The organism is Spirosoma arboris (assembly GCF_009754945.1).
Taxonomy (GTDB): domain Bacteria; phylum Bacteroidota; class Bacteroidia; order Cytophagales; family Spirosomataceae; genus Spirosoma; species Spirosoma arboris.
In genome coordinates this window covers 285,007-400,349 of the sequence record NZ_WPIN01000001.1, presented here as the reverse complement: position 1 = coordinate 400,349, position 115,343 = coordinate 285,007, and the positions used below count along the sequence as shown (strand labels likewise).

90 protein-coding genes (2 of these 90 only partly in view) are annotated in these 115,343 nt (G+C 47.7%); 47 read left to right on the top strand and 43 right to left on the bottom strand.

The genetic code is table 11. From position 1 onward, the window contains the following. The 6 genes from GO755_RS01645 to GO755_RS01620 form a co-directional block, all read right to left on the bottom strand. Positions 1-822, bottom strand: the beginning of a protein-coding gene (locus GO755_RS01645) for a hypothetical protein (RefSeq protein ID WP_157582824.1). Its footprint begins 870 nt before the window's first position; the window shows 822 of its 1,692 coding nt (coding positions 1-822); it begins with the start codon at positions 820-822; its stop codon lies beyond the left edge, outside the window. Between the two features lie 314 nt (positions 823-1,136). Further along, complete coding sequence (locus tag GO755_RS01640) at positions 1,137-2,903, bottom strand: hypothetical protein (protein ID WP_157582823.1); 1,767 nt, start codon at positions 2,901-2,903, stop codon at positions 1,137-1,139. A gap of 16 nt (positions 2,904-2,919) precedes the next feature. Then, entirely contained in the window at positions 2,920-4,356 is a 1,437-nt protein-coding gene (locus tag GO755_RS01635; RefSeq protein ID WP_227686828.1) for a DUF6056 family protein, read from the bottom strand. 9 nt (positions 4,357-4,365) lie between these two features. After that, positions 4,366-5,298, bottom strand: a complete 933-nt coding sequence (locus tag GO755_RS01630) for a DMT family transporter (protein ID WP_157582822.1) — start codon at positions 5,296-5,298, stop codon at positions 4,366-4,368. An 83-nt stretch (positions 5,299-5,381) separates the two neighbouring features. Next, positions 5,382-6,458, bottom strand: coding sequence for an LptF/LptG family permease (locus GO755_RS01625; RefSeq protein ID WP_157582821.1), 1,077 nt, complete (start codon positions 6,456-6,458; stop codon positions 5,382-5,384). 31 nt (positions 6,459-6,489) lie between these two features. After that, positions 6,490-7,158, bottom strand: a complete 669-nt coding sequence (locus tag GO755_RS01620; RefSeq protein ID WP_157582820.1) for a metal-dependent transcriptional regulator — start codon at positions 7,156-7,158, stop codon at positions 6,490-6,492. A gap of 180 nt (positions 7,159-7,338) precedes the next feature. On the opposite strand from GO755_RS01620, the gene GO755_RS01615 reads away from it, so the two are divergent. After that, a complete protein-coding gene (locus GO755_RS01615; protein ID WP_157582819.1) occupies positions 7,339-8,673 on the top strand; it encodes an Nramp family divalent metal transporter in 1,335 nt (444 codons plus the stop codon). Positions 8,674-8,694: 21 nt separating this feature from the next. On the opposite strand, the gene GO755_RS01610 is transcribed toward GO755_RS01615, so the two are convergent. Further along, complete coding sequence (locus GO755_RS01610) at positions 8,695-10,014, bottom strand: WD40/YVTN/BNR-like repeat-containing protein (protein WP_157582818.1); 1,320 nt, start codon at positions 10,012-10,014, stop codon at positions 8,695-8,697. A gap of 183 nt (positions 10,015-10,197) precedes the next feature. On the opposite strand from GO755_RS01610, the gene GO755_RS01605 reads away from it, so the two are divergent. Both GO755_RS01605 and GO755_RS01600 read left to right on the top strand, forming a co-directional pair. After that, entirely contained in the window at positions 10,198-10,785 is a 588-nt protein-coding gene (locus tag GO755_RS01605; protein ID WP_157582817.1) for an RNA polymerase sigma factor, read from the top strand. Beyond that, entirely contained in the window at positions 10,782-11,564 is a 783-nt protein-coding gene (locus GO755_RS01600; RefSeq protein ID WP_157582816.1) for a hypothetical protein, read from the top strand. The genes GO755_RS01605 and GO755_RS01600 overlap by 4 nt, the downstream gene beginning before the upstream one ends. Before the next feature lie 7 nt (positions 11,565-11,571). Here the strand turns inward: GO755_RS01600 and GO755_RS01595 are convergent, their stop codons facing one another. The 9 genes from GO755_RS01595 to GO755_RS01555 form a co-directional block, all read right to left on the bottom strand. Further along, positions 11,572-13,227 (bottom strand): LamG-like jellyroll fold domain-containing protein, encoded by a 1,656-nt coding sequence (locus GO755_RS01595; RefSeq protein WP_157582815.1) that lies wholly within the window; start codon positions 13,225-13,227, stop codon positions 11,572-11,574. Positions 13,228-13,263: 36 nt separating this feature from the next. After that, positions 13,264-14,190 (bottom strand): hypothetical protein, encoded by a 927-nt coding sequence (locus tag GO755_RS01590; protein WP_227686827.1) that lies wholly within the window; start codon positions 14,188-14,190, stop codon positions 13,264-13,266. A gap of 8 nt (positions 14,191-14,198) precedes the next feature. After that, positions 14,199-16,286, bottom strand: coding sequence for a serine/threonine-protein kinase (locus GO755_RS01585; RefSeq protein WP_157582814.1), 2,088 nt, complete (start codon positions 16,284-16,286; stop codon positions 14,199-14,201). A gap of 32 nt (positions 16,287-16,318) precedes the next feature. Further along, positions 16,319-17,092 (bottom strand): caspase family protein, encoded by a 774-nt coding sequence (locus GO755_RS01580; RefSeq protein ID WP_157582813.1) that lies wholly within the window; start codon positions 17,090-17,092, stop codon positions 16,319-16,321. Positions 17,093-17,096: 4 nt separating this feature from the next. Beyond that, positions 17,097-17,903 (bottom strand): PP2C family protein-serine/threonine phosphatase, encoded by an 807-nt coding sequence (locus GO755_RS01575; RefSeq protein WP_157582812.1) that lies wholly within the window; start codon positions 17,901-17,903, stop codon positions 17,097-17,099. Positions 17,904-17,906: 3 nt separating this feature from the next. Then, positions 17,907-18,509: an FHA domain-containing protein gene (locus tag GO755_RS01570; RefSeq protein ID WP_157582811.1), complete on the bottom strand. Its 603-nt coding sequence runs from the start codon at positions 18,507-18,509 to the stop codon at positions 17,907-17,909. A 5-nt stretch (positions 18,510-18,514) separates the two neighbouring features. Next, entirely contained in the window at positions 18,515-19,465 is a 951-nt protein-coding gene (locus GO755_RS01565; protein WP_157582810.1) for a hypothetical protein, read from the bottom strand. Between the two features lie 79 nt (positions 19,466-19,544). Continuing rightward, on the bottom strand, positions 19,545-20,315 hold the full coding sequence (locus GO755_RS01560) for an FHA domain-containing protein (RefSeq protein ID WP_157582809.1): 771 nt from the start codon (positions 20,313-20,315) through the stop codon (positions 19,545-19,547). 124 nt (positions 20,316-20,439) lie between these two features. Then, positions 20,440-21,552 carry a helix-turn-helix transcriptional regulator gene (locus GO755_RS01555; protein WP_227686826.1) on the bottom strand — a complete coding sequence of 371 codons (1,113 nt, stop codon included), beginning with the start codon at positions 21,550-21,552 and terminating at the stop codon, positions 20,440-20,442. A gap of 89 nt (positions 21,553-21,641) precedes the next feature. Here GO755_RS01555 and GO755_RS01550 point away from each other — a divergent pair, with 89 nt between their 5' ends. The 3 genes from GO755_RS01550 (at position 21,642) to GO755_RS01540 (ending at position 27,054) form a co-directional block, all read left to right on the top strand. After that, entirely contained in the window at positions 21,642-23,171 is a 1,530-nt protein-coding gene (locus GO755_RS01550) for a TROVE domain-containing protein (RefSeq protein ID WP_157582808.1), read from the top strand. Between the two features lie 796 nt (positions 23,172-23,967). Then, complete coding sequence (locus tag GO755_RS01545; RefSeq protein WP_157583287.1) at positions 23,968-25,911, top strand: KUP/HAK/KT family potassium transporter; 1,944 nt, start codon at positions 23,968-23,970, stop codon at positions 25,909-25,911. A gap of 81 nt (positions 25,912-25,992) precedes the next feature. Then, positions 25,993-27,054, top strand: a complete 1,062-nt coding sequence (locus GO755_RS01540) for an NAD-dependent epimerase/dehydratase family protein (RefSeq protein WP_157582807.1) — start codon at positions 25,993-25,995, stop codon at positions 27,052-27,054. A 102-nt stretch (positions 27,055-27,156) separates the two neighbouring features. On the opposite strand, the gene GO755_RS01535 is transcribed toward GO755_RS01540, so the two are convergent. Both GO755_RS01535 and GO755_RS01530 read right to left on the bottom strand, forming a co-directional pair. Next, positions 27,157-27,639 carry a response regulator gene (locus tag GO755_RS01535; RefSeq protein ID WP_157582806.1) on the bottom strand — a complete coding sequence of 161 codons (483 nt, stop codon included), beginning with the start codon at positions 27,637-27,639 and terminating at the stop codon, positions 27,157-27,159. Between the two features lie 54 nt (positions 27,640-27,693). Beyond that, positions 27,694-28,992, bottom strand: a complete 1,299-nt coding sequence (locus GO755_RS01530; RefSeq protein WP_157582805.1) for a sensor histidine kinase — start codon at positions 28,990-28,992, stop codon at positions 27,694-27,696. A 203-nt stretch (positions 28,993-29,195) separates the two neighbouring features. On the opposite strand from GO755_RS01530, the gene GO755_RS01525 reads away from it, so the two are divergent. Continuing rightward, the gene (locus tag GO755_RS01525; RefSeq protein WP_157582804.1) at positions 29,196-31,022 is read left to right on the top strand and encodes a glycoside hydrolase family 2 protein; all 1,827 of its coding nucleotides are present in this window, start codon (positions 29,196-29,198) and stop codon (positions 31,020-31,022) included. 29 nt (positions 31,023-31,051) lie between these two features. On the opposite strand, the gene treY is transcribed toward GO755_RS01525, so the two are convergent. The 3 genes from treY to GO755_RS01510 form a co-directional block, all read right to left on the bottom strand. Then, positions 31,052-33,775, bottom strand: a complete 2,724-nt coding sequence (gene treY / locus GO755_RS01520; RefSeq protein ID WP_157582803.1) for a malto-oligosyltrehalose synthase — start codon at positions 33,773-33,775, stop codon at positions 31,052-31,054. A gap of 90 nt (positions 33,776-33,865) precedes the next feature. Next, positions 33,866-34,690: a response regulator transcription factor gene (locus GO755_RS01515; protein WP_157582802.1), complete on the bottom strand. Its 825-nt coding sequence runs from the start codon at positions 34,688-34,690 to the stop codon at positions 33,866-33,868. A 232-nt stretch (positions 34,691-34,922) separates the two neighbouring features. Further along, positions 34,923-36,101 carry a glycosyltransferase family 1 protein gene (locus GO755_RS01510; protein ID WP_157582801.1) on the bottom strand — a complete coding sequence of 393 codons (1,179 nt, stop codon included), beginning with the start codon at positions 36,099-36,101 and terminating at the stop codon, positions 34,923-34,925. A gap of 283 nt (positions 36,102-36,384) precedes the next feature. Between GO755_RS01510 and GO755_RS01505 the strand changes: the two genes are divergently transcribed. From GO755_RS01505 to GO755_RS01495, 3 genes are read left to right on the top strand one after another with little or no spacing between them, the layout of a single operon-like run. Further along, on the top strand, positions 36,385-37,575 hold the full coding sequence (locus tag GO755_RS01505; RefSeq protein ID WP_157582800.1) for an acyl-CoA dehydrogenase family protein: 1,191 nt from the start codon (positions 36,385-36,387) through the stop codon (positions 37,573-37,575). Further along, positions 37,559-38,314, top strand: coding sequence for a PIG-L deacetylase family protein (locus tag GO755_RS01500; RefSeq protein ID WP_157582799.1), 756 nt, complete (start codon positions 37,559-37,561; stop codon positions 38,312-38,314). The genes GO755_RS01505 and GO755_RS01500 overlap by 17 nt, the downstream gene beginning before the upstream one ends. Before the next feature lie 8 nt (positions 38,315-38,322). Further along, a complete protein-coding gene (locus GO755_RS01495; RefSeq protein ID WP_157582798.1) occupies positions 38,323-38,922 on the top strand; it encodes a class I SAM-dependent DNA methyltransferase in 600 nt (199 codons plus the stop codon). 122 nt (positions 38,923-39,044) lie between these two features. Here the strand turns inward: GO755_RS01495 and GO755_RS01490 are convergent, their stop codons facing one another. The 3 genes from GO755_RS01490 to GO755_RS01480 form a co-directional block, all read right to left on the bottom strand. Then, positions 39,045-39,512 (bottom strand): RES family NAD+ phosphorylase, encoded by a 468-nt coding sequence (locus tag GO755_RS01490; RefSeq protein ID WP_157582797.1) that lies wholly within the window; start codon positions 39,510-39,512, stop codon positions 39,045-39,047. A 3-nt stretch (positions 39,513-39,515) separates the two neighbouring features. Beyond that, positions 39,516-39,944, bottom strand: a complete 429-nt coding sequence (locus GO755_RS01485) for an antitoxin Xre-like helix-turn-helix domain-containing protein (RefSeq protein ID WP_157582796.1) — start codon at positions 39,942-39,944, stop codon at positions 39,516-39,518. Between the two features lie 109 nt (positions 39,945-40,053). Beyond that, positions 40,054-41,223 carry a glycosyltransferase family 2 protein gene (locus GO755_RS01480; RefSeq protein WP_157582795.1) on the bottom strand — a complete coding sequence of 390 codons (1,170 nt, stop codon included), beginning with the start codon at positions 41,221-41,223 and terminating at the stop codon, positions 40,054-40,056. A 174-nt stretch (positions 41,224-41,397) separates the two neighbouring features. Between GO755_RS01480 and GO755_RS01475 the strand changes: the two genes are divergently transcribed. The 6 genes from GO755_RS01475 to GO755_RS01450 all read left to right on the top strand — a co-directional run bounded on the left by GO755_RS01475 (position 41,398) and on the right by GO755_RS01450 (position 48,005). Then, positions 41,398-42,264 carry an SDR family oxidoreductase gene (locus GO755_RS01475; RefSeq protein WP_157582794.1) on the top strand — a complete coding sequence of 289 codons (867 nt, stop codon included), beginning with the start codon at positions 41,398-41,400 and terminating at the stop codon, positions 42,262-42,264. Positions 42,265-42,269: 5 nt separating this feature from the next. Then, positions 42,270-42,920: a gluconate 2-dehydrogenase subunit 3 family protein gene (locus GO755_RS01470; protein WP_157582793.1), complete on the top strand. Its 651-nt coding sequence runs from the start codon at positions 42,270-42,272 to the stop codon at positions 42,918-42,920. Further along, positions 42,917-44,494, top strand: coding sequence for a GMC family oxidoreductase (locus tag GO755_RS01465; RefSeq protein ID WP_157582792.1), 1,578 nt, complete (start codon positions 42,917-42,919; stop codon positions 44,492-44,494). The genes GO755_RS01470 and GO755_RS01465 overlap by 4 nt, the downstream gene beginning before the upstream one ends. Before the next feature lie 64 nt (positions 44,495-44,558). Continuing rightward, entirely contained in the window at positions 44,559-45,890 is a 1,332-nt protein-coding gene (locus GO755_RS01460; RefSeq protein WP_157582791.1) for a family 1 glycosylhydrolase, read from the top strand. 119 nt (positions 45,891-46,009) lie between these two features. Then, the gene (locus GO755_RS01455; RefSeq protein WP_157582790.1) at positions 46,010-46,780 is read left to right on the top strand and encodes an alpha/beta fold hydrolase; all 771 of its coding nucleotides are present in this window, start codon (positions 46,010-46,012) and stop codon (positions 46,778-46,780) included. A 43-nt stretch (positions 46,781-46,823) separates the two neighbouring features. Next, positions 46,824-48,005, top strand: a complete 1,182-nt coding sequence (locus GO755_RS01450) for an amine oxidase (protein ID WP_157582789.1) — start codon at positions 46,824-46,826, stop codon at positions 48,003-48,005. 72 nt (positions 48,006-48,077) lie between these two features. Here GO755_RS01450 and GO755_RS01445 read toward each other — a convergent pair whose 3' ends face one another. From GO755_RS01445 to GO755_RS01415, 7 genes are all read right to left on the bottom strand, one after another. After that, complete coding sequence (locus tag GO755_RS01445) at positions 48,078-48,383, bottom strand: plasmid stabilization protein (protein ID WP_157582788.1); 306 nt, start codon at positions 48,381-48,383, stop codon at positions 48,078-48,080. A 228-nt stretch (positions 48,384-48,611) separates the two neighbouring features. Beyond that, entirely contained in the window at positions 48,612-49,985 is a 1,374-nt protein-coding gene (locus tag GO755_RS01440) for a PhoPQ-activated pathogenicity-related family protein (protein WP_157582787.1), read from the bottom strand. Between the two features lie 20 nt (positions 49,986-50,005). After that, positions 50,006-51,274 (bottom strand): hypothetical protein, encoded by a 1,269-nt coding sequence (locus GO755_RS01435; protein ID WP_157582786.1) that lies wholly within the window; start codon positions 51,272-51,274, stop codon positions 50,006-50,008. Positions 51,275-51,431: 157 nt separating this feature from the next. Beyond that, positions 51,432-53,075 carry a SusD/RagB family nutrient-binding outer membrane lipoprotein gene (locus GO755_RS01430; protein WP_157582785.1) on the bottom strand — a complete coding sequence of 548 codons (1,644 nt, stop codon included), beginning with the start codon at positions 53,073-53,075 and terminating at the stop codon, positions 51,432-51,434. Between the two features lie 22 nt (positions 53,076-53,097). Beyond that, complete coding sequence (locus GO755_RS01425; protein WP_157582784.1) at positions 53,098-56,511, bottom strand: SusC/RagA family TonB-linked outer membrane protein; 3,414 nt, start codon at positions 56,509-56,511, stop codon at positions 53,098-53,100. Between the two features lie 65 nt (positions 56,512-56,576). Further along, positions 56,577-56,795, bottom strand: coding sequence for a hypothetical protein (locus GO755_RS01420; protein ID WP_157582783.1), 219 nt, complete (start codon positions 56,793-56,795; stop codon positions 56,577-56,579). A 76-nt stretch (positions 56,796-56,871) separates the two neighbouring features. Next, positions 56,872-57,408, bottom strand: coding sequence for an RNA polymerase sigma factor (locus GO755_RS01415; protein WP_157582782.1), 537 nt, complete (start codon positions 57,406-57,408; stop codon positions 56,872-56,874). A 584-nt stretch (positions 57,409-57,992) separates the two neighbouring features. Between GO755_RS01415 and GO755_RS01410 the strand changes: the two genes are divergently transcribed. The 4 genes from GO755_RS01410 to GO755_RS01395 all read left to right on the top strand — a co-directional run bounded on the left by GO755_RS01410 (position 57,993) and on the right by GO755_RS01395 (position 65,540). Next, positions 57,993-60,353: a ligand-binding sensor domain-containing protein gene (locus GO755_RS01410; protein ID WP_227686825.1), complete on the top strand. Its 2,361-nt coding sequence runs from the start codon at positions 57,993-57,995 to the stop codon at positions 60,351-60,353. A 49-nt stretch (positions 60,354-60,402) separates the two neighbouring features. After that, complete coding sequence (locus tag GO755_RS01405) at positions 60,403-62,631, top strand: hypothetical protein (protein WP_157582781.1); 2,229 nt, start codon at positions 60,403-60,405, stop codon at positions 62,629-62,631. A 79-nt stretch (positions 62,632-62,710) separates the two neighbouring features. Beyond that, positions 62,711-64,933, top strand: a complete 2,223-nt coding sequence (locus GO755_RS01400) for a ligand-binding sensor domain-containing protein (RefSeq protein ID WP_157582780.1) — start codon at positions 62,711-62,713, stop codon at positions 64,931-64,933. Between the two features lie 88 nt (positions 64,934-65,021). Then, complete coding sequence (locus tag GO755_RS01395) at positions 65,022-65,540, top strand: DinB family protein (RefSeq protein ID WP_157582779.1); 519 nt, start codon at positions 65,022-65,024, stop codon at positions 65,538-65,540. A 131-nt stretch (positions 65,541-65,671) separates the two neighbouring features. Here the strand turns inward: GO755_RS01395 and GO755_RS01390 are convergent, their stop codons facing one another. Further along, the gene (locus tag GO755_RS01390; protein WP_157582778.1) at positions 65,672-67,120 is read right to left on the bottom strand and encodes a Gfo/Idh/MocA family protein; all 1,449 of its coding nucleotides are present in this window, start codon (positions 67,118-67,120) and stop codon (positions 65,672-65,674) included. Between the two features lie 199 nt (positions 67,121-67,319). Here GO755_RS01390 and GO755_RS01385 point away from each other — a divergent pair, with 199 nt between their 5' ends. Continuing rightward, positions 67,320-68,021, top strand: coding sequence for a porin family protein (locus GO755_RS01385; RefSeq protein ID WP_157582777.1), 702 nt, complete (start codon positions 67,320-67,322; stop codon positions 68,019-68,021). Between the two features lie 126 nt (positions 68,022-68,147). Here the strand turns inward: GO755_RS01385 and GO755_RS01380 are convergent, their stop codons facing one another. From GO755_RS01380 to GO755_RS01365, 4 genes are read right to left on the bottom strand one after another with little or no spacing between them, the layout of a single operon-like run. Then, on the bottom strand, positions 68,148-69,035 hold the full coding sequence (locus GO755_RS01380) for a sugar phosphate isomerase/epimerase family protein (RefSeq protein WP_157582776.1): 888 nt from the start codon (positions 69,033-69,035) through the stop codon (positions 68,148-68,150). Positions 69,036-69,048: 13 nt separating this feature from the next. Continuing rightward, on the bottom strand, positions 69,049-69,825 hold the full coding sequence (locus GO755_RS01375) for an SDR family oxidoreductase (RefSeq protein WP_157582775.1): 777 nt from the start codon (positions 69,823-69,825) through the stop codon (positions 69,049-69,051). 3 nt (positions 69,826-69,828) lie between these two features. Then, the gene (locus tag GO755_RS01370) at positions 69,829-70,854 is read right to left on the bottom strand and encodes a zinc-binding dehydrogenase (RefSeq protein WP_157582774.1); all 1,026 of its coding nucleotides are present in this window, start codon (positions 70,852-70,854) and stop codon (positions 69,829-69,831) included. Between the two features lie 25 nt (positions 70,855-70,879). Further along, a complete protein-coding gene (locus GO755_RS01365; protein ID WP_157582773.1) occupies positions 70,880-71,584 on the bottom strand; it encodes an orotidine 5'-phosphate decarboxylase / HUMPS family protein in 705 nt (234 codons plus the stop codon). A 321-nt stretch (positions 71,585-71,905) separates the two neighbouring features. On the opposite strand from GO755_RS01365, the gene GO755_RS01360 reads away from it, so the two are divergent. The 12 genes from GO755_RS01360 (at position 71,906) to GO755_RS01305 (ending at position 84,131) form a co-directional block, all read left to right on the top strand. Next, positions 71,906-72,733, top strand: coding sequence for an HpcH/HpaI aldolase family protein (locus GO755_RS01360; RefSeq protein ID WP_157582772.1), 828 nt, complete (start codon positions 71,906-71,908; stop codon positions 72,731-72,733). An 8-nt stretch (positions 72,734-72,741) separates the two neighbouring features. Then, complete coding sequence (locus GO755_RS01355; protein ID WP_157582771.1) at positions 72,742-74,859, top strand: hypothetical protein; 2,118 nt, start codon at positions 72,742-72,744, stop codon at positions 74,857-74,859. Then, entirely contained in the window at positions 74,856-75,743 is an 888-nt protein-coding gene (locus GO755_RS01350) for a glycerophosphodiester phosphodiesterase family protein (protein WP_227686824.1), read from the top strand. Before GO755_RS01355 ends, GO755_RS01350 begins: the two co-directional genes overlap by 4 nt. 144 nt (positions 75,744-75,887) lie before the next feature. Next, positions 75,888-77,270, top strand: a complete 1,383-nt coding sequence (locus tag GO755_RS01345; protein WP_157582770.1) for a purple acid phosphatase family protein — start codon at positions 75,888-75,890, stop codon at positions 77,268-77,270. An 87-nt stretch (positions 77,271-77,357) separates the two neighbouring features. After that, a complete protein-coding gene (locus tag GO755_RS01340; RefSeq protein ID WP_157582769.1) occupies positions 77,358-78,506 on the top strand; it encodes an acyltransferase family protein in 1,149 nt (382 codons plus the stop codon). A 25-nt stretch (positions 78,507-78,531) separates the two neighbouring features. Further along, on the top strand, positions 78,532-78,861 hold the full coding sequence (locus GO755_RS01335) for a DMT family transporter (RefSeq protein WP_157582768.1): 330 nt from the start codon (positions 78,532-78,534) through the stop codon (positions 78,859-78,861). Positions 78,862-78,963: 102 nt separating this feature from the next. Next, positions 78,964-79,524 (top strand): sugar O-acetyltransferase, encoded by a 561-nt coding sequence (locus tag GO755_RS01330; protein WP_157582767.1) that lies wholly within the window; start codon positions 78,964-78,966, stop codon positions 79,522-79,524. Between the two features lie 65 nt (positions 79,525-79,589). Further along, complete coding sequence (locus tag GO755_RS01325) at positions 79,590-80,543, top strand: ABC transporter ATP-binding protein (protein ID WP_157582766.1); 954 nt, start codon at positions 79,590-79,592, stop codon at positions 80,541-80,543. Positions 80,544-80,563: 20 nt separating this feature from the next. Continuing rightward, on the top strand, positions 80,564-82,138 hold the full coding sequence (locus tag GO755_RS01320; protein ID WP_157582765.1) for an ABC transporter permease/substrate-binding protein: 1,575 nt from the start codon (positions 80,564-80,566) through the stop codon (positions 82,136-82,138). A 151-nt stretch (positions 82,139-82,289) separates the two neighbouring features. Next, complete coding sequence (locus GO755_RS01315) at positions 82,290-82,568, top strand: type II toxin-antitoxin system RelE/ParE family toxin (RefSeq protein WP_157582764.1); 279 nt, start codon at positions 82,290-82,292, stop codon at positions 82,566-82,568. Positions 82,569-82,583: 15 nt separating this feature from the next. Beyond that, positions 82,584-82,916 carry a HigA family addiction module antitoxin gene (locus GO755_RS01310; protein ID WP_157582763.1) on the top strand — a complete coding sequence of 111 codons (333 nt, stop codon included), beginning with the start codon at positions 82,584-82,586 and terminating at the stop codon, positions 82,914-82,916. A gap of 63 nt (positions 82,917-82,979) precedes the next feature. Next, entirely contained in the window at positions 82,980-84,131 is a 1,152-nt protein-coding gene (locus tag GO755_RS01305; RefSeq protein WP_157582762.1) for a hypothetical protein, read from the top strand. Between the two features lie 147 nt (positions 84,132-84,278). On the opposite strand, the gene GO755_RS01300 is transcribed toward GO755_RS01305, so the two are convergent. Continuing rightward, the gene (locus tag GO755_RS01300; RefSeq protein WP_157582761.1) at positions 84,279-86,696 is read right to left on the bottom strand and encodes a hypothetical protein; all 2,418 of its coding nucleotides are present in this window, start codon (positions 86,694-86,696) and stop codon (positions 84,279-84,281) included. A 78-nt stretch (positions 86,697-86,774) separates the two neighbouring features. After that, a complete protein-coding gene (locus tag GO755_RS01295; protein WP_157582760.1) occupies positions 86,775-87,872 on the bottom strand; it encodes an acyltransferase family protein in 1,098 nt (365 codons plus the stop codon). A gap of 83 nt (positions 87,873-87,955) precedes the next feature. On the opposite strand from GO755_RS01295, the gene GO755_RS01290 reads away from it, so the two are divergent. The 6 genes from GO755_RS01290 (at position 87,956) to GO755_RS01265 (ending at position 98,469) form a co-directional block, all read left to right on the top strand. Continuing rightward, positions 87,956-90,541, top strand: a complete 2,586-nt coding sequence (locus tag GO755_RS01290) for a family 20 glycosylhydrolase (RefSeq protein WP_157582759.1) — start codon at positions 87,956-87,958, stop codon at positions 90,539-90,541. Positions 90,542-90,761: 220 nt separating this feature from the next. Continuing rightward, a complete protein-coding gene (locus GO755_RS01285; protein ID WP_157582758.1) occupies positions 90,762-91,589 on the top strand; it encodes an ROK family protein in 828 nt (275 codons plus the stop codon). Between the two features lie 78 nt (positions 91,590-91,667). Continuing rightward, positions 91,668-92,918, top strand: coding sequence for an MFS transporter (locus GO755_RS01280; RefSeq protein ID WP_157582757.1), 1,251 nt, complete (start codon positions 91,668-91,670; stop codon positions 92,916-92,918). A gap of 77 nt (positions 92,919-92,995) precedes the next feature. Continuing rightward, positions 92,996-94,165 (top strand): AraC family transcriptional regulator, encoded by a 1,170-nt coding sequence (locus GO755_RS01275; protein WP_157582756.1) that lies wholly within the window; start codon positions 92,996-92,998, stop codon positions 94,163-94,165. Between the two features lie 46 nt (positions 94,166-94,211). Next, the gene (locus tag GO755_RS01270) at positions 94,212-96,986 is read left to right on the top strand and encodes a carboxypeptidase-like regulatory domain-containing protein (protein ID WP_157582755.1); all 2,775 of its coding nucleotides are present in this window, start codon (positions 94,212-94,214) and stop codon (positions 96,984-96,986) included. 46 nt (positions 96,987-97,032) lie between these two features. Continuing rightward, positions 97,033-98,469 (top strand): FAD-dependent oxidoreductase, encoded by a 1,437-nt coding sequence (locus GO755_RS01265; protein ID WP_157582754.1) that lies wholly within the window; start codon positions 97,033-97,035, stop codon positions 98,467-98,469. A gap of 217 nt (positions 98,470-98,686) precedes the next feature. On the opposite strand, the gene GO755_RS01260 is transcribed toward GO755_RS01265, so the two are convergent. Then, positions 98,687-101,044, bottom strand: coding sequence for a hypothetical protein (locus GO755_RS01260; protein WP_157582753.1), 2,358 nt, complete (start codon positions 101,042-101,044; stop codon positions 98,687-98,689). Between the two features lie 126 nt (positions 101,045-101,170). Then, positions 101,171-102,394, bottom strand: a complete 1,224-nt coding sequence (locus tag GO755_RS01255) for a DegT/DnrJ/EryC1/StrS family aminotransferase (RefSeq protein WP_157582752.1) — start codon at positions 102,392-102,394, stop codon at positions 101,171-101,173. A 219-nt stretch (positions 102,395-102,613) separates the two neighbouring features. Between GO755_RS01255 and GO755_RS01250 the strand changes: the two genes are divergently transcribed. From GO755_RS01250 to GO755_RS01240, 3 genes are all read left to right on the top strand, one after another. Continuing rightward, positions 102,614-103,759 carry a helix-turn-helix domain-containing protein gene (locus GO755_RS01250; protein ID WP_157582751.1) on the top strand — a complete coding sequence of 382 codons (1,146 nt, stop codon included), beginning with the start codon at positions 102,614-102,616 and terminating at the stop codon, positions 103,757-103,759. A 166-nt stretch (positions 103,760-103,925) separates the two neighbouring features. After that, entirely contained in the window at positions 103,926-105,581 is a 1,656-nt protein-coding gene (locus GO755_RS01245) for a serine hydrolase domain-containing protein (protein ID WP_157582750.1), read from the top strand. Positions 105,582-105,688: 107 nt separating this feature from the next. Further along, a complete protein-coding gene (locus tag GO755_RS01240; RefSeq protein ID WP_157582749.1) occupies positions 105,689-105,892 on the top strand; it encodes a cold-shock protein in 204 nt (67 codons plus the stop codon). 108 nt (positions 105,893-106,000) lie between these two features. On the opposite strand, the gene GO755_RS01235 is transcribed toward GO755_RS01240, so the two are convergent. Next, entirely contained in the window at positions 106,001-108,292 is a 2,292-nt protein-coding gene (locus GO755_RS01235; RefSeq protein ID WP_157582748.1) for an FdhF/YdeP family oxidoreductase, read from the bottom strand. 6 nt (positions 108,293-108,298) lie between these two features. After that, complete coding sequence (locus tag GO755_RS01230; protein ID WP_157582747.1) at positions 108,299-109,372, bottom strand: App1 family protein; 1,074 nt, start codon at positions 109,370-109,372, stop codon at positions 108,299-108,301. Between the two features lie 48 nt (positions 109,373-109,420). On the opposite strand from GO755_RS01230, the gene GO755_RS01225 reads away from it, so the two are divergent. Further along, positions 109,421-110,344, top strand: a complete 924-nt coding sequence (locus GO755_RS01225) for a diacylglycerol/lipid kinase family protein (protein WP_157582746.1) — start codon at positions 109,421-109,423, stop codon at positions 110,342-110,344. Here the strand turns inward: GO755_RS01225 and fdhD are convergent. Next, a complete protein-coding gene (gene fdhD, locus GO755_RS01220; protein ID WP_157583281.1) occupies positions 110,295-111,140 on the bottom strand; it encodes a formate dehydrogenase accessory sulfurtransferase FdhD in 846 nt (281 codons plus the stop codon). The two genes, GO755_RS01225 and fdhD, sit on opposite strands and share 50 nt — an antisense overlap. A gap of 179 nt (positions 111,141-111,319) precedes the next feature. Here fdhD and GO755_RS01215 point away from each other — a divergent pair, with 179 nt between their 5' ends. From GO755_RS01215 to GO755_RS01200, 4 genes are all read left to right on the top strand, one after another. After that, positions 111,320-112,471 carry an FAD-dependent monooxygenase gene (locus GO755_RS01215; protein WP_157582745.1) on the top strand — a complete coding sequence of 384 codons (1,152 nt, stop codon included), beginning with the start codon at positions 111,320-111,322 and terminating at the stop codon, positions 112,469-112,471. Between the two features lie 66 nt (positions 112,472-112,537). Next, positions 112,538-113,623 carry a sensor histidine kinase gene (locus GO755_RS01210; protein WP_157582744.1) on the top strand — a complete coding sequence of 362 codons (1,086 nt, stop codon included), beginning with the start codon at positions 112,538-112,540 and terminating at the stop codon, positions 113,621-113,623. Positions 113,624-113,629: 6 nt separating this feature from the next. Continuing rightward, on the top strand, positions 113,630-114,706 hold the full coding sequence (locus GO755_RS01205) for a sensor histidine kinase (RefSeq protein WP_317165774.1): 1,077 nt from the start codon (positions 113,630-113,632) through the stop codon (positions 114,704-114,706). A gap of 154 nt (positions 114,707-114,860) precedes the next feature. Continuing rightward, positions 114,861-115,343: the 5' portion of a LytR/AlgR family response regulator transcription factor gene (locus GO755_RS01200; RefSeq protein WP_157582743.1), read on the top strand. It continues 294 nt past the right edge of the window; only the first 483 of its 777 coding nucleotides appear in the window; the start codon lies at positions 114,861-114,863; its stop codon lies off the right edge, out of view.

The following is a 115,343-nucleotide window of genomic DNA, read 5'->3' as shown; positions in this document are numbered from 1 at the left end:
CAGTGTAGGAAGAATACTCCGTGGTAAGATGGGAGCAGAAGGGAAAAAGTCGAGCAGTGCGCCTGAAAACGTAAAAAATCCCAAAAACACCAGATGCGGGTGCTGTAGAAAAAACGATATACTGGTATCGTTGCCTTGTGAATTAGCGAAACCACGTACATACAAAACTATAATAACGACACCGATGCCTATCCAAACGATAGCTTCTTTAAACCGACGTTGCACCAGTAGCGTGCCGGCCCCACTTACCCAGCCAAACAGACCACTACTCATGGAAAAGGATGCCAGAATTTGTAAACCTAACGCTCCACTTAGCCGTCCCGTGCCAGGCTTGGCTAGCAAATAGGCTACTGCAAACAGTAAAGCAACAGTCGTTTGATGCTGAAAACTAGTTACTGCCGACAGCGTAATTAGGTAATACTGTGGATGTAGTAACAGGAGTACTACGGGCAAAAAAGCCACTAACGGTACTCGAATCGTTCTGAAGACACGGTATAAAATAAAGATTATCCCTACAAGCCATATGGATGCTATTAAAATCAACCAACGAAAATTGACGCTTCCCGTAAGAGCCTGCATACCAGCGGCTACTAATTTGGCAAATAGAATACGATGTTCATTATTAGGTTTAAGCAGCCATTCTAGCTTGGTCAATATAGATTCTGCGCGAAGAAACTTGACTTGAAAATAAATGAACGATTCCATATCGTCCATCCAGGGAATATCAGCCGCATACGCAAAAAGAAAGGCCCAAAAACAACTAATTGGCAGGAGAATTAAAATGGGCGCAATGCGCTGAAGCGACCTGGATTTGTACGTCATAACTACGGAAAGGATAGTAGCCAGACTTATTGAATGGCCATTTTCCAAAATAGGCTATCATCTCTCCGCTAATAATACATGTACAAATGGTAATTTGAATTAAAAATTGGAGCGATTCGTGTACAAATTTATAAAAAATTTACCCTTAATAGTTTACTAGTACATATACTTTATAAATCCATTTAATTTCCATTATAGCCTTAATCCGTATAAAAAAGGGCTAAAAATAAATCCAGATGTACCCGAGATTTTCATAAAGGAATATAATTCCAAGATTAGAGATGGGTGTCTCCATAGCATAGATGCTTGTTCATCTAGCGCTTGCTATCTTCAATTGCCGTAGGAACAGTTACGGTCTGGCGACTAAATCGAATAGGATTTTTGCCATCTAAAGGAGATAGAATACCTATACGGTAGTGGCCGGGCGCAACCGTTGGGTTAATAATTTCAGCCTGAATCGTCCTGATCGGGCGGTTCAGGTAATAATTAATAAACGTATAGGGCAGTTCGGAAGGAAAGAGATATGTTCGCTGGGCCGATTGAATCACAATAGCAGCTTTGTCAATCGGTTGGGGCAAGGCATTATAATTGGTTTCGGCTATATAGCTGTAGCCTCCACCCAATACGTTTATATGTAAACTGGTATCGGGCTTCATTTGCTGCGACAATACCAACTGAGATTCGTAAGGCGTATAATAAGCTTCAGGATACGCATAAATGCCTCGACGAATCGTCTCATTCATTGTCCGTTCGGCTAAAGCCAAAAAGGAACTTCCCCAACTTGGCCCAAGTCCAGTTTTATTATGTTTCTGGTTAAAGGCATACGTTAACATTTGGTGCTTCCGATAGGCAATTTTTGGAAGTTGGACAACATACCAATTGCTCCAGATCACCAGGCTAATCAATAGACCGAATCCCACCCACCGATTAAGCGTTAGTTCTGTTTGGCGTTCGCTCAGTATATTCAGATAAATCAGGATCACCAGTACTGCCGGATAAATCATATAGTTACTGATCAGCATAACCTCATAGCCAAAACGAGGCCGCAGAAAGGCGACAATTACCGCGTTGACCATTAGAAAGGCATAGCAACCCGTAAAAAAATAGCGCCGTTTCCAGAGTGCCCTGGTTGCCCGGTTTGACGATTCATAGGCGCCAATTCGCCGACCTAGCCTTGGTTCATTCATACGCCAGAGCAATCCTAGCATAGTCAGAATAATAACAAAACCGGCCAGTGTTGGTAATACACTTCGCCAAAGAATATCGGCCCTGGAAAAGAAATCGAACAGGCCGCCTGTGAATGTAAAGAAGCCCAGGAATACCAGATAAGGGTATTTCAGAAAAAAAGATACGCTACTTTCATTACCCTGGCCATCGGGGAAATCATGAAAATAAAATACAATGGTTCCTACGCCCAGCAGGAGCCAGATACCCAATCGAATCCACTGGCGTTGCAAGGCAAGCACTACTGCTCCCGCTACCCATCCAAACAGACCATTACTCATCGACAGCGATGTTAATACCTGCACGCCCAGTGCGGCCCCAAATCGATTTTGCTCATCACTAGCGAGTAAGTAAATCGTTACAAAGGACATCATAATGACCACCTGATGTTGCATGGCAGTAATGGCCCACATACTAGTGAGGTAGTATTGCGGCTGAAGCAGCAGAAAGACCACCGGAACAAATGCCAGTAACGGCAATTTCATCGACCGAAAAATGCGATAAAATAAAACCAGCAGGCCCAGCAAAAAGGCAAAAGCCGCAAAAATCAGCCAGCGATAGCTCACTATACCCGTCAGCTTATACATCGCCAGCGTGATTAATTTGCCCATCAAAATACGATGCTCATTGTTTGGACGGATCAGCCAATCAAGCTTTTCGCCAAGGGTAGGCGCATCGATATAGCCAATGATAAAGCTCAGAAACGCATCTATATCGTCGATCCAGGGCACATCGACTACATAGATCAGCAAAAGGACACAAAAGCAAAGGATGGGTATTGCTATCAGCACAGAAGCAAGCGTACGCAACCGGCTGGACATGAATCGTTGAGGATTGGCTATAGAAACTAACTTCATAAGATTACGGCACCGACTACTTGGGAGTCTCTGCCAGTATAATCGCCTTTTTATGAAAATAATCGGCCCAGCAACGATTCCAAAGGTATTTTGGGTCGCTGTGGATATCTTCCAAAAATAAGGAAACTGGGTAGTTGCTCAATGGTGCTATCGAACTAATTTGATTACCCGGTCTGGCGAGTTGGGCATATCGTTGTTCCATTTCATGATCATACTGGGCCGCCCGGCCACTCAACCAGTCGCCATATACAACCGGAATTACCGGCCCAACTACAGCCGAAGCAAGTGCCCAGACCAGTAAAACATACGCCAGCAATCGGGTATTTATTTGCCACTGATCAAGCTGCAATCGAGGACGCAAAAACGCTACCCAAAGGGTTAGATTATACATCCAGCTAAGCCAAAAGGTCAGATTTACGACGTTAATCAAGCGCGGAATTGGTGGAATACCAACGCCATAAAAGTGCAGGGAAATCAGCGCTAATACGGTGGCAAATCCATGCAGCATGCCAAGTAAGGGATGTACCCGCAAATAGGCAGGTAGCTTGTTAAGCTGGCTGCCAGAATATGAATTAATAAGTTGCCAGGCAAAGGGCAGGTACAATAATGACAGGGGCAACCAGGGCGTTCGAACAATTTGCTGGAGAGCATAAGGACCAGCATAGCGCAGTGAAGAAACCAGCGTTAGTGGAATATTACTGCTATTAGGATTGCCTCCCAGCCGAATGGCGTTACCTGGGGCCTTCATCAGGAAATAACACGATAAGCCTGCAACAGCCAGCAAGATCAACGTTGGTACAGCTATCTGCCGACGCAGGAGTAGATCGACAAATGCAATCAGGCCCAGTACCGACAACATCAGTACCATTGTCATTTCGCTCGATCCGATAATAGCTGCCACAAGCAAACTTTCGGCGACTAGGTAACCTGGTTGCAAGCCAAATCCTTGTCGTTGATGAGCCAGCATTGTAGCTAATAACAACAAAAATAACGCACTTGAGAGGCCATAACTGGCCAGACCCGTATACCAGTACAAATATTCGGGAATGCTGGCCAGTGTTGCCATGAAGCCAATAAACAGACCTGCTGCCAGAGCCGATTTTACACCGACTCCAGCTATCCGATAAAGCCATTGGCTAGACAATGCATAAAAGCTAGCTAACAGGATGGCCAGAAAAATAACGGGATATACTTTATACCCTCCATACCAGCCAATCACTAATGGATTTGTATGAACAATAAAATTGTGAAAGAATCGCCCTGTCCAGCCATCATAATACAACTGCTGTGCCTCCCAGAAGCCATATTTCATCGCCGTATTGGCAAAACAATAATCGTCGGTTGGAGATGGGTGATTAAACGTCGCCAGGGCAATTAAGGGTACGACTAATACACCGACAAAAGCAAGTAAAGCACCGGTAATGACACGCACTAAAGGCATGGATTCACGCATAATGACGAATTAAGTTGAGGTGGGTAAGGTGGCCTGCGTTTTAGTAAATCGGCTATTCAGAAAGGGGTAGGCCAGCACAGCCGCCAGAATGACAAGGGTACCTCCATAAAAGCCCAGGGTCATTCGTTCCGTATCGCCAAAAATCAATACGGCCAGTAAGATTCCATAAACCGGCTCCAGATTTACAGTTAATACGGCCATATACGGCGAGAACTTCCGCAATAACCCTACCCCTACCGTATAGGCATAAACCGTACAAACCAGCGATAACACTAGTAACCAGAGCCATTGCATGAGTGAATCAGGCACATACTGAATAACGTGATTTGCGTCGAATGGATCACCAGCCCGAACAAGAAGCCACAGAACAAAAGCACCTGCCGATGCCCCAATCATTTCGTAAAAAGAGATGACCAAGGCATTGTATCGCTGCGTAAATCGGCTGTTAATAATTGTAAACAACGACGACAACATAGCCGAAAATATAGCTACTGCTAAACCAACGACCTTATCGAATTCAAACCGAAAAATCAGGTAAAGACCAGCCATTACAACGGCCCCTAATATCACCTCAATAGTACGCACTCGTCGGCGCAGTACGAGCGGCTCCAGAACACTGGCCCAGAGCGAACTAGTCGCCATGCCCGCCAAACAGACCGAGACATTGGCCAATCGGGCAGCTAGAAAAAACATAACCCAGTGCAGCCCAATCAAACCGCCCGTTGCCAGTAGTCGCCAACGATCGGCCGGGGAAACCAGAAGACTCTGCCGACGCCCCAACAAGACAACACCCATACCTACCACAGCAAGCAGCGTCCGAAATAAAACAACCCCTGAAGCATCGAGCGGGGCTAATAACTTACCCAGAATGGCCGTAAAGCCCCATATCAGAACAATGAAATGGAGTTGGAGATAATCAGTAAAGGAAGGCTTATAAATCATAATGATGAATGATGAATGATGAATGATGAATGCCGTTGGATAGCTCATTCATCATTCATCATTCATCATTTATAATTCATTCATCATCGGGGTATTGTGTTATATAACAATACTCCTATGAGCGCAAAAATAGCATTTGGCAGCCAGACTGCCGCTATTGGGTTGAGGTTCCCAGACTCGGCAATGCCTTTCGCCAGCATAAAAAACAGCAGGTAAGTAAAGGCCAGAATGAACCCTAGCGCCACTTGCCAGCCCACGCCCCGGCGACTCTTACGGGCCGACATAATTACGCCAATAACCGTCAGAATGATAATAGCAAACGGGCGTGTATCGCGACTGTACTTCTCAATCTGGTATATTTCAATGCCATCGGAGCCGCGACTTTGCAATAATTCAATTCGCTTGTTGAGTTCAGGTCGGGTGAGGGTTTCGTACAGGTTAAAGTTTGAACTGAAATCGTCGGGTTTCAAATTCAGCGTAGTGTCAATGCGAGCACCAGGAGTTAATGTTTCGTGCAGGCCGTTTATTGCACGAATTTTATAATCGACAACAGACCATTTTTTCTTTTTGTCATCCCACTCAATGCGGTCGGCAGTGAGTTTCTGTTTAAGCTGGTTTCCATCTACCTGCTCCAATGTGAACTTGTAACCTGTATTAGTCAGGTTATTATAACTCTCCAGATAGGCATAGGTATTAGGCGCAATTTTCAAGTGCACGTTGCGACCAGAGTACGTAAAGGAATCATTTATGTACTTTATCTCGAACGCAATCCTGGTTTTGTTGGCTTTTGGAATCACGTAGTTAACCATAAAATACGTGGCTACAGCCAGTACTGATGCACCAAGCACATAAGGAAATAGTAGGCGCATGAAACTAACCCCAGTACTCAGAATAGCAATAATTTCGGTCCGGGCAGCCAGCCGGGATGTAAGGAATACCGTAGCAATAAAGACCATCAGGGGACTGATGTAATTGGCCCAGTACGGAACAAAATTGAGGTAATAATCGAATAGAATTTCGTTGCCGGGTGCATGGGTCTTATGAAAGTTATCCACCTTTTCGGTGTAGTCGATCATAACAACCACTAGCACAATGACCATCACCACGAAGATGTAGGTCTGAAGAAAACGTTTGAGTATATAAGCGTCTAAGAGTTTCATATAGAAAGAGTGGTAAGTAATAAGTTGCCACTTATTTACCACCTATTGAGTTCACTAATAAATTTTTAGCGACTTCGTAGCTAACAAATACGGTACGGCCCGTAGCAGTCTGGACCAGTACCGATTTATCGAAGGCGTTCACTTCATTAACCGTTACAGTGCAGCCAAGCGTCAAATTTGAGTGATCGAGGTGTTTCAGAAATTCAGGAGAGTGCTCAAGTACAGCCATCAGACAAACGTCTTCTCCCATGGCCACCTCCGATAGTTTTCGATAACCCATTTCGGGCATTTGACCGGCAGGTGTAGGAATTGGATCACCGTGTGGATCAAACTGGGGGCAGCCTAAATACGTATCTAAACGTGCCACTAAATCTTCTGACCGAATGTGTTCTAATTCTTCCGCAATTTCATGGACTTCATCCCAGCCAAAGCCGAGCTTCTGGACCAGAAAAACTTCCCAAAGCCGATGCCGTCTGATCACTTGAAGTGCTAGTCGTTCGCCCTCTTCCGTTAATCGAACACCCTGGTATTTTTTATAATGAATCAGCTGTTTATCAGCCAGTTTACGAAGCATATCTGTCACCGAAGCCGCCTTCGTTGATGTCATCTCCGCCAATGCATTCGTACTGACTTCCCCTTGCTTACGATTGGCAAGTGAATAGATCATCTTCAGGTAATTTTCTTCGGTGAACGATTGCATAGACTACGACTACTTATTCAGAACGGCAAACGAAATCAAAACAGTTTACCCACAAAGGTAGTTTTTATGTTAAACTTTCTAAAAATTTAGACTAGTCTAAATTTTTATTTCAATAATACTTATCTTTGTTGCGTTATGGGTCTACTCAACGGTCCAAACAACCATAACCTTGCTTACTAGATGGAGGCAACCAATACACAAACGAAAAACTGGCGGCAGGAGTCTAACGAAAACTCATTAGCCGATGTACATAGCTCTGTTCATGTACCAATAGGTGCAGGTTTTTTCAAAACATTACGTGCCTACGCAGGCCCCGGTCTGATGGTGGCGGTAGGGTACATGGACCCTGGCAACTGGGCAACGGATATTGCCGGGGGAGCTCGTTATGGCTATCGGCTGTTATCAGTCGTGCTGATTTCCAATCTGTTTGCCATCCTGCTCCAGCACCTTGCTCTGAAATTAGGCATTGCTACAGGTCGGGATCTCGCCCAGGCTTGCCGCGATCATTTCAGTCGTCCGGTAGGTGTTGGCTTATGGTTACTGGCCGAAATTGCCATTGCAGCCTGTGATCTGGCCGAAGTCATTGGGTCGGCTATTGCTCTCAATTTACTGTTTGGACTTCCACTCACCATTGGCGTTCTCATTACGTCTATGGATGTGTTATTGCTGCTGTATTTGCAGAATAAGGGATTTCAACTGCTCGAACGAATCGTTGCCAGCCTGATCTTTTTGATCGTTGGTTGTTTCGGATATGAATTGCTGGTTTCGCAGCCCAACATTGGCGATGTCGTTTCAGGGCTGGTGCCGCGTACGGATGTTATAACCAATCCGGGAATGCTCTACATTGCCATTGGGATTCTGGGGGCTACGGTTATGCCACACAATCTTTACCTGCATTCAAGCATTGTGCAAACCCGCGATTTCGGCCGCACGGATGTAGGCCGAAAGTCGGCGATTAAATTCGCCACAATCGACTCGACAGTCTCGTTGTTTCTGGCTTTTTTCATTAATGCCGCCATCCTGATTTTATCGGCAGCCGCGTTTCACTTCTCGGGTAACCAACAAGTTGCCGACATCACCGACGCGCATCGACTCCTCGACCCAATTCTTGGGGTTAAGCTGGCTGGTATATTGTTTGCCGTTGCTCTACTAGCTTCGGGCCAAAACTCGACATTGACAGGTACACTGGCGGGTCAGATTGTGATGGAGGGATTCCTCAATTTACGAATAAAGCCCTGGTTACGTCGGTTAGTTACGCGTTTAGTAGCCATTGTTCCGGCGCTGGTGGTCACGGTTCTTTACGGTGAACATGGCACCAGTGAATTGCTTGTATTCAGTCAGGTTATCCTTTCCCTTCAACTTAGCTTTGCCGTGGTGCCTTTAGTGCAATTTACCAATGACAAAGAGAAGATGGGCCGTTTCGTTAATCCGGTTTGGCTAAAAACGCTATCCTGGGCGGTAGCTGCCCTGATCATGGGCCTGAATGGGTATTTGCTTTGGGATACAATTGCCTAATAGGCGAGTAATTATAACAGATTAAGCAGGTTTTTGCACTAATTTATAAACCTGATGTCGATGCGACTGGCTCTGTTGATTACCAAACGTTGTGACAGAAATGTAGAGAGCACTGGTCGGGTTACGCGAAGAGCTGATTAAGCGCACCTCATTTTTTGCACCGTCGAATTCAATAACCCGCGTCCAGGTTTTACCGGAATCTTTGGTACACATCAACAAACTTTTGGCATCGTCAGCAAGGCAGCTGTAGGAGGCCGCCCATAGTTCATGCCCGGCTCCAGCTTGTCGGGTAACCATATTCATAACGGGGCTTCTGCGATAGGGATCGGGCAAGACTAATTTTTTAAATTGGTGACCATCCACCGTCCTGACAATAAAGTTTGTACCGCCTAAATAATCACTGCCAAATAGAACAGCTTCGTTCGTTTCAGCCATCGCGGTATATCCTCCCGTCTGATAATGATATTTATTGATTAACCGCCAGCCATCTCTTTGGCGACCCGCCTGTGTATTGAAATTGGTCAGGAGCATATTCATCCAAACCTGTTTTTTATTGTCGCCGTCAGTCAATAAAACGGCGTTTAAGCGGACACAATATTTAACCAGGTGGATATGCTTATTTACCCCCTGCTGTTGCAAAAAATCAGACACAGTCCAGGTAATTCCCCCATCGAAAGAGTAATATAGAAAGGCTAAATTCTGCCACGTCTTTCCATGCCAGATGGAGCCATATTCGCCAATCATCAGCGTATGATCTGGCAGTTCTGTCATTCCATTATTGAACAAAAAATAGCTGATGGGCGTAGAGAGTTGCAATACAGCGGTAAACGACTTGCCCTGATTCTCACTTCGATAAATAGTCCCATTGGAACAGATAAATAATACGTTTCGCTGACTACCAAATAAGGAGGTAATTGGCTGCGTAAATTCATAAACAAGCACAGCCGACTGGCTTTGGTCTTCGCTACAATACAGGCCATTCAGATGAGAATAACGGCATCCCCAAAGCATTCCGTCAGGCGTTTGAAAACAAAATTTCCAATCGATAACAACGGGTTGAAAACACAGCCCATCTTCTGTTAAAAAGGACGTACTGATAGCATCTTCACTCGAATAATTTTCTTCATCTGTAAGTGATAGATATGGGCCAGGCAAGAATTTAACATACTGGCTTCCATACTGATAGAACCGAAGTCGGTGACTAATTTCCCACACTACAAACGAAATAAGTTCTCTTAATTTGCCAACTCGATGAATATCGAGTATAAAACTCCAGAAGAGCTTTAGGGCATTGGGACCCGGCTGCCTAAGCAATGAGAAGTATTTAGAAGAAACGTCCATGTTTGGGTAGAAAGGGATTCAGATATGTATAAGTGGAGGGGCAAAAAGGTGAGTCGGAGCAGGTAAAAAAATATTGATAAATTTTCTGACTTACCTTTTTATTATATTCCCTATTCATCATTGATTGGCTGGCAGATAAATAGATAAACTATCGGGCTTTATCTTCGTCCATTCAATCACCTTATGTCGACCCGACCATTACCCATTTACTCAACAGACCAGGATTTTTACGACGCCTTGAGCCGTCGCGATGAGCGAGCGTATCAATATCTGTATGCAGAATCATTTCCGTCCTTTCGCCACTGGGTATTGAGCAATAGTGGCACAGAGATGGACGCCGAAGATGCTTTTCAGAAGGGATTGCTCAATTTTCTACTCAACATCGAAACAGGTAAGTATCAGCTTCAGGAGGGTACCCGCATCACGACGGTCGTCTTTGAGTACTGTAAATATGTGTGGCTGACCGAATTGAAGTCGGCACGGTTCCGCACCCGCGCAGCTATGCCCGATGTCATCGAAACCCCTGATACTACCGACGTGGTGAAAGATCTGGAACGAATGGAAGTGGTGAACGCAGTTCGGCAATCGCTACAACAACTTAAAGGCGAATGCCGCAAACTACTCGAGTGGTTTTATGTCGAGGAAGTTTCATTGCGTGAAATTGCCGAACGACTTAATATGAAAGAGACCTCGGTTAAATCGAAACGATATGACTGTGCCGAAAAACTGAAATCATTTTATCAGAAAACGGCTAATCAGCAAGGATTATGAACCTATCGGAAGAACAGTACGAAGTTATTGAAGCCTACCTCACCAATGAACTGTCGGTAGCAGACCAGGCTCTGTTTGAGAGCGATATGCTGGCCGATGCTGAACTTCGGGCGGAGGTGGACCGCCAGCGTGACATCCGGCTGGGTTTACGGGCGTTGGGTATCGAACGAGCACTGGAGCGGGCGAAGTTGCAGTATAAGACCACAGGAGCAACAAGCGAGGAAATCCCGGATACGAAGGCCATTATTCAGCCGTTACTCAACTGGCGTTATTGGACTGCGGCCGCTTCGGTAATTTTGGTACTTGCCCTTGGCTATTATACCTATCAGCAAACCAACGATCGGCAAGCGGACATAGCCTACACGGAAACGTCCACTCCCGACGAACTGATGAAAGACTTTCCATCAGGCACGTTTTCGCCGAACGTTCACACCCAGTTGCTGGATGCGCTGGCGAAGTACAAATCGGGGAAATATGATCAGGTTATCGCCCAGCTAACCACACTCCCCGCCGACAAGCAGACAATCCACTACAAAAATTATTTTCTGGGCTTAAGCTATCTCGCCAATAAGCAACCCACAGAAGCGATACCGTTACTGAGTAAAGCCCTAACAGCTCCCTCTACCAAAATCCGGCAAAAATCCGAATGGTTTCTGTCACTTGCTTATGTAAAGAATGATCAAAAAGAAAAGGCCCTGCCTATCCTGAAAACCATCAGTACCGACAAGGCCAATCCTTTCCAATCGTTGGCTAAACAGGTATTACAAAAAATCGAGTAACACCGGCTTATTGGTTATAGAGCGTTTCTACCTCACTAGCCGACAACATCCGTTTGTATATTCTGATATCATCGATAGCGCCCTTGAAATACTGCGGCAGATCCTGTGACTGAGCCCCAAACTTCAAATCTCCTCCGGGACATTTATCTATAGTTGTTGCGGGTAAATCGTCCTTTTGGTACAGTAATGCTTTATCGAAATACATACGAGCAGATCGACCACTATAGGTCATGACAATATGGTGCCACTGAGTTAAGTCAGGTGCGCTGGTAAAAGTAAATGTCTGCCAACCCTGCCCTTGCTCGCAGTTACTAGTCTGCTTGATATCGGTGTTAATTGTGATTCCCGAACCGCCATCGGCTGGTTTGATTAGCGAACTGTACATCTCCGAGGTTCCATCGCTGAACAGGGATTTATTATAAATCTGCATGCGACCAGCTACGACCGTGGGTTTAATCCAAATGCTAATGGACAGGGCATCGGGGTTTAAGCTGCTATTATCGGGCATGTAGAAATAATCGTTCACACCATCTAACAGAATAGCCGCATTGGCTTTGCCGTTACGGTCAGAGATAAAGATGGGATTATCTACTACCTTAACATGGTTGTTATACCCGCTGATATCTAGTAGCGACTGATCGGTGAACGATACCGAGGCAATTAAATCCTGCGCAACGGCATCAAGCAATGTCGTAAACTTCATGATGTCTCCGTAAACTGGAGGGCCCACCGACGGTTTGGCATAGGCACGATAATAATAGGTTTTATTCGGCGTCAGGTTACTCAAATTGACCACAACATTAGCACCCAGTGCTGGACTGGCTACCGTCGTTACCATGGAGTTAGTGAGGTCCGGTATACTACTGCTAGACGAGTAACAGATACCATACTCGACGGCGGCCGGACTGCCCGGACTCGTTACAACAAAGTTGATAGCAGCTGTTGTCGTACCAATCGAAGCCGTACCGTTAACAGCAACAACTGGGTTTTGCCCAGTCCGGAAGAGTTGAACCTCGCTGTAGCCAGGCGTACTAACCGATGAATTAACGGCAAAACTACGTGCGTAATAAAGCGTATTGGGCAAGAGGGTTGTAAGCGACAAGGAAACGGGATTATTAATAGCTAAAGCCGTCGTTTTATCAAGTACATTATCCTTACCGATTTCCGGTATAGCATTGGTTGCCGAGTAACAGATACCATAGCGGATAATGGTCGCATTACCCGTAGAGGTCAATGTCATGCGTAACGTTGCCGACGTTGTTGTTACGTCGGTTGCTGGCTGCAATGTTACAGTTGGCAGCACTGCATCATTCACCGAAATTACTTGCTGAAGTATGGTCTCATTATCACAGGAATTCGTCAATGTAGCTTTGGCGATGTAGGTACCAGAGGTTGGATACGTATAGCTAACCGTTAATCCGGTGGTAACTGTAGTACTTGAATTGCCAAAATCCCAGTTTACCTGATCGATGGTTCCGCTGCTGCCACTGATTGAAAAATCGACCTTCCGTTGCTGAGGTTGCGCAACAAGAGTACCGACTGGTTTTACACATTCTCGCTGCGATTTGCGCGTGGGAATTTCCCAGTTACCGCAACTCAATAGCAGCAATCCGCTACTACAGACTAAAAGAAAGCCAACTATATAAATTAATAAACGATTCATGGGTACATAAACGATTGCATGGGGTGAATAGAAAAGTCAAAATGTGTGGCTAATAGCCAGCCCCCATGATTGCGATGAAGGTTTCCACTGTAGCGCATGGGTACGCGGCTTTGGTTTGTGCATCAGCAAGTATAACTCGGTGACGGTAGCTACGGCAGCAACACCCAGGCAGGCTTTGAACAACCCGTTTTTCTTTTGGGCTGCTTCAGCGGCTGTATAGGCTTCATCATACTGATGATACATATCTTTACTGATTATTCCACTACCGGTTGGATCGGCAGTTTGGCTAATCTGACTCAGCGCGCCCAGTTTCGACTGGTAGTCATTTCGCAAGTTTATTGCATAGAGTCCGGCCCCTAGTGCAACTGCAACTGCGGCTACTTTCAGCCCAATAAGTTTAGGGGGACGTTGAACATAAACGGGTACTTTCGGTTTTAGATTTTCTTCACAGTTTCGAATCTGTAGCATCAGCGTTTCCTGCTTTGCGGTATAGTTAAGGGCCTCGATATAGCGTGCTTTAGCGTCAGCATATTTTTGCAGACTATACAACTGGTTCCCCTCTCGCTCGTAGTAATCGGCTAGTTGCATCTTTGTCAGCGCATCATCGGGATTTAGATTCAATAACTGGCTCAATAGCCCGACAGTCTCCGACCCTTTATTCTGCAGTATAGCCTCATCGACCTGCTGACGTAATTTCATCCCAGTCGTACACTCCTCAATTTGTTCTTTCGCATAGGCATCATCCTCAAAACCAGGCACTTCCAGGCAATTCTGATATTGTCGTCGGGCTTCGAAATACTTGCCTTCCTTAAAAAAATCGTCAGCTCGTTTTTTGTACCGATCATATTCATCATCGACACTAACAGCGATTATAGTAGGGCGACCTACAGCCCGAAAAGCAGGTAGTAACGCAAATGATAGGAACAGAAACAGGATGAAATGGCGTAGAGAGTTAAGCATCATAACTAGAGTTACAGATTGATACACTGTTTAATTTTCCGCCTGACTTCATCCGTATCATTCAGCGCCTGCGCTACCTGGTACCAGGCTTTTGCTCCCTCAAACTCGTCGGTAGCAAAGATTTTATTGGCTTTGTTCACGTATAGTGTGTAAGCTCCATCAGCTTTAGCCGTGCTCAGTTCCTGTTCTTTGGCCAGTTCCCGAGCCTTGCTAAACGCTGCTATAGCTTTTGCTTTATTGTTCCCGTTGGCGATAGCTTTTATGCCTTCCTCAATTAGCTCGTCGTACGTATTCTGTTGCTCTTGCTTTTCTTTCAGGCGTTTTTCCTTACTATCCTCTTCCGATTCAATCGCCGTTGGTTTGTCTGTTTCAGGTGTTACAAGCGCGGTTTTAGGCTGATCTGGCGTAGGAATAACAGGGATTTTTTGCTGATTATTCTGGTGGACCTTACCGAGCGTCGAATCGATTCGCTGGTCAAGAGTTGCCTTCGATTCGCTGGGAACGGATTTAATACGATTATCCTCTGTAGGATTTGGCGATAAAGACTTCTCATTTTCATGAGGAATAACATTTATCGCCAATGTACTATCCTGACGATGGTTGTCATTGGTTGCAACTGTACCATTCAACTTAGCATACAACACAAGCCCGCTCAAAACCAGGGCCACCGGAGCAACGATCTTCCAGGGGAAAGTCCGGCTTATTGAACTGTTTATCGCTTGTTGTTCAGTTGGTATTGATACCGGTTGACTCTTGGGCAGTACGTCCGTTTGGGCATCAGGAGGTAGATCCGATTCAACGAATGAAGCCAAAACGGGCGTTATTTTTGCACCTGTAGGTATCGGAGTGGGTGGTGCTATATAAACATCTGTCCTTTCTTCTTCATAGACATCGGTCAGTTCCGATTCAACTACGAACGGCCTTGGGCGAAGTTGCTCGATGCACAAGGCCAAACCCTGAATAGCTGTTTCTTCTGCTGGATTGAGTCTCAGCACTTGCTCGTACTGACTTTTGGCCTGGTCAAACTGCTGCTGTATCCGTAAGCTATCAGCTTTGGCGAGCAGATCGGTAAGCCGCTGCTGCATGATTTCCGTACATTGAGCAAGGCCGTTCCGGGCTTCGATATGCTGTTCCCGCTTAGCCAGTACTTGCTCAAACACATCGATAGCCTGCTGGTATTCACCATGCTCAAGCAGTGAATTGGCCTGGGCCATCAACTGCGGAATTTGGTCCAGTAAATCCAGCAATTCGTCTTCCTTACGAACACGCTCGTGAATGTCGCGAACCAGACATCGGCGAATCATTAGCCCGTACGGTTCGGCTATCTGATTCAGGCGAGCCGGTAAGTCGACCGATATAATTTTCTTCTCGATTTCCCGGCGCACCGACTGTTCACTACTATTTCGTAAGTCGGCCCGAAAAGGCTTTTCGCCCGTTATCATTTCATACAGAATGACGCCAAATGCCCATAAGTCGAGGTTGAAGCTGACTCGACTGCCTTCAATCTGTTCCGGGGCTTTGTAAGACGGCGTACCCCGACCGTCGCTCAGGTCGAAATCAGAGCTATCGAGTTCGTCATCACTGACTAATTTACTAAGCCCGAAATCGGCAATCTTAGGAATGAAACGTCCGGCATTATCCCGAGAGATTAGGATGTTAGCGGGTTTAAAATCGCGGTGAACAATGCGATGTTGATGCAAGTGCTGGAGGCCAACCAAGATGCCTCGCGTAATATCATAAATTTGAGGAGGTGTCAGCGCTACACGCCGAAGTAAGTCAGCCAGATTACCATCCGGGTAGTATTTCATGATGGCGAAATCACTAATACTAGTATCCGTTTCCAGTCGATGGCAGGCATCATAGCGGGCAATATTAGTCTGACGGGGAACTCGCTGAGCCAATTCAACTTCGGCCTTCAGCGACTTGGCGTCACTCCCCTTAAATTCACTGATTTTTATGGCTACCCATTCCGTTTCGAGCTGATCCTCAACCTTTATAACCCGGCCATACGTACCAATCCCTAACAGAGCAGTCTCATCGTTAGGGCGGATCGGATACCGTTTTTTAAAGTCAAGAAACGTAGTAAACGTCTGATTCATAGCATTGGGTTAGGGAGCACAGTCTGGCTTATTCAAAGATACGCCAAAGGTAGATTATCCGAAAATCGCCCATAAAAAACTGGCGTTTGCTTTCCTCGGGTTCGCTGTCTGACCAAAGGAGATACATATTGATGTAACTCCCGTATCGTTACAATTCCATTGCCGTCGAGATCCCCCTGCCCGCTCAACCCTTTGAGCAAAAAGTAGGTGAAAGCTCCCCCGGCTAAGCGTCGATCTTCAACCGCATACTGCGTCGACCGGCTGGCCAGCAGCATAGCCACGTTGCTTCCATCGCGTACACTCTTCGTTAGCGTACGTCGGCTGGCTTGCTGACGAGTTATTCCGCCCGACAGGCAGGCATCGGCGATGCATAATTTTGTCAGGGCGTTTGACTCACGAAAAGCCGCTTTAATAGCGCTGTATGTTAACATCCTGGCAGGATTGCCTGGTCGCGCATCGTATGGAACAAAACTATCGGGCAATCCATGACCCGAAAAGTAAAGGATAATCCGGTCGTTTGTACCAGCCTGTTGGAAAAGTGTTAACGCCTGTTGAATCGTAGCCTGCGTAGCCTGTCGATTGGTCAGCAGTCGAATGTGCGATGGGGGTACACTTCCTCCCGATTTGCTTTGTAAAAAGGCAACCACCTGCCGGGCATCCCGATCGGCAAACCGCAAATCGCCGGTTGAATAGGAAAGAGCCTGATAATCGGCAATGCCTACGACAACTGCGTACGTTTGCCCAGTTACTGACGGAGGCTGGCAACCAAACAACATTCCTAAACCAATCAGCAACGAAGTCAGCATAGTTTTAGAAGGTATTAACTGACCGAACGGATTCGGTTTGCGTTACGTGACTGATGCCAATTAAATAGCCCGAATAATTGTCTTTTGTATGCCCATCGCATAAAGCTTGTAGCGACCTCACTTTAGCCTGATCCGGCATATCACCCGCCAGCAATGTAGCCAGTATATAGTCGTCGATTTTTTCCAGTACACCATCCGTACACATAAAAAAGTAATCGCCCTCCCGAATATCAGTTAATAGCGTAACGTCTGGCGTAGAACGCGTTGCATAGCCATCCCTATCGGCAGCACTAATAACCACCGCACGACTCAGCCGATTACGCCAGGGGTGTGTAAGTGCCTGAACAGCCGTAATAATTCCGGACTCAACCATGTCGTTCACCTGAAGATGATCCTGAGTCTGAAAAATGATTTTTCCCGCCCGTATCTGATACACCCGGCTATCGCCAATGTGTGCTACGGTTGCCCCTTTCTCATGTAGTTGCAGTAAAGCCAGGGTTGAACCCATCCGGCTAATTAGCGGATGCTGTTTCAGATATGTAGTGTATGCTTCATAAGTCAGATCAAGGGCCGACTGTATATGTACTACATCGAAAATGGGGTTATTCATTGAGGCTGCGTAACCAACCACCGCATTGCAAAGTAACTGACTGGCAACCTCTCCCTTATCAGCCCCTCCCATGCCGTCGCAAACAATAAAAAGCTGCACTTGCTCGGTGGCCATTGTCACGGCTGGGTACAACGCATCCTGATTGATAGTCCGTTGACCAATATGCGAAAATGCAATAGGTAAAGCTGGCTGAATCTGCATGGTTTACTGAGTTCGGTCGGGATTGAAATCCAGCTCAATTTTGTAAGTATCGAGCATTGCTGCCGGGATAGAAAAGTGCGTTAACCGAAAGCGATCTACTCCGCCCAGCGTGATAATACCCTCGTTGTCAACGTCGACAATTTCGGTTTTCTGCAAAGATGTGCCATTTAGCTGCGTACCATTCAGACTAGACTGAACAGAATGCATAGCCAGGTCAACTGTGCCATCCTGAAGTTGGTAGCGCAGTTGACCCGTCCATTTGTCAAAGACAACAGTCAGGGTACAATGTCGGCGGCTGATGAAACACCGACCGTTATGAACAAACCGAGCCACCTGAACGGTACAGGTATCGGAGGTACCAATAACGTTATCACCGAATTGCAATGGGTACTGTGTTTCGGGGCTGCCCAGATAGGTCAATTGCCCAAACAAGGGAAGCCCCTGTACGATAGTTTCGTCGTAATGAAATGGCTTTTGCAGGATATTAACGGCTCCACAACCCACATGCGAACACGTGATCGATCCCCGTTCGGTATCGGCAGCACGAACCATAATGCGCCGACCACACTGTTGGCAACTGATAAGTGTTGTTTTAAATCCACTCATACTCCCTATTCGTCCATGTCCTGAACATCGCCATCATTGACATAGGTATCATCGTATTCGTACGAATCAACTGCGTGGCTATGATTGGTATGTGTGAGTTCATCTACCGTTTCATCTTCGTATGATGTTGCCAACATAGCCGATGTCGGTGCATCTGGTTCAAGGATCGAATCGACCACTTCCTGCGACATGCTCGCTTCCAGACCCTGGCTAAACTGATCGTTACTTAACACAAATGGCTCATCAAGTTTTTCCATTTCCACTAATTCCCTGGTCAGCGAATCATAGCGAAACAACGTATCCAGGCCATCGTCGCCACTGGCATCGACTACGCGGTACATATAGCCGTCTGCCCCTTCCATAACCAGAGTGTCGATAACGCCGTCTTGATCAAAATCGAGGCCCATGACGCGCTGCCCATTCAGGTAGCCTTCAATAACTGTAGGCTCCGCGGTTACTTCCGACTGCGGTGTACTGCCAGAAGCTTGAGCAGTCGGTTGCGCATAGAGCTTAACGGGCAGGTGCTCGCCAGTAATCATTTCTGTATAATCCTGCCGTTGCGCCAACGACAGACTCTGCCACTCCTCTTTCTCAAATGTATTGTACCAGTGTCCATGCCAGCTAAACACGCCCCCCATACCAACTTCAGCGCGGGCGGTTGCAAATGCCTGCTGAAACGTCATGCTATCAGTCGTTTTCCCAGCTACGTCAACATCGTCGGGCAGCATTGCGGGGGCTGGTTCGTCAGTTGCAATTGGCTCATCTACTGGCGTATGATCTTTCAGCCCTACAATCTTTTGACTGATAGCCCATGCCGATCCACCCAATAACAGGGTAACAGCCGAAATACCCAGCATTTTCGTTGTATTCAGACTTGATTTAGTGGGGCTAGAAGCGGAAGAATCCATCGTATATGAATCGGTATGCAAGTCTGTTTGATTAGGAAGTTGCGTCATGGTGACTACAGGATAAACCGTGAAGGACGTCAGTTAATAGGAGTCGACAGAAAAAGGTAAGTCAGAAATAGCGAGTTTTTTACTGAACCCAAATCGCCTGACAACGACGACAGGTTTTTTGCTGAGCAAGTAGCTCCCATTCGCGCATTCCAAATGGATCACGGCAGACAGGATTGGGGCAACGATAGCGTTCACGGTACTCTTTATCAATGACTTCCAGCTTCTCGTCGGTTGATAACAAGTTGGAGCACAACGTGGGCACTAACACACTTAACCCCGCTCCCGACAGGATTTGAAGCATCGGTAACGCAGCTCCCCCGGTCGATACAATGGCACTTACACTCACAATGGATGAGAGAATAACGCTACCCGTTCGAATCATTTTTTCGCGATTCCGACAATCCCGACGCAGCTTCGGATACTGCTCATAAACCTGTTGCAGATCGGCAAATGGGCCTGTAAAATCCAACGGATTAGGTCCTGATCTAGGCAGCAGCTGAGCTATTTCCGCGGATTGAACTGGGGTTATAGATCTAGTTGGTTCAGCCTTCAGTAAATCAAGAAGTTCATCAATAACAAACGTTGTATCAGCCAGTTGAAGCGTATCCTGCTTATCAACAACTTTACGTGTGATCCGCCTATTATTAACAAACGAACCATTTTTACTGGCCAGATCTTCGAAGACAAAGCAAGTAGGCGTGCACTGAATCAATCGGGCATGTTGCCCGCTTACTTTCCCATTAGCGACAACAATTGAGTTCGTCGCTGCCCGGCCAATCGTATAGGTAGGCAGTCGACTTAAGTCGTCGATCAGTTTTTCGAATTGGTCGTCATTAGTGGATACGATCATGAAAGGCGCGGACTATAAATGGGTTTAGTTGAGCAATTTACCAAGCAGAATAAGCCTAACCTATATGGCTTCATAGATTTCCTGGCAATACATTTATCCAAAGGTTATTCTTATATCATTACGGCTAATTTTCCATTTGTTTATCATCTTCCAGGGAGGATTTTGTCCCCGAATCAGGTTCATAGCGAGCTACCCCAGTTCTGAATTTCTGACGAATTCGTTCTCGAAGGCGCGCAGGAGCCAACACGGTCATACCATCGCCAAAGCTCAAAATCTCGCGCTCCAGTTCAAAATTTAACTGAACAGACAACTCGATGATAATGCCCTCAGGACCTCGTTCAACTAGCTGTTGCGAGGGATGTAACGGCTTGGTTTCAACATAAGGCGCATGTTCGGCAGTTACCTGGATAAGTACTCGGCAGGGCCTCAACGTTCGGCTAACCGTTACGCCAATAACATGTTGATAGTAAGCATCCGGGGCCATGTCTGCATTGTGCCGGTACTCAATTTCGTCAGCGGTTTCAATCGCCAGGATACGATCCAGCGCCAGATGATACACGTCGGACTGATTCCCTCGAACCCCTACGGCAAACCAGCGATTCTTGAATTCTTTCAGCCACCAGACATGAAACCAGAATCGATTCGGCTGTTGGGCTTTAAAAGACTGATACGTAATGGCAACCGCTTTTTTCTGAACGATTGCCTGATAGAGTACGTCCAGAAATGAAAGCCCTTTCAGGTTGTCATTTTTATCAAAATCAATAATCGTTCGCTGGTTCGTTGTGACCGAATAAATATGCGCTTCGAGTTTCTGCACAACACCACTTAGTTGCTCAAAATGCGAAAAGCCTTTAAACTGTTTCAACACCTCGACAGCTTCACTCATCCGACCTAAATCCTGCCCCGTCAGTGGAATCTGTGTAATGCTGTAAGTAGGGTCGGCATACGCGTAATATTTCTTGTCAATCACCACGATAGGTGCGTTATAACCCAGTTTATCACTCCGCATCATCTGCAAATCGGCCTGAATCGTTCGGCGACTAATGCCTTTATCCATGCCTTCATAGTCGTATAGTGTTTCTGATACGGCTTCGATGAGCGCATCGAGCGTCCATTGCCGATACCTGTTAGTCAGGCAGTTATCAATAGCTCGGTAGCGAATGAGCGCATTTCGGTTGGCAGGCATCGGAGCAGGATTGATTACTTCAGTTGAGGGCGTAGCTAAAACTTTTTTCAAAAAAAGTGAAAATTTTTCTAACTACGCAAAAAGACTGCGCAGATGACCTAAACCTTTGTATCGTCAAGTTCATAAAAACACCGACGATCATGAAATTCAACATCTTCACCAACGCTGCACAAAAAACCATCAACCACGAGGGAGCCAAAGCCTACACGCTGACGCCTGAGATGGAGTTGTACTCCGCCGTGGTTACGACGATGCTGAACGACTCGTACTACGAGAAAACGGATCAGCGGTTATTACGAATTCAAACCCTTGTTGGTCAGGCTAATCCAGTCTTTGTAGCAAAACTGGCCGTGTATGTCCGGGAGCAAATGTACCTTCGGTCGGCACCAGTTGTATTACTTGGCGAGTTGGCCAAAGTACATAACGGCGACGATTTAGTTGGGAAAGCCGTTGGGCGGGCCGTACAGCGTCCTGACGAAATCACGGAATTGCTGGCGTATTATCAACTCACGAACCAGCGTACCGGAGCCAAAAAGCTCAACCGCATTTCGAAACAGATGCAGAAAGGGTTGGCAACGGCTTTCAATAAATTCGATGAGTACCAGTTCGCCAAATACGAGCGCAATACGGCTGTTAAGCTTCGAGACGCGTTGTTTCTGGTTCACCCAAAAGCAAAGGCCGACACGCAACAGGCAGTTTTCAATAAGATTGTTGCTGGTACGTTGCGTACGCCTTATACCTGGGAAACCGAATTGAGTGCGCTAGGTCAAACCAAATTTGCAACGGAAACCGAGAAAGCTGCGGCCATCCGGGAGAAGTGGGAAGAACTGATTACCAGCGGTCGGTTGGGCTACATGGCCACTTTACGTAACCTTCGTAACATGCTCGAAGCGGGCATCAGTGGGTCGCATGTTGAAACAGTTTGTGCATTGTTGTCCAGCGACAAAGCTGTTCGGAATGCCAGGCAGTTACCGTTCCGCTTTTTGTCGGCTTATCGGGAGCTGAAAGCGTTACAGCTTGGTCATGTGCCTATGGTTCTGGAAGCGCTCGAAGACGCTATTTACGCCAGTGTGGCCAACCTTCGTGGTTTCAACAATCATACAAGCGTAGTTGTCGCCTGCGATGTGTCGGGGTCAATGCAGAAGGCCATCTCGCCCAAAAGCAAGGTATTATTATACGATATTGGTCTGTTGTTAGGCATGTTATTGCAAGCTAAATGCCGATACGTGTTGAGCGGCATGTTTGGTGATCGTTGGAAAACCATTGCCTTACCATCACGACAGATATTGGCGAACGTGGATGAATTTTATCGTCGCGAAGGTGAGGTAGGTTATTCAACCAACGGCTATCTGGTTCTTGATGATCTTATTCATCAACGATATAAAGCCGACAAAATAATGCTATTCACCGATACACAATTGTGGGATAGTAACACCAGAAACAATAGCTCGGCGAATACGTTATCGGCCAAATGGACGCAGTATAAAAGCCTGTTCCCTGATGCCCGACTCTATTTATTCGACCTGGCCGGTTATGGAAATGCGCCCTTACAGGTTGAAAAGAACGACGTTTTTTTGATTGCCGGTTGGTCGGACAAAGTGTTCGACGTATTGCAGGCACTGGAAGAAGGTCAAACGACGCTAAGCGCAATCGAGCAGATTGTGCTTTGATACAAACCCTATACGGCCTCAAAGATCGTATAGGGTTACCAAAACAGGATGTCGTAGGAATGGGTTACTTCGCGCCGTTAGGGGAGGAATCATGTGGTTTCCAATGCGAAACGAGATGGTCCGGTTCGACTCCGGCTTTGCAATGCCCCGTTTCCCGTTTCGATTGTTACTCCTGTTTTTTATAATTTGGCAGGTGACGTAGAACAGAGTTACTTCGATTGGTTGAAAGTCCGAAAGGACAGTATGGGTTCGAATCCCAGAATAGCCTTTGTTTGCTTGTTGCCCTGTCTTTAATTTAGTAAGTGCCGTAGACTAGAGTTACTTCGACTGTTAATCTGGCGGACGCCGGTTCGAATCCGGCCATTGGGGCTTTATTCCAATGTAGCTCAGGGGTAGAGCACCATGTACTCTTATCGCTTGTTGCCTTACTGTTTGTATTAAAAGCCGCCCGAAGCTGCATCCTGAAACGATGTGACTTCGGGCGGTTTTATCAATCAAAACAACTAGACTGATAAATTTTGGCAAAAAAAAGAGATGGCTCACTCAGTAAGCGAACCATCTGCAGAACCCACCTAATTAAACAAAACCCGGCCAATGTTGGAGAGGCCATTGTATATACGGGAATGTAGACGCTATGGTTTTCTTCAGGCTGGAAGCTTATTTCAGTCTATGGCTTGTTTTCTCTGTTTTATCAGCCAGACAACTTTCGATTAAAGCACGATTAACGAAGCTAAACATAGATTATCTTTGCCCGGTTTTTACCCGCTCGTACAGCAAGAAGGCGCAAGCCTATTTTATGGAAGACAAAAAGCATTTAGATACTGTCACAGCCGCTGGCTTGCTGGTGGCAATGGGTATCATCTACGGCGACATTGGCACATCGCCCTTGTACGTTCTGCGTTCGGTCGTTGGTACCACAGAGCCGATTCAGTCTGATGTTGTTCGAGGAGCCCTTTCCTGTATTTTCTGGACAGTTACCTTACAAACTACTTTCAAATACGTCATTCTGATTCTTCGGGCCGATAACCGGGGTGAAGGTGGCATTTTTGCTCTGTATGCATTGGTGCGCCGACATGCCAAATGGCTTACGATCCCGGCTATTATTGGTGGGAGCTCTCTTCTGGCCGATAGTATTATTACTCCACCTATTTCGGTTTCGTCGGCAGTAGAAGGATTACGGATTCTTTATCCACATATTCCTACTGTCCCAATTGTTATCGGAATTCTGGCCTTCCTGTTTCTGATACAAACGTTCGGTACCAGTGTAGTAGGTACAGCATTTGGTCCAATCATGCTCGTTTGGTTTACCATGTTAGGCACCCTGGGGCTTATTCATATCGTTGGTGACCCAACTATTCTGGCTTCGCTTAATCCTATGTATGGGGTTAGTTTTTTAACAAAAACGCCTGGAGCGTTCTGGTTACTCGGGGCCGTCTTCCTATCTACAACAGGCGCAGAAGCCCTTTACTCCGACATGGGCCACTGCGGCCGGGCCAATATTCGTGTCAGTTGGGTTTATGTAAAAACATGCCTGATGCTCAATTATTTTGGTCAGGGTGCTTTCGTCGAAAGTCTTGTCGGGCAGAAGTTGGGCGAACAAAATCCATTCTATTCCCTCATGCCAGAATGGTTTTTGATTATCGGTATTTGTGTGGCTACAGCAGCTACCGTCATTGCAAGTCAGGCCATGCTAACAGGCGCCTTTACACTTATTAGTGAAGCAATTCGGCTTAATTTCTGGCCTAAAGTTCGGCTTCGCTATCCCTCCAATCAAAAAGGTCAGCTTTATGTACCGAGTATCAACTGGCTACTTTTTGCCGGTTGTATCGGTGTTGTCCTTTACTTCCAGGAATCGTCGCGTATGGAAGCTGCTTATGGGTTGGCCATTACCCTGACGATGATGATGAGTACAATTCTGTTTAGTTATTACATGTACTCACATAAATACAATGCCTGGTTCGTCGTCTTTTTCCTCGTATTCTATCTGGCTATCGAAAGCTGTTTTCTGGTTGCCAATTTAGCCAAATTTACACACGGTGGTTGGGTTTCTATCCTGATTGCTGGTATTATGGGCTTCGTCATGATTGTATGGCTAAGGGCTTTCCAGATCAAACTACGTCTGACCGAGTATGTCCGAATCGATCAGTATACGCAGGCAATCAAAGAACTCAGCCGCGACATTAGTATTCCGAAATATGCCACGCACATTGTCTTCATGAGCAATGCAGCCCGACAGTCGGAAATTGAGTCAAAAATCATTTATTCGATCTTCCAGAAACGCCCCAAACGCGCGGATATTTATTGGTTCGTTCACGTAGATACTACCGACGATCCGTACACGATGGAGTATAAAGTGAACACCATTGCGCCAGACGATGCGTATAAAGTAACCTTTAAATTAGGGTTCCGTGTCGAGCAACGTATAAACCTGTTCTTCCGAAAGGTGATCGAAGACATGGTAAAAAATAAAGAGGTGGATATTACCAGTCGTTACGAATCGCTTAGCCGTCAGAACGTTATCGGCGATTTCCGATTCGTGGTTTTGGAGAAATTCCTATCGTTTGAGAACGAACTACCAACCACCGAGCGGTTGATTATGAGCATCTACTTTAGTATAAAGAGTTTTACCACTCCCGAAGATCGCTGGTTTGGCTTAGACAGCAGTTCGGTTAAAATCGAAAAAGTACCATTGGTCATTCGCCCGGTCGAAAACGTCCAGTTAAAACGCATCACCTCTTAATGATGAATGATAAATTATGAATGATGAATGCCTGTCAGCGCAAATCATTTATAATTCATCATTCATAATTTATCATTATTTATGAAACTTCTCATCACCGGCGGGGCCGGATTTGTTGGCTCATCGCTGGCTATTTCATTGAAGCAGAATTATCCGCAGTATCAAATTTTTGCGCTCGATAATCTTAAACGACGAGGGTCCGAACTAAGTCTGGCTCGGCTTAAAGCGGCAGGTATCGACTTTCTGCACGGCGATATTCGGAACAAAGAAGATTTCGACGCGCTACCCGCTGTCGATACTGTGATCGAAGCCTCCGCTGAGCCCTCGGTATTGGCTGGTCTGGATGGTACGCCCGATTACCTCATCAACACCAATCTATTTGGTACGGTCAACTGCCTGAACTACGCCTTAAAACATAAGGCCAATTTCATTTTCCTATCGACCAGTCGCGTCTACCCGATCAAAACCATTGAAGCGCTCAATTTTGAGGAGGCCGACACCCGCTTTATTCTAACAGACGACCAACCTGTTCCGGGTGTTTCGTCGAAGGGAATTGCGGAGGATTTTCCGCTCACCGGAGCCCGGTCGCTCTACGGTACCACCAAACTGGCATCGGAATTACTGATTCAGGAGTATAATGAGTTCTACGGACTGAAAACGGTAATCAATCGTTGCGGTGTCATTACTGGTCCCTGGCAGATGGGCAAGGTGGATCAGGGCGTTATGGTACTCTGGATTGCCAAGCACTATTTCGAACAGAAGCTATCGTATATAGGCTACGGTGGAACGGGCAAACAAACCCGCGACATGCTCCACATCGCTGATCTCTATCGCCTTATTGATTGGGAGTTGCATAATCTGGATAAAGTAAACGGCGAAATTCTGAATGCGGGTGGTGGCGTAGAAAGCAGCGCGTCCTTACAGGAATTAACCCAGATCTGTCAGGAAATAACGGGCAAAACCATTCCCATTACGCAAGTTGCCGAAAATCGGGCCGCAGATATCCGGTTGTACATCACCGACAACACCAATGTTACGAAGTTGACCGGCTGGAAACCCCAGCTCGGCATCCGCGAAATCGTGAGTGATATTCACGACTGGCTCAACGAAAACCGGGCTGCCCTGGAGCCGATTTTGAAGTAGTTCGTCTTTCGATCAATCTGTAGCTAAGATTTTCTGGCTCAATGAAAACCGAGTAAAACCAAGTCGCGGGTATCCTCTAATGATAAGCGGCTTGGTTTCTAATCAAAAGCTGTAATTTGTAGGAGGTAGGCTAACTGTTTCCCACCAATAGGTTCGTAATTCCCGAAAATACGTAAGCCAATCTGAAAATTTATTTGGTTTTATCAGATAGGAGGAAACGCCCAGCTTATAGGCTTTCAGTATGTCAGAGGCAGCTTCGGATGAGCTGAGCATCACAATACGAATCTGATTAAGGGGAGCCGGCATTTGTTTAATTTGCTCAAGTAGCGCCCAACCATCTTTGTTGTCTGGCAAGTATAAATCCAGTAAAATCAGTTTCGGAATTTCCCATTCCTGATAACGCCATTCATTGAGCAGGATTATTGCCTGCTCTGGCGTAGCTGCCCGAACAGGTATTACTTCGGGCAGGCACTGCTGCATAGCTTGTTTAATCAATAACCAATGATCGTCATTGTCATCGACGACAAGGACTTTGGCTAGTCTAAAATTAGCTTTAATCAATGAATGAATGTCGTTATTCTTCATGGCAGAATGGGCTAGGCTGGTATCTAATAATAATCTATTGATTAAGTGGAATGTTTATTTTCCAGGCTGATGAATAGGCATCCGAATGCGCACTAAGGTTCCCCGGCCAGCCTGGGTTTCAATATCGAAGTTCGCCATTAACAACTCGCAGAGCCGTTTAACAATCTGCAAACCAATCCCTTCGCCTTGGGCAGCTCCAGTCGTTTGCCCGGCTACTATTTGCTCTTCAGATAGCTCATGATCAGACGAAGGTAAAACTGAAACGGGTTGAGACTCCCCAGGTCCCATACTACTTGTAGAATCTATCGTTGGCCTGAGTTGCTTAGCCAACAAACTCGTTAAATTGCTCTGTAAACCTGGTCCTGAATCCTGAATGCTAAACATCCAGCGCATATCGGCCTCCTTTGACCAGGAAACTGATATAAAGCCAGCAGGTGTATACTGAATCGCATTAAGCAGTAAATTCTGCACAATCCGTTGAATTTTAACTGGATCGCTTTCAACCAGTAACGAATCGGGTCCATCTGCCCGGAGTATTAATCCTCGTTTTGTAGCCATTGGCTGAGCTCCAGCCACCAGTTCATTGAGCAGTTGAGCGGCATCAAACGACTGAATCTGTAAGGATTCTTCACCAGCCTCCAATCTGGAAAGATCCATCAGGCTTCCTAACATCGACTGCACATGGGTCAGGTTCCGGTTTAACATATCCAGAAACTGGCCCCGCTCCTGCTCAGTGAGTCCCTCCATTTTCAATAGGGAAGCAGCACTGTTTATGATCCCAAAACTACTTTTGAGATCATGCGAAGATGTCCGCAGCAGATCACCCCGCTGACGGGATAATTCCTGAATTTGTTCAAAGGCCTGTTGCAGTGTCGAAAATCGGTTGGCAGCCTCCAGTCGTTGAAACTCATCATACTTCTGTACGCTGCCATCGATCGTTTCAGTCATGAGCTGAACTAATTTTTGCTGCGCCTGTAAGAGCAGCCGGGCATCCGTTTGCGGAAAGAGCTCCTGAAAAGCTATAACTTCACTTAAGAGGATTTGCGTCAAATGACTTAACTCCCGCATTGTCTCCGGTAATGCATAGGCTTTTTGCCAGCGGTGCAAGCCGTGCGAAGTGGCCGTTATAGTCGGATCAGCTTCCTGAGGTATATTCAGTAATCGCTGTTCCAGAATATTGAAGATGATGGGTATTAAGTTGTTAAACTCTTCGCGGCTTAGCGATGAAATCCGTTGCAGCGATGGGTCATGTTCACAGGCCTGCCGCCAATTGTTCAGGATGGCTTCTCGTCGGGTAAACAAATAAGACACAAGCTCAGTCAGAGGTTGCCGGGTATCTGAAGAAATTACCATAGATAGAATCGAAAAAGGCCAACATATAGCATAGTTAGAGATTCGGCATTGGCTGTCAATTCTTATGTATTGAAACGCATCGCTCAGAGTCAATAACAGCTCATTAAGAAACTACCGAAATCGAAAAACAGCTAAAAAATAGTCGATGACTATTTACAAACAGTAGTGGCCTGTCGGAGGTTTTCATTTTTTATCCTGAACCTATGGAAACCAAGCCTCCTAATACCAGCTTTTCGGCCAGCCGTCCGGAAACTGCCCCTGTTGCCGAACCGATCAATGAACTTCCCAGAGCCGTTCTTCGGCCCAATACTTATCTACTGCTTGACGGCGAGTGGCGCTTTATGCTCGATCCGGACGACAAAGGATTAGATCAGCGGTGGTACGTAGGCCATTCTTTCGACGGAACTGCCCATTGGCCCGGCTCTATCGAATCGCACATGGCGCAGGCCAAAGGCCAGGCAGCGTCTGTTGGCTGGCAGGATAAAGTAGTGGCCTGGTACGAACGGGAATTTGAGCTTCCCCATCGGAGTGAACCACTCTTTCGGTCGATGATTCAACTTACTTTTGGAGCCTGTGGTTACGAAACCCGTGCCTGGCTCAACGGGCATCCACTCCATACAATTGAGGACGAAGAGATTCACCTGGGCGAGTATACGTCGTTCTCTTACGAGCTACCGGAGGAGTATCTACGTCCGCAGAACCGGCTTACCGTCCGCATTGTGGATACCATGGATGCTGAAATTCCACGAGGCAAACAGGAGTCGCACGTTTATAAACGGGGAGGTATCTGGTATCAGACGTATTCGGGGGCCGTTCGGAGCGTTTGGCTCGAAACCGTGGAGCGGAATCGGCTGCGTTCACGCGTGGGCGTTGTCAGTGTGGTCGAAGATCAACTGGTTCGCTTTAGTGTAACGACCCGCATCCACGATCCCGGCGATTATCTATTGCGGTTAAAAGCCTACGACCTCCACGAAACTGAGCCTATTGCCACTTCTGATTTCCCGCTGCGATTGGAGGCCGGTCAAAAGCAACAGCGGGTTGTACTCGAATTACCCGGTGCCAGTTTGTGGTCGCCCGAATCGCCAACGCGCTACAAACTCATTGCTCAGCTTATTGACTCCGATGGCTACGTTGCTCAAATTGAAACCCGTTTTGGCCTCCGAAAAATCGAAGCCAGGGGACGATTCATCTACCTGAATAACGCACCTGTTTACCTCGACGGTATTCTGTATCAGCCCGGAACGGCAACTTATGAAGAGATGCAACGGCATATGCTGGCGATGAAAGAGTTGGGCTGCAATCTGGTTCGTGTTCACATTGCCGGTGTCGATCCCCGCATTTATAATCTGGCCGATAAACTCGGGCTTATGCTCTGGGTGGAAGTCCCCAGTCCGCATAGCTCAACACCCAAGAGCCGCCAGAATCACCGGGCCGAACTGTTGCGGATGGTATCACTCATCAGTACACATCCGTCCGTAGTGATCTGGAGCCTGTACAATGAAGACTGGGGAGCGCAGGATATTGCGACAAATCCGGAGACGAGGCAGTACATTATGGATATGTACCATTATATGCAGATTGCGTATCCGCAATATCTGGTTGTCGATAACGATGGCTGGCGGCATATTTCATGGGAAGGTCGTCTGAAATCGGATCTGCTAACGGCACATCTCTACACGCCAGACCTAAATCGATGGAAGGAACTACTCGCCCAATTAACAGCCGGGGAACTCGATCACGTAACAGCTTTCCCACTGGTAGTTGGCGATCCGTTTTTCTACCGTCGGCAAATTCCCTTAGTCGTTAGCGAATGGGGTGGTTTCGGTTTTGCCAACTATGGAGGCCCTGAAGAATCCGAAGGCCGGGCCGAACGCATCCGGCTCTTCAAACATGAACTACGACAGTATTCAATTGCCGGAGATATTTACACGCAAGCTACCAACATTGAAGACGAACGTAACGGGTTAATTGATCCACAAACAGGCGAACTAACCGTACCTTCCGGTTTGCTCAACTCGCGGGTGAGTTGAGCAAACCGGAGGAATAAATGGCTCACAGATTAGGCTTTTTCCAGTTTTACTACGGCCAGTGGTAAAACTGGAAAAAGCGCTCTCACCGCAATGTCTTTTGCGCCCTCACCTCTAGCTTTAATTAGTCGGTGATTCCAGCGGACAGGTGCGTCATCAGGCAGAATTAGCCGAGTGTCTTTCCAATCGAGGGAAACGATATCCGTTTGCTGGTCACTACATACCGAAGCCAGATCTAATGGAACGGCCACAACGTACCACATCTGTTCGTGCTGTCGGGCAAAGGCTAACACATGTTGTTTGTAAGCACCTTCTGCCAACAACGGTATATAACGTCCATTGGCGAAGAGTTCAGAGTGACGGTTACGTTCGGTTAAAAGGATGTGTAACAGCCAGAGCTTAATACGGGCATCATAGCGATTCTGCCATAACTCTGGCCACAGATCATCCGAACCGCTGGCAACCAATTCGCCCAGTCTTTGCTGACGTTGCTTATAGTCTACCGGTCGACGGTTATCGGGATCGACTAAGCTTAAATCCCAAAATTCGCTTCCCTGATAGACATCCGGCAGGCCAGGGCAGGTGCATTTCAACACCACCTGCGCCAATGAATTGATAATCCCAAAATCGGCTATGCGCTGGTGAAATGTTGCAAACCGCTTCCAGAAAGGGCGTTTCTGATCCAGTAAGTTTATAGCAAAAGCTTTCGTCGTCTCTTCGTAGACTTCGTTCGGCTTAGTATGCGATGAGTAGCGTTTGGCTTCCCGCAAGGCTTTCTGCAAATACGCAGTCAGGCGATCCGCAAAATCAGCGTCTTCCTGGTCCGGTGAATCCATACCCGGCATTGGGTAAGCGCCAATCAGGGTTTGATAAATAAAGTACTCATCATTTCGGTCGGGCGCTTCGTTTGTCTGGTTGAGTTGCTGCCATATCCGTACTTCCTCAACCCACTCATCGGCCAGATCGGTCAGGACATTTAGCCGACTGCGTACATCTTCGCCCCGTTTTGTGTCGTGTGTTGATGTTGCGTTGAGTGCCAGAGGCCAGTTAGCTTCACGATCCATCATCTTCTGATGAAACTCGTCTGTCGTCAGTCCAAAGTATTCAGGTGAGTCGCCTACTTCGTCGTGTCCAATAAAGCGGTTGTAGGTGTACATGAGTGTATCTTCAACACCCTTAGCCATGAGTGGACCAGTAAACTGCATGCACCGTTGATAAAATCGCAAAGCCCGGTCGTTATCGTTTTGGCTCCCAGCTAACGGACTGGTCAACAGCACATCTTCGAGTAAATCAAGAGCTTCTGTGAGTTCCGGGTTGCTAATTTGTATCTGATCTAAAATTTCCTGTATCGCTTCAGCTTCCCGTTCATTTAAGGGCACGTGATTCCCATAAAAGCGGTAAACGGGACATTGAATCAGGAATTCACCGATGGCGGTTTTGAGCGTTTCGGGTTGTACCGTTTCTAATCGACCAGCCTCAATCAGATTTAAATCCAGCAGGAGTTGATGAAGGTTATCCAGTTCCCCACCCATGTGTTCGTACAGAATAATTGCTTTTTTATCGCGCAATTCCCCGTGAACAGTTGTCTTTTCGCCCAGCAGCTCATGATAAAACCGGGTGAACACTTTTTGACTACGGGTTTGGGTAAGAAGATTATTGAGAAGGGACAGATACTGATAGCCTGTAGCTCCCTGAATTGGCCAATACGGAGGCAATTCTTCGCCCTGTTCCAGAATTTTCTCAACAATAATATAGGCCGCTGGCCCAGCCAGTTCCCGAAGGCGGTCTAAATAGTCAGTAGGATTATACAAGCCATCAACATGATCGACGCGCAGTCCCTGAAACACGCCTGCCTCTAGCAGCTTTTTCGTATACCGATGAACCTGCTCAAAAACAACCGGGTCCTGACTATTCAGGCAAATCAGGTTATTGACCGTAAAAAAGCGTCGGTAGTTGATCTGATAATCGGTTTCACTATAGTAGCACAGTCGATACGCCTGTTGGTCAGCAATCTGTTGACGAAGTGTTGGGCTCGCATTCACCGCTTTCAGGCAGGATTTCAGGTAGGTATCAGTGGCCAAATTCTGTAATAAATGGGCAAGTTTGTCCTGTAGTTCAGTGCAACAGGTTGTATAATTCTTCGCATCAGCAGTCGTTTCAAGTTCGTCCAGTTGCCTGATTAATGCTTGAATTGATTCAGGCATCTTCGCTTTATCAGTCTGCAAAACAGTCGCATACGAACGCAGGTGCAGCGGGTAAGCCGACTCCTGATTGACCAGGACAAAGCGCTTGTTTTGGTAGGCTACTGTTAGTTCTCCCTGGGCTATAACCTCCGGCAAACTATCTCCAAGGAAAGGCACCATCAGGCGGCCCTGATAAACGGGACTTGTCCAATCGATATCAAAAAATGGGGCATATAAAGACCGCTGCCCTTTTTCCAGGACGTCCATCAACCACGCATTATCGGGGTGGAATGCCATATGGTTGGGCACAATATCCTGAAGCCAGTTGATCCCTCGTTTTGTCAGTTGTCGGCTAATGGTTTGCAGCTGTTCTTCAGTACCGATTTCAGGATTAATTCGGTGCAGATTTACCGTATCGTAGCCATGTATGCTACCCGGAACAGCCTCAAAAATAGGCGACGCGTACACCGTTTTAATCCCCAGCTTATCCAAATACGGGATAAGGTGTTCAAAATCAAGAAAGGTAAAGTTTTTATGAAATTGGATTCGGTAGGTTGATATGGGATTGTTCATGACTTTACGCATAGATACTGATTGACTCAGTAGGTACCGAAACAGGCACAGTTGCCTACCATACTAGAATCCTCATCATAGAATCTAAACTTACTTAGTAGCTCTGCCAGAGCCGGGCAAGCTGACAATGTGTAACCAGAATTGACAGATGCGCTCAATCGTATGCCCAAAAAGTGGAGAGCCGATGGGCATCGAAACAACAGAATTAGCCTGCCGCTGATAACCATTGATAACGAGCTGCTCGGTTGGCAAAACCAGCAGCACAACAGGAATTCGACTAAGTTCGCTATCCTCTTTTAGGCGTTGGAGTGTATTAAGTCGTTCTGCGGTTTGCGTTCTGGCGTCTAATAGAATCAATAATGGATATTCATGCTCTGGCAATTGCTTTAAGAGCTCAATCAGGGGGGCACTATTCTGGCCTATATGGATAGGATAAGTGGGCCATTTATCTCTAATAAGCAACTCCGCCTGTGCAGCCTTTTCTTTATCATTGGTGATAAGAAATAGAGAAGTTCCGGCAGAATCATATGCCTGAGCCGTCAACGGCAACTCATAAGGTTCAGGTGAACTGTTTACTTTCTCAACACGGCTACCTCCTGCAGAACGATTCTGCAAGGATTCAACCACCTGAAGCCAGCGCCGACGACTAACGGGAAATACTTCGCCACTGTCCAGATGCACCTTGCCTGCCATTTTTTTGTGCGGAGGCTCGTCCAGGCTTTTTATGTAAGCTGGGTTAATTAGTATCGTTTTATGAACACGAATAAAATCGGGCAATTGACTTTCCAAATAACTGATTGGTTTGGCCAATAACTTCTTTTCCCCATTCCGAAAATAAAGCCAGCAGTAATTATTAGCCCCTGAAAAGTAGGCGATTAACTCCGGTTGCTGGAGAGCTGGTTTAATAACACTCATAGGCTGTGTACCTGGTTAAGAACGCGGTTTCTCGAGATTGTATGGCCCCTTTTGTCTTAAAGAATAAGTGGCCATTGAATTTGCCAATTTCAGGAAGCGTTTACCAGATTGGGGTCGCTGGAGCCCAAAACTTAAACGCTGATCAATTGGTCGTTCTTAACTAATTGATCAGCGTTTAAGTTTTTCTTTTGCCATTTAGCTGCTATGAGTTCTGCGGAGTCGCTAGTTCCGTTTACTGAAAATCCACAGTCATCCGGGCCTGTATAAGCCGGTTCATGGCTTCCCAGGTGCTATCCCAGGAATTCGCCTGTAAAAAATCATCTACAGCCGTCCAGTCGTCGGGCATATTATGATTGAGCGCTTTGTCGATAGCCTGCTCGAAAGCCTCAACTGAATCGGCGATGAGAACCGGTGCCCATCCTCCATAGGTACTGATTACATCCTGAATCGATGTCGACACAACGGGTAAGCCAGCGGCCAGATACTCAGGCGTCTTGGTGGGGCTTATGAACCGGGTAGCGTCGTTAAGCGCAAATGGCATCATAGCTACATCCCATTGGCTAAAGTAACTAGGCAGGTTCGCATAGGATTTCATGCCCAGATAGTGGAGGTTAGGCCCTTTAGGCAAGCTGTCTACTTTAATTTTCACGACGGGGCCTAACAAAACGAATTGCCAGTCGGGCCGCTTTTGAGCCAGCCCTCGCAGCAAATTAATATTCATTCGCTCATCAATCACACCACAAAAACCAATACGGGGCCCAGGAATTCCATGCAGGTCTGCTGGCTCGGGCAACGAGTGGCGCGCGGGCTCAAAATGGTGGTAATCAATGCTACTGGGAAATGCAAAGACACTTGCGTGTCGGGTTTTCTTGGCTTCGTACAAACTCATTCCTCCCGTAAATACGAGATCGGCCCGTTTCAAAAGTTCCTTTTCTCTATCCAGCAAACTCCGGGGTGCTCCTAAGAAAGCAGACAGTTCGTCCATACAGTCATAAACTGTCAAACGGGGCGCAAGATGATCACTGAAGGCGAGTGCCATGGGCGTGTAATACCAGGCAATAAAGTCTTGTATGGCGTGTTGAGCCATAAGCTGATTGATGCTTTCCCGTTGCTGGCGAACGGCATCCTCATAGTTTGTTCCGTGTTTCAGGAATGGGACGACCACCGTTAATGTCTCACTAATAGTGCGAAGTTCCAATCGGTTGTCGTTGCCATAGATAGGCTCTTCGATAAACCAGACCCGCCAGTTTTGGCTGGCCCGGCTAAGCAGATGTTGCGGACGTTGATAAACAAAGTTCCAGCGCAAATGCGAAAAACATAGCAAATCGGTTACTTCACCAGCCGACGTAGCTGGTGATTGTGACTGTTTTACAACTTCAGGGTTAGTTATTTCCTTAGAAACTAAAGGCATTGTTGATGTTGGTTGATATTGAGACATTGGTTGTATAGAAAAGATGTAAAATAGCGCTTTCTGGCTCCTGTTCACATAAACCCAATGCCTTAATTAGAAAAAAATTTTAGGCAGCTATTGGCTATAAACTCAGAACTTGAAGGTGTACAGTTAATACGAACAAGACGGGGTCAACTTTGTTGATTATGTGAGGTTGCGGTACCGCTAACTCTTTTTTATCGCTAACGAACTTGTTGACAGTTCGCCCCTGTAAACAATCCATAGCATTGCCGATTTATAGAGCATGAACTCTATTCACGCTGCTCCCGCTCCTAAGCTACCCCGCACCTTTGTTGATGACCCCTGTGTGTTAAATCCGCTGATTGAGCGGATAGCTAAAGCCGCTCCTGATACAGACCAGGAAGGAGCCTTTCCTGAAGCGGCATTTCGCTGGCTTGCCGAAGCGGGCTTGCTGGCAATCACCCTGCCCGGTCACGACCTTGATTTCGATCTGAGGCAAACGGCTCGTCTCCTGCACCTGCTCAAACGAATTGGTTCGGCAAATCTGGCCGTTGGTCGGGTGTATGAAGGTCATATCAACGCGCTGTATTTAATCCACCTATACGCCACCCCCGAGCAACGTACGCGCTGGTACGCCGACGTAACCCAACACCAGCGATTGTTCAGCGTCTGGAATACGCAGGCAGACAATGGAGTACGAATCGACGAAGCGAATTCCTTTGATAATACCTATTATCTGTCAGGAACAAAGACGTTCTGCTCGGGGGCTGGCTGGATTCAACGGCCTTTGATTACAGGCGAACTACAAGCCACTGACCAACAAGGCAACCAACGAAAAGGCTGGCAAATGGCAATTGTCCCTACTGAACACGTGTCGCCCATTGCTCAGGATGTTCAGTTCTGGCAACCTTTAGGTATGCGGTCCTCGGCCAGTTTTAAACTCGATTTTACGGGCATCGAATTAACGGGTAGTGATCTACTGGGGCAGCCCGGCGACTACTTTCATCAACCGTATTTTAGTGGTGGAGCGATTCGATTTGCGGCCGTACAACTTGGTGGAGCAGAAGCTCTTTACGATGCTACCCGCCAGTTTCTGACTGCGTTGAACCGCACAAACGATCTGCTTCAGCAAACCCGACTCGCTGAAATGGCCTACCTGATTGAATCAGGAAACCATTGGCTTCAAGCTGCTGGCGACAAGACAGATCGCTGGTTGGCAGAAGGGGCCGACTGGACCAAAATTGTAGCTTATGCCAATATGACCCGAACGGCTATTGAAGAAATCTGCTTGCGGATAATGCCGTTGGCCGAGCGTTGTGTAGGTGCCAGAGGGCTGCTCCGTCCCCACCCGTTTGAGCGTATTCATCGCGATCTGACGCATTATCTGCGCCAGCCCGCGCCAGACGCTACCCTGGTGGATATTGGAAACTATGTAGTCACAAAACCGCAATCTGCCGATGAACTCTGGCATTAATCAGGCCCATAAGCTGGATGACTTTGCGGTAGCGCTCACTGACTTACGTACAATTGGCTCGGCTTTGGTGATTGCCCCGCACCCTGACGATGAATCGCTGGGATGCGGAGGCACCATTGCTCAACTGCGGGCACTAGGCTATGCCGTACACGTTGCGTTTGTGAGCGACGGCACCATGTCGCACCCTAACTCAAAAGCTTATCCAGTTGAACGACTGCGCGACTTACGCGAATCGGAAGCTCGTGCCGCCTTGCATGTGCTCGCTGTTGACCCGGACGACTGTACATTTTTGCGGTATCGGGATCGGCAAGTGCCCACGAACGGCGCATCAGGATTTGCCGAGGTGGCTACACGCATGGCCAGGCTAATCGATCAGGTAAAGCCGACGACGGTATTTGTGCCCTGGCGACGTGATCCTCACCCAGATCATCGGGCTTCCTGGCAAATTGTACAGGAAGCATTGCGGCAAACCACCATAAAACCCAGAGTATTCGAGTACCTGATCTGGTTATGGGAGTTGGGGAAACAAGCCGATATGCCCAATCCCGATGAGGTGATGATATGGTGCGTTTCGATTGACTCCGTGATGGACCAGCGCAACCGGGCTATTGCTGCCCACCGCTCGCAGGTAACGCATCTGATTGACGACGACCCAACTGCATTTTATCTGTCGCCAGACTTATTAACCCATTTCGAACAACCCCGCGAACTCTTTCTGGAAGCCCGGACAACCTATTAAATCGGACCATGCCAACTCCTTCATTCACGTTAGATCAGGCCTATTTTGATCGTGTTTACCAGGCCAATGCTGATCCCTGGTCGTTTGCCACCAGCGACTATGAACGTCAGAAATATGAGGCAACGCTAGCCGCGTTACCCAATGCACATTACGAAAATGCTTTTGAAATTGGTTGCTCCATTGGGGTACTGACCCGAATGCTGGCGGAACGATGCAGCCGACTCCTGGCCGTTGACGCCAGTGAGTTACCTCTAAAAATGGCTCGTGAACGATTGGCTCCGTATCCTGATGTGACGATCCGACAGATGAAAATACCCGACGAATTCCCTGACACATTATTCGATCTGATCCTGTTGTCTGAAGTTGGGTATTATCTGTCCATACCTGATTTAACGCACGCCCGGCAGCTACTGATTGACCATCTCAGCCCCAACGGCCATTTGCTATTGGTTCACTGGACGCCGTTCGTGCATGACTATCCTCTGACTGGCGATCAGGTGCATGACTTTTTTCTAGAAACAGCCCAACCCAGCGGGCCATTAATACATCTGACTAACCAACGGCAATCGACTTATCGGCTGGATTTATTTCAGAAGAATGAAAAATAAAACAGGACTTTCGCAGAAAGCCGTGCCACGGTTTAATTGAGCGCAATGAGTAACCGTGGCACGGCTTTCTGCGAAAGTCCTGTTTTATTTAATTCCATAAAATCGCTGCATGCTCTTCTTTATCATTCGTGCCATAATCTCGGGTCAATCATCAACGCTTTTTCTTCAATTATACGGATATGTTGATAATCAGGGTGAGCGGGATGAAGAAGATAATTTACACCATCAGGCATAACTGAAGAAGGAACACCCAAGACTAATACAGTGGGCTTTTTTAACCAATCCCCCAGAATTGTCTGACTTCTACTGTATGTGTTTTCATTCCAATAGGCTGGTAACTCATCAACCCTTAAACTACGCAGGCTTTCGTCAGGAATTTCTAACGTGAACAGCCGATACGTTGGCAATGCGCTGTAAGGTACCTGAGGCATATGAACCAGAATTTCTACTAAAGCTAAGGCAGGATGCTCAGCTGTATAGAGGATACCTACACCAGGCGGATTCCAACGTCCTCCATTCAGCCATGTACCTGTCACGTCCAGAGGAGTCTCTGCATACTTCTGACGGACAACTCGATAAACTACTGCCATGCCTCAACCGAAGATCCCGTGATCAATTCGGCCCAATACCCGATCAACCAATGTATAGCCAGTGACTGTATCTAAGGTTTGTAGAGGGGTTTGAAAGTCCAACTCTCTGAGCGAAGAACGTAGCCATCCCATTACGATTGTAGCTCGCCCCTCAAAGGTATCCAGTGCATGTTGAAGTAAATTTTCCAGAAGAAGCAATCGTTCAGAAGCATCCTGACTCATTCGTTGATCAATTTTCAGCCGATGTAAATAAGAGGGCGAGATTCCCAGAGCCGCAGCCATCTCTTTATCGGTTAAGCCAACCAGTTTAGCAACCCGGTCAACTTCAGTTCGCAGCAAGCCTTGTCGGCTGCGCATAATTATTTCCTGTTCGGTAAGCAACCGAACCGACATGAATCGGCTTTGTTGAGGGGTGGGCAAAGTGGCTGCCATAGTAGTGAACTTTTACACTAAGGTAGCTACACAACGTCACTTTTCCAATAATCAATCCAATACAGAACTATGTATCTACTACCATACAATTGCTCTCCCTTGTAAAACCCTACAATTGTCCGCTGGTACGCAGAAACTGACGCAGTCCATCAATAGCGGTTGTGATCGGGACTAGTGGCCATAATGAAGCCCATTTGCCAGTTGTTAGCTGCTCTTCTACTCGTTCCCAAAGTTGACCAAAATAACAGCTTTGTGCTACCTGGCAATGAAGCCAATCCGTGTCAATCAATAGATTAGTCGAGATTTTCTGTAGTTCAGCGATGGGTAATTCAGTAGCGCGATTTTGCCAGAGTATCCGCAGGCGGTGGCGATTCCGAAGTCGCTGGATAACCGCTTCAGCGGCTTCGACTACCTGGCATTTACGAGCCTGATTTAGGGCATCCCAATAGCGCAATTGTTCCGAAAAACCCACCTCAACCCGTCCCAGCATTCGGGTTGAGGTAGTAGCACGTACTGCTGGACTCTTGCGAATTCGGGTATCTGTTCGGACCAACGCTTTATAAAGAGCTTCATCTTCCAGAAATGCTACTTTGGGTAGACCGCCAACGCGTTGATAAGCCGCGCAAGTCAAGGCAATGCTGGCCCCAAAATGCTGAAAGTGGCGCGGCCAGGGGTCAGCAGGCGACGGATCGAGGTAGGCTTCGAGTTGCGCGATCAGCATGCGGTACGTCACGTCGCGAAGATGGTTGCGTCGCACGGAGTTGTTATTTGGTCGGGTTAAAATCCGGCCACCAACCGCTTCGCAGCCCTTATCAATTTCTGCTCGTATGTGAGCGATCCAGTACATGTCAACCTGTGTATCGCCATCTGTCGACGCAATAATTCCCTGAGGATTTCCAACAGATACTAACCGTTTACAGGCTTCATCCATAAGCAGCCGTCGGGCCGTGCCAACATTGGCTTTTTCGGAGGACAGTTGAACGGTTGCTATACGAAGCGGGAAAGCTGGATACCGCTGCTGGTAGCGTTGAGCAATAGTTGCCGAGCAATCTGTACAGTTATTGAGGAGGAGAAGCACTTCATATTCCCGTGTGGACATTGGTCTACCATCGCTTTGCCGTTGAGTACGGAGTGCATCCAATGCATACTCCAGATAATCAGCTTCATTTCGGACAGGAATAACTACCGAAATACGCAAGTGAGAATCAGGCGGGTAGGCGCTAAAAAGTGGGAACTGTTGACATAGAGACGTGGATAGTGAGGCAAGCGCAGGCTGCATAGGTACGTTTTCCTGCGTTGATAAAACTATATGATTGGCAACGCAGGTGACCTCATAACCAGAAGTTCGCCCTATTGTTGACAACAGTTCGGCAATGGTCAGCCCCAATAACAAAACCAGTAAACAGCGGTTTACTTACCTTAACTGCCTCATGGCATCTTACTCAACAACGTTATGGAAACCATTGAATTTCGCCCCAAGGCATCGGATATTCCGGGGCAACAGCTCCCCTACCCGGCTCGCCAGTCGGATATGAACCCGTCGCCTGATAGCAATCTATCAAACTACAAACCAGCCGGGAAGCTTACTGACAAAATTGCCATCATTACAGGTGCCGATTCGGGTATTGGTCGGGCTGTTGCCATTGCTTTTGCCATGGAAGGCGCCGATGTTGCCATCGTGTATAATGAAAATACAGATGACGCCATGACAACAAAACACCTGGTAGAAAGCAAAGGTCGTTCCTGTCTGGTAATTCAGGCCGATGTTCGCAGTTCAGCCGCCTGTCTGGATGCCGTTAAGCAAACCGTTGATCGCTATGGCAAACTGAATATTCTCATCAACAACGCGGCCTTTCAGATGGCGCAGGAACGTATTGAAGACCTAACCGAAGAGCAGTTTCGGCGGACGTTCGAGACCAATATTTTTGGCTATTTTTTCATGGTGAAAGCCGCCCTACCGCACCTTCAGGCGGGCGATGCCATCGTGAATACAGGTAGCATCGTCGGTATTGTGGGTAATCCAATTCTTGTCGATTATACCGCTACGAAGGGGGCTATTCATTCGTTTACCAAGTCGCTGGCAATTCAGTTGGGCAAACGAAATATCCGGGTCAACTGTGTGGCTCCCGGCCCTATCTGGACGCCCAACATACCCGGTACTATGCCCGAAGACGAAGTCAAAAACTTTGGTCATGAAGTTGCTCTGGCGCGACCCGGTCAACCCGAAGAGTTAGCTCCGGCCTATGTGTTGCTGGCGTCGAGTGAAGGCAGTTTCATTACGGGCAGTATTGTTGAGGTGACGGGCGGAAAACTAGGGTAATCTTTATGCACGTCTACTATCCCGAAGGCACCGTCCGTGCGCTGCTCGCTACCGATCAGGTTACAGAAGCAACCCGTCAGGTACTACTTGAGCGATTAACAGCACCACCCCAATCTCCAAAATTTTTCTCGGCGACTGAATTTGTCTTGCTACAAACCATCTGTAACCGATTGATTCCGCAGGAGCCTGGTGACGCTCAGATCGACATCGCGGGAGGCATTGACAAACGGCTATCCCAAAACGAATCTGACGGCTGGCGTTACGATGTTATGCCTCCAGATGGTGATACGTACAAATTGGGACTCACAGGTGTCGATGAGACAGCTCAATTGTTATTCAAACAGCCGTTTCAACAACTCTCGGATGATCAGCAGGATGAGGTACTTATGAATATTCAGCGAGCTGTAGCGCCCGGCCAAACCTGGGAACACCTGCCCGCAGGCCGCTTTTTTGAAGAACTACTGGTCGAAGCTACACACATTTATTACAGTCATCCGCTGGCTCAGGAAGTGATTGGCTACGTCGGTATGGCCGATGTGCCGACCTGGCAACGTATCGGGCTGAATGAATTGGAAGGCCGCGAACCTCAAAGCACGGAAGCAGGGGGCTCGGAACTCGGCAAACCCTCCCTGCTCCATGCACCTTGGCTTTTATGAGACACTACTCAACTTCCGAAACCATTGACACTGTTGTGATTGGCACCGGTGCTGGTGGCGCGCCCTTATTGGCACGCCTGGCTGCTGCGGGGTTGAAGGTCGTTGCGCTCGAAGCGGGAAAACACTGGAATCCAGCCACGGACTTTGCGACCGATGAAAAATCGCAGGAGAAATTATTCTGGAATGATGAACGCCTGAGCGCCGGAAATGATCCGCTCCCTTTCGGTAGTAACAACTCCGGCACAGGCGTGGGTGGCTCAACGTTACATTATACGGCCTACACGCCCAGAGCTCAACCAGATGACCTTCGACTCCGCACGGACTTCGGCGTGGGCGAAGACTGGCCCTTCGGATTTGATCAACTAGAGCCTTATTACGACGAAGTTGAGCAGTTTCTAGGGGTTTCCGGTCCAGCGCCCTATCCCTGGGGACCTACTCGTAAACGCGCCTATGCACTAGGACCATTGCCCATAAATGGAGCAGGACAATTGATGGAACGAGGTTGTAAAAAACTCGGGATTAAAACGTCAGCAGCAGCCAACGCGGCTTTGTCGGCAGGGTATTACCAGGAAGGTGTAGGGCATCGGCCGGCCTGCGCTAATCGGGGATTTTGTCAGGCGGGTTGTACCATAGGCGCCAAAGCCAGTATGGACGTAACCTATATTCCCTTGGCTGTGCATCATGGCGCTGAGATCCGACCTGAAAGCTTTGTTACTCAACTGGTTCAGGATGCAGCCGGTCGAATTCGGGAGGTGATCTATATCCGCAATGGGCAGGAAGAACGGCAGCGGTGCCGGTTTGTCTTCCTCTGCGCGGGCACCATTGAAACAGCCCGGCTACTCCTCCTGAATGATCTGGCGAATAGCAGTGGACAAATCGGACGGAATCTGATGGCGCACACAGGGCTACAGATTTGGGGTGAATTTGACGACGATGTTCGCCCTTATAAAGGCATTCCCGGCGCCTTGATTTCAGAAGACACACACCGACCAGAAAAAGCTGACTTCGCTGGGGGTTATCTTCTTCAATCCATCGGTGTGATGCCGCTTACGTATATCTCGCAGATGGCAAGGGCGCGGGGCCTTTGGGGTCAGGAGTTGAAACGGGCCGCGCTGGCTTATAACCATGTAGCAGGCATTAACATTCTGGGTGACTGTTTACCCTACAAACATAATTACCTGGAATTAGCCGACGAGAAAGACGTTCGGGGGCTTCCCAAACCACGTATATATTTCTCAAATGGAGACAACGAAAAACGAATGACTGACCATGCCGACAAAATTATGCGCGCTATCTGGGACGCAGCCGGGGCTAAGAATGTCTGGGCTTTCCCACGAAATGCGCATGTTATTGGCACCTGCCGAATGGGAAACGATCCGACGAAAGCAGTGGTGAATGCCGAAGGGCAGTCGTTTGATATTCCGAATTTGTTTATCAGTGATAATTCAACCTTTCCAAGTGCACTAAGCGTCAATCCTGCCCTGACAATCATGGCGTTATCACTCCGCACCGCTGATCGGTTTTTAATGAGTGAAAGAGTGAAAAAGCGAAAGAGCGGACCGCAACACGAATAAACTGCTCAACCGCTTACGCTACACTCGCTCTTTCACTCTTCCATTCTTTCACTCATTAATATTTATGGGATTTTTAGACAGAATAAAAAAGCAATTTGGCGACGGTAATTACGCTGGCGACGAATTCGGCGGTGCTTCAGGAAACGATGGCAGTGGATTACCGGATGGCAATTCCGGGAATTTCCTGTTCGCTACAGGTATTGAATGCTCGTATCCAACCATTCAGAACGGCAAAGTTCGTCGGGATTTACTTCGGGAATGTGGTCATTACGACTACATGAAAGAAGATCTTGGTTTGGTAAAGGAGATGGGGTTGAACGTACTACGATATGGGCTTCCTTACTATAGCATCCATCAGGGACCGGGAAAATTCGATTGGAGTTTCGCCGACGAAGCCATGGCCGAATTGAAACGACTTAAGATCACACCCATTCTGGACCTGATGCATTTCGGAGTACCCGATTGGATTGGCGACTACCAAAACCCAGACTTACCCGTTCATTTTGCCGAATACGCCGGAGCCGTGGCTGAACGATACCCATGGGTACGCTACTATACGCCCGTCAACGAGATCTACGTGACAGCCCGTCTGAGCGGAAAAGAAGGGGCCTGGAATGAGCAACTCAAAACTGACAAAGGCTTTGTCACGGCTCTCAAACACTGCGTGGCCGCCAGTATCATGGGAAATCATGAGATCGCCAAACGCCGAAATGATTGCGTGATTGTACAAAGCGAAAGTGCCGAATACACACATGAACTTTGTGCAACCCCTTCGCCAGGCGTTGCCCTGGAAAACGAGCTTCGTTTTCTGTCGCTGGATTTACTCTATGCCAATCCACCTTCGGCAACGGTAGCCATGTATATGATGGATAACGGCCTGACGCGTGAAGAGTACAACTGGTTCATGGCAGGAAAACCGCCGGGTTATCAGGTGATGGGCAATGACTATTATGGTCGTAACGAACGAATAAAACTACCCGACGGCTCTATTCAAACATCGATGGATGTCCTGGGCTGGTATGAAATAACCAAAGACTACTATGAGCGGTATCGAATGCCGGTCATGCACACGGAAACCAATGTATTTGAGGCCGATCTGGCGCCAATCTGGCTCATGAAACAATGGGTGAGCATTATGCGGATGCGTCGGGACGGAATACCGGTGCTGGGCTTTACCTGGTATAGTTTGATCGATCAGATGGATTGGGACAGCCAACTAAAGGAAATTAACAACAACGTCAACGCCTGCGGTCTCTATGATCTAAATCGCAAGCCGCGCCCAGTGGCCGAAACGTATAAAACATTACTAAAGGAGTTTGGTCAAATTACGATTGTGCCGCATGCCGAGATGCTTGAGATCACAAATCGCCCGGCGAGATTGAAAGTAGCGACGTAACTAAATTCACCTCACCCCCGGCCCCTCTCCTAAAACAGGAGAGGGGAACAGAACTAGCCTTTTTTCACCCCTCTCCTGTTTTAGGAGAGGGGCTAGGGGTGAGGTTAACTTCATACAGCATGCATTACTCCATCAACAACACTCGACTCAACGTCCTTGAGTTAGGGAACGGTCCGCTCACGCTGGTATTTCTGCATTATTTCGGAGGGTCTGTTTTGGAATGGCAAGCCGTTATGAGTCAGCTCGCAGGTCAATATCGTTGTCTGGCCATTGACCTTCGCGGGCATGGGGATTCCGAAGCGCCAGCAACGGGCTATTCGGTGTATAACATGGCGGATGATGTCCTGGAAGTACTTAAAACAATGGACGTTCAGGATTTCGTTGTGGTTGGTCATTCAATGGGGGGAAAAGTTGCACTGGCGCTGGCCAGTCAGCAACCTGCGGGACTTCAGTCACTGATTTTACTATCACCCTCTCCACCTGTTCCAGAACCCATTTCTGATGCTGACCGAACCGAAATGCTTGACAATCACGGTCAACGGGATGCGGCAGAACAGACGTTTGCCAAAATCACAGCCAGGCCACTTTCCAAAGAAGTAAAAGAACAAATCATTGCTGATAATCTTCGTACGGCTGATGTGGCCTGGAAATCCTGGCTCCTACTGGGTAGTAAAGAAGACATTTCAGGTCAGATGAGCAAAATCGGCAGTCCAGTAGCGATTCTCGTTGGTACTGCCGATAAAGCGATTCTGCCCGATGTTCAATCAACCATGACCTTACCCTATCTAAAAACAGCGACGCTCGATACGGTCGATAACGCGGGTCACTTATTGCCTTGGGAAACGCCTGACGATGTCGTTGCGTTTATACAGCGAAAGATCGCGGGGTAGCCTACTGAACAAATACCTAAGCTTTCGTGGTTAGATAAAGACTATGGCGAAATCTTTATCCAACAATCCATTTCAATCTTTCTGGTGGGCAGGTTATGAATGTACTGATCAGCTCAACTGTTTCGGAAATCGAGTTGATTTATTATCCAAAACAGGTCACCTGCAATTAATAGAGTCAGATTACCAGCAGCTTAGCCCATTCTCTATTCGTACCGTTCGGGAAGGAATCCGGTGGAGTCAGGTTGAAAAAAAAGCGTACCAGTATGACTGGAGCATGGTGGAGCAAATGCTTACTGTTGGGAAACGACAGGGCATTCAGCAGGTCTGGGATCTTTGTCATTTTGGGTATCCCGATGATCTGACGCCCTTACACCCGATGTTCGCCCGCCGATTTGCGGCACTCTGTCGCGCTTTTGTCCGATTTTACCGCGACCGTTACCCCGACGATGTACTCATTGTTACTCCCATCAACGAAGTTAGTTTCATTGCCTGGTTGGGTGGCGATGTCAAAGGTACATCGCCCTATTGCGTCAGGCAGGGATGGGAAGTTAAACTCGGTCTTATGCGGGCCTATATTGAAGGCGTGGCCGCTATGCGTGAGATTGACCCGACCATTCGCATTCTAACGACCGAACCACTGGTTCAGATAGTACCGCCCGTCAACGCCACCGAACGGCAAATTATAGACGCAGCCATTGCCGACGAAAATCAGTTTCAATCCGTCGATATGCTGGCTGGTAAGATCGCTCCTGAATTAGGCGGCTCTCCCAACTACCTCGACATTCTGGGCTTTAATTACTACTATAACAATCAGTGGATTAACAAAACAAGCATATTTCTAGGCTGGAATGACCGGGTTCCTGACCCGCGCTGGGTTCCCCTTCGGCGGTTGCTGATGAAAGCCTGGCACCGTTACAAAAAGCCTATTGCCTTAACCGAAACCAGTCATCCGGGCATTGATCGGCCAGTCTGGGCAGATATGATAGGCCGCGAGTGTAGGGCTGTTCTTGAAGCGGACGTACCACTCTGGGGGGCCTGCATCTATCCAATCATTGATCGGCCCGATTGGGATCATCTTGATCGCTGGCATCATTCGGGGCTTTGGGATGCCGACCTTTCAATGAATCCGCCCGGCCGGGTGCTGAATGAGCGCTATGCCCAGGCGCTCCTAAAGGCGCAAACTGTCGTTACGGATAGCCTGGTCAAACTGCCGATTATTGGTTGATTGGTTGATGGTCAGACATACGCCATTTCTCCAAGAAATGGCGTATGTCTGACCATCAACCAATCAAAACCATCAACTTTCTGCATGTTTCTTCCGCGTAGCAGCCGCTTTTTTTGCTGACTCCGAACGTTCTTCGGCCGAGCGTGAAGCCGAAGCTGCCCCCCCTTTCTGGCCTCCTTTGTGATAAGACTCCTTATTTTCGGCATGGCCGCGGCCTGAACCACTCTTCTTACCACCACCTGATACCTTATTTACCGTTGCCCAGGCTCGGCGCTCGGCTTCTTCCTTAGATACGCCACGGTCTTCATAACTCTCCTCAATATACTCAGCCTGGCGCTGTTGCTTATCGGTATAAGCAGATTTGTCTCCTTGTGGCATTGTTGTAGTTGGTTTAGTTTTAGGCAATAGGAAAGCCCTTGCGGCCACCCTATCAGTCAACTCTAACAAGCTTAAAATGACCAGCTCAACAGGCAAAATTGTGAGGAAGTGGGGCTTCGAGATAGCCCAGATTGCAGGTTATTTGTATACTAAACGCAGCGGGGCGGAGAACACAGAGAGTTGTTGATCTAACTCTGTATTCTCCGCCCCGCTGCGTTTAAACCCTGTTTATTTCAGGAAAATTTCGTCATTATCGGTCACAAACATTCGGGTACTTTCGGTGTAGGTACCGCCTGAGGGTGCTTTATATTTTAGATCGATATAGAACGCCCGATAGCCGGATGCCGGATACATGTCCGTTACCGAAACAGTTGCTTTGTTTTTAATTCCCAGGCTCTTACCTTCCCATTTTTCGTTCTGAAAAATCATATCCGTCGAGTTTGCCGACCAGACCGTAACATCTTCCAATTTGTCAGACGTCGTTTTTACGGTAACGTCTACGCCTTTCTTGGTTGTCGACACGCTCCATTGGCAAGCCGGGTAAGGCAGCTTGGCCAGCGTGTTTCCGAAGAAGGCATTTAGCCCTTCTAACGCCTGTCGTTTATCGCCCAGGTCATGCCCGACGTTGGGCACGTAATGAATGAAATTCTCGCCCGGAATCTGTCCAATGTAATGCTTCACGGCATCGACAGTCCAGTACTCATCATTGGTACCCATAAACAACATTTTGGGCATGGTTAACTTTTTCCGGTACGAATACGGATCAATCATTTCATTGATGGCAGCGCCCTCTTTCGTATGAGCGCTCTGCGGGATACCGATTTTTACATAATCGTCAATCTGTTCGCTATACTTATTCCAGACCTTCATTTGATAGTCCAGATTGACAGGCATGTTCAGAATATCAATAACCATCGGGGCAATGGCAGCGACCCGCTTATCACTCGCCCCTGTCAGCCAGGTGGTCCAACCCCGCTTGGAGGCTCCCGACACCACAAAGCGATTGATGTCTTTATTAACCTTTTCTTTGGCCAATGCCTGCATGGCATCCATCGCCCGAACGGCACTTTTCACCATCGGAAAAAGCAGCGGCCATGAGTAGTCGCCGTCTTTTTTGAACTGATGCAATGTATACGAGATCAGAGCATCTTCGGTGAGGTTATCGTATAAGGGTTGATTGGGCGTTTGCCGAAGCACAGCGACAATGGCCTTGTTTTTCGTCGCCAACGTACTGATTGCCCGGTTAAAGCCATCCTCCCGTTTGTTCCAGTTTGGCTCGCCGTCTTTAACCGAACCGCCGGTAATAAACAACAGCGCACCATCGTACTTGATTTCATTCGGCACCATCACTGTCAGCTGGTGTTTCCAGATATGTTCCCGCCATTTTTGGGAAGTCAGTAGTACCTCATAAGCCGTAATGTCGCCGTATGTATAGGTGTCTTTCACCTCCCATTTAAATGTCTGATCGCCATTGTGCAGATAACTATCCAGCGCTGTTGCTGGCGTTATACCATCTGCCGGATTTGGGGGATTGAACGAAAAAAGCGTACTGACACTGATGAGGCCAAACAGGGCAAGCGTTTTCAAAAAATAGGATTTCATTGGTGTATTGGGGTTAAAGTCTATTTATACCCATCCGCTTTCGGAGACTCTGCAACTAACTTCAGGGCTTCATCCATGTAAATTTCAGCGGTGTTTTCGCCAAGACTCGTGCGGCTAACGTAGTCATAGCGCTTAAAACTGTTGAAATCTACTTTGGTGAGCATGTACCCAAAAGCGTCGTTCGTCAAACCAAACAACAACGGGACTTTGGCGTGCATGTGTCGCTTGATATAATATCCAATATTTGGTAAGGCTTCGCCCGGAATAGTCAGGACCTGCGCGCTACCAATGTTGAGCAGGTTTACCTGTGCTACAACTTTATCGCCAGGCGCTACTTTATAATTCAGCGGTGAGTTCTTAACGATGTATTTCATCACTTCCGACTCAATCGGGAACGTGACATTTTTAGCCGTACAGAAAAGCGTGGGATTCGTTTGCGCTTCGGCAGGACTTACAATGCGCAACGCTTCATCGGCCAGCAACTCCCCGATTCGAATGCATTCTTCCCAGGTATTCGCTTCTTTGGCATTTTCCCGCCGGTTATCAGCCGTTACCATACCGCCTTGAGCTCCATTCATAAACATAGCGATTCCACCCACTTTCGATTCAACTCGATCACAGAGTGGACCACACAAATCAGGGCTAAGAATACCCCGACCTGAGCCAATTACCTCTGGGTGAATAGCGTAGTTAATGAGTGTCACAATGGGTTTGCCTGCATTGGTTCCCGTTGTGGCAATGGCTTGAATAACTCCGCAGCGCGGATCGTATAATTCGGGGGCGTAATAGTTGTAGGCAATTTGCCCTTTGGCGTCACCAACGGCAATTTTCAGAGAAGCCGGAGCCAATTTCGTAACAGCTTCATTGACGGCGTCGGCCATAGCCTGTACGCATTTGTCTAAATAAGGAAGGTCTGCAAATGACTCTCCCTTCTCGTTTGGAAAACCGTAAGCGTCGGGTCCACTATGGGTATGCGTACAACCAATCAGAATATTTTCGGGCGGAATTCCCTTGATGAGCGCCCTAGATTTATTGCCCAGTACCGATGGCCAGCCCAGATTATCGACACTGACGATGGCAATACGGGTTCCTCCTTTTTCAAAGACACTGGCCCTGACAAACAACTCTCCTTTTTTCTCGACCGCTTTTTTAGGTGTACCAATTCCCCCGGAAACTGGTAATAACGGATTAGGCGTAATGAGCCTGACAGCCGCTCCCGCTTTGAAATCCTGTGCTAAAGCAGGTAGGCTCAGCCATAAAACGGCAAGCGTAATAAGGAGTTTTTTCATATTGACAATCTACACAATACGCTAACTGTGTGCTTATTATAAGTTGACCTCTGGCCGAATAAACCCATTTTTGTCTATTCGGCCAGAGGCCGGTTAATAATAGCACAAGGCAAGGGCCTTGCGCTATTAGGCATTTATCACACACATAAATTCTCAATTACCAGGGTTTACCGGTGCCCTGAACTAACCATGGTTTCGACCAGGCACTGTTTTTACCGTCAGATTGCGAGTTGGCCGTTATTTCCAGCTTGTCCATAGCCGCTGCCGAATTGGTTTTGTTCAGATTCAGCTCATCCCGCATGTAATAAAAACGCACAGGAAGTGCTTTCCGCTTGGCCGCATAACCTGCAGCTAAGGCAGGCAAACCCGTCCGGCGATAATCGAACCAGGCTTCGGTAGCACTCGTCCAGCTGGCAATCCATTTTTGACCGATGAGTTGCGATAGAGTACCATCGTAGACAACACCTTTCTGGGCAATGAAGGCAGTATAGCTACTGGCCAACCCCCAGGCCGTTAACGAGGCTTTGACACCTGCTTCGTACTGCGTTTTCGCATCGCCGGCAGCCCAACCTTTCTGAGCCGCTTCGGCTAGAATGAACCGCACTTCAGCTGCCGATACCAAACGGGCTTTCAGTAGCGTTCCTTTAGCCTGCATGTAAATTTCGTTCAGGTACGAAACGTGCGGATTAACCGATGTTTGGCCCGGTGTTGGATTGAAGTTATAGCCAGAAGGAAGCTGGGACACACTCGGAGGCAAACCAACGTAATTTGGGTCGGTATCAATTTGAGTCGTTCCAACTTTATCAGGCGATAAGTAACGAACGCCGTTTACAATTTTGTCCGTACCAGCTGGTAGCGTTGCATCAACAGCCAATGGAATCTCTACTTTTTTAGCCCAAAGTGCCAAACGTGGATCGCTGGTTGCCTGCATGGGTTTGAGTAGCGTAGAGCACATTTTTATCCGGCGATAGTTGCTGCCACTAACATCAAACACCGCATTTGATGGCCAGGCATCGCCCGAATTATTACCAGCAAAGGCCATCGTCGCATCGGCAGAAGCGTCGTCGATGATGGGATATTGCGTAGGATTCGCTACGATTTTTTCAATCCCTGCTTTAGCCACATCGGGTTGTTTAGCCGAAATACGCATGTAGTACCGAAGCTTGAGCGAGTTGGCCAGTTTCTGCCATTTGGTTGGATCACCAGCGTAATACATATCCGCACTTTCCACGATACTGCTATAAGACGCTTTAGGCTTCGAGAGTAGGGTGCTTGCTTTATCCAGATCAGCAATAATACCAGCATAGATCACATCCTGACCGTCATATTTCGGAGCAATGTTATCTACACCACCAAGTTCTCCCTTCAGTGCGCTCGTATAAGGAGCGTCTCCCCACAAGTCAGTAATCAGACCGAAGATCATCGACTTCATCACCAACGCCACGCCCTGTTGGAATTCCATATTCAGCGTAACTGCCCGTTGATAAAGCAAGTCATTGTTGCGAAGCAGATCATAATAGGCAGTCCAGCTCTGATCGCCACCCCAGTCGTAGTCGTTATGACTGCTAAACCAGGCGTCTTTCTGGGTGTGCTGTACAACTCCGGCAATATCCTGAAAACCCAGGTTGACGTACGCCTTTGCGGTTTCTGTCAGCACGGTAGGCATGATCAGGTTTGGGTTCACTGTTTCGGGCTGAACCCCGTTTGGGTTTATGTTCAACTGGCTCAGGTCTTTACAGGAGAATAGGAAAGCCACAAACAGAACCAGACAGATAGTGCTCTTTTTTAGTATATTTTTCATGGTCGAATGCGTTAGGAAGTTCTTAGAACGTAAGGCCAAGTTTGAACCCAACCGGAATAGTCCAGGGAGTTACGTTGTAGCGCTCAATACCCTGCTTAAACTGCGTACCAGCTTGTGGGCTCGCCTGTGGCTGGAAGGCCATTTCAGGATCGACGTTGATTTTGGCTGCTGTCCACAGAATAATGTTGCGGCTATATACCGAGAACGTAGCACTCTGTATACCAATCGACTTAACGAATTTCGCCGGTATATCGTAGCCCAGCGAAACCTCCCGAAGTTTAATGAATGAGGCATCGAAGGTAGCCGCCCGTGTAAAGCTCCAGGGGTAGTTATCACCGTAAGGGATGATTTTGGTACCCGCTCCACCCAGGTTTTCGGTGTAACCAGTTATGTTACCCTGCGAATCATACTGGGCAATAACCCCTGGATTGAATACGCCATACGCATAGGTTTTTCCGCCAAATTCAAATGGATACCCGCCATAGGCTGACGTTGGACCACCCACAATCGGGAAGAAGTTGCCGTGAATTTTGATGTACTCATCCTGATTCGCGACCAGCCAGTTACGTAGCTCATCACCCGACCGGCTACCGGGGTTGATCAAATTATCTAGGAACCGCTGCGAACGCAGATCCGACTCCATATATCGGTACGTCTGCGATACGAAATCACCACCAGAGCGCCAATCGAGGGAGAAATTGAGTGTGAAACCTTTGTACGAAATTGAGCTCTGTGCACCCAGCATGAAGTTCGGGTTGAAGTTTCCGATTTTGTTCTTCGTGTTAGTTGCACTCGTACTCTGCCATGAACCATCGTTGTCCAGAATAGGATAACCATAGTATTGCGATTTCGGATCGGTTACGGTAATCACCGCGGCATCATAGATGTCCCCAACTTTATCGCCAACATAAGTCCAGGCACCACCCTTCGCATCAGTCCATAGCGTGTAATATGGTATGCCTTCGGCCAGTTCTTTAATGCGCGTTGTATTCTTGGTGAAATTGGTTGTCAGATCCCAACGCAGACCACCTTTATCGACGATTGTTCCGCCCAGCGAGAGTTCAACACCGCGGCTTTCGAGCAGACCAGCGTTGATGTTTTTGGTTGTAAAACCAGACGATGGGGCAATTTGCGAGGGCAGAATCTGGTTTCGGTTGTCTGACATATAATACGTTCCCGAAAACCGGAGCCGGTTGCGGAACATGTTGTAGTCGATACCCACTTCGTAAGAGGTAGCAATTTCTGGCTTCAGGTTCGGCAGCAGAATGCTATTCGATTTCGTCAGACGCGTTACGCCATTCCAGGCACCGGCATCACCCAGCGTAGGATAGAGACTGTACGGATTGGCGTCATTACCTACCTGCGCTACCCCAGCCCGAATCTTGAACATATCGACTGTATTCGGCATGTGGAACATTTCATTGACCAATACACTCAACGAAGCTGATGGATAGAAATACGAGCGATTGTCGACCGGCAACGTACTTGACCAGTCATTACGAGCGGTCAAGTCTAAGTAAATCATGTCTTTGAAACCCAGATTGGCCGTGGCATATGCGCTGTAGATCGCCTTTTTGTACAGGTAATTACTGTACTGTATGTTGTTTGGCGCGATATTCTGAATGGTAAACAAACCTGGAATAACCAGTCCTGCACCACTTTTGCTACTGGTGCTCATATCTGTCGACTGCGAATAGCGGTTGTTGCCCCCTGCCGATACAACTACACTCAATGCATTGAATCGTTTGGTATAGGTAGCCAGGAAGTCGGCGTTGCGTTCGTAGCGTTTCAGGTTAATCAGACCATAAGCCCCATTGGGTTCGCCGGTATAGCTACTGGCGATTTTCGTTTCCCGTTGCTCATTATACGTATCGAGTGCATAGCGGCCCATCAATTTGATCTCGGGCGTAATCTGCCATTCGGCCCGCATGTTGCCAAATAACCGATCCCGCACATAGCCATTGTTCACTTCGTAAGCCAGGAACCACGGGTTGTTGTAGTTACCAATACTTTGGGACTTCTGTTGTAGACCTTCTTTGCCTGGTACCCAATAATTACGCAGGTCATTGATGTCGATGTGCGACCCTACGGCATACGCCCATTGTAATGGGTTCGTTCCCCGTTCGCCAGCGGGCCGATTGTTTGAGTTGTTTCGGCTGAAATCCAGGTTGGTGCTCAGCGTCAGTTTACTACTAACGCGTACGGTTGTATTGATGGCCAGCGTGTTTTTGAACAGATCGGAATTGGGTACAATACCCCGGCTGCTCATATTGGAATACGAAAGCCGGTACGTGATTTTGTCCGAATTATTCGAAATCGATACGCCGTTTGTACTCGTAATGCCCGTTCTAACAAAATCCCGGACGTTGTTTGGGTGCGAAACGAGTGGAGTTGGGATTTGCTTCCCATCCGATCCAACAGGGCTATTCCACTGAATGGCGTTATAGCCTTTGTCCAGCTCAGGACCAACACCACCCGATGAACTTTCGTCAATTTGCAGAATTCCACCTGGATACGGGTTATTGTCTGGCGTAAACGGAAGAATCCCCGTAGCAAAATGGCTCCCCATTTTCAGGTACTTGTAAGGCTGATCGAATACGGTATTGGATGTCAGCGAAACCGTCATTTTCTGTGATTTCGAGCCACTTTTTGTCGTAATCAGCACTACACCGTTACCCGCCCGCGAACCGTATAAAGCAGCCGCGCTGGGTCCTTTCAGGATGGAGATGTTCTCAACATCATCGGGGTTAATGTCCGAAATGGCGTTCCCATAATCGACGCGGTTGTCGCTACCAATCTGGCTTACATTGTTCAGCGAGTTGTTCACCGGAACACCATCAACCACAAACAAAGGCTGGTTGTCGGTATTCAGCGATTTAGCACCCCGGATAATCATGCTCACTGACGAACCTGAAGGCCCTGTCGAGCTAATCTGAACACCCGCTACGCGGCCTGCCAGTGAGTTCAGTACGTTTTCCTGCGCTACCCGGCTTATGTCTTTCCCCTGTACTTCGCCAACTGAGTAACCCAGCGAGCGAGCCTCCCGCTTGATACCCAGAGCGGTAACAACGACTTCGCCGAGAACCTCGTTATTTTCAACCAGTTCAACATTAATAACCGACTGATTACCAACGACAACTTCCTGTGTTTTATGCCCGATAAAGGAGAACACAAGAACCGCCGTATTACTATTTACAGAAATCGAATAGTTACCCTTTTGATCCGTAACCGATCCAATTTGTGTACCTTTAATCAAGATATTAGCTCCAGCAATTGGCTGATTGTTCGTGGCTAATGTAACCGTTCCCGTTATGGTTTTGGCCGGATTTCGTTGAGGGAAGCCTTTGGCCAGCGCGTGCAAAGAGCATAGTCCGACCAGTATGGCAACGGCCAGAGAATGCCTTAGAGTCAACTGAAAAGTAGAAATTGGTTTCATGCGTGTTCAGTTATGTGAGGTTCAATAAATTAAATACAGAGGTTAATTAGTAGGAAATTACACGTTCATGGAGTCGGTGGTCGCGTTTCTACTCCGTGTTTATCAGATTCAGGTTGCTGTTCGTGTTGATTCAATAATTCAATAAAGTAAGCTTCCAACAGGTCAGAATAGGCTTGTCTGTCTTCTGGCCTATGCAAGCCAGCCAGAAATTCATCCAACTCTTCTTTCGACAGGTTGCTGCGGATTAATTGCTCAATCAGGTGTGTAGCGCCTTGCCTTGCCATTACCTTTGTGTTTAGGCAGTTTACAGATACTACTGGCAAGGCAGAAAAAAAGGCTACTCTTCTATGCGGATTTTATTTAGCTAGCGAGGTCTACCCGTTCCCGCAAAAGCTGTTTTGCCTTTACAAGCTGGTTTTTAACGGTATTTTTTGAAATCCGTAATGACTCCGCTATTTCCTGATAGGATTTTCCGCCTTCTATGTTGAGCAGTAGAATCAGCTTACGTTTTTCAGATAGCGCATTAATAGCTTTGTGGAGGAGTATGCACCGGGTTTCCAGGTCTTCCTGATCTTCTTCGGTGGTGCGATCCATGCGCTCCATGTACCGCTGCCGAAGCAGCTGGCTCTTTTCCACCTGTTTCAGGTAATCGAATATCATATTACGCAGGCAGGTGAACAGATAAGAACTGAAGTTTAGCTCTGGATTAATGAGGGCTCGTTTCTCCCAGATCTTTATAAATACATCATGCACCATATTCTCGGCCTCCTCTTTATCCTTTAGGAGCGAGATGCTAAACTTGAGTGCGGGTGTCCGATAGTGCTGATACACTTTAGCAAAAGCCGCCTTATCACCCTGAATAGCTTGGTGAATAATAGTTTCGGTGAGACAAGACATGAGTATTGAGAAGTTAAGGTGGAAATTCGGGTACAAAAAAGAAGGCTAAAAATCAGCACGCACAAAAGCAGATTGTTTAATCAGATACAGTCAGCTATTCACCGCTCAGATCATCAGAAAACATTAAAATTGAACTAATCGCAAAATTTTTATAAACAAATCCAGAAAATCACAGAATAGGATTTTGGATTAACCAAACAGAATGATTTTTCGCGAACCGATAAAGTCAGTTATTAATCACTCTATGAAGATGATTTATTCAAAATAATATTTGGCCTAGGTTGTGCAGCCGCAACAAATATAGAACCGCCTATTTCATTTTATTTTCGCTTCTTGCGTAAAATTGCCTTCAATTTGCGCAAATCATTCAAATTTCATTCAGGGGTAATCTTCCGGAAGACAGTACGATTGCGACTAACACACTATCAGCCATTTACGAAAACCAGCATAGATTGCCCGAAAGGCCCTTAACCTTGAGTTAACACGCCTTTTAGTTGTTCTCCACTATCCATTGGTCTGGAAATTACTGTTCATCGAATAGTACGATACATTAGCCAGGGAGTATATCAGGAGAACGCCAATAAATGATGCCCCCACGATTCCAGCTGAATTTGTATCGACATTTTCGAGATTTTCTGAAGCCATACGCCATATCTTGGAGATATGGCGTATGGCTTCAGAAAATCTCGAAACTATGGCAATGCATATGCATTGGTGGGATTGGCCTTTTTCTCTGGACTTGTGCTCCTGGTACTCAGTCAGATCAAAACAACGCATCGGTAACGACCTACATCGATACGCCTTTTGAGCAGGAATACCATGAGCCTTATCCGGTGGGTCAGGATGACAAAACGAATGAGGTTCGCAGTATTGCGGTAGACCGTCAGGGGGTGGTCTGGATTGCTACAGGATCGGGTATATTTTCAAAAAAAGCGGATCAGCATGAATGGACGTCCATGCTGCCACCTACCGAACAGGGGCCTTCTTTTTCGGTAGCCATCGATGCACAATCGACCGTTTGGGTTGGTGCCTGGAATGGTCTCTATCGTTATAAAAACCACATTTTTGACCAGGTAGCTGGTCTCGAAGCGCCTATTGCTGCAGTGACAGCCGCCCAAGAAGGTGTATATGCATTGGGACCACAGGGGGCCTGGCTCATCAATGAGAAAGGCACGCAAAAAAAGAACTATACACTACCTCACGCCATTCGGAATGCGTTGTCGGATAATCAGGGTGGTTTGTGGGTAGCCACCGATGTCGGGCTTTATCACGTTACAGATCAGGCCACGACTCTTTTTCAAAAAACAGATGAGCTATTGAGCGCTTCGGCAAAAGGTATTGCGTTCGATTCAACTCATAATCTGTGGGTTGCAGGTTTGGGTGGCGTAACCGTTTTGCAGCAGGAAAAACCCAAACAAGTTATTCAGCCAGCACAAGGTATGCCGTCGGTTTTTGCCACCTGCGTCGAACGGGCACCTAATGGCAGTATGTGGGTAGGCACCGAAACGGGTGTCGTCCGGTATCGTCCTGATGGCAGTCATTCCCTGCGGTTTAGCCGCCGGTGGTTGCTGGATGATCACGTAAACGACATTGCCTTCGACGCCGAGGGAAACGCCTGGGTCGCCACCACTAAAGGAGTAAGTGCGATTAAACGTCGACCCATGACGCTGGCGCAAAAGCAGGATTACTTCTACGATGTGCTCATGAAGCGGCATATCCGTAGTCCGTGGATTGCCGGTCAATGCCGTTTACCGATTCCGGGAGACGTAACCACCTGGGAGTCAGACGATGATGATAACGACGGGGAGTACACGGCGAACTATCTGGCTATGGAGTGCTTCCGGTATGCAGCGACAAAAAGTCCCGACGCAAAAGCCAAGGCAAAAAAAGCGTTCGACTTTTTAAAACTGCTTCAGGAAGTGACGGGAACCGATGGATTTTTTGCCCGAACCATTGTGCCCGCCACCTGGACTCGCGTTGACGACGGGAATCGCACATTTACTCCACGCGAACGCGCCGACGAACTCGTAAAAGAGCCTCGCTTTAAAGCCGTGGAAATTCGCTGGCGAAAATCGGCCGATGGCAAATGGCTCTGGAAAGGCGATACGAGTAGTGATGAACTCTGCGGCCACATGATGGGCTACTATGTTTACTATGAACTCGTAGCCGACGAAGCGGAAAAAGTCGTTATCCGAAAACACGTTGCGCGTATAGTCGATCATCTGATTGCCAACGATTTTTCACTCACAGACATCGATGAAAAACACACTCGATGGGGAGTCTGGTCGCCCAATCGACTGAACCGTGATCCAGATTGGGCACCCGACCGAAACCAGAATTCAATGGAGTTGCTGGCGTTTCTAAAGCTGGCCTATTACGTAACGGGCAAGCCTATTTATGAACAGCACTACCGACGGCTCATTGACAAGGAAGGCTATCTGGATAATATGGCGAAAATTGATCAGCAGAACCCAGCCTGGTTCATTTACTTCGATGTCATGCTGGCGGCCTACATCTATCCAATTCTGGTTCGCTGTGAGAAAGATCCTGAAATCCGATCTTTCTACGAGAGTCATATGGATAAGTGGCTGGCACAGCGCAAGGCCGACAAAAACCCACTTATCAATTTCCTATACTGCTATTCCCGCGACAAAAAGGTCGAATTAGTGCCCTCTATCGACTTTTTAGTCGATACACCCCTTGACTTAATTAACTGGACAGTCGATCATACCAAACGCGAAGATGTGTCCATTGTGCGAACGCCTGTGCTGGATGAGCTTCAGGTTAATGAGCTACCTCCGGCTAGTATACGTACCGTTGTCCGCTGGGATAAAAACCCATGGGCTGCCGTAAATGGCCAGCCCGACATTGAACGCGAGCCCGTTTTCTGGCTCCTTCCCTACTGGATGGGCCGCTATCTGGGTATGATTGAGGATAAGAAATAGACGTAAGCAAGTGAAATAACCGAATTTACAACCTGTTCCATTCAGTACCATGCGCATCAATTATACACGATTAGCCTATTGTTTTCTCACTTTCCTCGTTCTGGGGAGTCAGAAACTAAAGGCTCAGGCGGTCTTTCAGGACAAGCCTTTCCTGCAGGACTACAGTGTCAAATACTATTTCGACAAGTCAGGCATCAACCTTACGGGCGTAGCTAGTGACCGAAATGGTGTGATTCAGGTGATTTCATCAGAAGGGCTACTTCGTACCGCCGATGGCGATTTTTTGCACCCCGGCACGCTCGTACCTGATCAGACCAATCGACCGCTCAAGGATATGAAACTTCAGGCAATTGGCTCCTATGGTCAGCAGATCGTTTACCTCGACCAGAAGGCCGTGTTGAGCAATGCCTGGGCGGGAAAACTGTACGATGAACACCAGCTCCCACAAGCTCGAATTTTTGCCGGGACGCCTGCGCTAACGTTTCTTGTTTCCGATGGAAGCGCTCTGCATGTTGTCAAGGATGGTAAAGTACTTTGGAAAGGATCATTCCCAGCTGATGAGGTGATTGCGGCCCATTTTCAGCCCGCAGGCAATGCCTTCTGGATACTCGGCAAAAAGTCTGTCTATACGCTTTCGGGGGTAGATTTTAAGCTCACAAAGGTGCTCGATGGCGCGGGATTTACGGCATTTGCGCTGACGACTAAGAAGGCAATTATCGGCACTAATGACGGCTATCTAGAGCTCGATGTTGTTAGCAAAAAACAAATCGGCGCTATTCATCGTAAACTCCCCTGGACGGAAATTACGGCAGTGGTCGACGTAGCCGGTAAACTCTGGTTTGGTACAACCAAAGGCGCTTTTTCACTACGCCCCGATGGTAAATACGATTATTACAACGGTGAGCGCTGGTTACCCGGCAATCAGGTGACGGCGATTGCTGAAGGCCCAAAAAACTCCATACTGATTCTAACGACCGAAGGTTTGGGCAAAATCTGTTTCAAGTCGATGACGCTCCACGACAAAGCCGTTTTTTTTGACGATCAGGTTCGGGCTCGTCACATTCGGAACGGGTTCAATGCCTCACTCGATCGCATGCAAAAGGGCAATCTGGCTACCGGCTATCTGTCTGATTCTGACAACGATGGCCTTTGGACGTCAATGTATCTGGCTGGAGAGGTTTTTCGCTACGCCGTTACCAAAGATAAAGATGCCCTGCAAAACTGCCGTGAATCGCTCGATGCGATGGAGCGATTGTACACCATCAATCCGGTACCGGGCTTTCCGGCGCGATCCTTCGAGCGAGCGGGATATATCAAACAGTTACATGATTCAGAACGTTGGCAACATTCGCAACAGCCCGGCTGGGACTGGAAATCCACGACCAGTAGCGACGAAATTATTGGCCATATTTTCGTTTTCGGAGCCATGGCCGAACTAGTCGATGACAAGAACCTGCAACGCCGGTCCATCACGCTCATTGATACGGTTATGAGTCATATTTTGTCGCACGATTTATACTTGATTGATTTTGATGGGAAGCCAACGATGTGGGGCAAATGGAATCCAGAATACGTGAATAATTTTCCCATCAACGTGGGCGACCGAAAGCTGAATTCGTCCAACATTGTGGCTATGCTACAGACAGCATATCACTTTACAAAAAAGGAAAAATACAAAAAGAAGGCTCTCGAACTGATGCAGAAACACGGCTATCTGGAAAACCTGATGCGCCCCATGAGCATCATTGGGAAGGCCCCAGCCGATGCTGATGAGCATAGTAAACACATGTCGGACGGCTGGAATCATTCCGACGATGAAATGTACTTTGTTGGTTATTGGGGATTATACCGTTATGCGTTCGATGATGCCTTAAAGGCAAAGTACAAAAAGGCCATTATTGACCATTGGGAAGTTGAGCGCCCGGAAAAAGACGGTGCCTGGAACATTTTCACCGCTCTCACCGGAACCAAGAATTTCGACCTGCCCGAAGCTATCTGGTATTTGCAGCAGTATCCGCTCGATATGATCGACTGGTCGATTATGAACAGCCACCGGAAAGACATTGACACACTTGCTCCAAACTTCCGGGGACAAACAACCAAAGAAGTGCTTCCTCCCGACGAAAGCCCCATTCAGCGACACAACAGCAATACGTTCACCCTGGATCGTTCCAAAGGCAACAGCGGCACCTCCGAACACAGTGCTGGTGACATCTGGCTCCTCCCTTACTGGATGGGTCGTTATCTGGGTGTCATCAGTGCTCCAGCTGGAAAATGATGGCATCGTGGTGTCGGGTTGAAGAACCTGACACCACAGTTACTACATATCGGTGAGCGTATAAACTGTTACAAAACACATGAAACCATTTTGCACGGCTCTCTTGGTGATCCTGTTTGCCAATCCCTTAGTGGGCCAAATCACCCCCTATCGCGATGTACCTTATCTACAGGACTATAGCATCAAATATTACACTAAAGACAGTACGATTCAACTGCAAAACGTTGCTACCGACCGGAATGGGGTGATTCAGATTTTATCATCGAAAGGCTTATTACATCCTCGCTCAGGACAGTTTCAATATCCCGGAACCCTGGAAGCAGACCGTTCGTATCGCCCAACTGCTGATCGAAAAATTGTGGGATTAGGGTTGTATGAAAACCAGTTCGTTTACCTTGATGATACGGCCATTTTCAGCAATGCCTGGGCAGGCAAGTTGTTCGATAAACATACCATGCCCGGTGCAAAACTGTTTTGCGCTGGTTCGGGATTTACGTTTCTGGTTTCGGATGGTACGCACCTGAAAGTTGTTACCGAATCGTCGGTTGTTTGGGAAGGTGCGTTGGCGCAGGATCAGGTGAAAGACATTCGGTATGAAGCAGCGAAAAAACGGTTCTGGCTATTGGGAAATCACTCGTTGAGCGTCCTTGATGTAGGCGCAAAAAAGTTGACAACCGTTTTTCAACATCCTGATCTTACCTGCTTCGACATCGACCAGAATAAAGTTTTTCTGGGTACGAATGATGGCTATCTGACGCTCGATGCCAGTACGAATAAACCTATCGGTAGCCTTCAGAAAAAACTCCCCTGCCCCGATTTGACTACCATTCGCGCAGTGCAGGGCAACCTCTGGTTTGGTTCCACGATTGGCGCGTTCATGTTGCGAAAAGACGGCAAGTTCAACTATTACTATGGCGAACGCTGGCTGCCGGGCAATCAGGTAACCGCGATCTCGGAGGGGGACGATAAAACGGTTTTGATTCTGACAAACAAAGGACTGAGTGAGATTCATTTCGATGCGATGACCTTGCATGAAAAAGCGCTACAATACGAAAAACAGGTACGACAACGGCATATCCGTTACGGGTTCAATTGCGACGTTTCACGGATTCAAAACGGTGATTTATCCACCTTTCAAATGGACCAGCACGATAGCGACAACCTATGGACGTCGATGTACCTGGTCAGTCAGCTTTTCCGATACAAGGTAACGGGCGATAAAGTAGCCCTCCAAAACTGCCTCGAATCGTTTGCAGCCATGGAGCGATTGTTCACGATCACGAACATGAATGGCTATTTTGCAAGGGGTTACGAGCGCCGGGGTTATCATAATTTTGTTGCCAAAGCCTGGGATGGCGGGCTGACTAATGGCTGGACGCATGCCAATGATCCGGAATGGGATTGGCGCGGAACAACCAGCAGCGACCAGACGGTGGGCCAGATGTTTACGCTCACCCTCATGGCTGAACTGATGGACGGCGACGTAAAAAAACGAGCCATTACGCTGATTGACGAGTTAATGACCAACATCATAAAGAACGATTGGTACCTGATCGACTTCGATGGCAAACCCACACTCTGGGGCAAATGGAATCCGACTTATGTGAATGGTTTTCCGACGAATGTAGGGGATCGAAAAATCAACTCATCCAACATCATTGCCTTTCTGCAAGCCGCGTATCACTTTACGAAGAAGCCCATTTATAAGGAGAAAGCCTATGAGTTGATGCAGAAACACGGTTATCTAGAAAACCTGATGCGGCCCATGAGTGAAATCGGGAAAGCGCCAGCCGGTTCGGACGACTGGGCTAAAATGCTCTCCGAAGGCTGGAATCACTCCGACGATGAAATGTACTTTCTGGCGTATTGGCCCCTATATCGCTACGCGTTTACGCCCGAACTGAAAGAGAAATACCGTGAAGCCATCCGAGACCACTGGCAGACTGAACGGCCCGAAAAAGATGGCCTCTGGAATCTCTGCTACGCCATGACCGGCGCTAAAACCTTCGATTTACCTGAAACTGTCTGGTATTTGCAGGAATTTCCGCTGGACATGATCGAGTGGCCCATCGTGAACAGCCACCGGAAAGACATTGAGCTAATTCCCGAAAACTTCCGGGGACAAACGACCAAAGAGGTATTGCCACCTGACGAACGCCCTGAACTTAAGCACAATCGTAACCTGTTCAAGCTTGACCGCCCAACCAAAGTTGTCAGCGAGTTAAGCGCTGGTGATTCATTTTTGCTACCCTATTGGATGGGGCGATATCTGGGCGCAATTAGCGGACCGACGGGAAAGTAAAGGGCATCGCTTGATTAACTTCCCGAAAGTTTAGACCTTTCGGCTGAGCCGCCATTGCGGAAGTTAACATGAATTTGAAGGCATATACATGGACAATCGTAAGTACCCCATTGGTCCGTTCGTAACGCAGGATACGTATTCAGCCGATGAACTGGATCAACTTATTAGCATCATTGAAAGCAGCCCGGCCCGGTATCGGGAATTAGTCGAAAATTTATCGCCAGCTAATTTAGCGAAAACATACCGTGACGGCAGCTGGACCGTACAGCAATTAGTCCATCACGTGGCCGACATCCAGTTTGTGCATTTTTTTCGGATGAAAAAAGCATTGACAGAACCTGACTATAAAGAGCTTACGCTCATCGACATGAATGCCTGGGCACATACACCTGATGCCACCGAAGCTCCGATTGCAGATTCTCTGATTCTGTTCGAAGGAGTCACCCTGCGCTACGTATACCTGGCCAAATCCCTGACAGAACCGATGCTCGCAATTGCGTATTACCATCCCGTTCGGCAGATTATGATCAATCAGGCTCAGGCGCTGGCCATGACGGCCTGGCACGTCCAACACCATCTGGCACATATCAAACTGGCCCTGTCGTAAGGGAGTTGTGCGGTGATGTCAGATGCTCACATCTGACAATTGAGGTTTCTCAAAACCTCGTGTCTATAGGTTTTGAGAAACCTCCTAATGTCGGGTTTAATAACCCGACATCACAGCCAATATTCACCAACTTAAATCGTCAAGCTCCAGCCTTCTCTATAATCCCGTTTTACAAATTGATTGGCCTGATCGTAATTCGTGATTTTCATGTTGGGCGCATCATAATACAACTTCTTGCGACCGTTATATCTGTCAGACGATCGCTTGGCCGATGGGTTATCGCGGAGCATCCAACTGCGTAAGGCCAGATTTCCAATCAGGATACTTTCGGCAAATGGAGCTGCATATTCGAACGGCGAACTCGTTACGCCTTTTCCATGACCCGCAATGCAGGCGTCGACCCATTGGAGGTAATGATCTTCGTTCGGTACGCGGGCAATCGTTTCGGGAATGTTAATCGACTCGTTGGCTTTCAGGGGCAACAAACGAGGATTAGCCCCATAGCAATCAGCCATGAGCTTTCCTTTGGAACCTATGAATAGCACACCACCATCAGAATTACCAAAGCTTTCGCCGGGCAGTAACTCTTCAGGCAATTCAGGCAAAATACCGCCATCATACCAGCTCAACTTAATATCGCCCTTGCCGTCTTTACGAGGATAATTGAGGTGAATGGACGATGAAAAGGGTGTCCAATCTGGGTTATCGTCTTGCGGACGTAACGTAAATGCCCACGTACCGGCCAGACTACATTCAACAGAGGTTGGATAGTCGATGGGTAAAATTCGAAAAACGGGGTCCATAATGTGGCAAGCCATGTCGCCCAGAGCACCCGTTCCATAAGGCCACCAGCCTCGCCAGTTCCAGGGCAAATAGGCTTCGTTGTACGGCACTTTCTTGGCAGGACCTAACCACAAATCGAAATCCAGTTCTTTCGGAATATCAAAGGTTTTATCGGTCGGAACGGCTTGTGGCCAGACGGGTCGGTTGGTCCAGGTCAGCACTTTGTGAACCTCACCAATGGTTCCGGCATCATAAATTTCTTTCATCCGACGAACGCCATTGCCCGAACCACCCTGGTTGCCCATTTGGGTAACGACTTTGTATTTTTTTGCCGCCTGTCCTAAAATTCGCGCTTCGTAAATATCGTGTGTAAGTGGCTTTTGGGTGTACACATGTTTGCCCAACTGCATGGCGGCCAGTGTGGCTACAGCATGCGTATTGTCGGGCGTGGAGATGGAGCAGGCATCAATGTTCTTGTTTTCTTTGCTCAACATTTCCCGGAAATCCTTATAGTACGTTGCCTTCGGGAAACGACTCCGCGAATCCACCGCCTGCCGATCATCGACATCGCAAAGAGCCACAATATTCACATTAGGGCTTTTTGAAAAGGCAGCCAAATCACTTTTGCCTTTGCCGCCTGCGCCAATCCCCGCAATGTTGAGTTTATCACTCGGCGCAATAAACCCTTTTCCGAGAACGTGCCGGGGAACAATAAAAAACGACGTAGCTGCCAGAGACGATGTTTTCAGAAAGTCGCGCCGACTTTCTGCATTCGGTGTAGTTTTCTTTTCTTCCATGAAAGTACTAGAGGTTTTGATGATTTAGGAATAAACTAAGATTTGCTGGCAAAAGCGTGCACAGACCTATTGTATACTACTGATTTATAGCGCAATCGTACCTTCGACTAGATAGCTTTTATTCCAGATCGTCTATTTTGTTCCAACCCCCTCGTCAGGAATAGGGTCTTCTCAACGATATAACCCCCTCCTACTACAAATGAAAAAAATATACAACCCACTGCTAATCGTCTTATTGGTCATAACGGGCTTTACCTCGTTGGCCCAGAACTCTCCTTTTGAATTCGGAGTAAAGGGAGGATTGAACCTCTCTTCGTTAAGCTTCAATAACAACACGATACCAACTAACCGTATCAAACCTGGAGTCAACATAGGTTTTACCACTACGTACAATTTCAGGCAAAACTTCTTCCTTCAATCAGGTCTTTCGTTCACCACGAAAGGAGCAGAAATAAAAGGGGAAGCGCCAATGGGCTTCGATTACAACCTGGTATATCCAGGGCGGGAAGCGGTACTGAAAAGTAATCAGCTCTATTTGCAAGTGCCCATCTATGCTGGTTATAGACTAGACGTACTACCGGGCACAAGGCTTGTGCTCACTGCGGGGCCTTATGTTGCGTACGGCATCGGTGGCAAAACCCAGTTAACGGGCGATATCCTTTACGGCGATATGATTGACTACAGCACCCTAGAGGAAAAGACGTTTGCCAGTCGGGGCCTTGAGCGATTCGATGTTGGTATAGGAACCGGAATCGGTGTCGATTTTGGTAGAGCTATTGTAGGACTAACCTATGAGTTGGGCCTGAAAGATATAGGCCCGTCTGGGACTGTTTATTGGCCTTTCTATAGCAATAGCTATAAAAATCGCAATGCGTCTCTGTCGCTGGAATATAAATTTTGAGTTGTTGACTAGCTTTGGTGTGATCCCGATGGGGTCAGATGTCTATAGTAAACATGAATTTCTATAACCATTTGACCCCGATGGGGTCACACTCTTCAACAGACGATTAAAATAAATCATACCAGATTACTCCGGCCAGTATTCAGCCATTTTTTTGCGTAGGAAAGCAACACTACGCTCAAGCTGCGCCATACCATCGACCCCATCTTCAATGCTGATCCAGCCATCGAAACCCACTCGTTTTAGCTCAGTGAATATGGCATCATAATCGTTGAGGCCTTTGCCAATTTCGCCGTGGCTGAGTCGTTTGGCGTAACCAGCCGCCCCACCTTCTTCACGACGAAGATCTTCAATGGTTCCTTCGAGCAAATACCGATCGCTGGCATGCATCGTCACTACTCGATGCGACACACGATAGAGTAATTCCAGGGGATCTTCACCAGCCAGGTAGGTATTACTTGGGTCATAGTTGACACCAAAATTCGGATGATCGATCCGGTCGACAAGCATACAGAACACATCCATTTTCTGGGCAAATTCAGGATACGTCCAGAAGTCATCTTTGTAGTGATTTTCGATGATGAGCGTAATGCCGCGCTCCTGTGCATAGGTCAAACAGGCTTCGATGCACTCAGCCGCCAGTGCGACACCTTCTTCAATGGAAAGCTCCGGGCGTCGTTGTCCCGATAGAACCCGGCAGTATGAACCTCCCAGGATATACGTCATATCAATCCAGCGTTTCTGCTTCGCAATTTCGTTTGCGCGGAAGGCAGCATCGGGATGCGTAAAATCGGGGGAACAACACATCATCGGAATCACTTTTCCGTGTGCTTCCACTTGCTGGCGAAATAGTGGCCAGTTGGCCTCATCGTCCATTTCCAGAAATCCGGCATACCATTCCAGGCCATCAATATCGAGTTTGGCTGCCAGCTCAATCCATTCCGAAACACGCATGGTTCCGTCTTTGCAGAGCTGCTGCATAAAAGCTTTAGGAAAAGCGGCTAATTGGGGCATAGCGTATAAAGGGTTAATTCTTCGGCAGATTTCGGCCAATAAATGGGTATTGTTCAAGGTCAACGATTTGTCCGCTAACGGGGCCGCTTTCGTCTGCCAGCCAATATACGGCAGCAGCAGCAATTTCATCAGGACACAAAATCCGGCCCGACGGTGCCAGTTCTAGCGGAAGATGTTCGTACCAATCGTCAGCCATTCCCTGCTCATGCTTGCGCTGGATTTCCCGCTCTGTCAGCACCCAACCCGGATTCAACTGGTTGACTCGTACACCCGCTTCCCGATGAAGCGTATCACCAAGGTTACGGGTTAATGTCACCAACGCCCCTTTCGACACGCTGTAGGCCATCAGATTCGGTTCGCCACACCAGGCGTTGAGCGACCCAATATTCAGGACGCAACCACGCCGTTTTTGCAGATGTGGCAGAGCCACCTTAATCAGAGCAAAAGGCGCTAACGCATTCACTTCCATAACCTTGCGAAACAAACTCAGATCGGTCGTTTGGGTATTTGATGAAACGACCATAGCGGCATTATTGACAACCGCATCCAGGCGACCAAACGTTTTCAGGGCCAGATCGACCAAATGTTGCGGGGCCTCGTCGGCAGTAATTTCTTCAATATGCAGCACGGCTTTATCGCTTCCCAGCGAGGCCACGATTGCTTCGCCGAGTTCCTGCTCCAGTCCATGAATAACAACCCGTGCTCCTTCGGCAACACACCGGTTGGCAATGGCTTTTCCAATGCCGGTACAACTGCCGGTAATGATGATGACTTTATCTTGCAACCGCATTGGTTAAACCGGTTTGAGTACGCTTTTTACGACATCTCCTCGGTGCATTTTTTCGAAGGCTTCGTGCCAGTCGGTAATAGGCCATACGCCCCCAATAATAGGCTTTACATCCAATTGCCCATTGGCAAGCAAGGCGATGACCCGCTCCCAGATTGGCCAGTTATGGCTGAAACTTCCCTGAAGAGTCACGTTTTTTTGCACCAGTGGGTCGAGCGAAAAACCGAGCGGCTGTGGGCCCCAACCTACCTTGGTAATATGCCCATTGGGTCGTACCAATTGCATTGCAATTTTCAGGGTAATGCTCGTACCGGCCGCATCGATGATACAGTCAGCTCCGAGGCCATCTGCTTTTCGTGCCCATTCTGTGGCATCCCCAATGATGGCTTCGCAGCCGTAGTGTTTCCCGATTTCAAGCCGATGTCGGTCGGATTCTAACCCAACCAGAGCAACTTCGGCCCCGCAGAGTCTCGCCATGGCGGCACACAAAATACCGATGGTACCCGGTCCAAGCACAATAACGCGGTCGCCCGGTTTGATCCGGCTGTTTTCCACTACTGCATTGAACGCCACACAGCAAGGTTCTGTCAGGCAAGCCTGCTCGAACGCTAGTTGATCAGGCACATGGTGCAGACACCGGGCCGGAACGCGGACAAAGCGTGTCATGGCCCCGTTGACCCCATATCCAAATCCTTTCCGCGTAGGATCGAGGTTATAGAGGCCACGACGAGTCATGGGGTTGTTGGCGTCAATAACAGCCGCCGTTTCACTAACCACCCGGTCACCTTCACACCAGCCTGTTACCCGACTTCCAAGTTCACTAATATGGCCACCAAATTCATGACCAAGTACGACTGGGTAGTTTACTGGCCAGCTATGATCAGAGGTCCACTGATGAAGGTCACTTCCGCAAACGCCTACATTGGCAACCTCCAGCAACACATCGTCCTCGCCAATAGTAGGCCGATCCAGTTCACGAATCTCGACGGAGCCTTTCTCCGGCGCATAATTAACAACGGCAGCAGATTTCATAACAAAATGAGGATAAGAAATAGAATCAATTCGCTACGGGCACATCGCCATAAGCGTGAATTTTTTCGCAGATCAATCGAAGGGATGCTTCCAGGTTACCATCGGCGGTTTTGAACGCATCGGCATCAATGGTAAGTGGCGCGCCAAGTACAACCAGCGGAGCGCCATATTCGGGGCAGCGAATGGCCTGTTCCAGACTTAATCCACCAACTGCCTGAACCGGCACCCGAACCGCCTGCACAACCTCGCGAAGCTGATCCAGCGGGCTGGGCATTCGGTGACCCTGAGCAGCAATTCCCCGCCGTTCGTCGTAGCCGATGTGATGAATCACATAATCGCAGCCGAGGTCTTCAAGCCATTTTGCTCCCTCGACCATATCCGGGCAAACCATGTTATCGCCCATGACCTTCGCGCCAAAATCACGGCCGGCTTTCACTACGCATTTGATGGTTTCGGCGTGGGCACGAGCCATTACCACCACATGCGTGGCACCAGCTTTGGCCATCATTTCGGCTTCGAGGTAGCCGCCATCCATCGTTTTGAGGTCGGCAACGATGGGTACATTCGGAAAAGCTTCGCGTAGTTTTCGTACGCCATGCAGGCCTTCTGCCAGGATTAAAGGCGTTCCGGCTTCCAGCCAGTCGACACCTGCCCGCATGGCTAAAGCAGCCGTTTCGAGCGCTTCGTCAATGTTGGTCAGGTCTAGTGAGATTTGAACAATGGGTTTCATTTAATACGAAAAAGAGCAGCGGAATAAATCATTAATCATCGAACTGGACTCGCCTTCAGGAAGGTGATTGTCAACGACATCAGCCAGCGTAGCGAGCTAAAATCAACAAGAAGCACTAACGCTTCTGGGTATAGTACTACAATAAGAATTATTCAGGCTATTGATAACTGGAAATAATTCATGGACCTAATAGCCTGAACAACCCGTTGACTAGTACTATGATAGTCTATAATTGTATCGATTAATCAGGACTAAGCAGCCATTGGCTGCTTAGTCCTTTGGCTTACATTTCGTCCGTCAGTATGTGTAATCGCTCGTCAAATGAATAATGCTCCAACCCATCTAAGTCTGCTTCAAAAATTACAACAGGGCCAAAACGTATACGGTAGCTGCATCACCTCGACCGCTCCTATGTGGCCAAAAGTCATTCATCAGACTGGCGTTGATTTTGTTTTCCTGGATACGGAACATATTCCATTAGATCGGGCTGAGTTGGCGAGTCTTTGTCAGCAGTTTCGGGCCTATGGTATTACGCCCATTGTTCGAATTCCCAGCCCCGATCCGTTCCGGGCCTGTCAGGCAATTGATGGCGGAGCCATTGGTATCGTGGCCCCTTACCTCGAATCCGTAGAGCAGATTCAGGAACTGGTCGGCGCTACTAAATTCCGGCCTTTAAAAGGCGAACGACTCACGGCTTATTTGACTGGGCAGGAAGAAATGTCGGCCGATATGAAAGCGTACATTGCCGCCTATAATGCCAATACGATCTGCATTGCCAACATCGAAAGCGTACCCGCCCTAAATCGGCTCGACGAACTGCTGTCGGTGCCGGGACTCGATGCGGTGTTCATCGGGCCGCATGACCTGTCGGTCAGTTTGGGGTTACCCGAGCAATATGATCATCCCGATTTTGAGGCTGCTGTACGATCCATCATTCATCAAACACGCGCCAAAGGTCTTTCTATCGGCATTCATTTCTCGCTGGAACCCGAGCGCCAGATTAAGTGGATGAAAGAAGGCGTCAACATCGTGGTGCATAGTTTCGATGTAGCTTTGTTTAGTCAGCGCCTGCGCCACGATCTTCGTATTATTAAAGAAGCAGCGGGCGATACGCCATCTGCCGATACCAACTCAATGCCCGTCATCTGATGCGGACTATGGCATTTTCACGTAACCGGCCAAGTCCCATCTGGCACTGGCAGAGTGTATTGCTGGGCGGATTAGCGCTGTCAATTGGTTGGGGCATCCGGGGCAATTTCGGTCACGAATACGGCGCTGCCTTTGCGGGCTGTCTGGCAGCCATTGTTATTCCTTTGTTGTCGGGTCGTTCAGATTGGCAGCAACGCGTGCTTTACTTCGCTTTTTTCGGGGCAATCGGCTGGGGATTCGGTGCTTCGGTTTCCTATATGCAGGTCATTGCGTATACGCAAAGTGGACAAAGTCTTACGCAGTTGTATGGGTACACCGCCCTGTTTTATATCGGATTTCTCTGGGCAGGGCTTGGTGGGGCAGGTACAGCACTAGCGGCTGTGGCCGAGCGGGAACGACTGGTTCAGTTGTTCAAGCCCGTTCTAGTTGTGTTTGGTATCTGGTTTCTGCAAGACCTGTTCGAAGATCAGATCGCGAATGCACTCCAATCGGGAATTAAGCTCGATCATACGGCATCCCGACATAAAAGTCCACTCTATTGGTTCGATGCCGATTACCTCGCAGCCGCCACGGCCCTGCTGGCAATGGGCATTTATGACCTAATCGACCAAAAGAATCGAACAGCCTGGTGGCTTCCTGTTTTTGGAATTTCAGGTGCACTTCTAGGCTGGCTCGTTCAGTATTTGCTACACTTATTGGGGTTCGATCAATCACTGGCATCACTCCTGACTTATCCGCTGGGCGATCCAACGTACGTCAATCCAGAAACAGGCCAACTGGCTTTTGATTCCCATAACTTACTGAACAACTGGCCGCAGTGGTTTGGGGATTATCCTGCGCACATTGGCTGGGTAGTTGGCCTGGTGCTGGGAATCACAACTTATTTCGTCCGCTTTGGAAAATTTCGTCATGGCGCGTCCCTGATTGTCTATATGGCTGCGGGCTGGCTGCTTTCGTTTCTGGCATTTCCAGTACTCGGCAGTTTGTTTTTTGCCAACTACGGCGGCCTCCGAATGACCCCACCCCGCAGCGATGACTGGGCTGGAATTACGGGCGTTTTCATCGGTATGATTGTCTGGATGCGTCGGTATCAACTACGCCCGGTAGCTGTTGCTTCGGTAATCAGCGGTACCATTGGCGGACTTGGTTTCTCGGGTATTCAGTGGATTAAGCAATTATTGATGGCTCCGGGAAATCCCCGAATTCTACTGGGTAACGGATTATCGCCGGAGAGTGTAGAATTTAAAACGACTGTGGCTACCTGGGCCAACTGGCAGCAGCAGAACTGGCATAGTTTTCTGGAACAGAGTTATGGCTTCGTCAATGGGATTTCAATTGTTATGGCACTGGGTTTTCTGGCGACCCGCATACCGTTACACAATGACCGCATCCCAAACCAATCAATTTCTGGCAAATGGACACTGGGCGTTGCCACTGTTTTTGTTCTGCTGGCAATCCCTTACGTCAATCTCGTTAAAAATGTGGACGAGTGGGGCAAACAACTGAATCCAGAAGTATGGACGCAGGTTCGTGTGCAACCCGATGGTACCGAGGAAACAGTCCCCGCACTATGGGATGTCCCTTATCTGGGTCGTCTGCCGGGAGTTGACTTCCTGCACCTGACACCCGATGGCTGGTTTAAACTAACCTGGCTTTTGTTGTTCGTATTATTCATCATCCTGATTCGCAGACATTTTCGGGAGCCACTGGCTCTTATTCCCAATTCCTGGCTGGGCAAAGGCCAACTGATTTTCCTGATTTTACTCTGGTTTATGGTTGTCGGAAATTTTGAGCGAGCGTTGGTGAACTGGCATCCTAGCCGACTGCTAACGGAATGGGGCATCATACTCAATGCCATCCTGGCAACTCTGCTCGTGCTGACGGTACCGACCGAAAGAGCCCCGATACTAGTTCAGGTACCAACTTCGTACGATCCCTTATACAAACAAGCCTGGATACGGGCGACGATAGCCTTAACGGTTTCTGTGTTATGTTTCTGGCTGACCAACCGGATGATTTATCAGTATCCGTCCCATGAAAAACTGGACAATTCGCTTCACCTCCGCTTTGGCCCAGAAGCCGACTGGCGGGCAAGACCCAACCTGAAAAACGCTCAACATAAATGATGAATCGACAACGCATACAGATAGGAGTTATAAGCTTTCTAGTTTGGAGTCTGGTAGTTACTACCTTCGTTAAGGCCCAATCACCCGGCAAAGCGGGTTCGCCTACCGACTCCATCAGCAAGTACAAGGCTATGTTAGCAACGCACAATCCAATAGGCGTTTCTGCCCATCGGGGAAACTCACAGCTTGCCCCAGAAAATACCCTCGCGACCTATCTGGAAGCGTTGAGAATGCAGGTTGATTTCATCGAGATTGATGTTCGGACAACCCAGGACGGACAGTTGGTTATTCTGCACGATGGTACCTTAAATCGTACAACTACGGGCACTGGACCCATAAATACACAAACACTATCGGCACTTAAAACGCTATCGGCAGGCAAAGGCTTTGATGGTCGTTTTCAGACAGAACAAATTCCTACATTAGAGGAGGTATGTCAGTTGGTTTCTCGCTGGAATGCCAGTCACCCTACCCAGACCAATCTGTACGTCGATTGCAAAGCAGTAGCCCCACAGCCATTAATTGAACTATTACAGACGCATGGATTACTAAAAAATGCCGTCTTCTATGGATCAGATGATGCCTTGCTAGCCCTGAAACAGGTTGCTCCTACTGCCCGACTGATGCCTTCGCTCAAAAAGGCTGAAGATATGGCCGAGAAGATCAACAAGCTTAATCCGTATGCGTTCGATTTAAACTGGCAGGTCGTTAATGAAGCGCTCGTTCAGCAAATTCACCAGCGCGGAATCAAGGCGTTTTCTGACCTGCTAGGGCCATTTGATTCGGCTGAACAATACCAGAAAGCGGCCCGCTTCCACTTAGATGTTATCCAGACAGATTACGTAATAAAGGTATATCGAACCCTTAGTGAGAAAGAACAATGAATAGAATGTATTTTAACACGTTGTCATCCCGACCTTAGGAGGGATTTCAAGCTTGACTAATACGAAACTTGAGATCCCTCCTAAGGTCGGGATGACAAAAACTCATCAACAAGTAAATCCCTATTTGCTACCAAAACATCGTTCATGACACGCAATTTCCTTACTTTTTTATTTGCATTAACTTGTTTATCTGCCAGCGCTCAGATCCATAAACCATACCCGGCCACCATTTATCCTGACCGACTCATCTTAGGCTGGCAGGGTAATCCAGCCACGTCGCAGTCCGTTAATTGGCGCACCGATTCGACCGTTACGAACGCAGTTGGCGCCATAAGTGAAGCTGATCCATCTCCCGATTTTGTCAAAAAGGCTACCATCATTCCTGCCATAAGTGAAACGGTAGTACTCGACGGCAAATCGGTAAAATACCACTCAGTTCATTTCAAAAATTTGAAACCGGCTACTCAATACAGCTACCGCGTTGGTGATGGCACGTACTGGAGCGAGTGGTTTCATTTTAAAACGGCTCAAGACAAGCCAGCGCCCTTTTCGTTTCTATATTTTGGGGATGCGCAGAATGACATTCGTTCACTCTGGTCGCGGGCCATTCGGGGCGCTTATTCTACGCTGCCCATGGTGAACCTGATGATCCACGCGGGCGATTTAATTACTACCTCCAACGCTGACTGGCAATGGGCGGAGTGGTTCGAAGCGGGGGGCTGGATTAATGGCATGGTGCCAACACTGGCCACACCGGGCAACCATGAATACTTCAAAGATGAACAAGGCAAAAGTCGCGTATCGAAGCACTGGCGACCGTCGTTCGTATTGCCTGAAAATGGCCCCAAAGGCCTCGAAGAAACGGCTTATACATTCGATTATCAGGGCACACGATTTATTTCATTAAATTCACAAGCCGCACTACTCGATTCGACGGTTATGGATGCCCAGGCAGATTGGCTTGTTCAGATGTTGAGCAAGAACCCGAATCGCTGGACTGTCATTGTTCACCATCACCCGATTTACTCAACCGCAAAAGGGCGGGACAACGACGAATGGCGTGCGAAGATGGAACCAATTTACAAAAAATATGGCGTCGATCTGGTCTTGCAGGGCCATGATCATACTTATGGCCGAGGATTAAATATGCCGTTAGGAAAGAGTCGCAAACATCCCGACGGGCCTATTTATGTGGTGTCGGTGAGTGGGCCAAAAATGTACGATATTGGTTTACAGGATTGGATGGACCGGGCCGGATCAAACACGCAACTGTATCAAACGGTGTCGATTGATGGCGATAAATTATCCTATCAGTCGTTTACCGTAACGGGCCAGAAATACGACTCATTCGTCTTGACAAAGGACAGTAAAGGGAAGAATACATTGATCGATCAGGCACCGGCGCTGCTCCCCGAGCGTCTGGACTTACCGGCCGAGTATCAGCAAAAGTTCAAACCCGAACAACTGCAGGAATACCGAAATCGCTTTCAGGAATATAAAGCCAGAAAGCAACAGGCAAAGCCGTAGATTATTTTGACTCAATAGACTCAAAATAATCTATACCACTAATTCGAAATTGCATCGATTTTATCCGCTTATTTATACCAAAAACGTATGTCTCTACCGTCTACCTCGTCTGTTGAACCTGCTGTCCTCCAGCCTGCTCCTGTTAAGCGGCTTCTCTCGCTCGATACCTTGCGGGGATTCGATATGTTCTGGATTATGGGTGGTGAAGAAATTTTTCAGGTTCTGGCCAAAACAACGGGTTGGGCCTGGGCGGTTCTCATCGCTGACCAATTCACGCATCCCGACTGGAATGGCTTTCGGGCTTATGACCTGATTTTTCCGCTTTTTGTGTTCATGGCAGGCGTGTCGACTCCGTTTTCAATAGGGTCGCGGTTAGATAAGGGGGACGACAAGGCGCTGATTGCCCGCAAGATTATTACGCGGGGGCTTATTCTGGTTGTTTTAGGTATCATCTACAATAACGGGCTCTTTGTCAAGGCAATTCAGGATACTCGTTTCCCGAGTGTATTGGGGCGCATCGGACTGGCGGGCATGTTTGCGCAGTTAATTTTTCTGTATGCCCAACCACGCACCCGATACATCTGGTTTGTCGGGATTTTGCTGGGTTACTGGGCTGCTATGATGCTGATTCCTGTCCCAGGCTGTGGGGCTGGTGTTCTGACGATGGAATGCAATCTGGCCAGTTATATCGACCGTATGGTCGTTCCAGGCCATCTGTATAAAACGATCCATGACCCAGAGGGATTATTCTCTACGATTCCAGCCATTGGCAACGCGCTGCTTGGCATTTTTGCCGGTTCGTTTTTGAAAGAACATGGCAAAACGGGCAATCAAAAAGCCGTACAATTATTGGGTGCGGGTGCACTTTTTATTCTACTCGGCGTGCTTTGGAATTTTGTTTTTCCTATTAATAAAAATCTCTGGACCAGTTCGTTTATGCTGGTTACGGGCGGACTGAGTCTAACCTTATTGAGCATATTTTACTGGATTATTGATGTTAAAGGCATCAAGGGCTGGACGTTCTTCTTCACCATCATCGGTATGAACTCCATCCTGATTTATCTGGCAGGTGAGTTCATCGAATTTGAATACGCAACTCACTTTTTCTTCGGTGGCCTGATTAAACTCATCTCTTCAGGCTGGGTAGCTGCGCTGCTGGGCGTGCTGGGTTATCTCGCCGTAAAGTGGGCGTTTTTGTATTTTCTGTACAAGAAAAAGACGTTCCTTCGGGTATGAGTAAGATTCTATTTACTATAGCCAAATGAAGTATCTGTATTTGCTGGTAGCGATCGTTGCCGAGGTTATCGCGACCAGTGCGCTAAATGCCTCCAATCAGTTCACCAAATGGCTTCCTGGTCTGATTACGCTGATAGGCTATGGAGTAGCTTTCTACTTTTTGAGTCTTACCTTACGGTCGATGCCAATTGGAATCGTTTATGCCGCTTGGTCTGGTGTAGGTATTGTTTTAGTGGCCCTGGTCGGCATAGTCTATTTTAAGCAGATACCGGATTTGCCCGCCATTATAGGCATGGTACTTATCATTGCCGGTGTCCTGATTATGAACCTGCTATCGAAAACGACGGGGCATTAAATGAGGTTTTCTTCTTTGACAGGATTTACTGGATAAGGCAGGATTAAAGGCTAAAGAAAATCCTGTTTTATCCTGTAAATCCTGTCGAAAAAATATCTGACGATGAGTGAATTAGAGAAGATGTTAGCTGGGGAATGGTATTGGTCTTATCACCCCGACCTGCTGGCCATGAGAGCCAGAGGCCGGGAATTATTCACCCGGTATAACCAAACTCTAAACTCAGAAAAGGAAACCCGAAACGAAATACTGACTACGCTCCTCGGCTCTTTTGGGAAAGATCTTGATATTCAGCCGCCGTTCTATTGTGATTATGGAACTTATATCTACCTTGCCGATAATGTATTCATTAATTTCAATTGCACAATATTAGATTATGCTCCTATCAGAATTGGTAACAATGCACTGATCGGGCCTAATGTTAGCTTATACGCGGCTTCGCATCCGTTATCGGCCAGTCATCGCATTAGTAAAGGCTCTGACATAGCCAAACCAATTACGATTGGCGACAACGTCTGGCTAGCCGGAAATGTCGTTGTTTGCCCAGGCGTTACCATCGGCGATAATACCACCATTGGAGCAGGCAGCGTGGTAACCAGAGATATACCCTCGAATGTATTTGCGGCTGGCAACCCTTGCCGTGTCATTCGATCCGTTCCCGATTAAGTATAAATGAACAATGAATAATGGCAAACGTCCACATTACCCATTATTCATTACTATAAGCCTGTATGATCACTGTTCGCAATCTTACTAAACAATACAGTGCTCAAACAGCCGTCGACAATGTCTCGTTCGATGTGAAGGAGGGCGAAACCCTTATCTTGCTGGGAACCAGTGGGTCAGGCAAAACCACTACATTGAAAATGCTCAATCGGCTGATTGAGCCAACTTCCGGAACCATATTGATCAATGGCGTTGACGCCAGACAGCGGAAGCTCCACGAATTACGCCGGGAAATCGGGTATGTTATTCAGGAGACAGGTTTATTTCCTCATTATACGATTGCCGATAATATAGCGCTGATTCCCCGAGTGCTTAAGTGGGACGAACAACGTATACGAACACGCGTTCGCGAACTGATCGGCATGATTCGTTTACCGGAAACCTACCTGGCTGCTTACCCAAGCCAGCTAAGTGGAGGTCAGCGCCAGCGAGTCGGGATAGCCAGAGCCCTGGCTGCCCAGCCCTCCATTTTACTAATGGACGAACCTCTGGGCGCACTTGACCCAGTCACCCGGAGCCACATTCGCCGGGAATTTCGACAGTTGGATGAGTTACGGCAAAAAACGATTGTGATGGTAACTCATGATGTACAGGAAGCTTTTGAATTAGGGGATCGGGTAGGGCTAATGGATGGCGGTCAACTGCAACAAATTGGTACACCTCAGGAACTACTGCTAAGACCCGCCAATGAATTTGTGCGTCAATTTTTCGCGGACCAATGGCTTCCTCTTCAGCTACATACGTTTTCTCTCCACGATTTATCGCCTTATTTACCCAACGAAAACACGCATCCTGGAGATGCTTTGCACTTACCCGCACCTACTCGATTAGCTGATGCGCTAGGGCATTTATCGGGTTCGAAATCGATTGTTTTTGAAGTGAATCAACAGTTTGTAACCGTGCATTTAACCACAATCTGGCCAGCGCTCAGTCAACTTCTGGAGAAACAATCTAGCTAAGTTGAATTTTAAATACCACTATGCAGGAATTCTTCGCGTTCATCATCGACCAGCGCTATAAGTTGCTCGAACAAACACTAACCCACATCGGGCTGACGTTCCTGTCGTTATGTATTGCGATGGTTATTGGATTACCATTAGGTATTCTAATTAGCCTCCGACCCCGGCTTGTTTCGGTTACTTTAGGCGCGGTGGGGGTTCTGCAAACGATTCCAAGTCTTGCGCTGCTGGGTTTCATGATTCCATTGCTGGGCATTGGTCCAGGTCCGGCCATTGTCGCACTGTTTCTGTATGCCTTACTGCCCATTGTGCAAAATACATACGTGGGTATTCGAGAAGTTAGCCCGACCCTGAAAGAAGCAGCTCAGGGCATGGGGTTAACACCCTGGCAACGATTAATCAAATTAGAATTACCGCTGGCATTGCCCGTTATTTTCGCAGGTGTCCGTACCGCTACCGTTATCAACGTTGGCGTGGCAACGTTAGCTGCTTATCTGGCCGCTGGTGGACTGGGCGAATTTATTTTTAGTGGCATTGCCCTGAATGATACCAATATGATTCTGGCAGGAACGATCCCGTCTGCTCTACTGGCCATTTTGTTTGATGCTGGTCTGGCCCGATTGCAACACCTGCGCAAATTGTGGCGATACCGGATGATGATTGTGTTCCTGCTTTTAACCCCCCTCCTATCATCGTTCTATTGGTTACCGAAAAAAAGCCAGACGAAACTGCATGCTGGCTTCGCTCATGAATTCTACGGTCGGTCCGATGGGTATCCTGCTTTGCTGGCTGCCTACGACCTGCACATATCATCCCGGCTGATCGACCCGAACCTGATGTATGAGTCCATTCATCGTAACTTATTCGACATTATCAGTGGTTACTCGACCGACGGACGGATCAAGACATTTCAGCTCCGAGCCCTGGTAGACGATAAGCATGCCTTTCCTCCGTATGAAGCGTCATTCATGGTTCGGCAGGCTACGTTAAAAAAATATCCGGCCCTTCAGCCAACACTTGAACTACTGTCGGGTACCCTCACCGACTCCTCCATGACGGAGTTGAATTACCGCGTCGATTGCCTGCATGAGTCACCCAAAGAAGTAGCCCGGCAATTTCTGCAACGTACTGGTTTGCTCCATCAACCGGGCGTCGGCCATCACCAGGACAAAATTGCAGTTGGCGCCATGATTTTTACCGAGCAATATATACTGGTTGAACTCGTGCGCCAGTTGGTGGAAAATCGACTCCCTCTGGAAGTCGTTACGAAAACAGGCCTAGGTGGCACAAAGCTATGTTTTGATGCTCTCCAATCTGGCTCCCTCGACCTCTATCCAGAATACACAGGTGCCGGGTTGCTGGTTCTTCTAAAACCATCTCCCAGGCTCATTGACTCACTAAAAGCCGATCCCAAAGGCCTTTACCAATACGTCAATAGCGAGTTCAACCAGAAATACGGATTAAGCTGGCTCAAGCCCTTAGTATTCAACAATACCTATGCGTTGATGATGCGCGAATCACACGCCCAGGCATTAGGTATTCGAACTACCTCAGAACTGAAGCGTTATTTGGAGAAGCAGAAGGGGTCTTTATGAGGGAGTACTTCTGTGTGGTGTCCCAATTATACAGTCGTAATCACGAGTAATACCTGCAAAACCCGCGGCATGAACACAAACGAGACGAAACAGGTCATTGAAAATTGCACTTAAGCTTGACACACGTTACGTAACGTGTTACATTTGATGGATGATAAAAAGCATTACTAGCAAGCCTTTACGCCTATTTCACCAGAAAGACGATGGTTCAAAACTGCCTGCATCGCAATTGAGTAAAATAGGCTTAATTATGAGTTTGCTCGATGCTGCCGTAAAGCCAGAAGACATGGATTTCCCAGGCTCTGGACTACATAAGTTATCAGGCGATTACCAGGATTACTGGTCAGTGAAAGTCAATGCGAATTACCGGATCATCTTCAAATTTGATGATGAAGGCGTTACTGACGTTGATTATTTAGACTACCATTAAAACAGTAGAAACGACATGGAAGACACCCGCGTTAAAGGCCCAATGAAGAATCCAGTCCACCCTGGCCAGGTGTTGAAGGGTTTATATTTAGAACCACTGGAACTATCAATAACGGATGCCGCTAAAGGATTAGGTATTACCCGAAAAACGCTATCACAGTTAATTAATGGCCATCATGGAATTACGCCCGATATGGCATTACGTTTGGCAGAAGCGTTTAACACAACCCCGCAACTCTGGCTAAACATGCAGCAGAATTTTGATCTACGTCAGGCGGAAAAAAAGGAAAAGAATTATACGGTGAGGCACTTTTGGGCTTCGTCGGGGACTGGATTGCAGCCGGCATAGTTGAGAATATATTAGTTTGTTTATGTTGTTTCGGCTGTGTACAGTTAAATATTTCACGTTAGCTTGGAAATAATATCTTTAATAGTAGCAATCATAACTGGCCTCCCTGCTATTATAGCGTGGCTTAAATCGACAACTCCACGTATATACTTAGTAATTGATAGCGACATAAATCTTTATCAACAAATTGTAAGAAATGTAAATGGCCTAACAATCAATTATGAAGGCGCTCTAGTCGGAAAATCAACCCGATTGGTCAAAGGGTTTGTATTTTATAAAGGCAAAGAGGATATAACTGATGAAAGAATAAAAAGTCCATTGAGGCTTCAATTTACCGAAAAAACTAAAATATATGACTGTAAAATTTTAGGTTTATCTGAAGCACTAAAAGTCGATATTACAATTCTGGATAATGCTATCGAATTCAATTTTGATTTATTGAAAGATGAAGAATATTTTTATTTTGAAACTTTTTTTGAACCTGAAACCGATGAATCAAAATATACGCTTATTAATAGAATTTCTAATATTCCTAAAAGTATTCCCACTTTAAACTATTTTGATATTACTTGGAGAAATGAAACCAGTAATTTCCCTGTATTTATGTTATTTATGTTAGGGGGGTTCATGCTGTTTGATACAAGTAAATTCCCTCACAATGAAAAATATGAGCTTCACATTTCGAAAGAGAATTTTGTGAAGAATGTTTATTATAAAGGCTCCTTAGTGAATACTGATAGTATAAACAAAGCTACGGACAGTTTAGATAAGTTGTATCAAACTAACGTAACAAAGATCTTTAAAAAATATCCAGTAAGTAAAATAAACGAAAGCGCTAAAACTGTTATTGGGGAGTTAAATCAAAATATGATTAACTATTACAATGGCTATGCAACTAACGAAAATTTTTTTGTTGCTTATAGGAAATCCGATACACTACTAAATACTATATTGTATTCTAAAGATATAATACTTAGTAATTTCCTAATTCTGTTTAAGGAAATGGGGCCTTATAAGCTAAATGATGAATATAGTGTAAAGTACGATTATGTATACAAAATTCGTATCTATTTGGCTATAATTGGCATTATACTGTACTTGGTAGGAACTTATTTTATGTTTAGATATTTCAGGACAGCTTTAAAGTATAGATTTATTATAAAAAAAATAAGGCTATTACGTTCGTCGGTAATAGAACGAAAAACAATTACGTGAGAACGCCTAGAAGGGCGTTTGTTTTTCCTATCTTGTTTACATATAAATGGACGTACATGTTGTAACAAGATCGCGACTTTTCCCTTATCCATAAAAGCTATTTGTATTGTATCTAACAACCCGAGCGAAAGCAAATCAACCGATAATTCACTCCCTAACTAACCAAATCTCTGTCACCTGCGAGCCGCGTTCACCTTTTCCGCATTCCCAGATGAAGGTTACAGCGCCGTCGGTTAGGGCTGCCTTGGGCACGTCAAATTCGTAAATGGGTTGCTCGCCGGTTTGAATAAACTCATGAACAAGAGAACCGTCGTCGGTGGTGAGTTTCATGCGCGACTGGAATCGGCCGGTGTAGGCAATTCGAATCCGATACGACGCGTTTGGGTCAAGTTCGGTATAGGCAATTTTTAAGGGTTGGTCATAGAGCGTTTTGGCCTGTTTCATCCAGGCCCGTGGCGTAACCTGGCCTTTGAAACCCGTTGCTTTGATCTCATCCACCCATTCAACGCCAACCAGACCAACGCCAAATCCAATTCTGGGTGATTGCAAACTGCCCGGATCTTTTTCCCAACTTATTCCCGGCACAACCCGATGCCAGCTTTCAGGAGCGCCAAAATGATCATAGAAACCACCCGGTCCAGGGTCGGTACGGTGTAGCATCTCACGAATTTTCTGAACGCGTTCCTGCTCACTGCTCAGCTTTTCTATCTGTTCGAGCTGCGACAGTAACCAGGGCGAATCATTGAGGGGGATGTCGATATTATCAATAAAATTACCCCGGCCGCCCATAGCCCCATGTTTGTCGATGGTTAGTTGCGCACCGATGCTCTTGAAGAGCGAGTCGGCTAACGCAAAACACGTCTGCCGATACGCGGGCAAAATCGGTTCTTTCCAGGCTTTTTCGAGGATAGCATTCGCTTGCCGAATTGTGGCTAGTGAGTTCCCTGGTTCTATCGTTTCCAGCTTCATCCGTGCCTGTTGCTCCAGATCAGTTTCGTACACGAGTCGACGGCGGGTGAAGGCGTCGTAATACGCCCGAATCAGTCCCATCTGAAAGCGCGGATTTTGCAATACCGATCGGGGTGCCGATTTTTCTAACGCCTGCCACTGCATGAACGTACGCTCGACAGCGTCATTGGTCAGGAGGTTACCCCGCCAGTTTTGTTCCAGCGCAACAAGGCCCTGAGCAACCGATTCGGTATAATCTGGCCCAATAAACAGTCGGGCGTAGTCGCGTATGGTTTCGATAACCGGCGTTTCGGGGTTCCAGTCCTGATCGCTCCAGACAAACTTATTCACATCGTCATTGGTCCCTTCCGAATAACTGATGCTGCCCGAACCGTATTCATCGAGCGCATTGTGAATAGCCTTTTCATCGTGCGGGCGCGGATTGATACATTCCCGACCTAAAGTCATGGCCCAGGCCAAGTCCCAGTGTGGCACCGGATATTGGGACGCATAATTATGAGTAATGTCGGGATAATGCCGAATGGGAATAGCGGGTTTAACTACTTTCCGAATCTCCTGAACCGGCATCTTGACCCATGGCCCGAAAACCACGCCACCAAACCAGTCATAGCCTTTATTGACATGCTTGTAAAACGCATCGAACCACTGTTGCGTCGGTCGGAATACCTGTGGAGACACCCATATTTTGGCATTAGGATGGTATTTATGCAGCACCTGTGCTTCTTTTTCGAGCCAGGCAAACAACACATCGGGCTCTAGTTCGCCGGGATCACCACCCGGCACAAAGACGGCATCTAATTTAGGGACGGCGGCAAAAACCTCATTTCGCTCCGCCAATTCCTTCTGAATCGAATCAGGATGGGTATAATTCAGGCCCATGTTCGGATACCACATCCAGACATCCAACCCATACTCGGCACAAATCCGCGACTGTTCGCCTATCATTTTAATGGCGGGCAGTTTCATGTGGCGGCTGGTAAAATCATCGTCGGTACGCGGGGGCATAATCTCAATGCTATTGGCTCCAAACAACGCCAGATCGCGAATATATTGATCGAACTGGGCTACCGAAAAGGCATCGTAGGCATTGGTTTTAGGCCGATAACCCAACTGATGCCCCCGAATCGGATATCGTGGACTAGTTGCAATCGCCAGATCTCCGGCTACAGTAAGCTTGCCCGGTTTCATATCCAGTTTGCGCAATAACCGCCCAACCCCGTAAAGCAATCCTCGTGCATCGTGCCCCACAATTAACAAGGCGTTGGCTTTTTCAATGGCAACCAACTTAAAGCCTTCCGATTTACTTTCGGGCATCGCCTGAATTATGGCCCGAAGATCGGGTGGCAACTGTGCCAGATTGCTTTCCAGTAAAAGCCCAATAAACGGCTGCTTATCGGTGGGGAGCTTTCCCAAAACAGGCAGTTGAATACCGCTTCGTTTCTGTACTTCCTGTTGAAGAATTTCTACCGTTCGACGCAGCACTTTCTTATCACTAACGATGGTGGCTATACGCGCTTTTGACAAGTCGATTGTAGCGGAATAGGCGTTTGTTAGAATTGAAAGGAAAAAGATGGTTAATAGAGTGATTGGTCGCATGACTATAGTTCTTCGTGAATTATCGTCCGTTTTCGCTTGGTAAAGCCATCCGGTCAGGAGACGCAAGGGATTGCGTCTCTACAGCTTGATAAAAATCTTTCGCTTATATAGCACATAAGCTGGGATGAAATTAATACCGATGAAAAACAAGGCATATGTCAGACTGGCGAGTTCGGGCGGCATATCCGCGTTTATTAATGAATTCACAACATGCTCATTCAGCGGAAGATAGCCAAATTTGAGCCGATAGAAAAAGAGGGCAAAAATGTCGGCTAGTACGTATACCGTAATGGCATTAGCCCCGAAAATGACGCCCACCTTCGTACCGCCCTTACGACCCAGTACATCAACGAGGAAGTAGACCGCACCTAATAGCATTGCAGCAAAACCAGAGGTAACAAGCACAAACGAGCTTGTCCAGAGGTTTTCATTGACCGGAAAGGTCAATCCCCAGAAATACCCGGCAGCAGCCGTGAACAGCCCCACCGTCATCAGGTAAGACACTTTTTCGGTTGGACTGGCAGTACTGAGCATCCATCGTCCAGCCAGCATACCCGTGATACCCGTTACGATTGATGGAAACGTACTGAGGATTCCTTCGGGGTCCCAGGTGCCCTGCCACATGCGACCGGGCAAGTATTTCCGGTCGATCCAGGCTGCCAGATTCTGACCTCGTTCCAGAACAACTTGACCTACGTCGGGCGTTGGAATTTGCGTCATGGCGAGCCAATAGGCAACTAACGTGATGGTGCCAATCCAGATTTGTTGTTTCCAGGTTGTGTTCAGAAAAAGAAACGCGCAGACGAGAAAGACAATAGCAATTCGATGAAGTGTACCCGTCCAGCGAACGTTCGAAAAGTCAAAATCGGGCATCAAATTCAAAAACATACCTACGGCAAAGATTTTCAGCGACCGAATCACAATCTTTCGGTAGAGTTCGCCTTCTGGGCTACCTTCGTCCAGTTTTCGGGCGTAGGCCAGGGCAATGGAAACACCAACGATAAAGAGAAATGTGGGTGCAATTAAGTCCGTGAAAGAGAGTCCATTCCAGATCGTGTGCCTTAATGTAAAGTACACAAACTCCTCGCTCCCCGGAAAATTGGCAACAATCATGGCCGCGATGGTAAATCCACGCATCGCATCTAATGAAATGAGTCGGCTCGGCTGCTGTATCATTAAAAAGTAAAAAAGCCCCGTTGTAACAATGGTATCTTTAGTACTGATTTGAGTACTATAAAGGCTACTTAACCTAAGGATTTATGCGAACTACTTTTTTTACTGCCCTCATCGTCGCTTTCGTCGTTTGTTTTAACGGCTGTAGATCGGGTGATGCACCCGCTACAGATGAGGCAAAAAAAATCGCCGTTAGCTGGGAGTTGGTCACTAATTTCACCGAAATAGAAACCGGTTTCGAAGCGCGCTTTACCCTCACGAATCAGAGCGATTTCCTATTGACGGATACCAATTGGGCTTTGTTTTTCAATATGTCTCCCCGGCCCATTATGCCAACCCAGGTACCTCAGCCTGCTACGGTTCATCATATTAATGGCGACTGGTACAAACTCACACCCAACGTAGGATTTTCTCTCAAACCCGGTGCAACTGTCGATATTCGCTACGAAGGAACAGAAGCTGTTAATAAGGTAACCGACGCTCCCTTAGGACTTTATTTCGTTTTTTATAACAAGGAGGGTAAAGAGCAGAACATCGTTCAGGTAGCCAATTATAGCATTAAACCCTTCACGAAAAAGGAACAGATACTCCGCGGCAAAATTGACCTGGAACCACTCCCAACCCCCGAACATACGTATCAGACCAATCTGGTGGCATCCTTGCTCCCAGCCGACAAACTTCAGAAAATCATCCCATCACCGGTTAAACTGATTCCTGGTGCAGGTACGCTAACAGTCAATTCGTCACTCCCAATTTATGCAGATAAGGGCCTGGAAAATGAAGCGCATTTTTTGAGTCAAAAACTAAAAACGCTAACGGGTAGCGATTTCTCAGTAAGCACCGGAGCTCCGAAGGGGAAAGGTATTGCGCTAAAAATGAGCAAGATAAGCGTTAACGGCGTGACCAAAGAAGCCTATCAGCTGGGTATCGACGGAAATGGCGTGTCCATCACAGGTAACGATGCTGCGGGTGTTTTCTACGGCGTTCAGAGTCTGCTGGCCTTAATTCCGACCACTACGTACTTGAAACCGTCGGCTAACATTGCTCTCACCTATGTACAGATTGAGGATGCTCCGCGATTTGAGTTTCGGGGTATGCACCTGGATGTGAGCCGGAATTTTCAGACGAAAGAAACCATTCTTCGGCTGCTCGATTTACTAGCGTTTTATAAAGTCAATAAATTCCTGTTTTACACAACGGAAGACGAAGGCTGGCGACTCGAAATTGACGGTCTTCCCGAACTGACGCAGGTAGGAGCGCAACGAGAACATACATCAGGAAAGGAAACACCCGTTTTACATCCAGCTTATGGTTCCGGCCCCAAAGCATATGACGAAGGCAAATATGGCAGTGGTTTCTACACCAAAGCCGATTTTATCGAAATTCTGAAATACGCCAATGAGCGGCACATAAAAGTTATTCCCGAACTGAATTTGCCAGGCCATGCGCGGGCGGCTATTAAAGCGATGGAATCTCGTTATGCCCGGCTGATGAAAGAGGGCAAAGAAAAAGAAGCCAATGAATACCGACTCATCGACCCAGCCGATAAATCGGTGTACCTATCGGCGCAGGGCTATACCGATAATGTGGTCAGTGTCGGAATCGAATCAACGTATCACTTCTACGAAAAAGTGGTCGATGAGATTACGAAGATGTACAAGGAAGCAGGTCTGCCCATGGATGTGATGCATGCTGGTGGCGATGAAGTGCCCGAAGGCGTCTGGACAAAATCGCCGATTGCGGCCAAGCTGTTGAAAGAGAATCCGGCGATTAAAGACCCGAAAAACTTACAGGCCTATTTCTTCGGAAAACTCCGGGAACGACTCGCGAAACGCAACCTGGAAGTCCATGCCTGGGAAGAGGCTGTACTTGTAAAAGCACCTGATGGAAAATTAGTGATGAATCCTGAATTTGTTGGGAAGGGCGTCGTTCCTTATGTATGGAACAATTTGTTTGATATCGACCTGGGCAATCGACTGGCGAATGCTGGCTACCCGGTGGTATTGTGCAACGTATCAAACTTTTATTTCGATATGTCTTATAACAACGATCCGCAGGAGCCGGGCCTGTATTGGGCGGGCTACGTCGATACGCGAAATAACTGGGCGTTTGCTCCTTTCGATATGTTCAAAACCACTTACAAAACATCTATGGGCAAGCCGCTTAGTTTCGAAGGTTTGGAGCATATGAAACCTGAAGCCCGTAAAAACGTCCGGGGAATCGAGTCGCAACTTTGGAGCGAAACCGTAAAAGGGCGCGACATGGCTGAGTACGACATTCTGCCCAAGCTGCTGGGTTTTTCAGAAAGTGCCTGGGCACCCGAGCGCCCCTGGGAAACCATCGAAAACCGACCAGCTCGCGAAAAGTCGATGAGTGCGGGCTGGAATGTGTTTGCCAATACGCTCGCTCAGAAAGACTTACCTCGTTTGGCTAAGATCAATGGCGGCTACAACTATCGACTACCGCTACCCGGTGCCATTATTGATCAGGGAACGCTCAAGGCTAATGTGGAATTACCCGGCCTTGCCATTCGATATACGACCAATGGAGCTGAACCTACTATACAATCGGCCTTATATACAGGACCGGTAAAGGTTTCAGGTACCGTAAAATTAAAGAGCTTCGATGCATCGGGTCGGTCGAGTCGGTCGGCAGTTGTTGCGGTGCCTTAACATTGTAAATACCTCAAAGGGCTGAAAATTGCAGTCCTACGTTGCACCCCTCTCCTGTTATAGGAGAGGAGTCGGGGGTGAGGTTAACCACCTGGAGGACCCATTTCACCTCACCCCAACCCCTCTCCTATAACAGGAGAGGGGCTCTTGACAGCCCTGTCCTTTAGAAGGTTATGGGTATTTATAAAAGTACAATCTAAAGATAAAAACTTCTTTTCAAATGACTATTGGGGTCGACTTAGGAGGAACCAACGTGCGGGCTGGGCTTGTACGAAATGGATCGATTGTCCACCAAAAGAGTGGTCTGTTGCACCAAAAAGAATCACTCTCCTCAACCTTATCGCAACTCATCGAACTTATTCGCCCGCTGGCAGAATCATCGGTAAGTAGTATTGGTATTGGCGTTCCCTCGGTGGTCGATGTGGACCGGGGCATCGTGTATAACGTGGCCAACATTCCATCCTGGAAAGAAGTTGCCCTGCGCGACATTCTGGAAGAGGAGTTTGCGGTACCTGTATTTGTGAATAATGATGTAAACTGCTTTACACTCGGCGAACATCAATTTGGTCTGGCCAAGTCTTACCATTCCGTTGTAGGAATGTCCATAGGAACTGGTCTCGGTTCGGGCATCATTATTGACAATCAACTCTTTGTGGGCACCAATTGTGGTGCGGGCGAAATCGGACTGCTCCCATATCGGGACAAAAACTTCGAGTATTATGCTTCCGCCGAGTTTTTCGAAGCTATCCACGGTACAACAGCACTGGAAGTCAGCCAGGCGGCCCAACTGGGCGAAGAAAATGCGTTGCGCCTGTGGACCGAATTTGGCCGTCACTTCGGCTGGGCTATCAAAGCGGTTCTTTATGCCTACGACCCGGAAGTCATTGTACTGGGAGGTTCTATCGCCAAAGCATACCCGTTCTTTAAAGCAGGTATGTTCGAGAGTATGCAGGATTTCGCCTACCCGGTAACACTCAAACGACTAAAGATTTTCCAGTCGCAGCGGGAAGGTATTGCGTTGTTAGGCGCGGCTGCGCTGGTTAGCTAGCAGTCGGTGCGCCAGCGAATACTGGCGAAATTGTGGGCATGGGTAAATACTCGCGCCAGGAATCAATCCACTGTCAACATGAACCGAAATACGCTTATTGTCATCCTGATTCTGTTAATCTTCTTTGTCATTTCTTTCCTGACCAATATTCTGGGGCCTATCATTCCCGATCTGGTCGACAGTTTCCATCTGAGTATTGGTTTGGCAGGCTTCCTGCCATTTGCCTTTTTTGTTGCCTACAGTGTGTCGATGCCATCGGGATTACTAATCGAAAAGTACCGGGAAAAGCCTGTTCTGCTGGGCGCTTTTTTTCTGGCTTTTCTTGGAGCCTTGTTGTTCGCACTCGTTCCCCGTTTTTCAGTAGCGTTAGTCTCCCTGTTCTCTATCGGTGTTGGAATGGCTATGCTACAGGTTGTTATTAATCCGCTGTTGCGAGTGGCAGGTGGCGAAGCCCATTTCGCGTTCAATTCGGTGCTGGCGCAGCTTTTTTCCGGTGCAGCATCATTTATCAGCCCATTTCTATACAGTTATTTCGTTCTCAACCTTCATACAACGAATACCAGTTTTCCGATTGCACTACTCAACAAACTCGTTCCTGTTCACCTCGAATGGGTATCGCTATACTGGGTGTTCGCGCTCACCACGCTCCTGATGATTGTTGTCGTTGGGCTGATAAAATTCCCGACTGTAGAGCTAAAGGAAGACGAGAAGATGGAAGTCGGAGGAACCCTGCTTGAGCTACTCCGCAACAAAACGGTACTCCTCTTTTTCGCCGGAATTTTTGCGTATGTCGGTACAGAGCAGGGTATTGCCAACTGGATTTCCAAATTTCTTCAACTCTACCACGGTGTCGATCCGGCCACAACGGGTGCCGAAGTGGTGGCCTACTTTTGGGGATTGATGACAATAGGCTGCATTCTGGGATTGATTTTACTAAAACTGGCAGACAGCCGAAAAGTGCTGATGCTATTCACATTAGGCGCTGTTCTGGCCCTGATAGCAGGCTTGTTCGGCCCCAAAGAATGGGCGCTGTATGCTTTGCCAACGACTGGCTTTTTTGCCTCCGTCATGTGGTCTATTATTTTTTCACTCGCCCTTAATTCAGTACCGCAGCATCATGGCACTTTTTCAGGTATCTTGTGTACGGGTATTGTTGGTGGAGCTTTGGTGCCTCTGATCATTGGCGGACTGGCCGAACTGGTCGGACTTCGCTGGGCTATGCTGGTTTTGTTGCTTACTTTAGGTTATATTTTCAGCATTGGTATCTGGGCTAAGCCTCTGGTTACGAATGCCACGATTAAACTAAAGAGTGAAAGAATTAATGAGTGAAAGAGCGCGCTGATGCGATAGCTCACCTTACCAGTAGTTTTCGCTCTTTCACTCATTAATTCTTTCGCTCTTTATCTATGCACAAGATTATTCTGTTGATCGACTTCGCTGAAGATTACAGCAAGAGCCTGTTAAAAGGCATCACCAAATATTCGCGGGAATATGGCCCCTGGGTTTTTTGTCGGATGCCGCTCTTTCATCGGGAAACGATGGGAATCGATGGCATATTAAACTGGGCGCTCGAATGGGAAGCGGATGGCATTATCGGGCAGCTCTACAACGAGGAAAGTATCGCCAAAATCACAAAAGCGGGCATTCCTCTCATTGCGCAGGATTTTAAGGAACGGTTTACGGAGATTCCGAATATAACGGGCGCTCATCATGAAACAGGCGCTATTGCTGCTGACTATTTCTTAAAGAAAGGCTTCAAAAACTTTGCGTTTTACGGGTTTACCGACATCGTTTGGTCGCGGGAACGAGCGGAGGGATTTGAAGAAAGTGTTTCCAGGGCAGGGTATAAAGTCCATTATTTTGAGAATCAAAACGCCCGCGAAAGTGAAATCGAACTTTGGTATTATAAACCTAGTTCGTTGAGCCAGTGGCTCTTATCGCTGCCCAAGCCTATTGCCATCATGGCCTGCGACGACCGCCTGGGGCAGCACATCACAGAAGCCTGCCGACATTCGCGCATTCGCATTCCTGAAGAGGTGGCGGTTCTGGGAGTAGATAATGACGAGATGATCTGCGAGCTTTCCGATCCGCCCTTATCCAGTATTGCACAGGATGCTGAAAAAGGAGGCTATGATGCGGCCCGCCTGCTCGACCGCATGATTCGCAAAGAAACGGCGTGCTTTTATGACATCGTCGTTAAGCCCATGCAAGTGATCACCCGCCAATCGACCGACATTTACGCTACTCACGACGATTTTATTGCCTCTTCGCTGAAGTACATCCACCAGAATATCGACAAAAATCTTCAGGTCGATGAAGTAGTCAAACAGGTGCCACTCTCAAGACGGTCGTTGGAGATGCGGTTTCAGAACGTTATTGGCTACCCTATCTACAAGTACATTCAGAATCTGCGTATTGAGAAATTCTCCAAAAAGCTGCTGGAAACAGACCTGACAGTTTTTGAGATTGCCATGGAACTCGGACTCAACGACAGTAAGAACATTGCCCGGCAGTTCAGACAAGTGAAAGGCTGCACTCCACTCGAATACCGCAACCGGTATCTGGCGGGAAAATAGAACTGGTTAGGTTTTTTTGACAAAAAATGATCTAATTCATCTCCGTATGAAGCACTTCATTCTGGCTATCTTTTTCACCGCTGCCTTTACTGGTTTATATGCGCAAACAGGTAAAATTTCTGGTCGCGTTATTGACGCTATTACCCTGAAACCCTTACCATTTACCAACGTTTACGTAAATAACTCAACCATGGGCGTTACGACAAATGACGCGGGTGAATTTACATTACAGAACGTGCCGATAGGTTCTACCGAAGTTGTCTTTTCATTCATTGGGTACATTCCTCAGCAAGTAAACGTAGCGGTAAACGGATCAACCAATAGCCCACTGTCCATTCGGTTAAGTCCAGATACACAACAGGTATCAGAAGTGAGCGTAAAAGCAAGCCGGGACAAAACCTGGGAGAAACAGGTCAAACGATTCGAAAAGGTTTTTTTAGGGAACACGTCAACATGCAAAATACTGAACCCCTGGGTTATTGACTTTACGGATGAGAATGGAGTAATGGCTGCAAAAGCCTCGCTTCCAATAGAGATTGACAACCGGCTATTAGGTTATAAGCTCTTCTTTCAACTGAAAAAATGCAGCTATTCCGCCACGCAATTTTCTATTGTCGGTACTGTTCGATTCACCGAATTAGAACCCTCAGTTGCCTCAGAAGCAATCAATTGGCTAAAAAATAGAGAGAAAGCTTACTTCGGTTCAGCCAAACACCTGATGAAAGCTATTCTCGATGGCAATAGTAGTCAACAAGGCTTTTCGCTCTATCGGGACAAAGTAAAAGGGAAGCCTCGTAGCACAAACTTCGGCCTAGAGCTTGAATATAATCTTATCCCATACGAAACGGCAACCCTAATCACGCCAGGCTCTGGCCCAAATGAGTATCGCATTGCGATTAAAGACCGCATGGAAGTGCATTACACGAATGGATTCACTACTGCCAGTTTTTATAAGGATATCAGTAATCCAGTGAGCTGGCTCGACGTGCGGGGCGGGGCGGTTCGTGTCAATAAAGACGGGACTATTCTTAATCCGACCGATGTGGCCATTTCCGGTAATATGATTGATGGGCGCGTATCGGGTATGCTACCACTCGATTACAAAACAGGAAGTACTGTCGCGACACAGGCCCCCATTAATTTTTCGGCTCGACGACTTCAGGAAAAAGTGTATGTACATACCGATAAACCCTATTATTATCCTGGCGATAAACTCTGGTTCAGCGCCTACATGAATTACAGAATTCCAGGTTTGCGGGATACGCTCAGTAAGGTGTTGTATGTCGACTTGATCAGTGCCGATAAAGCCATTACTCAACAGCGTATTCTCCCGATTGATAGTGGAAGGGCTGCCGGTTCTTTCCGATTGCCGGCAACCATTCAACCGGGGAAGTACCTGCTTAGAGCCTATACGCAATGGATGAGAAACTACGGGATAGGCCAGTTTTTCTATAAGCCAATTGCGATTTTGGCCCTTAATGAGCGGATTGGCGACACGGCTTCAACCCCTGTTTCAGATAGTCTGCTAACCATTACCGTCGACAAGCCAGTCTATAAAAAAAGAAGCCCGGTAACCCTGACACTTAGGTTCGATACAACCGGGTTAACCGATGCCCTAAAGGGAAGTTTTTCCGTCTCGGTACTGGATGAGTCGTCCATCACCCCGGTACTGGAACAGAACACGATCAAAACTGAATTCAACGATTTTGAGCGCGATCAGGAAGCCTTGACCCGATTCAATTATCCGATAGAAACAGGCATCACGATTACAGGGATTTATAAAGATAAAAAAGGAAAAGGTAAAAAGACAGCCCTGACTCTCGTACCCGAAAATCTTGGGCATATTTATCAGGCATCAACGCTTGGTAATGGCGAGTTTTCAGTATCGAATCTTGCTTTTTACGACAGTACAAAATTCGTTGTGCAGCCAGCAGAAGGGAGCGTGAGTTTAAGCAGAAAAGAACCTCCCAGTCTGCCAGATAAATTACCGGATTTATCACTACATATCGTGTCTTCCAATACACTTCATAGGCTAGCCCCAGCCGATTCGGTCAATGCAAAAATGCTTCAGGAAGTTAAGGTATTGGGCAAGAAAACAGTCCAGTACGAAAATTCGTATGCCCAGCCCGATGTCTATCTGAAAGGTGAGAATCTGGAAAGTTATGCCAGTGTGGCCGATGCCATAGCCGCTAAATTACCTTCCTTCAAACTGATTTATGATCAAACAAACTGGTTTCTAATCTGGGCAAGAGCAAGTGTTCCAACAAGTCGTGACCTGACAGGCAGCTCCAATCCCGGTTCACACACACCATCCTATGGGGGTGGTGCTGACAAGGCGGGCAGTTCCAATCTCAGTTCACACGAACCCAATCTGTACATAAACAATGTGCTGGTGGTTGGTGAAACCGCTGGGGATCGGTTAATGCAGTTAAGCCCAACCCTGATCGACCATATCGAAGTGAATGGTATGATCACCTCGAATCAGGGAGCTAGTGGCTCGGCGGGCTTAATTAACGTGTTTACCAAACGACCAGCAGAGGCCAGTTCGAAGCCATTATCCTTTATAAAAGTTCGGGGATTTGACCGAACATCCCCGTTCCAATCCCCTAATTATGAGCGTTTTCCAGCTAACGCCAGTACCAGCGACTATCGCTCAACCTTGTATTGGAACCCGCGGATTACCCTACCATCTGGCCATACTCCCGTTGGGCTTTCCTTTTTCACATCCGATCAGTCAGGTATGTATCGCGTAATTATAGAAGGCGTCACCAGCAAAGGCAATCCAATTCATACAGAAGCCAGACTTAGGGTGGTGGAATAATCTATGCTATCTTTAGGTTAACTACCGGAACCTTTCCCCCAAACGAATGAGCTTTGATCAGACAACACTAACCCTCTATGGAGCGGAATGGTGTGAAGACAGCCAACGGGTAAAAACTTACCTGGAAGATAATAAGCTAAGTTTTACCTATATCAATGTTGACCTTGATCGGCAATCTGTCCGGCAGGTAGAGGAAATTCAGGATGGGAAAAGGCTTACCCCCACACTGGTTATTAACGACACATCAGTTGTTAATCCGAGTAACGACCAAATTGACTCGCTACTCGGGCTCAACCATGGCCGTCCCCGCATCCGTCTGTTTGGGGCCGATTGGTGTCCAGATTGTCATCGGGCAAAAGCGTATCTGAGCGATAATGGGATTAATTTTCAGTACATCAATATTGATATACACAGATGGGCCATACCTGTTCTGGAAACCGTAAACCACGGAAAACGAATTATTCCCACCATTTTTATCAATGAACAAGCCTATGCCAACCCAGACAATAGAGCGTTAAAAGACCTGATTGGCATAACGCAGGAAGCCGAGACTCACCTCTATGACGTAGCCATTATTGGGGGTGGTGCCGCCGGACTAACCACGGCTATTTATGTACAACGGGATAAGTTTTCATCCATCGTTCTGGAAAAAAAACTCATTGGTGGTAATGCCTCGTTAACCGAAAAAATTGAAAACTACCCTGGCTTTATCGATATCAGCGGCAAGGAGTTGATGAACAAAATGGCGGATCAAGCCCGGATTTACGGGTCAGAAATCAGACTGGGGGTCGATGTTCGCAAAATCAGTTTTGAAAACCAGATTTTTCATCTCGAAACTAACCTGGGTGATCTTACGGCCCGCTCTGTTGTGGTAGCGGTTGGGTCAACCTATAAGCGGCTCAATATTCCAGGGGAAGCGGACTTACTAGGCGCCGGAATTCATTTTTGCGCCACCTGCGACGGGGCCTTCTATCGGGACCGGGAGGTCATCGTTATCGGTGGGGGTAACAGTGCACTGGAGGAAGGCATGTTTCTGGCCCGTTTTTGCCGGAAAGTGACGTTTGTTCACTATAAGCCAACCTTCAGTGCCACTCAAACGTATACGGATAAATTAGCCGAGTTTACCAACGTGGCGGTCTACATGAACCAAACACCTACCGCTTTTCTCAGTAACGACCAGGGAACGTTTAGGGCTTTGCAGGTGACTGATAATGCCACGGGCGAGGTTCAGGAAATTGAGGCTGATGGTGTCTTTCTGTTTGTTGGTCTTATTCCTAACACCAAGTTTCTGGCCAAGACGCTTGACCTCAACGAGCAGGGCTTTATCTGCACCCGACCTGGATCGGTTGAAACATCGGTCCCCGGCATCCTGGCCGCTGGTGACTGCCGATTAGGTGCTATTGCACAAGTAGCCGCAGCAACGGGCGAAGGAGTTGTAGCCAGCTTTGCCGTTAAAGCCTATCTGAGCCAGAAAATGGTTTAAGGGCGAGTCCTTTAAGCACCCTGTTCCCCCCGTTCCCGTTCTCGCTTGGCTTCGCCGAGTGAGGACTATTGTTTTAACGGCCTCTGGCTGGTGTGATGAGGAATAATGTTCAAAACGGGCCAGAGGCCCTTGAACTAATAGTTCTCACTCGGCGAAGCCAAGCGAGAACGGGGAGAACAGGGAACGGACGTAGCGCGGATTTCCACCCGCGCTACGCTTATTTCTTCAACAGCCAGATATCAGAAATCCGGGAGTTTTGTCGCCAGTTCAGGTGCGATTCTTCGGGCTCATCAAAGGTAACGTTGATGTGGCCGTCCTGCGTAGCTGACATCGGCACAATCCATTCTTTCACCGTGTCAGCCTCCCGGTTATACACTAATGGACTCAGTCGTTTTCCATCAACACGGAGCAAGGCTTCGCCAAATCCAACTACCCGAATAATATACTCTGCGTTGGGGTCCAGGTTATCATAATCCAGAACCGGGCTTCGCTGAAACGTTTGCGAAGAAAGACGCGTCCGACTAAACCCATCTTTCCACCAGGCAATATCGGTGGCATCATCGGAGATGGTTTTTACACGGGGACCTTTGCTTACGCTCGACACATCGTCGTAGTAACTACCTTTGCCGGGCATTTCCCAGGCACTAATTTCTTGCAGGCGTTTCTGTTTCTCTTCTTTCGTTTTCAGCGTTTTCACTTTCTCAAACTCATCAGCCAGCCACCAACGGTTATTGAGCGGATAATCGACAAAATCCAGCACACAACCCCGTTCATAGCCGCGCGCTTTGTATTGCTTCATGCTGGTTTGCAGACCAATAGAACTAAACAAATCAGCACATAATGACACAATTTTCGCTTTCAGTTCGGGTGCCACCGGCTCCGTATCAGCTTTATTGATGATGGTCAATGCCTGACTCATTGCCTTGTCAAGATCAGAACTGGCTTCCTGCGTTAAGATAACATCGGCTTTTGCCTCGAGCCCTTGTTCGTAAAGCAACCGACGACGCGTATAGGTGTCATAGTAAGCCCGAAGGAGTAAGAGTTGCCAGCGCCAGTTAGTAGCTAAAGTCGGATTAGCTATTTCCAGCGTTTTCCAGAACGAAAACGTAGCCTCAATACCTCCATTTTGGGCAAGTGGCCCATCCCAGTTTTTTTCTAAAGCTTCAATGCCACTAGCGACAGATTCTGTCAATGGCCAGCCAAAGAAAAAGCGACTGTATTCGTTCAAAATCTGGTGAACGCTCATCTCAGGGTCCCAGCCTCGCATACTCCACAGGACTTTATTGATATCATCATGGCAACCGTCGGAATAGGAAACAAAGCCATCCGTGAACGGAGCTGCGGCTGCCTGAGCCCGCGCGTAGAAATAAGGGCGCGGGTTAGACGCTTCTCGTCCTAAAGTTAGGGCGAAAGCCTGATCCCAGTGTTCTACCGGAAATTCACACCGAACGGTATGCGTAATATCCGGATACTGCCGGAGCTGATACTGTTTGGGCAGGCGATATCGGGTTTCGGCAAGCGGAGGACTGCCCGGTCCATAGACCAGTCCCTGCAACCAATCAGGTTTGTTTTGAGCGAGATAATCGTAGAAATAATTGACCTGTTCCACATTGAACCCCTGCAATGAAAGCCACACTTTAGCCTTTGGATGGTATTTCATCAACAACGTGTGTAGATCCTTCAAAAAAGGCATGACCTCTTTGGGATGATTATCGCCGGGATCTCCTCCCGGAAAAAAGATATGGTCGAGACGAGGGCAGGCACGGTAGAAAGCCTCGTGTTGATCAAGCTCGGCCTGTCGTTTTTTAGCGTCAGTAAGTTCGATTGTTGCCGGTGTCCATACCCAGTAATCCATATCGTACGCCTTGCAGATTTCGCTTATTTTGATCCGCATTTCGGCTGCTGGTATCTTAAAATGCGGGCTGGGCTTTTCATCCTCATGAAAGGGAATTCCTTCAACGGCGTTCGTACCAAAAATGGCCAGATCACGGATGTATTGCTCAAACTGAGCCACCGTCCAGGCATCGTAGGAGTTTGCCGTATGACGATAGCCTAACTGATGGCCGCGAATAGGATAAGCAGGTGCCGTAGCCAGATTGACCGGACCAGGCAATTCGAGTAGCTTACGATCCATTTTCAGGTTTCGTAGCACCCAACCGGTTCCAAACAAAATTCCTCGACTATCGGCCCCAATAATCCAGAGTGTTGTGCCGGTTGCGGTCGTTTCACTAACGATTCGGTAGCCCTCTGGCTTTAGCTCTGGGCGCTCGGTAGCTGCATTTACAGGCACAGCAACACCCTGTAATTCTTTGTCACCTGCCAGAACAAAGGCGATACGGGTTGATCCACTTTTTGGCCAGTTCGGTGTCGTTTTCAGCAAAACGCCCGTCCGTTTCTCAATCTCTTCACTCAGCACTCTGGGAGCCGTTTCCCGCATAGGCGATGAAATAGATGGGGAAACCAGTAGCACGGCCTGTTTAAGACTAACCGTCTGTGCCACTAACTGGCCGCAACTTACCACCAAAAACAAGGCAAGGCTACTGATTATCCACCTAATAGAACTGTACAAATTCATAGAGTTAGAAAAGAGGAAGGAGTTGTTAAAGGCTTTATTTTTTAATTGTACCCACGGGTTTCAGCCCGTGTTTAAATTGAATTTTCATGATACACGGGCTGAAACCCGTGGGTACAAAATGTGTACTCACAGGGCCAACTGGATTTTTCGAATCGCCTGGGCAAATGACTCCATATCGCCTTGCGTACCCAGCATAGCTTGCTGAAAAATCCATACCGCTTCGTCGGCGCAGGCTCGCTCAGCTTCAGGGCAATATACCTGCGTGTAATCGACCGACTCGGGAATGGCGTAGCACATAAAATTCTTTTGCTGAAACACCGGCTGTTTATACAACGGATGCGGATAACCCGCCGAACAGGGAACCCCTTCGGCCGCCAGCATGGCAACAAATTCGTGCTTCGGTACCTGCCCAAACTTAGTTTTGTCGTACTTGAAAATATAGAGATGATAGCAATGTAGAATGGCTACCTCTCCCCGACTCAGGGGCGTAATGCCGTCAATATCGGCTAGTAAACTATCCAGGTAAAGACCATTTTCGTTGCGCGTAATCGTCTGCTCATCCAGCCGTTTTAATTGCTCGGAGAGTAAAACAGCCTGAAGTTGGGTAATACGGTAATTGCAGCCGGGGTTGAAATGATCATACCATTGACCACTGGGCAACCGGCCCACATTTCGCAACGAGTTCATCGTTTCATAAAGCGCATCATCGTTGGTAATCACAATACCCCCTTCGCCACTGGTCAGGTTTTTGGACGACTGGAAACTGAAGCTGCCCGCATCGCCAATGGAACCGAGTTTACGACCTTTGTATTCGGCTCCATGTGCGTGAGCCGCATCTTCAATGACCCGCAAATTGTGCCGCTGCGCAATGTCCAGAATCGCATCCATATCGCAGGGTAAACCGGCAAAATGAACGGGAACAATAGCTTTAGTTTTCTCCGTAATAGCAGCCTCAATGCAAGCAGGATCGAGGTTATAGGTTTGCGGATCAATATCGACGAAGACGGGGACGCAGTTTATTTCCAGAACTACCGAAGCCGTTGCAATGAACGTATAGGGCGGCACAATAACTTCATCACCGGGTCGTAATCCACAGGCAATCAAAGCCAGCCGCAGCGATACTGAACCGTTTACGCAGGTTACGGCGTATTTGCTACCACAGTAAGCCGCAAACGCCTGCTCAAAACGGGCGACCTCATCGGCACAGTCGGGATTTCCCCATTGTCCGCTTCGCACCACGTTGGCCACCGCCTGCACTTCCGTTTCGTCGTAGATGGGCCAGGGGAAGGTTTTCGTAACCGATTTTGGCCCGCCTTTTATGGCTAATTGCCCCGTCTCAGTATCAATCATTACCAATAAACTTGTCGCCGACTACTCGTCAGGCAGTTTGGAAGGACACATTTGCTTAACTCTGACATAATACGCCGATGAGTCGATTTCAGGCTATTGTTCGCTAACTATAGACGTGTTTTTCTGACAGGATTTACAGGATTCACAAGATTTTCCGCTTACTCCTCAATCTTGTGAATCCTGTAAATCCTGTCAGAAAAAAATTGCCTACTTTGTATCATGAAACTTGAATTTGGTCTTAACGGCTATGACTTGCTTTTCCTGGCAGCCATATTCATTGGCACTACATTCGGTTTTTTGTTATTACTCACCAAACGTATTAATCAGTCGGCTAACCGGTTTCTGGGGCTGGTTCTGTTTACTATCGTTCTGTGGATAATCTGGGTTCTGGCTATCGATATTAACCTGGGCAAATACTACCCTCGCTGGAGTTGGATTCCGCTACAATATTCACTGACAATTGGCCCGCTGCTTTATTGCTATGTACGCAAGCTGACGCAACCAGAACTTCGTTTCAGCGCAAACGATCTTATCCATTTCAGTCCGTTTTTGCTGGAACAGAGCGTCCAGTTTTTACAAGTTCGGGAAAGTCAGAAGCATCAAATTCCCACATACGACACGACTATCTTTCAGCTTGTCAACCCCGTTCTTCAACTGTTGGCGATCTGCTCTATATCGATTTACCTCTTTTTTGCGCTAAAACGACTTCGCGCAGTTGATCGGGAATTGACCGACCAACTCAGTGACAGCTATACGTATCAGTCGAAGTGGTTACAGCGTCTATTGATACTGTTCGGGTTACTTTGGCTCGCCTGGATTCCCTATGTCCTGATCGATTATGTTGTCTACAACTATCAGTTAGGCATCGCCAGTTATTATCCACTTTACCTGCTTCTGGCCTTTATGACCATCTGGATTGGAGCAGAATCTTTCCTGCGACCAGAGCTGGTCATCGTGGAAGTCGAGAAAACAAAGTCGCCAAGCACTCAACCAGAAATACCCACGCCCGAGTTGCTGGAGTCGGGTGTGTGGTTACGCCATCAACTGGAAACGAACCTATTTTATCTGGATGCTGGCTTAACCCTTCGCTCATTGGCCGACGTTCTGGATATGCACCCGAACGAGTTATCCCGAATTATTAATCTGGGCACCGGCAAGAATTTCAATGATCTGATCAATGAGTACCGGATTCAGGAAGTCATCCGTAAAATGCAGGACCCACAATATGACCGAATTACGTTGCTGGGCATTGCCTACGATTCGGGCTTTAATTCGAAGACGACGTTTAACCGTACGTTTAAGCAGCTGACGGGTCAAAACCCGGCCAACTACAAAATCAACCTAAAAAGAGCGCCCAACTTATAATTCGGCACGCTCGATTAGTCATTTTCCCGTCTCTTTGTGATGATAGCACGAGCGAAGACGTTCGCGCCATCCGGTCCCATTTTTCGATCAGTTCAACCCATTTATCCCACGCGCTCATCAGCTCCGCCTAGCTTTGACTAACGTATCAATCTACTTTTCATATCCCATGCGCATTCACTTAGTACTCGTATTAGTAAGTCTTTTCATTGCCAGCAACCTGTACGGGCAATCGCCCGATCTGGTCAAGACGCAAGGCATTACGTCTGCCATTCATCAGGCCAACATTGGCAAAATCATCTTTACAGATAAAGACATCCCGGCGGCCAATCTACAGGCAACCGACTTCCTGAGCACGTATGAACTGACGAACAAAAGCAATTTGTTCATAACGGTCTTTATGGGCAATTCACTCACCAATTATCTGCACCAGTTAGCGCCTGAGCTATCGGCAGAGTTGCTGACAAAAACGGGAGGTTATCAGTTTAATTTTTACGTCGATGATCGGCTTATTTACCAAAGCAATCTGCATCCAGGCGCTCCGTATCCTCAAATCAAGAATACAGAAACACTCATCAGCAAACCCTTAATTAACAACCAGCGGGAAGGTGCCTGGTGGAGCCAGTCGGCCTGGAATCGGTTTATGAATAATGGGGGCGATGGCGCTTTAAGCGAAGGACCACACGTGTTCAAATTCGAAATCAAACCCTACCTCAACAAACCCGAATTGGTCGTGGGAAATTTGATTGCGACAGGCCAGTTAAAACTATTGGTGAAACGTAAGCCAGTCATTGACTTAGCCACCGTTCGGCTAACAGAACCTAAACCGTACAATGGGCTTGCGACTTCATCGGAACATTTTGATATCAACAAGATCAAGGAATTGAAAGGGAATATCGATGCGGATGTTTTCAGACATATTACGAGTGTAGTAGTCCTTAAAAATGGCAAGATCCTGCTGGAGGAATATTTTAACGGCGCCACCCGAGACTCTCTGCACGATGTCCGTTCCGTGGGAAAAACGTTTGCTTCTACCTTAACAGGGATTGCGAAACAGGAAGGTTATTTGAAAAGTGAAAGCCAGACGCTGGCCAATTTTTACGACTTAAAAAGCTTTGCGAATTACTCCCCAGCCAAGGCGAATACCACGCTGAACGAGTTATTGACCATGAGTTCGGCCTTCGACGGTAATGATAATGATAGCGATTCACCGGGCAACGAGGAGAATATGTATCCCACTCCAAACTGGATAAAGTTTGCCCTCGATCTGCCAGTTGAGCCCGCCAAATTCAACCACGAGTGGCATTACTTTACAGCTGGGGTTGTCTTACTAGGCGATGTACTGAATCAGGTTGTTCCCGGCAAGCTTGAACAGTACGCAGAACAGAAACTATTTAAACCGCTAGGTATTAGCAAGTACCAATGGCAGTACACTCCTCAGCACGTAGTCAACACGGCAGGCGGTATTCGAATGAATGCACTGGATTTTGCCAAATACGGGCAATTATATAAAAACAATGGTCAATGGAACGGGAAACAGATTATCCCGGCAACCTGGGTAAATCAAACATTCACCCATCACAAAATAATCCCCGACCGGAAGGGTGAATTCTATGGCTATCTGTTCTGGAACAAGACGTACACGGTGAATGGAAAAGCCTATGAAACCTATTACTGCTCAGGAAATGGAGGCAATAAGATCTTCGTTTTCAAAGACCAGCCGCTGGTTGTTGTCGTTACGGCTACGGCTTATAACACGGCCTATGCCCATCGGCAGGTAGACAAAATGATGGAACAATATATTCTGCCAGCGGTGATTCATTGAGTGAATAACTAATATACTATCTATGTTACAAAGTATATTCTATACATTTGCCTGATTAGCTAAACGGTCGTTTAGCGCCCACCTACACTCACTAAATTATCTTTAAAATGGCATTAGGTACTGTTAAATGGTTTAACTCCGAGAAAGGATTTGGTTTTATCGAACAAGATGGTGGCGGCCCTGATGTATTCGCCCACTATTCCAATATCGCTGTACAAGGATTTCATGAACTTACGGAAGGCCAACGTGTGAGTTTTGACGTCACACAGGGCCCAAAAGGCCCACAAGCTGAAAACATAGTGCAAGCTTAGTTTACTAGAACTCTTTTCTCCTTGATGGCGCTTCAAAAACAACTAAAGTTTTGTTTTTGAAGCGCTTTTTTTTCGGCACAGATAGCGCGAACATCTACGTTCGTGCTATCACCCCTCTGGCGTCACCGTAACAATGATCGACTTCGAGGTGGGTGTGTTGCTCTTATCAGCTTTGGAGTCGATGGGTACCAGCACGTTTGTTTCGGGGAAATAAGCGGCTGCACAACCACGCGGAATGCTATATGGAATCACGACAAATCGATGCGCTGTTCGTTGTGTACCATCGTAGTTACTGTGCAAATCCACGACCTGTTTTTCGTGCAATCCTCGATTGGCTATATCATCGGGGTGCATGAATACGACGCGTCGTTCATTGTAAATACCCCGATATCGATCATCGTTCCCATACACAGTTGTATTGAACTGGTCGTGGCTACGAACAGTCATCAGCAGCAACTCGCCGGGTTGCAGGTCGTGGTGGATAGGCGTATTAATTGTAAAATGTGCTTTGCCATCCTTCGTTTTGAACTCTCGAACGCGAGGTCCATTCGGGATGTAAAATCCGCCCGGTATCCGCACTCTGGCGTTGTAATTGTCAAAACCGGGAACAACCTGCTCGATCAGGTCGCGAATGCGGTCATAATTGGCGATGAGTGAGTCCCAATCGATCGTTGATTTACCATTGAGAGTTGCTTTAGCCAGCTCGCCAATAATGGCCACTTCACTTTTCAGGTAGGGCGATGAAGGATCAACCACTCCGTGCGACTGGGCGACTACACCCGTTGTACTTTCGCAGCTAACAAACTGCTCACCAGTAGCTTGCATGTCGTGATCGGTGCGACCAAGGCAGGGAAGAATGAGCGCTGTTTCGCCGTGAATAAGGTGGCTTCGGTTCAGTTTAGTGGAAACGTGAACCGTTAGCTTACACGTTTTCAGGGCTTCAGCCGTATAGTTCGTATCAGAAACGGCCATTGCGAAGTTACCGCCCAGGCCAAAGAACACTTTGGCTTTTCCTTCATGCATGGCCTTGACAGCCGCAACGGTATCGTAGCCATTTTCACGAGGTGGCTCAAACTTAAAAACCTTCTTCAGGGCGTCGAGGAATTCGGGTTTGGGCTTTTCCCAGATTCCCATAGTACGGTCGCCCTGCACATTGCTGTGGCCGCGAATGGGACTTGCTCCTCCTCCTTCGATGCCAATACTGCCTTTCAGTAAGAGCAGGTTAATGACTTCATTAATCGTCTCAACAGCGTTGCGATGCTGGGTTAGCCCCATTGCCCAACAGATTATCAGCTTGGGCGTGTATTTGAACAAATCGACCGCTTCCTGAATCTGGGCAATTGTCTGACCACATTGAGCTGCCAGATCACTCAACTCAAACTGATCGAGGCTTTTGACAAATGCTTCGTAGCCAGACGTGTATTGCTTAATAAACTGTTGATCGAGTACTTTCCCCGGACTCTTTTTCTCTTCGTCCAGCAATAGTTTGCACATTGCTTTCATCAGGGCAAGGTCAGAGTTGATGGGAACCTGCAAAAACAAATCCGTGAGTTTCTGACCGCCCAGAACCACATCACGAACACTTTGCGGATACTTGAACGACAATAGACCAGCTTCGTGTAATGGGTTGACCGCTATGATTTTAGCACCGTTACGCTTGGCCTGTTCCAGTGGCGTTAGCATTCGGGGCGCGTTAGTGCCAGGGTTCTGACCCATAATCATGATAACATCGGCCTTTTCGTAATCATCATATTTGACCGATGCCTTTCCCAGCCCAAGCGAATCAGCCAGGGCGACGCTGGTCGATTCGTGGCACATATTCGAGCAGTCGGGCATGTTGTTCGTGCCAAACATTCTGACGAATAATTGATACAGAAAAGCGGCCTCATTACTCGTCCGACCTGATGTATAAAAGATAGCTTCGTCGGGCGATTCGAGTGCATTGAGTTGATTGGCAATGAGCTGTATAGCCTCTGCCCACTCAATCGGTTCGTAGTGCGTAGCGCCGGGTTTTAAGAGCATGGGCTGTGTCAATCGCCCTTGTTGACCAAGCCATAAATCGCTCTTCTGAAGCAACTCTGCCACCGAATACCGCTGAAACAATACCGGCGAAGCCGAGTGTTTCGTCATGATTTCGTCCGCCACCGCCTTGGCTCCACTTTCGCAATATTCGCCCAATTTAGACCGATGACCATCGGGGTCGGGCCAGGCGCAGGATGGGCAATCGAAACCATCTTTCTGGTTCAGATCGGCCAGCACTTTTAACCCGCGAATCAGACCCGTTCCATTGCGAATATGCTCCAGCGATTTTACAATGGCTTCCACACCAGCAGCCTCGGTATAGGGTTTTCCGACTTCCAATTCGCCGGTCAGTTCTTCGGGGGGCGTATTTTGTTCCATACCAATCTATAATGCGGTTAATCCACTTTCTACTGAATGCCGGCGAGCCTCGGCGCTGTGTGCAAAGTAGCAACAGGGAACACCCATTGCTTCAATCTGACTCAGAATTTCACGGGTTTTCGGCTGATTTTTTTGATGAACCTGCCGAATATAGATACAACGAATACGGGACTGAAAGTGCTTGACCACCGACGCATAAATTGTGGGATCTTCCTGCGTATCATCGCCCAACAAAATAAAATGCTGGTCTGGATACGCTTCCAGAATACGAACAATACGCATAAACTTTGTCATGTGTTTACCCTGCCCCGTTTTTAGTACTTCGGCCAGTTGTTTCAAGGGACTTAGCAGGTAAACTCCTTCTGGCAACCCATTCTTTTTCGAAAATTCCAGAATATAGTCGTACAGATTCCATTCGCTGCTCGACACGTAGAAAAACGGATTTGTTGCGCCATCCGTCCGATTGGCTTCGGCCAGCATTTTATAGTGCTCAACAACGCCCTCAAACGGCTGACGGGTATGGGCATTTCGGGTGATTAAGACTTTCAGGCGTTTGAATAGTGCCGCCGAATGCGAAACCAGAAATGTATCGTCAATATCTGAAATACAGGCAAAAGCGGCTGAATGAGGTAGTAAAACCGTTCCTTCGCCCTCTGCCAATACGGTTTCTGACCTGCCTTCTTTTGCTATGCATTGTGCCCGAACGACATGCCAACCAGGCAGCAGGGGTTGTGCAATCGAAACCTCTACTCGAAAATAACCATCCAGATCCGTCTGGGTCTCGGCTATTTGTCCGCCTGCATACACCCGAATCGTCGCATGTGGGTACGGTCGTACTAAAAACAGACGAATCAATCCAAAGAAATTCAACCAGATGCTGGGTCGGTATTTTTTGCGGGACAAGGCACTCCGTCGGAACATACTCCCATGAATAATAAGCGTAGATTCATTCCCAAAACCCCGATAAACCTTCAGAACAGGCTCGTTTGTCAGGTGGAGCCAGGATAAGAAATGATATTTTATTCTATCCTTCAGGCTTTTTTTTTGTTTATGAATAAAAGGCAGTTGCAAAGTCTCCATGGTGTTCAGGCGGTGCTCATCTTTTATAACTTTTAAAACGCTTATAAGTTGACCTTTTTATTCGCAATTAATCCGGTCTCCGGCGGGACGGACAAAACCGTTTGGGAAAACGGTATCCAAACCTACTTCGCTGACTCTCCGCATACGGTGCACCAATTTTACCTCGACGGTAAAACCGATAACGAAACGATACCTCAACAGATCGAACAACATAAACCCGACTGCGTTGTTGCTGCCGGGGGTGATGGCACGATTAAGTTGGTAGCCGAGCACCTGCTCAACACGTCTATTTTGCTGGGTATTTTGCCCGTAGGTTCGGCCAATGGAATGGCCCGCGAACTGGGCATTCACACGGATGTGCACGGTAGTCTGGACACGTTGGTCAATGGTATCTCAAAACGTGTAGACGTGGTCTCAGTTAATGACGGAGAAAGCTGCCTGCACCTGAGCGACATTGGTCTGAATGCTCAGCTCGTGAAATATTATCAGCGAAATAATCTTCGCGGCAAACTCGGCTATTTACGGGGTGTGATAAAAGTATTGCACAAACACCGACTGATGAAGGTATCCATTACCGTTGGTGATGAGTGCATCCATCGGGCGGCATTTATGATTGTGCTGGCCAATGCCCGGATGTACGGCACTGGGGCGGTCATCAATCCCGATGGCGACGTGTCGGACGGGAAGTTTGAAGTTATTATTTTTCGTCGCCTGTCAATCGGCGAAATCCTGAAGTTATTCTGGCGATTCCAACCCTTCGATCCGAAGAAAATTGAGATTATTCCGGCTACATCAGTCAGTATCGAAACGCATCGAAAAGCCTATTTTCAGGTCGATGGCGAATACCGGGGACAAATTACTACGCTAAAGGCCAACATTCGACCGGGAGCGCTCACAATACGTGTACCTGAACCTACAACGCCTAAGCCAGCTGAGTTATCCGAACCCGCGCTGGCTCGCTATATAGGTTGAACCGGTCATTCCGGACAAATCCGGCCAGTGTTAGTTGGGCTTCTCGTGCCATTTGTACAGCCAGACTCGACGGTGCGCCCACAGCAGCGAGCAAGGGCACACCCGCCATCCAGCTTTTCTGTACAAGTTCAACCCCAATTCGACCGCTCAGGAAAATTCCGAACTGACTGAGCGGCAACCAATTTTGCCAGAAAGCAGCCCCAATGAGTTTATCCAACGCATTGTGTCGGCCGATGTCTTCGCGCACCAGCAGGAGCTTTCCGTTGGCATCGAACAACGCAGCCGCATGGATACCTCCCGTGTAAGCAAAAGCCAGTTGCGTTTCGCGAACCCGTTCGGATAGCGAATGAAGTATTGATACTTCAACAGTGAAATCAGACGCAAGTGGGCCAGGCGTAAGCGCTCTGACAGCCTCGATTGTCGCTTTGCCACACAATCCACAACTCGACGACGTAAAGGTGTTTCGTTCCAGTCGAGACCAATCAACAACGACATCAGGTTTTAGCTCGACCCGTAGCACATTCCCTTCTTTTTCTGCATCCTGCACGCAGTGTCGGCACGAAATGATGTCGGCAGGCTGGTGAATGATACCTTCGGTAAACAGAAAACCCATCGCCAATTCTTCATCATTGCCGGGTGTCCGCATCGTAACCGATACTGGTTTCTGCTGACGATTGTCGATTGGTCCAAAGCCCAGCCGAATTTCGAGGGGTTCCTCAACGGCGAGTAAATCAGGAACTTCGGTCAGGGTTTCACCGGATACTTTTTGAATGACTGTAGGGGCAACGAGCGACATAGCGATACAGGTTTTCGGAAGAACAAGCAGTAGAAGCAGAAAGTTATCCGCCATTCTATTGTAGTTATGAAGCACTTCAACACGTATGCATGCAGGTTCAGCTTGTTTTTCGTTGATAGCCATTTCATTATCGACCACCTTAGCTCATCGATCAGGCGATAACAGGAATTTTATCAGTTATGAGTAATCAATCCCCATCATTCACTATCCTTGGAGGAGGTATCGTAGGGCTGACAACTGCCCTTGCGTTACAAAAAATCGGCATTCAGGCTACCGTTTTTGAGGCTGCCCCAACCATCAAACCATTAGGAGCAGGCTTAGCCCTTGCTGCCAATGCGATTAAAGCGTTTCAGCGACTAGGCATTGCCGATGACGTGATTCAGGCAGGCAGGCTTCTAGATGCGTTTACCATTTACGACCAACACGGATTCGTTATTACCCGTACCGACAGCCGCGCCGTTAGCCAGAAATACGGTCTTGACAACTTTAGTATTCACCGGGCCGCTTTGCATCAGGTACTCTTGAGTCAACTTGGCAACGGAGTCGTCCGAACCGGTAAGCGCGGTATAGGGATGTATCAACAGGCCGATACGATTTCCGTTCAATTCGATGATGGCACCACACACGAAACCGACTATTTACTGGTAGCTGATGGTATCCATTCGCCTATTCGGAAGCAATTGTTACCCGAATCGAAGCCTCGTTACGCAGGCTATACCTGTTGGCGGGCGGTAGTCGACGCTACGGACCTAAATCTGTCAGAAGCCTCTGAAACCTGGGGACCAAATGGCCGATTTGGCTTAGTCCCGTTGGCTAACAAGCAGTTATACTGGTTTGCCACCTTAACCGCTCCCGCCAACGACGCCCGAATGCGCCAGCTTACGCCCGACGATCTACTCCGGCAATTCGCCGGTTACGCTTCGCCAATCCGGGATGTTCTTTCACGTACGCCAGACAACGCACTAATCTGGAGCGACATCTGCGATCTGAAACCGCTGGAACGCTATGCATTCGACAACGTTGTTCTGCTGGGCGATGCTGCCCACGCCACTACGCCTAATATGGGGCAGGGTGCCTGTCAGGCTATTGAAGACGCTGTTGTACTGGCCGATGAACTTGCTCGGGGTGGTGCTATACCAGCTGCATTCCAGCGGTTTGAGCAACGGCGTCTAAAACGCACCCAAACAATTATTGAAACATCCCGGCGCATTGGTGCTGTTGCCCAATTGGAAAATCGATGGCTGACAACACTACGCAATGGTCTGTTCCGGCTATTACCGGCCAGTGTTAATGAACGACAGTTGGAAATGTTATACCAGGTAGATTTTTAAGTTTACAAACGTTTTCAATAAAAGCCTCACCTATAATCGTTTCGCAAAATGTCGTAATTTTCGTCTATGAACGTTCCTCTTTCTGCTCTTTCGTTTGATGCACTTAATGACCGCTGGGTACGCCTGATTGGCATTCCTGTGGCGGTGCTGCCGTTTGTGCTACTTACGATTGCTGCGTATGGATATAATGGGCGACTGGTTGTGCTAACAATTGTCTGGGGACTAGTTTCTACTACGCTACTCTGGCATTTGCTGTTATGGTGGGTGGTAAAGATTCGCATGGAATACCCCGGCCGGCCGAATACGGGTAAACGTATCTGGAAAACATTTGGAGGATATTCCCTTTTCACGGTGGTCGACCAACTTTTCGAAACCAGAACGTTGTACTTACTCGATCCGAGCGGTCGTATACCGGAACCCATCTTCCCTGACGATTATCTACTACCGATAGCGATGGCGTTATTTTTTGTGGTGGTCGTTGGAAGTTACTATGAAGGCTCCTACAACCTGCGCCAGTACCGCCAGGCCGTCGAGCGGGCGGAAGCCGTCAAAAAAAATCAGCTTTTAAGTGAACTAGCCCGGCTTAAAAATCAAGTTAATCCCCATTTCTTATTCAATAGTCTTAACTCATTATCGGCCCTGATTAGTGAAGATCGCAGACGAGCCAGCGCTTTTCTGGATGAATTAGCCAGTGTATATCGCTATATGCTTCAGGCCAGCCAACGACCATTGGTCCCTCTAACCGATGAATTAGCGTTTCTGGATGCCTATCGATACTTGTTAAATGAACGATATGGCCGAACGCTATGCTGGCAAATTGAGGCAAAAGCGGCTGCCTATGACCTGCTTTTACCCCCACTAACCCTACAAATACTGGTAGATAATGCGCTTAGATATAACAGCCTGCTACAGAGTGCTCCGCTGACGATTACGATTCGTTCTTTAGCCGGGAATCGGCTTGAAGTTAGCAACTTACTTCAGCGAAAGTCGGTACAGGTAGCCACGCAGGGAGGTGGACTTGGTCAATTGGCTGCTCAATTTTCGGCACTGGGTCTTCCCTCGCTGTATATTTTCGACAATGGGCAGACGTTTAGTGTCACGCTGCCGCTGTCTACGCAACGATCAACCGAAATTAACGTCTTAGCCAGCTGACCGACAGTGAACCTGAACATTTTCACGCAACAGGACACCCGTATCGCGCTGATTATCTTGCCCGTTTATTTCGGTATACTCAATTATGCCCTATTTGGACCCACTTATTTCGAGCAGCTGGATGTATTTCTGCTGGCGACAATAAGTATCATTATTTTCTGGACACCCGCCTATTTTCTGCATGCCGTTCCTGCCCTCTGGCTGCGGCAACGTTTCCCAAACATTCGACAAACACCCCTTCGGTTGGTCCTCGCCTGGAGTATTCACGTCGTTATGTCATCGACCATGATTCTGGGCTTTTTCTACGGTTACAAATGGGTACATTTTCCAGGCTATGTATTTGATGAAACACGCTTACAATTGACCCTCATTATCAGCGCCATAGCCAATTTGATTGTCAATGTCGTTCATGAAAGCATTTACACGTTCGAACAATGGGATGCCGCTCTTCGCGAAGCTGACCAACTCCAGCAGGCCAATTTACGTAGTCAGCTCGACGGATTAAAAGGGCAAATCAGTCCTCATTTTCTGTTTAATGCGCTTAACTCCCTCTCCTCGCTTATTGAAGATGATCCCGAACAGGCGCAACACTTTATTGATGAAATGAGCAGCGTGTACCGGTATCTATTGCGGGCAAATGAGACCGAACTGACAACGCTGGCTCAAGAGCTGGCATTTACCCGCTCTTATTTCCACTTACTAAGAACTCGTCATGGCGAACATCTTCGGCTAGAAGAAATCATTGATGAGCAATACCTTACCTATCAACTACCGCCCCTAACGCTGCAATTGTTGCTTGAAAATGCGGTCAAGCATAACATCATTTTACCCGAACAACCTCTCCATATCCGTATCGAAACTCATGGCGACGGAAGGCTTGTTGTGCAGAATAATCTGCAACGTAAAACGGTTCATGTCTTATCCAATCAGGTAGGATTGAGCAATATCATCAATAAGTATCGGCTACTGGGTAATGGAGATGTTGAGGTGCGGGACGAAGCGCCATACTTTACGGTAACCTTGCCCTTAATTCGTTCCAGGGCTTTCTCAGAAAGTCCTACTGCGATTTCAAACAGTGTCTGAAACAATTGGGCTACTTCATGTTCCGCTTCACGGGCATTTTATACAAATTCAATTCCCGATTTAGCGGCCTCGCAGGCTAGCCCATTGCCAGACAAACCCGTTAATTAGTAGCTTTAAGAGTCGATATAACCGAGACTCCCAAACGCCTTTGATTATGAATGTACTGATCGTTGAAGATGAAGAGCTAGCCGTTCGCAAACTGACCAAACTTTTGCAGGATGTAGACCCAACCCTACAAATTGTTGGAACGACTGCCAGCGTGAGAGCATCCGTAGCCTGGCTCCAGGAAAACCCCGCTCCCGACCTGATTCTGATGGATATTGAACTGGCTGACGGTCAAAGCTTTGAAATATTTGAACAAACCTCAGTCGAGTCGCCTATCATTTTTACAACTTCTTACGACGAGTATGCCTTAAAAGCATTTAAGGTCAATAGCATCGATTATCTGCTCAAACCGATTAAGCGTCAGGAACTGGAGGCCAGTTTAGCTAAGCAAAGGCGGATGCTCACGCAACCAGTTGTGGAGCCCATGGGAACAGCCACCATCAATGCCCTGGTTCAGCAACTTCGTCAACAGATTCAACCCGCCGAATATCGGAAACGTTTTTTAGTCAAACACCTGTCGCAGTGGCTACCA

What these genes read in the sequence shown, in the direction of transcription:
- GO755_RS01640 (WP_157582823.1), bottom strand. Translation starts at nt 2,903, where the DNA reads ATGAAGTTAGTTTCTATAGCCAATCCTCAACGATTCATGTCCAGCCGG.
- GO755_RS01635 (WP_227686828.1), bottom strand. Translation starts at nt 4,356, where the DNA reads ATGCGTGAATCCATGCCTTTAGTGCGTGTCATTACCGGTGCTTTACTT.
- GO755_RS01630 (WP_157582822.1), bottom strand. Translation starts at nt 5,298, where the DNA reads ATGATTTATAAGCCTTCCTTTACTGATTATCTCCAACTCCATTTCATT.
- GO755_RS01625 (WP_157582821.1), bottom strand. Translation starts at nt 6,458, where the DNA reads ATGAAACTCTTAGACGCTTATATACTCAAACGTTTTCTTCAGACCTAC.
- GO755_RS01620 (WP_157582820.1), bottom strand. Translation starts at nt 7,158, where the DNA reads ATGCAATCGTTCACCGAAGAAAATTACCTGAAGATGATCTATTCACTT.
- GO755_RS01615 (WP_157582819.1), top strand. Translation starts at nt 7,339, where the DNA reads ATGGAGGCAACCAATACACAAACGAAAAACTGGCGGCAGGAGTCTAAC.
- GO755_RS01610 (WP_157582818.1), bottom strand. Translation starts at nt 10,014, where the DNA reads ATGGACGTTTCTTCTAAATACTTCTCATTGCTTAGGCAGCCGGGTCCC.
- GO755_RS01605 (WP_157582817.1), top strand. Translation starts at nt 10,198, where the DNA reads ATGTCGACCCGACCATTACCCATTTACTCAACAGACCAGGATTTTTAC.
- GO755_RS01600 (WP_157582816.1), top strand. Translation starts at nt 10,782, where the DNA reads ATGAACCTATCGGAAGAACAGTACGAAGTTATTGAAGCCTACCTCACC.
- GO755_RS01595 (WP_157582815.1), bottom strand. Translation starts at nt 13,227, where the DNA reads ATGAATCGTTTATTAATTTATATAGTTGGCTTTCTTTTAGTCTGTAGT.
- GO755_RS01590 (WP_227686827.1), bottom strand. Translation starts at nt 14,190, where the DNA reads ATGATGCTTAACTCTCTACGCCATTTCATCCTGTTTCTGTTCCTATCA.
- GO755_RS01585 (WP_157582814.1), bottom strand. Translation starts at nt 16,286, where the DNA reads ATGAATCAGACGTTTACTACGTTTCTTGACTTTAAAAAACGGTATCCG.
- GO755_RS01580 (WP_157582813.1), bottom strand. Translation starts at nt 17,092, where the DNA reads ATGCTGACTTCGTTGCTGATTGGTTTAGGAATGTTGTTTGGTTGCCAG.
- GO755_RS01575 (WP_157582812.1), bottom strand. Translation starts at nt 17,903, where the DNA reads ATGCAGATTCAGCCAGCTTTACCTATTGCATTTTCGCATATTGGTCAA.
- GO755_RS01570 (WP_157582811.1), bottom strand. Translation starts at nt 18,509, where the DNA reads ATGAGTGGATTTAAAACAACACTTATCAGTTGCCAACAGTGTGGTCGG.
- GO755_RS01565 (WP_157582810.1), bottom strand. Translation starts at nt 19,465, where the DNA reads ATGACGCAACTTCCTAATCAAACAGACTTGCATACCGATTCATATACG.
- GO755_RS01560 (WP_157582809.1), bottom strand. Translation starts at nt 20,315, where the DNA reads ATGATCGTATCCACTAATGACGACCAATTCGAAAAACTGATCGACGAC.
- GO755_RS01550 (WP_157582808.1), top strand. Translation starts at nt 21,642, where the DNA reads ATGAAATTCAACATCTTCACCAACGCTGCACAAAAAACCATCAACCAC.
- GO755_RS01545 (WP_157583287.1), top strand. Translation starts at nt 23,968, where the DNA reads ATGGAAGACAAAAAGCATTTAGATACTGTCACAGCCGCTGGCTTGCTG.
- GO755_RS01540 (WP_157582807.1), top strand. Translation starts at nt 25,993, where the DNA reads ATGAAACTTCTCATCACCGGCGGGGCCGGATTTGTTGGCTCATCGCTG.
- GO755_RS01535 (WP_157582806.1), bottom strand. Translation starts at nt 27,639, where the DNA reads ATGAAGAATAACGACATTCATTCATTGATTAAAGCTAATTTTAGACTA.
- GO755_RS01530 (WP_157582805.1), bottom strand. Translation starts at nt 28,992, where the DNA reads ATGGTAATTTCTTCAGATACCCGGCAACCTCTGACTGAGCTTGTGTCT.
- GO755_RS01525 (WP_157582804.1), top strand. Translation starts at nt 29,196, where the DNA reads ATGGAAACCAAGCCTCCTAATACCAGCTTTTCGGCCAGCCGTCCGGAA.
- treY (WP_157582803.1), bottom strand. Translation starts at nt 33,775, where the DNA reads ATGAACAATCCCATATCAACCTACCGAATCCAATTTCATAAAAACTTT.
- GO755_RS01515 (WP_157582802.1), bottom strand. Translation starts at nt 34,690, where the DNA reads ATGAGTGTTATTAAACCAGCTCTCCAGCAACCGGAGTTAATCGCCTAC.
- GO755_RS01510 (WP_157582801.1), bottom strand. Translation starts at nt 36,101, where the DNA reads ATGCCTTTAGTTTCTAAGGAAATAACTAACCCTGAAGTTGTAAAACAG.
- GO755_RS01505 (WP_157582800.1), top strand. Translation starts at nt 36,385, where the DNA reads ATGAACTCTATTCACGCTGCTCCCGCTCCTAAGCTACCCCGCACCTTT.
- GO755_RS01500 (WP_157582799.1), top strand. Translation starts at nt 37,559, where the DNA reads ATGAACTCTGGCATTAATCAGGCCCATAAGCTGGATGACTTTGCGGTA.
- GO755_RS01495 (WP_157582798.1), top strand. Translation starts at nt 38,323, where the DNA reads ATGCCAACTCCTTCATTCACGTTAGATCAGGCCTATTTTGATCGTGTT.
- GO755_RS01490 (WP_157582797.1), bottom strand. Translation starts at nt 39,512, where the DNA reads ATGGCAGTAGTTTATCGAGTTGTCCGTCAGAAGTATGCAGAGACTCCT.
- GO755_RS01485 (WP_157582796.1), bottom strand. Translation starts at nt 39,944, where the DNA reads ATGGCAGCCACTTTGCCCACCCCTCAACAAAGCCGATTCATGTCGGTT.
- GO755_RS01480 (WP_157582795.1), bottom strand. Translation starts at nt 41,223, where the DNA reads ATGCAGCCTGCGCTTGCCTCACTATCCACGTCTCTATGTCAACAGTTC.
- GO755_RS01475 (WP_157582794.1), top strand. Translation starts at nt 41,398, where the DNA reads ATGGAAACCATTGAATTTCGCCCCAAGGCATCGGATATTCCGGGGCAA.
- GO755_RS01470 (WP_157582793.1), top strand. Translation starts at nt 42,270, where the DNA reads ATGCACGTCTACTATCCCGAAGGCACCGTCCGTGCGCTGCTCGCTACC.
- GO755_RS01465 (WP_157582792.1), top strand. Translation starts at nt 42,917, where the DNA reads ATGAGACACTACTCAACTTCCGAAACCATTGACACTGTTGTGATTGGC.
- GO755_RS01460 (WP_157582791.1), top strand. Translation starts at nt 44,559, where the DNA reads ATGGGATTTTTAGACAGAATAAAAAAGCAATTTGGCGACGGTAATTAC.
- GO755_RS01455 (WP_157582790.1), top strand. Translation starts at nt 46,010, where the DNA reads ATGCATTACTCCATCAACAACACTCGACTCAACGTCCTTGAGTTAGGG.
- GO755_RS01450 (WP_157582789.1), top strand. Translation starts at nt 46,824, where the DNA reads ATGGCGAAATCTTTATCCAACAATCCATTTCAATCTTTCTGGTGGGCA.
- GO755_RS01445 (WP_157582788.1), bottom strand. Translation starts at nt 48,383, where the DNA reads ATGCCACAAGGAGACAAATCTGCTTATACCGATAAGCAACAGCGCCAG.
- GO755_RS01440 (WP_157582787.1), bottom strand. Translation starts at nt 49,985, where the DNA reads ATGAAATCCTATTTTTTGAAAACGCTTGCCCTGTTTGGCCTCATCAGT.
- GO755_RS01435 (WP_157582786.1), bottom strand. Translation starts at nt 51,274, where the DNA reads ATGAAAAAACTCCTTATTACGCTTGCCGTTTTATGGCTGAGCCTACCT.
- GO755_RS01430 (WP_157582785.1), bottom strand. Translation starts at nt 53,075, where the DNA reads ATGAAAAATATACTAAAAAAGAGCACTATCTGTCTGGTTCTGTTTGTG.
- GO755_RS01425 (WP_157582784.1), bottom strand. Translation starts at nt 56,511, where the DNA reads ATGAAACCAATTTCTACTTTTCAGTTGACTCTAAGGCATTCTCTGGCC.
- GO755_RS01420 (WP_157582783.1), bottom strand. Translation starts at nt 56,795, where the DNA reads ATGGCAAGGCAAGGCGCTACACACCTGATTGAGCAATTAATCCGCAGC.
- GO755_RS01415 (WP_157582782.1), bottom strand. Translation starts at nt 57,408, where the DNA reads ATGTCTTGTCTCACCGAAACTATTATTCACCAAGCTATTCAGGGTGAT.
- GO755_RS01410 (WP_227686825.1), top strand. Translation starts at nt 57,993, where the DNA reads ATGATGCCCCCACGATTCCAGCTGAATTTGTATCGACATTTTCGAGAT.
- GO755_RS01405 (WP_157582781.1), top strand. Translation starts at nt 60,403, where the DNA reads ATGCGCATCAATTATACACGATTAGCCTATTGTTTTCTCACTTTCCTC.
- GO755_RS01400 (WP_157582780.1), top strand. Translation starts at nt 62,711, where the DNA reads ATGAAACCATTTTGCACGGCTCTCTTGGTGATCCTGTTTGCCAATCCC.
- GO755_RS01395 (WP_157582779.1), top strand. Translation starts at nt 65,022, where the DNA reads ATGGACAATCGTAAGTACCCCATTGGTCCGTTCGTAACGCAGGATACG.
- GO755_RS01390 (WP_157582778.1), bottom strand. Translation starts at nt 67,120, where the DNA reads ATGGAAGAAAAGAAAACTACACCGAATGCAGAAAGTCGGCGCGACTTT.
- GO755_RS01385 (WP_157582777.1), top strand. Translation starts at nt 67,320, where the DNA reads ATGAAAAAAATATACAACCCACTGCTAATCGTCTTATTGGTCATAACG.
- GO755_RS01380 (WP_157582776.1), bottom strand. Translation starts at nt 69,035, where the DNA reads ATGCCCCAATTAGCCGCTTTTCCTAAAGCTTTTATGCAGCAGCTCTGC.
- GO755_RS01375 (WP_157582775.1), bottom strand. Translation starts at nt 69,825, where the DNA reads ATGCGGTTGCAAGATAAAGTCATCATCATTACCGGCAGTTGTACCGGC.
- GO755_RS01370 (WP_157582774.1), bottom strand. Translation starts at nt 70,854, where the DNA reads ATGAAATCTGCTGCCGTTGTTAATTATGCGCCGGAGAAAGGCTCCGTC.
- GO755_RS01365 (WP_157582773.1), bottom strand. Translation starts at nt 71,584, where the DNA reads ATGAAACCCATTGTTCAAATCTCACTAGACCTGACCAACATTGACGAA.
- GO755_RS01360 (WP_157582772.1), top strand. Translation starts at nt 71,906, where the DNA reads ATGAATAATGCTCCAACCCATCTAAGTCTGCTTCAAAAATTACAACAG.
- GO755_RS01355 (WP_157582771.1), top strand. Translation starts at nt 72,742, where the DNA reads ATGGCATTTTCACGTAACCGGCCAAGTCCCATCTGGCACTGGCAGAGT.
- GO755_RS01350 (WP_227686824.1), top strand. Translation starts at nt 74,856, where the DNA reads ATGATGAATCGACAACGCATACAGATAGGAGTTATAAGCTTTCTAGTT.
- GO755_RS01345 (WP_157582770.1), top strand. Translation starts at nt 75,888, where the DNA reads ATGACACGCAATTTCCTTACTTTTTTATTTGCATTAACTTGTTTATCT.
- GO755_RS01340 (WP_157582769.1), top strand. Translation starts at nt 77,358, where the DNA reads ATGTCTCTACCGTCTACCTCGTCTGTTGAACCTGCTGTCCTCCAGCCT.
- GO755_RS01335 (WP_157582768.1), top strand. Translation starts at nt 78,532, where the DNA reads ATGAAGTATCTGTATTTGCTGGTAGCGATCGTTGCCGAGGTTATCGCG.
- GO755_RS01330 (WP_157582767.1), top strand. Translation starts at nt 78,964, where the DNA reads ATGAGTGAATTAGAGAAGATGTTAGCTGGGGAATGGTATTGGTCTTAT.
- GO755_RS01325 (WP_157582766.1), top strand. Translation starts at nt 79,590, where the DNA reads ATGATCACTGTTCGCAATCTTACTAAACAATACAGTGCTCAAACAGCC.
- GO755_RS01320 (WP_157582765.1), top strand. Translation starts at nt 80,564, where the DNA reads ATGCAGGAATTCTTCGCGTTCATCATCGACCAGCGCTATAAGTTGCTC.
- GO755_RS01315 (WP_157582764.1), top strand. Translation starts at nt 82,290, where the DNA reads ATGATAAAAAGCATTACTAGCAAGCCTTTACGCCTATTTCACCAGAAA.
- GO755_RS01310 (WP_157582763.1), top strand. Translation starts at nt 82,584, where the DNA reads ATGGAAGACACCCGCGTTAAAGGCCCAATGAAGAATCCAGTCCACCCT.
- GO755_RS01300 (WP_157582761.1), bottom strand. Translation starts at nt 86,696, where the DNA reads ATGCGACCAATCACTCTATTAACCATCTTTTTCCTTTCAATTCTAACA.
- GO755_RS01295 (WP_157582760.1), bottom strand. Translation starts at nt 87,872, where the DNA reads ATGATACAGCAGCCGAGCCGACTCATTTCATTAGATGCGATGCGTGGA.
- GO755_RS01290 (WP_157582759.1), top strand. Translation starts at nt 87,956, where the DNA reads ATGCGAACTACTTTTTTTACTGCCCTCATCGTCGCTTTCGTCGTTTGT.
- GO755_RS01285 (WP_157582758.1), top strand. Translation starts at nt 90,762, where the DNA reads ATGACTATTGGGGTCGACTTAGGAGGAACCAACGTGCGGGCTGGGCTT.
- GO755_RS01280 (WP_157582757.1), top strand. Translation starts at nt 91,668, where the DNA reads ATGAACCGAAATACGCTTATTGTCATCCTGATTCTGTTAATCTTCTTT.
- GO755_RS01275 (WP_157582756.1), top strand. Translation starts at nt 92,996, where the DNA reads ATGCACAAGATTATTCTGTTGATCGACTTCGCTGAAGATTACAGCAAG.
- GO755_RS01270 (WP_157582755.1), top strand. Translation starts at nt 94,212, where the DNA reads ATGAAGCACTTCATTCTGGCTATCTTTTTCACCGCTGCCTTTACTGGT.
- GO755_RS01265 (WP_157582754.1), top strand. Translation starts at nt 97,033, where the DNA reads ATGAGCTTTGATCAGACAACACTAACCCTCTATGGAGCGGAATGGTGT.
- GO755_RS01260 (WP_157582753.1), bottom strand. Translation starts at nt 101,044, where the DNA reads ATGAATTTGTACAGTTCTATTAGGTGGATAATCAGTAGCCTTGCCTTG.
- GO755_RS01255 (WP_157582752.1), bottom strand. Translation starts at nt 102,394, where the DNA reads ATGATTGATACTGAGACGGGGCAATTAGCCATAAAAGGCGGGCCAAAA.
- GO755_RS01250 (WP_157582751.1), top strand. Translation starts at nt 102,614, where the DNA reads ATGAAACTTGAATTTGGTCTTAACGGCTATGACTTGCTTTTCCTGGCA.
- GO755_RS01245 (WP_157582750.1), top strand. Translation starts at nt 103,926, where the DNA reads ATGCGCATTCACTTAGTACTCGTATTAGTAAGTCTTTTCATTGCCAGC.
- GO755_RS01240 (WP_157582749.1), top strand. Translation starts at nt 105,689, where the DNA reads ATGGCATTAGGTACTGTTAAATGGTTTAACTCCGAGAAAGGATTTGGT.
- GO755_RS01235 (WP_157582748.1), bottom strand. Translation starts at nt 108,292, where the DNA reads ATGGAACAAAATACGCCCCCCGAAGAACTGACCGGCGAATTGGAAGTC.
- GO755_RS01230 (WP_157582747.1), bottom strand. Translation starts at nt 109,372, where the DNA reads ATGGAGACTTTGCAACTGCCTTTTATTCATAAACAAAAAAAAAGCCTG.
- fdhD (WP_157583281.1), bottom strand. Translation starts at nt 111,140, where the DNA reads ATGTCGCTCGTTGCCCCTACAGTCATTCAAAAAGTATCCGGTGAAACC.
- GO755_RS01215 (WP_157582745.1), top strand. Translation starts at nt 111,320, where the DNA reads ATGAGTAATCAATCCCCATCATTCACTATCCTTGGAGGAGGTATCGTA.
- GO755_RS01210 (WP_157582744.1), top strand. Translation starts at nt 112,538, where the DNA reads ATGAACGTTCCTCTTTCTGCTCTTTCGTTTGATGCACTTAATGACCGC.